Source organism: Shivajiella indica, assembly GCF_042683085.1.
GTDB classification, from domain to species: Bacteria; Bacteroidota; Bacteroidia; order Cytophagales; family Cyclobacteriaceae; genus Shivajiella; species Shivajiella indica.
In genome coordinates this window covers 57,672-139,927 of sequence record NZ_JBHUIV010000003.1, presented here as the reverse complement: position 1 = coordinate 139,927, position 82,256 = coordinate 57,672, and the positions used below count along the sequence as shown (strand labels likewise).

68 protein-coding genes and 1 tRNA gene (1 of these 69 only partly in view) are annotated in these 82,256 nt (G+C 38.8%); 23 read left to right on the top strand and 46 right to left on the bottom strand.

Annotated features, from left to right (window positions below; all coding sequences use genetic code 11):
* Positions 1–141 precede the first annotated feature (141 nt).
* Positions 142–762 (bottom strand): class I SAM-dependent methyltransferase, encoded by a 621-nt coding sequence (locus ACFSKV_RS01595; protein ID WP_380799845.1) that lies wholly within the window; start codon positions 760–762, stop codon positions 142–144.
* Positions 740–1,657 (bottom strand): patatin-like phospholipase family protein, encoded by a 918-nt coding sequence (locus ACFSKV_RS01590; protein ID WP_380799844.1) that lies wholly within the window; start codon positions 1,655–1,657, stop codon positions 740–742. Before ACFSKV_RS01590 ends, ACFSKV_RS01595 begins: the two co-directional genes overlap by 23 nt.
* Positions 1,658–1,721: 64 nt before the next feature.
* On the opposite strand from ACFSKV_RS01590, the gene ACFSKV_RS01585 reads away from it, so the two are divergent.
* From ACFSKV_RS01585 to ACFSKV_RS01560, 6 genes are all read left to right on the top strand, one after another.
* Entirely contained in the window at positions 1,722–2,144 is a 423-nt protein-coding gene (locus tag ACFSKV_RS01585; RefSeq protein ID WP_380799842.1) for a VOC family protein, read from the top strand.
* A 324-nt stretch (positions 2,145–2,468) separates the two neighbouring features.
* The gene (locus ACFSKV_RS01580; RefSeq protein WP_380799851.1) at positions 2,469–3,278 is read left to right on the top strand and encodes an alpha/beta fold hydrolase; all 810 of its coding nucleotides are present in this window, start codon (positions 2,469–2,471) and stop codon (positions 3,276–3,278) included.
* A complete protein-coding gene (locus ACFSKV_RS01575; RefSeq protein WP_380799841.1) occupies positions 3,279–4,376 on the top strand; it encodes an efflux RND transporter periplasmic adaptor subunit in 1,098 nt (365 codons plus the stop codon).
* 2 nt (positions 4,377–4,378) lie between these two features.
* Entirely contained in the window at positions 4,379–7,441 is a 3,063-nt protein-coding gene (locus ACFSKV_RS01570) for an efflux RND transporter permease subunit (RefSeq protein WP_380799839.1), read from the top strand.
* Complete coding sequence (locus ACFSKV_RS01565; protein WP_380799837.1) at positions 7,441–8,787, top strand: TolC family protein; 1,347 nt, start codon at positions 7,441–7,443, stop codon at positions 8,785–8,787. Before ACFSKV_RS01570 ends, ACFSKV_RS01565 begins: the two co-directional genes overlap by 1 nt.
* Before the next feature lie 155 nt (positions 8,788–8,942).
* The gene (locus ACFSKV_RS01560) at positions 8,943–10,343 is read left to right on the top strand and encodes an MltF family protein (RefSeq protein WP_380799836.1); all 1,401 of its coding nucleotides are present in this window, start codon (positions 8,943–8,945) and stop codon (positions 10,341–10,343) included.
* A gap of 22 nt (positions 10,344–10,365) precedes the next feature.
* Here ACFSKV_RS01560 and ACFSKV_RS01555 read toward each other — a convergent pair whose 3' ends face one another.
* Positions 10,366–11,097, bottom strand: a complete 732-nt coding sequence (locus tag ACFSKV_RS01555) for an SAM-dependent methyltransferase (protein ID WP_380799834.1) — start codon at positions 11,095–11,097, stop codon at positions 10,366–10,368.
* Positions 11,098–11,177: 80 nt separating this feature from the next.
* On the opposite strand from ACFSKV_RS01555, the gene ACFSKV_RS01550 reads away from it, so the two are divergent.
* On the top strand, positions 11,178–11,669 hold the full coding sequence (locus tag ACFSKV_RS01550; RefSeq protein WP_380799833.1) for a hypothetical protein: 492 nt from the start codon (positions 11,178–11,180) through the stop codon (positions 11,667–11,669).
* Between the two features lie 193 nt (positions 11,670–11,862).
* Positions 11,863–13,206, top strand: coding sequence for an amidohydrolase family protein (locus tag ACFSKV_RS01545; protein ID WP_380799832.1), 1,344 nt, complete (start codon positions 11,863–11,865; stop codon positions 13,204–13,206).
* Positions 13,207–13,430: 224 nt separating this feature from the next.
* Here ACFSKV_RS01545 and ACFSKV_RS01540 read toward each other — a convergent pair whose 3' ends face one another.
* The 5 genes from ACFSKV_RS01540 to ACFSKV_RS01520 all read right to left on the bottom strand — a co-directional run bounded on the left by ACFSKV_RS01540 (position 13,431) and on the right by ACFSKV_RS01520 (position 17,602).
* The gene (locus tag ACFSKV_RS01540; protein WP_380799831.1) at positions 13,431–14,195 is read right to left on the bottom strand and encodes an alpha/beta fold hydrolase; all 765 of its coding nucleotides are present in this window, start codon (positions 14,193–14,195) and stop codon (positions 13,431–13,433) included.
* A 31-nt stretch (positions 14,196–14,226) separates the two neighbouring features.
* On the bottom strand, positions 14,227–14,997 hold the full coding sequence (locus ACFSKV_RS01535; protein WP_380799829.1) for a ThuA domain-containing protein: 771 nt from the start codon (positions 14,995–14,997) through the stop codon (positions 14,227–14,229).
* A gap of 31 nt (positions 14,998–15,028) precedes the next feature.
* On the bottom strand, positions 15,029–15,808 hold the full coding sequence (locus ACFSKV_RS01530) for a M15 family metallopeptidase (RefSeq protein WP_380799828.1): 780 nt from the start codon (positions 15,806–15,808) through the stop codon (positions 15,029–15,031).
* Between the two features lie 5 nt (positions 15,809–15,813).
* Positions 15,814–16,575, bottom strand: coding sequence for an SDR family NAD(P)-dependent oxidoreductase (locus ACFSKV_RS01525; protein WP_380799827.1), 762 nt, complete (start codon positions 16,573–16,575; stop codon positions 15,814–15,816).
* 208 nt (positions 16,576–16,783) lie between these two features.
* On the bottom strand, positions 16,784–17,602 hold the full coding sequence (locus tag ACFSKV_RS01520) for an NAD(P)-binding domain-containing protein (RefSeq protein WP_380799826.1): 819 nt from the start codon (positions 17,600–17,602) through the stop codon (positions 16,784–16,786).
* 101 nt (positions 17,603–17,703) lie between these two features.
* Here ACFSKV_RS01520 and ACFSKV_RS01515 point away from each other — a divergent pair, with 101 nt between their 5' ends.
* Positions 17,704–18,123: a hypothetical protein gene (locus ACFSKV_RS01515; protein ID WP_380799825.1), complete on the top strand. Its 420-nt coding sequence runs from the start codon at positions 17,704–17,706 to the stop codon at positions 18,121–18,123.
* Between the two features lie 65 nt (positions 18,124–18,188).
* On the opposite strand, the gene ACFSKV_RS01510 is transcribed toward ACFSKV_RS01515, so the two are convergent.
* The 3 genes from ACFSKV_RS01510 to ACFSKV_RS01500 form a co-directional block, all read right to left on the bottom strand.
* Positions 18,189–18,821: a sterol desaturase family protein gene (locus tag ACFSKV_RS01510; RefSeq protein WP_380799850.1), complete on the bottom strand. Its 633-nt coding sequence runs from the start codon at positions 18,819–18,821 to the stop codon at positions 18,189–18,191.
* 150 nt (positions 18,822–18,971) lie between these two features.
* Entirely contained in the window at positions 18,972–20,117 is a 1,146-nt protein-coding gene (gene bshA, locus ACFSKV_RS01505) for an N-acetyl-alpha-D-glucosaminyl L-malate synthase BshA (protein ID WP_380799824.1), read from the bottom strand.
* A gap of 83 nt (positions 20,118–20,200) precedes the next feature.
* Positions 20,201–23,179, bottom strand: a complete 2,979-nt coding sequence (locus ACFSKV_RS01500) for a glycoside hydrolase family 3 N-terminal domain-containing protein (RefSeq protein ID WP_380799823.1) — start codon at positions 23,177–23,179, stop codon at positions 20,201–20,203.
* Positions 23,180–23,341: 162 nt separating this feature from the next.
* On the opposite strand from ACFSKV_RS01500, the gene ACFSKV_RS01495 reads away from it, so the two are divergent.
* The 4 genes from ACFSKV_RS01495 to ACFSKV_RS01480 are packed head-to-tail and all read left to right on the top strand — an operon-like array spanning position 23,342 to position 27,363.
* Positions 23,342–23,749 carry a hypothetical protein gene (locus ACFSKV_RS01495; protein ID WP_380799821.1) on the top strand — a complete coding sequence of 136 codons (408 nt, stop codon included), beginning with the start codon at positions 23,342–23,344 and terminating at the stop codon, positions 23,747–23,749.
* On the top strand, positions 23,746–25,629 hold the full coding sequence (mutL, locus tag ACFSKV_RS01490) for a DNA mismatch repair endonuclease MutL (RefSeq protein ID WP_380799820.1): 1,884 nt from the start codon (positions 23,746–23,748) through the stop codon (positions 25,627–25,629). The genes ACFSKV_RS01495 and mutL overlap by 4 nt, the downstream gene beginning before the upstream one ends.
* 3 nt (positions 25,630–25,632) lie before the next feature.
* On the top strand, positions 25,633–26,424 hold the full coding sequence (locus ACFSKV_RS01485) for a rhomboid family intramembrane serine protease (RefSeq protein ID WP_380799818.1): 792 nt from the start codon (positions 25,633–25,635) through the stop codon (positions 26,422–26,424).
* Between the two features lie 6 nt (positions 26,425–26,430).
* Positions 26,431–27,363 (top strand): rhomboid family intramembrane serine protease, encoded by a 933-nt coding sequence (locus tag ACFSKV_RS01480; protein WP_380799817.1) that lies wholly within the window; start codon positions 26,431–26,433, stop codon positions 27,361–27,363.
* A gap of 2 nt (positions 27,364–27,365) precedes the next feature.
* Here ACFSKV_RS01480 and ACFSKV_RS01475 read toward each other — a convergent pair whose 3' ends face one another.
* The 3 genes from ACFSKV_RS01475 to rlmN all read right to left on the bottom strand — a co-directional run bounded on the left by ACFSKV_RS01475 (position 27,366) and on the right by rlmN (position 31,901).
* Positions 27,366–27,839 (bottom strand): hypothetical protein, encoded by a 474-nt coding sequence (locus ACFSKV_RS01475; protein WP_380799816.1) that lies wholly within the window; start codon positions 27,837–27,839, stop codon positions 27,366–27,368.
* 53 nt (positions 27,840–27,892) lie between these two features.
* A complete protein-coding gene (locus ACFSKV_RS01470) occupies positions 27,893–30,601 on the bottom strand; it encodes a TonB-dependent receptor plug domain-containing protein (RefSeq protein WP_380799814.1) in 2,709 nt (902 codons plus the stop codon).
* 238 nt (positions 30,602–30,839) lie between these two features.
* Complete coding sequence (rlmN, locus tag ACFSKV_RS01465) at positions 30,840–31,901, bottom strand: dual-specificity RNA methyltransferase RlmN (RefSeq protein ID WP_380799813.1); 1,062 nt, start codon at positions 31,899–31,901, stop codon at positions 30,840–30,842.
* A 176-nt stretch (positions 31,902–32,077) separates the two neighbouring features.
* Here rlmN and ACFSKV_RS01460 point away from each other — a divergent pair, with 176 nt between their 5' ends.
* Complete coding sequence (locus tag ACFSKV_RS01460) at positions 32,078–32,770, top strand: DUF5995 family protein (RefSeq protein ID WP_380799811.1); 693 nt, start codon at positions 32,078–32,080, stop codon at positions 32,768–32,770.
* A 23-nt stretch (positions 32,771–32,793) separates the two neighbouring features.
* On the opposite strand, the gene ACFSKV_RS01455 is transcribed toward ACFSKV_RS01460, so the two are convergent.
* Positions 32,794–33,744 (bottom strand): sugar phosphate isomerase/epimerase family protein, encoded by a 951-nt coding sequence (locus ACFSKV_RS01455; protein ID WP_380799810.1) that lies wholly within the window; start codon positions 33,742–33,744, stop codon positions 32,794–32,796.
* A gap of 433 nt (positions 33,745–34,177) precedes the next feature.
* Between ACFSKV_RS01455 and ACFSKV_RS01450 the strand changes: the two genes are divergently transcribed.
* A complete protein-coding gene (locus ACFSKV_RS01450; RefSeq protein ID WP_380799809.1) occupies positions 34,178–35,077 on the top strand; it encodes an App1 family protein in 900 nt (299 codons plus the stop codon).
* 101 nt (positions 35,078–35,178) lie between these two features.
* Here ACFSKV_RS01450 and ACFSKV_RS01445 read toward each other — a convergent pair whose 3' ends face one another.
* Positions 35,179–36,312 (bottom strand): acyltransferase family protein, encoded by a 1,134-nt coding sequence (locus ACFSKV_RS01445; protein ID WP_380799807.1) that lies wholly within the window; start codon positions 36,310–36,312, stop codon positions 35,179–35,181.
* Between the two features lie 418 nt (positions 36,313–36,730).
* On the opposite strand from ACFSKV_RS01445, the gene ACFSKV_RS01440 reads away from it, so the two are divergent.
* Entirely contained in the window at positions 36,731–37,669 is a 939-nt protein-coding gene (locus ACFSKV_RS01440; protein ID WP_380799805.1) for a dihydrodipicolinate synthase family protein, read from the top strand.
* 8 nt (positions 37,670–37,677) lie between these two features.
* Positions 37,678–39,162 (top strand): sodium:solute symporter family protein, encoded by a 1,485-nt coding sequence (locus ACFSKV_RS01435; protein ID WP_380799803.1) that lies wholly within the window; start codon positions 37,678–37,680, stop codon positions 39,160–39,162.
* Here ACFSKV_RS01435 and ACFSKV_RS01430 read toward each other — a convergent pair.
* From ACFSKV_RS01430 to ACFSKV_RS01405, 6 genes are all read right to left on the bottom strand, one after another.
* Entirely contained in the window at positions 39,159–40,415 is a 1,257-nt protein-coding gene (locus ACFSKV_RS01430; protein WP_380799802.1) for a purple acid phosphatase family protein, read from the bottom strand. The genes ACFSKV_RS01435 and ACFSKV_RS01430 overlap by 4 nt on opposite strands.
* A gap of 64 nt (positions 40,416–40,479) precedes the next feature.
* The gene (treF, locus tag ACFSKV_RS01425; protein ID WP_380799801.1) at positions 40,480–41,994 is read right to left on the bottom strand and encodes an alpha,alpha-trehalase TreF; all 1,515 of its coding nucleotides are present in this window, start codon (positions 41,992–41,994) and stop codon (positions 40,480–40,482) included.
* A complete protein-coding gene (locus ACFSKV_RS01420; RefSeq protein WP_380799800.1) occupies positions 41,991–43,223 on the bottom strand; it encodes an MFS transporter in 1,233 nt (410 codons plus the stop codon). The genes treF and ACFSKV_RS01420 overlap by 4 nt, the downstream gene beginning before the upstream one ends.
* 83 nt (positions 43,224–43,306) lie before the next feature.
* Positions 43,307–44,914 (bottom strand): M1 family metallopeptidase, encoded by a 1,608-nt coding sequence (locus ACFSKV_RS01415; RefSeq protein ID WP_380799799.1) that lies wholly within the window; start codon positions 44,912–44,914, stop codon positions 43,307–43,309.
* Positions 44,915–44,971: 57 nt separating this feature from the next.
* Positions 44,972–46,159 carry a class I SAM-dependent methyltransferase gene (locus tag ACFSKV_RS01410; RefSeq protein WP_380799798.1) on the bottom strand — a complete coding sequence of 396 codons (1,188 nt, stop codon included), beginning with the start codon at positions 46,157–46,159 and terminating at the stop codon, positions 44,972–44,974.
* Between the two features lie 64 nt (positions 46,160–46,223).
* The gene (locus ACFSKV_RS01405; protein WP_380799797.1) at positions 46,224–47,213 is read right to left on the bottom strand and encodes an aspartate-semialdehyde dehydrogenase; all 990 of its coding nucleotides are present in this window, start codon (positions 47,211–47,213) and stop codon (positions 46,224–46,226) included.
* Positions 47,214–47,400: 187 nt separating this feature from the next.
* On the opposite strand from ACFSKV_RS01405, the gene ACFSKV_RS01400 reads away from it, so the two are divergent.
* From ACFSKV_RS01400 to scpB, 3 genes are all read left to right on the top strand, one after another.
* Positions 47,401–50,742, top strand: coding sequence for a lamin tail domain-containing protein (locus tag ACFSKV_RS01400; protein WP_380799795.1), 3,342 nt, complete (start codon positions 47,401–47,403; stop codon positions 50,740–50,742).
* 340 nt (positions 50,743–51,082) lie between these two features.
* Positions 51,083–51,466 carry a TraR/DksA family transcriptional regulator gene (locus ACFSKV_RS01395; protein ID WP_380799794.1) on the top strand — a complete coding sequence of 128 codons (384 nt, stop codon included), beginning with the start codon at positions 51,083–51,085 and terminating at the stop codon, positions 51,464–51,466.
* Between the two features lies 1 nt (position 51,467).
* Positions 51,468–52,040: an SMC-Scp complex subunit ScpB gene (gene scpB / locus ACFSKV_RS01390; protein ID WP_380799849.1), complete on the top strand. Its 573-nt coding sequence runs from the start codon at positions 51,468–51,470 to the stop codon at positions 52,038–52,040.
* Here scpB and ACFSKV_RS01385 read toward each other — a convergent pair.
* The 4 genes from ACFSKV_RS01385 to era form a co-directional block, all read right to left on the bottom strand.
* Complete coding sequence (locus ACFSKV_RS01385) at positions 52,025–52,657, bottom strand: transcription elongation protein SprT (RefSeq protein ID WP_380799793.1); 633 nt, start codon at positions 52,655–52,657, stop codon at positions 52,025–52,027. The two genes, scpB and ACFSKV_RS01385, sit on opposite strands and share 16 nt — an antisense overlap.
* A gap of 68 nt (positions 52,658–52,725) precedes the next feature.
* Entirely contained in the window at positions 52,726–52,941 is a 216-nt protein-coding gene (locus ACFSKV_RS01380; protein WP_380799792.1) for a hypothetical protein, read from the bottom strand.
* A 79-nt stretch (positions 52,942–53,020) separates the two neighbouring features.
* Positions 53,021–54,334, bottom strand: a complete 1,314-nt coding sequence (der, locus tag ACFSKV_RS01375; protein ID WP_380799791.1) for a ribosome biogenesis GTPase Der — start codon at positions 54,332–54,334, stop codon at positions 53,021–53,023.
* A 13-nt stretch (positions 54,335–54,347) separates the two neighbouring features.
* Positions 54,348–55,238 carry a GTPase Era gene (gene era, locus ACFSKV_RS01370; protein WP_380799790.1) on the bottom strand — a complete coding sequence of 297 codons (891 nt, stop codon included), beginning with the start codon at positions 55,236–55,238 and terminating at the stop codon, positions 54,348–54,350.
* A gap of 306 nt (positions 55,239–55,544) precedes the next feature.
* Between era and ACFSKV_RS01365 the strand changes: the two genes are divergently transcribed.
* Positions 55,545–55,617, top strand: a tRNA-Met gene (locus tag ACFSKV_RS01365).
* 66 nt (positions 55,618–55,683) lie between these two features.
* Here ACFSKV_RS01365 and ACFSKV_RS01360 read toward each other — a convergent pair.
* From ACFSKV_RS01360 to ACFSKV_RS01270, 19 genes are all read right to left on the bottom strand, one after another.
* Complete coding sequence (locus ACFSKV_RS01360) at positions 55,684–56,145, bottom strand: terminase small subunit (RefSeq protein ID WP_380799789.1); 462 nt, start codon at positions 56,143–56,145, stop codon at positions 55,684–55,686.
* Positions 56,146–56,177: 32 nt separating this feature from the next.
* Complete coding sequence (locus ACFSKV_RS01355; RefSeq protein ID WP_380799787.1) at positions 56,178–57,398, bottom strand: hypothetical protein; 1,221 nt, start codon at positions 57,396–57,398, stop codon at positions 56,178–56,180.
* Positions 57,399–57,536: 138 nt separating this feature from the next.
* The gene (locus ACFSKV_RS01350; protein WP_380799786.1) at positions 57,537–59,288 is read right to left on the bottom strand and encodes a GmrSD restriction endonuclease domain-containing protein; all 1,752 of its coding nucleotides are present in this window, start codon (positions 59,286–59,288) and stop codon (positions 57,537–57,539) included.
* Between the two features lie 3 nt (positions 59,289–59,291).
* A complete protein-coding gene (locus tag ACFSKV_RS01345) occupies positions 59,292–59,675 on the bottom strand; it encodes a hypothetical protein (RefSeq protein WP_380799785.1) in 384 nt (127 codons plus the stop codon).
* Positions 59,676–59,677: 2 nt separating this feature from the next.
* A complete protein-coding gene (locus tag ACFSKV_RS01340; RefSeq protein WP_380799784.1) occupies positions 59,678–60,130 on the bottom strand; it encodes a hypothetical protein in 453 nt (150 codons plus the stop codon).
* Positions 60,130–60,390 (bottom strand): hypothetical protein, encoded by a 261-nt coding sequence (locus ACFSKV_RS01335; RefSeq protein WP_380799782.1) that lies wholly within the window; start codon positions 60,388–60,390, stop codon positions 60,130–60,132. Before ACFSKV_RS01335 ends, ACFSKV_RS01340 begins: the two co-directional genes overlap by 1 nt.
* A 12-nt stretch (positions 60,391–60,402) precedes the next feature.
* Positions 60,403–61,968: a reverse transcriptase domain-containing protein gene (locus ACFSKV_RS01330; protein WP_380799780.1), complete on the bottom strand. Its 1,566-nt coding sequence runs from the start codon at positions 61,966–61,968 to the stop codon at positions 60,403–60,405.
* Positions 61,969–62,452: 484 nt separating this feature from the next.
* Positions 62,453–63,079, bottom strand: coding sequence for a hypothetical protein (locus ACFSKV_RS01325; protein ID WP_380799778.1), 627 nt, complete (start codon positions 63,077–63,079; stop codon positions 62,453–62,455).
* A 6-nt stretch (positions 63,080–63,085) separates the two neighbouring features.
* On the bottom strand, positions 63,086–64,372 hold the full coding sequence (locus ACFSKV_RS01320; RefSeq protein WP_380799777.1) for a restriction endonuclease subunit S: 1,287 nt from the start codon (positions 64,370–64,372) through the stop codon (positions 63,086–63,088).
* 4 nt (positions 64,373–64,376) lie between these two features.
* Entirely contained in the window at positions 64,377–65,798 is a 1,422-nt protein-coding gene (locus ACFSKV_RS01315; protein ID WP_380799775.1) for a class I SAM-dependent DNA methyltransferase, read from the bottom strand.
* Positions 65,799–65,922: 124 nt separating this feature from the next.
* Positions 65,923–67,377 carry an ATP-binding protein gene (locus ACFSKV_RS01310; RefSeq protein ID WP_380799773.1) on the bottom strand — a complete coding sequence of 485 codons (1,455 nt, stop codon included), beginning with the start codon at positions 67,375–67,377 and terminating at the stop codon, positions 65,923–65,925.
* Complete coding sequence (gene hsdR, locus ACFSKV_RS01305) at positions 67,377–69,827, bottom strand: EcoAI/FtnUII family type I restriction enzme subunit R (RefSeq protein WP_380799772.1); 2,451 nt, start codon at positions 69,825–69,827, stop codon at positions 67,377–67,379. Before hsdR ends, ACFSKV_RS01310 begins: the two co-directional genes overlap by 1 nt.
* Positions 69,828–69,921: 94 nt before the next feature.
* Positions 69,922–71,175 carry a hypothetical protein gene (locus ACFSKV_RS01300; protein ID WP_380799770.1) on the bottom strand — a complete coding sequence of 418 codons (1,254 nt, stop codon included), beginning with the start codon at positions 71,173–71,175 and terminating at the stop codon, positions 69,922–69,924.
* A gap of 302 nt (positions 71,176–71,477) precedes the next feature.
* Positions 71,478–72,650 (bottom strand): BT4734/BF3469 family protein, encoded by a 1,173-nt coding sequence (locus ACFSKV_RS01295; protein ID WP_380799769.1) that lies wholly within the window; start codon positions 72,648–72,650, stop codon positions 71,478–71,480.
* A gap of 112 nt (positions 72,651–72,762) precedes the next feature.
* A complete protein-coding gene (locus tag ACFSKV_RS01290; protein WP_380799768.1) occupies positions 72,763–73,905 on the bottom strand; it encodes an AAA family ATPase in 1,143 nt (380 codons plus the stop codon).
* Positions 73,906–74,076: 171 nt separating this feature from the next.
* A complete protein-coding gene (locus tag ACFSKV_RS01285; protein ID WP_380799767.1) occupies positions 74,077–74,361 on the bottom strand; it encodes a helix-turn-helix domain-containing protein in 285 nt (94 codons plus the stop codon).
* Positions 74,362–74,447: 86 nt separating this feature from the next.
* Positions 74,448–75,227, bottom strand: coding sequence for a hypothetical protein (locus tag ACFSKV_RS01280; RefSeq protein WP_380799766.1), 780 nt, complete (start codon positions 75,225–75,227; stop codon positions 74,448–74,450).
* Between the two features lies 1 nt (position 75,228).
* The gene (locus ACFSKV_RS01275; protein ID WP_380799765.1) at positions 75,229–76,551 is read right to left on the bottom strand and encodes a site-specific integrase; all 1,323 of its coding nucleotides are present in this window, start codon (positions 76,549–76,551) and stop codon (positions 75,229–75,231) included.
* Between the two features lie 1,032 nt (positions 76,552–77,583).
* A complete protein-coding gene (locus ACFSKV_RS01270; protein ID WP_380799764.1) occupies positions 77,584–78,690 on the bottom strand; it encodes a Fic family protein in 1,107 nt (368 codons plus the stop codon).
* Between the two features lie 292 nt (positions 78,691–78,982).
* Here ACFSKV_RS01270 and ACFSKV_RS01265 point away from each other — a divergent pair, with 292 nt between their 5' ends.
* Together ACFSKV_RS01265 and ACFSKV_RS01260 are read left to right on the top strand one after the other, a co-directional pair.
* The gene (locus ACFSKV_RS01265; protein WP_380799763.1) at positions 78,983–79,408 is read left to right on the top strand and encodes a hypothetical protein; all 426 of its coding nucleotides are present in this window, start codon (positions 78,983–78,985) and stop codon (positions 79,406–79,408) included.
* Positions 79,409–79,438: 30 nt separating this feature from the next.
* A complete protein-coding gene (locus ACFSKV_RS01260) occupies positions 79,439–80,047 on the top strand; it encodes a molybdenum cofactor guanylyltransferase (RefSeq protein WP_380799761.1) in 609 nt (202 codons plus the stop codon).
* 306 nt (positions 80,048–80,353) lie between these two features.
* Here the strand turns inward: ACFSKV_RS01260 and fdhF are convergent, their stop codons facing one another.
* A protein-coding gene (gene fdhF, locus ACFSKV_RS01255; RefSeq protein ID WP_380799760.1) for a formate dehydrogenase subunit alpha crosses the window boundary here: on the bottom strand, positions 80,354–82,256 show its 3' portion. Its footprint extends 875 nt past the window's final position; 1,903 of the gene's 2,778 nt are visible here — the last part of the coding sequence; the start codon falls outside the window, past its right edge; its stop codon occupies positions 80,354–80,356.

Here is an 82,256-nt window from a genome sequence, read left to right as displayed (position 1 = left end):
AATTCATTTACAATTAAAGTTTTAAGGCTTCCTGCACTCCCTGCTTTCGGAAGCCTTATTTTATATCTCTAATATAGTGAAATTCAGTCAATTAACCGCTAACTAAACGGCATTAATTGGTAATTGGTAATTGGTAATTTTTCATTCCCTTTTCCGCATCACAAACACCCCCATAGCCCTCAATCCATGGACTACAACACTTTTTGGGGACTCAAGATACTCAAGTCTGTATTTACTTAATACTTCCTCTTCCAGCTCTTGGGTCCATAAAAACCTCTCGGACCCATCCGGAAGAAGATAGACGCCTTTACCCAAATGTGAGGAATTCTCCTTCATATTTCCCTGATCCGTACACATCCTCAAAAAGAAAAAGCCTCCCGGTTTGAGGATACGCATCATTTCGGCCATCATCTGATGGAAATGTTGGGAACTTTTGGAAAAATGAAGTACTGCAGAGCTGATCATGGCATCGAAGGCGCCTTCATGAAAAGGCATATCCTCCAAAGAACAAGTCTGAAAACGATGGATATCATAATCCTTTTGAATGGTTTTTGCATAAATTCTTGCCATCTGAATAGCGGTAGGGTTCATATCTGTTCCAAAAATCCGGTATCCTTGATGTAAAAAATAAATACTATTTCTACCCTCACCACAACCAGCGTCAAGGATTTTCATTTCCTTATCAAACCTACCCTTTAGGATTTGATCCAATAAGTAGATATCAATATTGCCCAATAAATTATTCAGTTCCCTGACTTCCATTTTCAAACTTTTTTATGGCCTCTTCCATTTTCAACCTTCCGACTTTGATCAGTTCCTCTGCCCGGTGAAATTCCAAAGTTCCGGCCTGTTCTCTTGAAATCTCCACGATGATATCCACTTGGTGTTTTTCGATAACAAGATCGGATAATTTATCCTGTAGCAGGTCAAAAGAAAAGTTCAATAACTCCACCGAACTCATCCCTTTATCCTTTTTGGTTTCTTTCTGCTTTTCATCTGTATAAAAATAATTGGTGAACTTTTTCTGGTATTCATTCAACCAGGAGGGCAACTTCAGAGCAGATTCTTTTTTATCCTGTTTTTCAATTTGAAGGAGTTCACTCTTTGGCCCATTAAGGTCCACAGCTACTATCAATTCTCCCCTATTCTTTTCAGTAATGAGATTGAATGGAATGGGATTGATTATCCCACCGTCAATATATTCATGTTTGCCTATTTTTGCCGGAGTCATCACCGAGGGAATGGATCCTGATGCGCGGATGGCCTGATAAAGACTCCCTGATTTGAAAATTTTTTCCTTACCGGAAGGGATTTCCACTGCGGTACAGCAAAAAGGAATATTCAGGTCCTCAATCTGACAGTCTTCAATCAGTTTTTTTAATTCTCCAAAAACTTTTTCCCCTTTGATAAATCCTTTGCTGGAGAAAGTAAAGTCCATGAGAGAAAAAACATCAATACGGTCAAGATTGCAAATCCAGTCCTTAAATTTGGGTAATTGACCTGTCGCATATATCCCCCCAATCAAAGCTCCTGCAGAACAACCCGCAATAGAAGCAATTTCATACCCAGATTCTTCCAAAACTTCAATAACTCCGATATGTGCCATCCCCCTTGCACCACCACTTGAAAGTACCAATGAAACAGTTTTCTTGCCCATAAATCAAATTTGTTTTTAAAAAACTTAAAAAGCACACAATTTTGTTATACGAAATTAAACAATTATGAACCAATTTAAGCCATTTCATTTAGCTTTCCCAATCCGGGATATTGAAGAAACCCGCCAATTCTATGGAGAACTTTTAGGTTGTGATATAGGGAGAAGCACCGACAAATGGATTGATTTTAATTTTTTTGGACATCAATTGTCCGCCCATGTGAGACCCGAAGAACTGTCCATGGCAAAAGCCAATGAAGTGGATGGAAAAAATGTCCCGGTGAGGCATTTCGGAGCTATCCTCCCCTGGGAAGAATGGCATCATCTTGCTGAAAAATTGACTGAAAATGGTATAAATTTCATCATCGAACCCTATATCCGGTTTAAAGGTGAAGTGGGAGAACAGGCCACAATGTTTTTTCTGGATCCATCAGGAAATGCGCTTGAGTTTAAATCATTTCAGGATGAAAGCCAGATTTTCGCAAAATAATTACATATCAGATATAAATCGAAATCATCTTTAGGCAAATTCCTTAAGGAGATTCAATAAATTGGATAAAAAGCTTGTTTTGGAACCTAAATCGGATCAAAAGCAAGTATTTTTGTATAGAAAAAACAAGAAAGTCAACATTATGTGATTTTCACAATAAGGTAATCCTTTTTGTTGAAAAGGATTGTTCTTAATTAACCATTAATATTCCTTTATCACCACCTGTATTTATTTCATTTCAAAGGAGAACGAAAGGCCTTAGCTTTCGGTTGAATAACTATCTATCCAATGTTTAGTTATATGCTAGAAAAAAGATACAAAGGCATGTTGTACTACAAAACATACCAACATCCTTCCAGTAATGAGTGGGTGGTTTTCATCCATGGAGCTGGAGGATCTTCTTCTATCTGGCATAAACAGATCAGGGAATTTAAAGAAGAGTTTAACCTGTTACTCATAGACCTGAGAGGTCATGGGAAATCTGCAGAATCTATTCGTAATATTTGGAATGAGCAATATACTTTCCCTGTATTAACAAAGGATATCATAGAAGTTTTGGACCATTTACAAATACCGCCCGCCCACATCATGGGAGTCTCCTTAGGAACTATCCTTGCTAGACAATTGGCGGAAATGGAACCGAAAAGGGTAAAATCCATGGTTATGGCGGGTGCAGTCACCAAATTGAATGTCACCTCCAGAATGCTTGTTTTCTTGGGTAATACCTTCAAAAGTGTGGTGCCCTACATGTGGCTTTATCGTTTATTTGCATGGATTATCATGCCCAGAAAGCATCATGCCGAATCCAGAAACCTATTTATCAGGGAAGCAAAAAGATTGTGCCAAAAAGAGTTTATCCGATGGTTTAAACTAACTAAAGATATCAATCCCTTATTGCGGTATTTCAAACAAAAAGATTTGCCGATACCAACGCTATATATCATGGGAGAGGAGGATATTATGTTTTTGGAACCTGTGAAAAAAATCGTCCTGGAGCATAAACTTTCCCTACTGAAAATTGTCAAAGCCTGTGGGCATGTAGTGAATGTGGAACAACCGGAAATATTCAACCAACTTTCCCTTCAATTTCTTAAAAATCAAAATCAATCGTACTACCATTCTTTGGACTCTTAAATGAAAAAACAGACTAAAATCATATTATCCGTGGTGATTGTGGCGGTAATCGCTGTAATTTTTATTTATCCCAGAAGGGACCAGATTTTCGCCGGAAATAAGCAGGGACCAGGTCCAAGCATGACACAAGGACCAGGAGGGCCCGGCCAAGGCCAGCCAATTCCAGTAAATGTGGTGGAGATCAAGCCAGAAACCCTGGAAAACAATCTGAGTGTCACCGGGACCATTATCCCAAATGAAACAGTAAACTTAAGAACGGAAATTTCGGGTTTAGTGAAGAAAATATCCTTCAGGGAAGGGGAATTTGTAAAAAAAGGCACTCCTTTAGTGTACCTCAATGATGATGAACTAAAAGCCCAATATGACAAATTGGATTTTACAAGAAAGCTTTTCGAAAGTCAGGAAAACAGGCAGAAACAGTTACTGGCGAAGGAAGCTATTTCTCAGGAAGAATACGATATCGTATTGAATCAGTTTAATACAAATTTGGCAGATCTAAGGCTGGTTGAAGCACAGTTGAACAAAACCATTGTAGTAGCTCCCTTTGATGGAGTTTTGGGTTTGCGGATGATTTCAGAGGGAAGTGTGATCAGTACCAATGATGTCATTGCCAGCATTGTCAATATTGACCCCATAAAGATTGAATTTTCAATTCCTGAAAGATATGCCAATATGGTAACAGTAGGCTCAAAAATATTTTTCTCCAATGAAGCTGGTGGACAGGAAGTTGAAGGAACGGTTTATGCCTTTGAGCCGAATATTGATGCGGCTACCAGAACATTGAAATTACGGGCAACAAGTCCCAATAGAAGCAGGAGTTTCCTTCCTGGTATGTTTGTGAGGATCAAATTCCAGTTAGGCGTGGAAGAAAATGCATTGATGGTACCTTCCCAATCACTCATCCCAGAGTTGAATGGCTACAAGGTATATGTTGTCGATAATGAAAGTAAAGTTGAAGAAAGACAGGTTTCCATTGGAACTCGTACTGAAAGTCATGTACAGATTGTCAATGGATTGAAGGAAGGTGATCTGGTTTTGACCACCGGGGTATTGCAAGTAAGAACAGGTATGCCTGTTAATTATACAAAAATCAACTGATTATGGCGAGTTTATCAACTATCAGTATCAGAAGACCGGTCTTAGCCATTGTGATGTCTTTGACCATTCTTTTGTTTGGAAGTATTGGAATCACCCTTTTGGGTGTGAGGGAATTCCCCAGTGTGGACCCTCCGATTATCAATGTGCGTACCACTTATGTCGGTGCCAATGCAGATGTAATCGAAGCGCAGATTACCGAGCCTTTGGAGGAAGCTATCAATGGAATAGCAGGGATCAAATCCCTTACTTCCACCAGTAATGACGGAACCAGTAATATTACAGTCGAATTTGATGTGGGTGCTGACCTGGAAGCTGCAGCCAATGATGTAAGGGATAAAGTGTCAGGGGCACAAAGAAACTTACCTCCTGATACAGAACCGCCTGTTGTATCTAAAGCTGATGCAGATTCACAGCCCATCGTTTTCCTCTCGGTACAAAGTGACCGAAGAAATCTTTTGGAGATTACTGATATTGCCAACAATATTTTCAAAGAAAGATTACAGACCATCCCCGGGGTCAGCGCAGTGAATATTTGGGGTGAAAAAAGATATGCTATCCGATTAAGGATGGATCCCTTAAAAATGGCTTCCTATGGAATTACACCTTTGGATGTCTTAAATAAGGTTCAGAGCGAAAATGTGGAGCTACCATCAGGTCGAATTGAAGGTTCAGCGATAGAACTGTCCGTTAGGACAAAAAGCCGTTTAAGTACACCACAGGAATTTAATGACCTGATTATCAAAGAGGATCAGAACAATATTGTTAGGTTTATTGATATTGGTCGAGCTGAGATGGCCGCACTGAATGAAAGGACTGTACTAAAAAGGGATGGAATCCCTATGGTAGGCGTTGTTCTTGTGCCTCTTCCAGGATCTAACAACATTGAAATTGTTGATGAATTTTATAAACGACTGAGCCAAATAGAAAAGGATATCCCTGAAGATATCAAAATGGATATTGGATTTGATTCTACCACGTTTATAAGGAATTCAATTAAAGAAGTACAAGAGACAATTGTAATTGCTTTCATCCTCGTTGTCAGCATTATATTCCTTTTCCTCAGGGATTGGAGAACTACATTCATACCGGTTTTGACCATTCCAATTTCCTTGATTGGTGTTTTCTTTATCATGTATATTATGGGATTCTCCATCAATGTGTTGACCTTGTTGGGTATTGTATTATCCATAGGTCTGGTGGTAGATGATGCCATTGTGGTTTTGGAAAACATTTATTCCCGTATCGAAAAAGGAGAAAATCCAGATAAAGCGGCAGAAAAAGGTGCTGAAGAGATATTCTTTGCTGTAATATCAACAACCGTGGCCCTGGCCGCAGTATTCCTTCCAGTGATTTTCCTTACCGGCACCACCGGAAGGTTATTCCGTGAATTCGGTATTGTCGTGGCTGGAGCGGTCATCATTTCCTCATTTGTGGCTTTGACCATGACCCCGATGTTGAGTTCTAAACTATTGAAGAAAAGGGAAAAGCATAATGCCTTCTATAATTTTACTGAACCCTTTTTCATCTGGCTTAATGAAAAATACAATTTTGCACTTGAGAAATTCATGAAAGTAAGGTGGATGGCATTTGCTATAATTGTCCTTATGGCTTTTGGTATCTATCAATTTTTCGCCATTATCCCAACGGAATTAGCCCCAACTGAGGACCGTGGTGAAATGAGGGTCAATATTTCAGGACCGGAAGGAGCGACATTTACTTATATGGATAATGTTCTGGATGAGATGACTGTGGACTTCATGGAACAAATCCCCCCAAGCGAAAGAGAAGGACTTACAACAGTAACGTCACCGGGTTTTGGAACTGCCAGTACAAATTCAGGATTCCTACGTCTAATCCTAACGGATGCTTCCCAAAGAGAAAGAAGCCAACAGGAAATCTTCGGACAGGTTTCAGAAATGATCAAAAAATATACTGCTGTAAGGGCTTTTGTTACCCAACCCCAATCAATTGGAGACAGAAGGGGTGGACTGCCAATTCAGTATGTAATTCAGGCACCAACTTTGGACAAACTAAAAGAAGTCCTGCCTGCTTTCCTTGAAAAAGCCAATCAAAGCTCCATTTTCAGTTTTGCGGATGTCAACCTGAAATTTACCAAACCAGAGATTGAAATAGAAATCGACAGGGAAAAGGCAAGGAATGTTGGTGTTTCGGTACAGGAAATTGCACGGACGCTTCAACTATCCTATTCAGGTCAGCGTTTTGCCTACTTTATCATGAATGGAAAACAATATCAGGTAGTGGGTGAAATGCAGTTGGAGGACAGAAATGAACCGGTGAACCTCAGAATGCTTTATGTGAGGGCTGATAATGGGCAATTGGTCCAATTGGATAACCTGGTTAAAATCCAGGAAAAGAGTACACCTCCACAATTGTACCGATTTAATCGTTTTGTTAGCGCTACCGTATCTGCTGGTCTTGCACCGGGTTATACTATTGGTACCGGGCTGGATGAAATGGATAGAATTGCAGATGAGGTTTTGGATGAAACATACAGCACAGATGTCGCTGGACTATCTAAAGAGTTCAGAGAAAGTTCCAACAGTTTGATCTTCGCTTTTATGTTTGCACTGGTATTGATTTACCTGGTGCTATCCGCTCAGTTTGAAAGTTTTATGGATCCACTGACCATCATGTTTACTGTTCCATTGGCCTTGTTTGGTTCCTTGTTTTCCCTTTGGATATTTGACTTCACCCTGAATATATTCAGCCAGATAGGTATTATCATGCTCATAGGCTTGGTTACCAAAAACGGTATCCTCATTGTGGAATTTGCCAATCAGCGAAAAGCACAGGGTATGTCAATTGACGAGGCCATCATCGGAGCTGCTGGAGCCAGGTTCAGACCCATCTTGATGACTAGTTTATCCACTATCCTTGGGATATTGCCGATTGCATTGGCTTTAGGTGCCGGAGCGGAAAGCCGGGTTCCAATGGGAGTGGTGGTAATCGCTGGTCTGACCTTTTCCACTATATTAACCCTATTCGTAATTCCAGCAGTATATACTTTCTTAACCTCTAAAAAAGGTAGATTAGCAAGAGTCTAATGAAAAAAACACTTTTAACACTTACGCTCAGTTTATGGGCAATGTTCACCCTGTATGCACAGGATGTTGAAAATTTGGACCTGGAAAGGGCAGTTCTTTTGGGCCTGGAGAGAAATTTTGGGGTAAAAATTGCCTCCAACAATGCAGAGATTGCAGAAAGGGATGTGAAAATCGGAGTGGGCAGTTTCTTCATGCCTACCATTGACGCAAATGCAGTACGGAATTTCAGCAAAGAGGATGTAGAACAAAGGTTCATCAACTCCCCAGAACCCAATAGAATTCCTGGTGCGGAAACAAATACGGAAAATTACTCCATTGTTGGTTTTTACGGTTTTAGACCTGAAACCATTTACTCCATTAGGGTGCTAGGTCAATTGGCGGAGATCGGAAATTTACAGGCCAAGGTTGTAGTGGAAAACACTGTGGCCGCTATTTCTTCTGCCTATTATCGGCTGGTTTTGGAATTACAGCGCCATAAAGTATTGGAAACTACGCTTCAATTATCCCAAGCCAGATTGGATATTGCAAGGGCAAGGTATGAATTAGGTGGTGCAGGTAGGAGCGATTTCCTTACTGCGCAAGTTGATTACAATTCTGACTTATCACTATTGGTAAACCAGGAATTAAATATCAAAAATGCCAAAATCAACTTAAACGAGCTTTTGGCTTATAATCCTGAAACAAACTTGATTGTTAAAGACACTATAATTGTCGAAAACAACCTGCTGCTTAGTGATCTTTTGGAGAATGCTTATCTGAACAATAAAGACTTTCTGGTTGCCCAAAGACAGGAAAGTGCGGCATTTTACAGTTTGAAAGAAGCTCAGGCAACAAGATTACCTACCGTTAATCTGAACGGTTCTTATGTAAACAATACCCTGAATTCTGATGCGGGTTTCTTGCTTCAAAACCAAAGAGAGGGTTTCCAATACGGTATAACTGCTGCATTTAACATTTTCGGAGGATTTACTCTTAATAGAAGAATCCAAAATGCAAAGGTTCAGAAATATAATGCCGAATTAGGACTACAAGAGCTTGAAATCAACATGACCTCTAATATCCATAGGGCATACAATACTTACAATACAAACAGACAGTTATTGGATATAGAATACGCTAATTACAAAGTAGCCATTGAAAATGCGGATATAGCACTCGAGAGATTTAGATTAGGGATATCGGATTATCTACAGTTCAGGGATGCACAGCTTAACCTATTGACAGCGGAAAACAGATTAATTACTGCTTTATTTAATATCAAAGAGATGGAAATTGAACTGATGAGACTTTCTGGAAGAATATATTATCAGGGGGAGGAAGAAAGGTTTTCATTGACCCTAAAATAGTGGTTGGTTTAATTTATAGGGGAAACCATCCTGATTCATTTCAGGATGGTTTTTTGTTTTCAGTAGATTACACCTCATTCTAAAAAATATTGGAATAAAATTTGCTATTTTTGCCTTTTGTATTCACCATGTCCATTTATTTGGACCAACTTTGAATGAAACAAACCTTAAATGGATTACTCTTTCTTATTATTTTTTCTCTTTTTGGGATTCAGTGTTCCTTTTTAAAAGAAGATCGATCAAAAGAAAATCATTGGGAAAATCCTGTTCCGATTGATTTAGAAGAAATCGTTAATCGAGGATTTATTAGGGCTGTAGTGGACAATAGTTCTGTAAGCTATTATATCTATAGGGGGAGAAGAATGGGGTATGAATTTGAAATGCTCCGAAATTTAGCCAACAATCTTGGCATAAAACTTCATTTGATAGTCACTCCTGATATTGGTGAGGCGTTTAAGCTTCTCAACACCGGTAAGGCGGACATTATCGCCATGAACTTGGAAATCACAGAAGAAAGAAGAGTTTTTGCGAATTTTACAAAGCCCATGGGGCAAATCAGTACAGTGCTGGTTCAAAGGAAAAGCAACAACATGGTCAAGGATTACCCAGAATTACAGGGCAAAGAGATCCATATACGAAAAGATGCGGTATACAGAGACCAATTAACCTCTTTGCAGGAATTATATGAAATAGATTTAAACATAATAGAAGATGATGAAGATGCTGAAAATCTGGTCAACCGTGTTGTAAAAGGTGAAATTGAATTGACCATTTTGGATAAGGAAAACGCCTTGGTCAACGCTACTTATTTTGATAATTTGGACGTTGATCTGGAAATCAGTCCTAATTCAGATGTAGCCTGGGCAGTTAGGAAAAATTCACCAAACCTGGAAAATGCCATCAATGAGTGGATATTAAAAAGGAAAAAATCAGGTTATTTTAACATGATTTACGCCAAGTACTTTCAAAATCCAAAAAACAGTTATTTCAGAAACAACAGCCCTTTTTCCTCCCTTTCAGGAAATACCATTTCCCCGTATGATGATCTCATTAAGAAAGGATCAGAGACTTTGGGCTGGGACTGGAGATTGCTTGCCTCCTTGGTGTATAAAGAATCCGGTTTTGATACAACAGCCACCTCTTATGCCGGTGCCGTTGGTCTTTTGCAGTTGATGCCGGTAACATTGGAAAGATTTGGGGTAGACAACCCAAATGATCCCATTCAAAGCCTGATGGGAGGAGTTAACTATTTAAAATATTTGGATAAATTCTGGTTGGAAAGGATTCCTGAATCAAATGAAAGAATCAAAGTCATCTTGGCATCTTATAATATAGGTCATGGTCACGTGGAAGATGCCTGGAGATTGGCCATAAAATATGGTGGTAATCCCCAAAGTTGGGAAAGTATAGCCCATTTTTTAAAATTGAAAAGTAATCCGGATTACTATCGGGATCCCGTAGTTAAAAGTGGTTTTGCCAAAGGGCATTTAGCGGTTAATTATGTGGCAGATGTTATGATTCTTTATGATTCTTACAGAGTGCTAATTAACCCCTAATTGGTTTTGGGATAAAAAAAAATTATTGATAGTCCGCATATAAGGCAAATACGGCAGGGATTTTATGCAAATCTATTTTTTCCTTTTTCCAGTTTTGCACAGTTTTGGTTTTTATATATTCATCCGGTGCAGTTAAATTTTTCCCAATACACAATTTTGTGCCAGGGTGTAAAGTATTGATCAAATCCTCAAAAAGATGGTTATTCCGAAACGGGGTCTCCATAAAAATCTGGGTTCTCTTGGTTCTTAAAGATTCGGATTCCAGTGTTTTGATAACCTGAATCCTTTCCTTTTTATCGATAGGCAAGTAGCCGTGGAAAGCAAATGATTGCCCGTTAAATCCAGAACCCATGAGTACCAAAAACATGGCACTGGGACCGGAAACAGGAACTATCTGAATTCCTTTTTCATGCGCATAGGCTACAGCCAGCGACCCTGGGTCGGCTATACCTGGACAACCTGCTTCTGACATAATCCCCATATCATTTCCTTCAAAAACAGGTTGCATGATACGTTCCAGTTCCTGTCCTTTTGTTTTTTTATCCAAAATTTCAAAATTCAGTTCCTCAATAGAAATCCCCAGTTTCAAAGAACTGATAAACCTCCTTGCCGTCCTGATATTTTCAACTAAAAAATAATGCGTGTTTTTGATTACCTCTTTCACTTGAGGACTGATCACATCCTCAGCTGTACCCTCCGCTAATACGGTAGGAATTAGAAATATTTTACCCAAGGAGGATTTTTCGGTTTTCATAGGGTAAATATGGGGAAAATAATTTAACAATATTTTTTACTAACTTTAATCATTTATTCTTTCAACCAAAATTTAAAGAGATGATTCGTCCCATTCTTATTTCGTTGTTTCTTTTAATTCTCCCCTTTTCATTTGTATCTGCGCAGACTGGGGAGAACCTCATCGATACCCAATATCAATGGTTCGGGAATAGACTGGTATATTCGGCTGCTGGTCAGAATTTGACTTTTAAAGACTTGACTGCCCTTATGGACAATTTCCCGGAGGGAAAGACCTATATGGAGATTGCAAGGAAAAATAAAAAAACAGGAGCTGTTTTATTCGGATTAGGAATTACCGGAATGTTAGTGGGGACTTATTTTTATTTGGAGGATAACAATTCCGCTCCTGTTATTTTTTGGCCATCATTTGCCGTTGGCTTAGTTGGAGGCGGATTATTAGGAAGCTCAAGATCAAATGTACAGAAAGCGGTCAATGGCTATAATCAAATGCTTTACAAATCAAGATCAGGAATGACCAAATTAGATTTAAAGTTATCCCCAGTAGCAAGTGGATTGGTCTTGAGGTTCTGAAAACAAATATTTCTTAAACGCTGTATAAATTACTTTAAGTGGTGAGACTTAAAATGTGTTAAAAATAGAATTGCAATTGCAAATTCTGAAGATTTGATGTCCGGACTTCCTTGATTTTTCGATCAAAAACACCATTGTCTTAGCAGAAATTCATTATATTTTTATATATTTTGAATCTATCCAAACAAACCCTATGTTCAAATTTAAGCATTTGTTAGCCTTGACTGTTTTGTTTGCAATCACCCAAAGTTTCTCCCATGCACAAGAAATAAAGGCACTTGTCGGGGGCACTTTGATTGACGGTTTTGGTGGTCCTCCTTTGCGAAATTCAGTCATCATCATCGAAAATGAAAGGATCAGGGAAATTGGTCAAGTCGGTTCCGTCCAAATACCTGAAGGAGCTGAAATCATTTCTACTGAAGGCATGTCCGTCATGCCGGGACTTTGGGATATGCATGTTCACCTGATGATCAATGGACACAGCAATTACACACACTGGGACAGCACCTATATCGGGATTTTTGAATCCGTCATTATGCCTTCTTCGGCCCATCAGCTTTTATTGGCCGGAGTCACCAGCGCAAGGGATCTTGGTGCTCCTTTGGAAGCAAGTATCAATGTCCGTGACAGAATCAATAAAGGGGAAATCCCAGGACCAACTTTATATGTTTCAGGGCCATTTATCCAAAAGGAGCCTTATCCTGGAACCAAAGCCTTCCGTTGGGGAGTAAACGGTGCAGCAGATGCCCGTGCCAAAGTAAAAAAATTGATAGATGCAGGGGTGGATGTCATCAAGCTGATCGATCATGATGAAATGACTTTTGAAGAGGCTAAGGCTGTGGTGGATGAGGCGCATAAATACGGCAAACCGGTGATTGCCCATTCCCATAGACCGGATGAGATCCGCATAGGGCTGAAAATCGGTGTGGATTGCTTCGAGCATACAGGTCTTGCTTCCGCTCCGGAATATCCTGAAGATATCATTGAAATGATTACCGAAAGAACAGCAAAAATGAATATGGGACCTCTGTTCTGGACCCCAACCGTCGAAGGTCTTTACAACTACGAATATACCCGGAATAATCCCGAAAAATTAGATGATCCCTCCTGGCATTTAGGACTACCTGATTCGGTCATAAGGGATATCCGTGCTTCTTTAAGATTTCCTGGTAGAATGTCCTACTTTCAACTGACTCCAGTGAGAAAGCCTACCTTGGAGAGAAAGATCAATCAATTGAAAGATGCAGGCGTGGTCATGATGATCGGTACCGACAGTGGTATCCCTATGAAATTCCATAGCCAAAGTACCTGGAATGAACTGGATGTATGGGTTAATGAATTTGGTTTTGACCCCATGCTGACCATCAAAGCAGCTACTTACTGGCCGGCTGTGTCCATGCGCGTAGGCCAGGACTATGGCAGCATCAGTGAAGGCAAATATGCAGATATCATTGCTGTCAGGGGTGATGTGCTGCGTTATATCAGCTTGCTTCAAAATGTGGATATGGTCATCAAGCATGGAAAGCGGGTGAAATGATTGCCATTTAAGACCTTTGAGGTTTTAAAAACCTCAAAGGTCTCCCAACAAATTATCCACTTAAAGAATTTTGATATTATCACCCATCGACTTTGGTTAGGAAAAACAATGAGATTTGTCCTTTTTTAATTTTTATACTCTTTAGAAAAAAAATTAACCGGATAATTGTAATACTTTTTAGTTTCTACCCAAAAATCTTCGAGGTCAAAAGACCCCAAAGATTTTTATTTTTTAAAAAAGGCCTTTACTGTCTCCACCACAGCAATTGGCTGCTCCGCATGTAACCAATGTCCTGCATTTTTGATATAAATGATATGACTATTTGGAAAAAGACTTTCTATTTCTTTTTTGTCCTCTGACCGAATATAATCAGAGTTTTCTCCTCCCATAAATAGGGTAGGTTTGCTAAAAGTGTTATCTGTTTCCAATGCCTCACCCACATTTGCTATTTTCTCAGTAATCACAGGAAGGTTTATTTTCCAAACAAATCCTCCATTATCCCCTCTACCGAGACTTTTTAGCAGGAACTGTCTGATGCCGGGAATTTTTATGTGCTGGGATAAAATATCATCTGCTTCCTTTCTAGACTTTAGCGTCTCAATGGGAATTGCATTTAATCCTTCTAAAATATGTTGGTGATGCAGGGGATAAAATCTGGGTGCAATATCTGCTACTATGAGTTTCCTTACTTTCTCCGGATACCTCATGGCAAAATTCATGGCCGTCTTTCCTCCCATAGAATGCCCCATAAGAAAAGCTGAATCTATTTGTTGATCTTCCATGAATTCCTTCAAGTCTTCCGCCATGACATCATAATTCCAATCCTCACTTTGCGGGGAATCCCCATGATTTCTTTGATCAAGGAGGAATAAAGTAAAATCACTTTCGAGTTCTTTAGCTATGCTGAACCAATTGTCGGCAGAGCCAAACAGGCCATGGAGAATGATCAATGGTTCTCCCTGGCCTGTTTTTTTAAAATTTAGTTTCATCTATTCTTACTATAATTCAAAATTTCTCCCATCATTCAATAGGAAATCCCTTGGCTGCATACCAAATACCTCCATAAATATGCTGGAGAAAGTTGTCGCTTAAAAATGCCCAATCCGTATGTCCTAATGCCGAATAGAAAATCCTTCCCCCATCATACTCATGGGTCCATGCCATGGGGTGAAATTCTCCCATTCCTTCTGTTGGCTGCCATGAAAAATTGGTGTCATAAGAGGTTTCATCTGCAGTAATCAAAACCCTTACATTAGGATTGAAGTTTTTGAAAGCATACAATTCATCAGTCCAGAGCCATTTTTCAGGAAGATGGTAAGTTGAGGGGTGCTTACGGTCCACCACGTTAAGTCTGACCGACTGAATATACGGATGGTTCATAAATTGTGCCCCAATCAATTTGGTGTACCAAGGCCATTCATATTCTGTATCGGTGGCACTGTGGATACCCACTATACCCTTTCCGCTTTGAACGAATCTTTGGAAAGCAGCCTTTTGCTCATCATTGAATATAGTTCCCGTAGTGCTCATCAGGATGATGACATCAAACCTCTTTAATCTTTCATCGGTGAAAATATCCGCGTCTTCAGTAGAATACACTTCAAATTGATGGTCTCTTCCCAGTTTTTTAATGGCTACCACACCATCTGGAATAGACTGGTGCCGGAATCCCTTTGTTTTACTGAATACCAGGGCCCTGAACTGATAATTTTGTCCATTGGATTCAATGCTCGAGCCAAGCAATATGATGCAGGCGAACAGAAATGCGGTGAAATATGTTTTTTTGTTCATTGTTAATGTGAAATTGAGGGTAATCAATATTTTATTTTACCAATTCGAATCTGGCGGAAGCATCTTTCAGTGAATAGGCATTGAAATGCCACCATTCAGATCCGATTCCTGTAAATCCACCATGTTTCATTACTTTCCTTAATATCTCCCGGTTGCTGATTTGCTCTTTGGTAATTATTCCTTCCCTGAGCATTTCGGCTTCCCGGTCCGGATAGGCAGGGTAACCAAAATAGTCATAATGGGTCCCCATATCCAATGGCTCCCCTGTTTCAGCAAAGGCCAGGGTCAGGTCCACAGCAACTCCAAAGTTATGAAGGCCTCCAACTTTAGGGTCAGCCACATATAAAGGCTTGACACTGTCAGGTTTGTCAAGACTGTCCCAGAGAATCTGCTGTACGCTAAGGGGCCTCACCCCATCATATACAAGGAAAGTCAACTCAGGATGATCTTCCTTTAATTTTTCATAGGCATTTTTAAGCATATCCGCTACCACTGGCTGTAAATAACACCTTATCAATTCACCATAGACATCCTGTCCAAAAAAATTGTCTTCAGTGGAATATTTCAAGTCTACTAAAATACCAGGGATAACATCCTCAACATCCACCAATCCAGCATCGATAAGGCTTTGCTCAAGTGGTCCGATTACTTCTACTATTTCGAACTCCTCATCATCAATCACTATTTCTGAAGATGAACCCAAATTGATCTCATCAGCTAAAGGTTGTTCATGTATTTCCTTTTGTTTGCACGAAATCGACCAAAATAGAGGCAATAGCAATAGAACTGAAGTTTTACTTTTCAAAAGCATAAAAATTATTGATTTCTAGTGACAATAGTGGCTGAAGCTTGGGCTGTTGGCAGGATTACGATATCAGCTAATACTACATGGGGAGGCCTACTGACCGCAAATGCAATGGTTTCTGCAATGTCTTCCGCACTCAGTGGCTGAAGTCCCTGATAAACAGATTTTGATCTTTCCTCGTCTCCTTTAAAGCGTACCATAGAAAATTCAGTTTCGACCAAGCCAGGATGAACACCGATAACCCTGATCCCATAAGGATTTAAATCCATTCTCATTCCTTGCGTCAGGGCATCCACTGCATGTTTAGAAGCACAATACACATTTCCTTTTGGATAAACTTCTTTACCTGCAATTGAACCTAAATTGACTATGGTTCCAGATTTTCTCTCCACCATGCCCGGGATGATTTCTTTGGATACATAAAGGAGTCCTTTGACATTGATATCCATCATAGCATCCCAATCATTGATGCTTCCTGTTTGTATAGGATCAAAACCATGGGCGTTCCCAGCATTATTGACAAGGATATCAATTTTTTTCCAATTGTCAGGTAAAGTAGCTATTGCGTCTTTCACTGCTTCATGGTCCCTTACATCAAAGTTTAAAGTAAGGGAATCAACTCCCTCTTTTGATATTTCTTTTTGAAGCTTATTCAGTCTTTTATGCCTTCTTCCAGTAGCAACAATATTATATCCCATTTGGGCCAATGCAATAGCCGTAGCCCATCCGATTCCGGAAGTAGCCCCGGTGACCAATGCGATTTTCTTTTCCATGTCCTGAATTTAAAAATTAAAGTACGCTAAATGAAACAATTCATAACTTTCAATTACAAATGGCTAAATAAAATTGTAAACGATTCCCCAAATTGAGATATCCAAGATATATGTCGATCTCTTGGCTTTGAATTATTTGACCCAACAATAGAATTAAATTATCAAATCGGATAACAAACACTTCCAACATATGAATAAATCTGAATATTCAAACCTTATCATAGGTAAACTCCAATGGATTGGGAAACTTAAATTTAAATCCTGTATTTAAGATTTTAGCAGCAGAAATTTCTTTCCATCCACTACCTTCATTTTCGTAAGACTTTGGAGGAGGAAAGCCAAGGTCCAAAGCGTTTCTTTCATAAATTTCTCTTCTTTTGGGATGAAAAGGAGCTACCCCGTTGAAGATCTGATTCCATAGGCCATTTTCAATAATCCATATCACCAAATTCACAGCATCAACCTGGTGGATATAGTTGACCGGAGTGTCTCCTATTACGCCTTCTTTTCCTGAAAAATATTTCCCGGGAATCCTGTCAAACCCCAGCAATCCTCCAAACCTGATAATGCTTAGATCATAGCTTCTCTCCTTCCCAAATAAGTGTTCTGCTTTTAACAGGGATTTATGACCTGTATTTTCCATTGAGATTTCATCCTCTTCCCTGGCGATTTGATTTTGATCGGGATAAACGGAAGTGGAAGAAACATAAATGACTTTTTTAATCCCTTTTTGGATTACTATTTCTTTTAAAAATTTCATTTGCTCAGGGTAAAAAGTGGGGGGGGAACTTCTTGTCTTTGGGGGAATATTGATAAAAAGTATATCTGTATCAAACAATTCATGAAAACGATCACCCACAGGATGAGGCTCAAAATTAAGCAATTTGGCTGAAATTCCTTTCTTGTTTAATAGTTCTACCTTTTCCGCTGTTGTACTGCTCCCTTTGACAGAATAACCTAATTCCTGAAATTTTATGGCCAATGGCCTTCCCAGCCAACCTAAACCTATGATACTTACTCGGGTCATGATAATTATATCTTTTGGGGAAAATTTATTATTTTGATATTCTCAAATGATTGAAGAAGGGTATTTGAACTTTTATCATGCCAATTTTAAGCATCTTAACTATGAGGACAAAATTATGCAGTGTATTGTTCATTTTTCTTTTTTTGGGATCCTGCAAAGACAACAAACCAAAAAATGAATTAGAAGGAAACTGGTATGGGTTTGATTCTGATTCTTCCTATTATGAACTTTATATTTCAGACACCCTGATCATCCTTAACCATGAGAATATGGGTTTTGCTGAATATATTTATAAGAGAGATGGAAACAGAGTGATTACGACCACTCCCTTGTTTTTTGAAAGGGTTTGGACACTTAAAGATATAAATGATACCCTGTTTATCCTTTCAGATACCCTGGAAACCCATCATTACCATAGGCTCATGGAACCCATTGATTTTTTTGGAAGTATTGTTGATTCTTTAGAATACATAAGCTTTAAGGAAAAGTTTTCTGAAAGGATCAAAAATCACAAAAAATAAAAGGCTACTAAAAAAATCTAGCAGCCTTTTACAATTTTATATTGGAAACTTAAGGGACAATCCCTTTACTGTTTTTCCTTTTTGGGCATGGTACCAAAAACAAAATCCCATAAAGGAGAACTCACACCATAGGCAACATCTGGATCTTTATAGTGATGGATTGCATGGTTTACCCACAGGTACTTGAAGAAATTCTTTGGGGGTTGATAGGCATGAACAATATAATGGACAGCCAAATAAGCAGAATAGCCAATCATAAATCCTGGAAGAAAAAAAAGTCCATAGTCACCCATAAGAAATGTAAATGCATAATAAAAAATAATAGCATAGGCGATAGATATGAACGGTGGCATAGTCAATCTGTCTTTGTCCTTTGGATAATCATGATGTACACCATGTACATTGTACTGAACCTTATCCTTTATGGGTGAATCAGGTTCCATATGATAAAAATACCGGTGCATCAAATATTCCACTAAGGTAAATCCCAAAATCCCTAACAGCAAAACCCCTAGGCCTATACCCAAAGGGATATCTGTGTTTGTCACGGCAAAATAAAAAGAAACAGTGCCAATAACGAACCAAAGTGATATTGGAATGCTAATATGTGTTCGGGTAAGCCTTTCCAGAATAGGATTTTGGAACATTTGTGCAGAACCATTATTATCCGGTCTATCTAATCTTCCAATTTTTTTCAGTGTAGTCATGTTGGTTTAATCTAGGTACTGAATGCTAATAAAGATTTCCTTCTTTAATCTTAATGGGAAGAAACTTAATTTTTCGGTGCAAATTTAATCTGAAAGATCTGAATTACAAATCCTAGCATCCTCTTAAGAGGATGATTTTAATCATACATTTATAAGTTTCCTTTTTGATTTTTCTATGGTTTCTATGTAAAATTTTTCATACAATGGAAGAATTTTAGCTACATCAAATTCCTTTGCTCTTGCCAGTGCATTGGTTTTAAACTTAGGTAAGTTTCTGTCATCCAATATTTCTAATGCTTTCTCGGTCATAGTGGTCACATCCCCTATATTACAAACAAAACCTGTTACCCCATCTACATTCAATTCAGGTATCCCACCAGCATTGGAAGACAAAATAGGCACTTCACAGGCCATGGCCTCCAAAGCAGCCAATCCAAAACTTTCTTTCTCAGATGGCATAATAAAAAGGTCAGCAACAGAAAGAACTTCTTCTACGGCTTCTAGTTTCCCCAAGAAACGGATATCATCACATGTTCCCAAATCCCTACAAAGTCTTTCCATCTTATCCCTTTCCGGTCCATCTCCTACTAAAAGTAGTTTTGCCGGTATTGATTTTCGGACCTGATAGAATACCCGAATTACATCCTCTACCCTTTTCACTTTTCTGAAATTGGAAGTGTGAACCAGTAATTTTTCCCCATGGGGACAAATTGCCAGCTTAAAGTGCTCCTTTTTCTGTTTCTTAAATCTCTCTAGGTCTATGAAGTTGGGAATTACCTCAATGTGCGTTTTAATTTTGAAATGTTCAAAGGTATCTTTTTTCAAATCCTCTGAAACAGCTGTAACACCATCTGATTGGTTGATACTAAAGGTAACCACAGGTTCATAACTTGGATCCTTTCCGACCAAGGTGATATCTGTTCCATGAAGCGTAGTGACTACTGGGATGTAAATTCCTTCTTCTTTCAATATCTGTTTTGCCATATAAGCAGCAGATGCATGTGGAATTGCATAATGTACATGAAGCAGGTCAAGTCCCTCATACTTTACCACATTCACCATTTTACTTGCCAGAGCCAATTCATAGGGGGCATGCTCAAAAAGAGGATAACTTTTGATATCCACTTCATGATAATAAAGATTTTCACTAAAAAAATCCAATCGGGTAGGCTGACGGTATGTAATAAAATGAATCTGATGCCCTTCTTTTGCCAAGGCTTTTCCTAATTCAGTTGCCACAACGCCACTACCTCCAAAAGTCGGATAACAGACTATGCCAATCTTCATATTATATGGTTTTTAATAACACCCTTATTAACACGACAAGAGCTACAATTTGTTCAATTTGACCACAAAATCCTTTATAAAGCTCAGGATTTCTTCATTGCCTGGTAAATGATGTCATGTATTTGGGTCCTTACCCCGTCCTTTAACAAGGTATTGTTGTTGGCATCAGGATGGACTCTATTGGACAAAAAGACATAAATAAGGTTATTTTCAGGGTCCGCCCAAACGCAGGTTCCCGTAAAGCCTGTGTGACCAAAGGTACTTTTTGGTGCCAAGACTCCGGCACTTCCTCCCTTTCCCCTTTCAGGCTCAGGTTTATCCCAGCCCCATCCTCTTCTACTTTGGTTTGATTGTCTTTTTGTAAAATCCCTGATGGTATCTTCATCCAATAATTCCACATCTCCATATTTGCCCCCATTAAGCATCAGCTGCATCATGACCGCCAAATCATTGGCCTTCCCGAACAATCCGGCATGTCCGGCTACTCCACCATACATGGCTGCTCCAGGATCATGTACATATCCTTGAATCAGTCGCTTTCTAAAGGTAATATCATCCTCTGTTGGCGCTATCCACTCCTGTGGATATTTCATTGTTGGATTGAAAGTCATGGTATGAAGTCCTAAAGGATCATAAATATTCTGACTCACAAATTCATCCAAGGGCTGATTAGTCACTTTCTCCACCAAAGCTTGCAGTAAATACATAGTCAGGTCAGAATACACATATGAATGCTTTCTTCTGCCCGGTTCGAGTTTCCGTAAATCAGATTTCACTGTCCAAATCCAAAGACTGTCCCTTAAGGAATTCATGGCAAACATATCATTGGAGACAGGAATGGAAAATCCTGGCTCAGGTTTATCTCTGTAATATTCTTTTTTCCATGACCCTGCTTCCACAGTTTTGGCATAATGGGGAATGAATGCCACTAAACCGGCTTCATGGGCCAAAATGTCTTTTAAAATTAAATCCCCTTTATTGGTGTTCTTTAATTCAGGTACATACTGGGAAATGGGCCTATCCATATCAATAAGATTCCTGCTGGCCAAAAACATGACTGCCTGAGTAGTGGCCAAAACTTTGGTAATTGAAGCCAGGTCATAGACTGTTTCAGTTGTCACAGGCCTTGTTTTTTTATAATCATAATGCCCATATGCCTTTTCAAAAACAACCTGCCCATTTTTTGCCACCAATACCACCCCTCCCGGGAATGCCCTCTTGGAAATACTGATCTCCATTACTTTGTCAATTTCGGCCAGTTTTCGGCTGTCCATTCCCTGGCTCTCCGGTACAGAATAGGATAACCTCCCCATTCCTTCAAGATATCCTCCATTGCCCATCCGAAGTTCTTCACTCACCGAAACCGGAAGTATTCCATAGGCATTTCTTCCACCGAAAATCACTTCTGGTACCAAGGTCTGGGTAAACTCATTGTTCTCAAACGCGATGATATTATGGGGAAAATCACTTAGGTTTTTTGCCCCGTAAACATTGCCAAAAACAACTGTGACAACCGTTTTTTGTTGACTTAATTTCCTGATAAATTGGATATCGGTATTATTGATACCAAAGCTTCTGCTTGGATTATTGTTAATGCCCATGAGGCCTACAATGATCACATTATGTTCCCAAAGCTTTTTTTCTACAGAGGCTAATGTGGCTGCATCTGCACCTTTAGGAATTTCAAAGTGGGAAAATCTGGTATATTTATCCAATTTCTTTTGGAACACTTTACCATCTCCACCTATGGTCAATGAGGCAAATTGCTGAAGATCCAAATACTTTAATGGAAGCACATTGTTACGGTTGGAAGTGACGGTAATGGCTTCCGCAAAAAGTTTTTCCACCAATAATTCGGTCTCTGGACTGTTCAGTCTATTCAGGAGGTTTTTAGTTTCTATTTTTTTATTTTGATGTAAACCGGCCCAGTATTTAGCTTTCAAAACCTTTCTAACCCTGTCATCTACTTCCTCTCTGGTGATTTTCCCTTCTGCTATAGCCTGCATGATCATGGCCTTAGCTTTTGGAACATCCTGTGAATAAAGGAGTATATCATTCCCTGCCAATAGGGCTAGCATGTCCACTTCTCCAGGTTTATAAAATCCGGCTACGCTTTTCATATTCAGAGCATCCGTGAACACTAATCCATTGAAGTTCATTTGAGTCTTCAACAGATCCGAAACAACATACTTTGAAAGTGTGGTCGCTTTATTGCGCTCTGAGTCTAAACTTGGAATATGGAGATGTGCAACCATCACGCTCATGAGATCCTGATCTATCAACTCCCGGTAAGGATACAGATCAATGTCCTTGATCCTGGTTTCTGAATGTTTGATGACAGGAAGGGTGTAGTGGGAATCAGTTTCTGTATCACCATGTCCGGGAAAATGTTTTGCATTTGCCATGACCCCATGATCCTGCAATCCTTTCATGTACGCCACCGATTTTTTTGCTACCAGCCTTTTCTCTTCCCCAAATGCTCTATACCCAATTACCGGGTTATTAGGATTGGAATTTACATCAACCACTGGGGCAAAATTGATATGCATACCCAATTCTTTGAATTGTCTGGCCATTTCCTTGCCCATCTCATATATCAAATCTTCCCGGTGCAGGGCACCTAAGGTCATCGCTTTGGGAAAAGTAAGTATAGAATCCAAACGCATATTGATTCCCCACTCTGCATCCATGGCGATGAATAATGGAACTTTGGAAATGGATTGATAGTAATTTGTCAGGTTAGCCTGCCTTACAGGCCCTCCCTGAAAGAAAATAAGCCCTCCAAGATTTTGCTCCCTGACTAGCTTGGCAATTTCTTCTTTATGACGGCTGTCTTTGTTGGAATATGCTGCCACCATAAATAACTGGCCAAGCCTTTCTTCAAAACTTTGGGACCTAAAGACGCTATCAACCCAGGACATCTGCTTCCTTTGATCTTTTGCCGCAAGGGGGTCTCTATCTTCTCTATTTCTTTCCTCTCCGGGTTTTTCCAACCCCATCACTGCATCTGCCTGAAAAATTATTACTAAAGCAGTCAGTATGCCCCAAACTTTTATTCGCATGCCCCTATTTAATTTTTATTGCTTAAATTTTAAAATAACTTTGTATGAATATACATCGTTTTGTACAAACATACATTAAAAACCAAAAGCACAAGATCAATTTTGATCAAAGGCTTAAGTTTTTATCTTAACGTCAAAACAACAATTCGAATTGAGTAAATCATGAAATTCCCCCAAATATTCAGAACTGCCCAACCCATGCGATTTGATATCAAACCAAGGTATTATGACCCGGTTAAAGAGGAAATCGAACAGCGGACGGCAAGAATCAAAAAGGAGTTACAAGCTGATGGAAAATTACCCCTGGAAGAAGGAGATGAAGAAAATGTAGGATTATACCATTCTTCCATCAGAGGATCATTTACCGGTGGAAGCCAAATAAAAGGCAGGTACAGTTCTGCTCTTAACAGCGCAGGATTGATCCGTCTTGTTATTTTCGTATTACTGATCGGAAGCCTTTTTGGATATATCTATTACGGAGCGGAAGCTATTTATATTATATTATACCTGCTGGCAGGAATTTCTCTATTGGTTGTATTTTTTAAGTTAAAACGAAACCAGCGGCAATGAATGACATTATACAGCTTCTCCCAGATGCCATCGCCAATCAGATTGCTGCAGGGGAAGTAGTACAAAGGCCTTCCTCGGCCCTCAAGGAACTGATGGAAAATGCAGTTGATGCCGGAGCCACCCATATTCAGGTCTTGGTAAAAGAAGCAGGAAAAATGCTGATCCAGGTCATCGATAATGGAAAGGGGATGAGCATGACTGATGCAAGAATGAGTTTTGAAAGGCATGCTACCTCTAAAATAAGGACCTCAGAAGACCTTTTTGCCATCAGGACATTTGGATTCCGTGGAGAAGCACTTGCATCTATTGCGGCTGTGGCCCAAGTGGAGATGAAAACGCGTCAAAAAGGGGAAGAACTAGGAACTTCCATACATATAGAAGGTTCAGAAGTAAAAAAACAGGAACCCATATCCTGTCCTGAAGGAACCAATATTGCAGTGAAAAACCTATTTTTCAACGTTCCTGCAAGAAGAAATTTCCTGAAATCAAATCCTGTCGAAATGAGGCATTTGGTTGAAGAATTCCAAAGGGTGGCTTTATCCTATCCGGAAGTGGGCTTTTCATTGACCCAAAACGACATGGAACTTTTTACCCTTCAGCCTGGAAAACTCAGCCAACGAATTGTGGGCATATTTGGAAAATCCTACCAGGGTCAATTGGTTACCTGCCTGGAAGAAACCCCACACCTGAATGTGCGGGGATATATCGGAAAACCGGAACATGCAAAAAAAACCAGAGGAGAGCAATTTTTCTTTGTCAATAACCGCTATATCAGGAGCAGCTACCTACACCATGCAGTGACCCATGCCTTTGAAGGCTTGATGCCAAATGATATGCACCCTTTCTATGTGCTTTTCCTTGAAATTGAGCCTTCACATATTGATATCAATGTCCACCCGACGAAAACCGAAATCAAATTTGATGATGAAAGGACTGTATATGCCGTAGTGAGGTCGGCAGTCAAACAGGCTCTTGGTGCACACAATGTTGTCCCTACCTTAGATTTCTCTTTGGATGTGAACTTTACAGAAAACTGGAAATATAATACGCTTGATCAGAAAGAAATAGGCAAAGAAAACACCTACAAGCCTGATAGCCTTGCAAATGAAAATTCTTATAAAACTTTCCAAACCCCTGATTTCCAAAGAAAATCCGTATCCGGTTGGGAGCGGCTGTTTGAAGGCAATATTTCCTTACCTGAAGTGGAACAGGAAAGAAAAAGTGACCGGGATGAATTGGATTTTCTCACATTTCCTTCAAGGGCCAGTGAAATAACTACAAAATCAGGATTGGAATTCCCGAAGTCTTCTGAATCAACCGGTACTACCTTTCAGGTGGAATTAAGTTATATTGTGGCCCAATTGTCAACTGGTCTTCTGATCATTGATCAACAGGTGGCTCATGAAAGGATCCTTTATGAAAGATACCTCAGGCAGCTTGGACAAGCGTCTGGAGCATCACAACAAGTTTTGTTTCCTCCGCATATACAACTGAGCCCTTCAGACTTTGCACTGGTAATGGATATAAAAGAAGAACTTACCAGTTTAGGATTTATATTGTCAGAATTCGGAAAAAACACACTCTTGATACAGGGCGTACCTGCAGATATTCAGGTCACCAATGAAAAAACTTTGTTTGAGGGTTTATTGGAACAGTACAAACATTTCAAATCGGAATTATCCCTGGATAAAAGAGAAAATCTTGCCCGTTCTTTGGCAAGAAAATCCTCAATAAAAAAGGGCAGCAGGTTAGCCTCCACAGAAATGGAGACAATTGTTGGGCAATTGTTTTCCTGTAAAAATCCCAATTATGGGCTTTCAGGAAATAAAACATTTGTCAAACTCGATATACATAAAATTCAGAGTTTCTTTACCAGATAAAATATGTTCAGAAATCTTACCCCGGTTGTCAAAAACCTACTTCTCATTACTGTGGCAGCCTACGTTGTGGCAGCCTATTTTATGCCCCAATTGAAGGCATTTTTTGCCCTATATTATATCCATAGCAACAGGTTTATGCCAACGCAGTTTCTCACCTACATGTTTATGCATGCAGATGGTTGGCATTTGTTCAGTAACATGTTTGGTCTTTTTATTTTTGGCCCATTGTTGGAACAATTTCTTGGGCCTAAAAAAATTCTGGTTTTGTGGATGGTTTGCGGTGTAGGTTCTGGCTTGCTGTATTCAGGATATACAGCTTATAGAATGAACCAGATGGACAATAGTATCAGTGAATTTTATAGTAGCCCAAGTCCTGAATTATTCAATAAATTTGTGAAAGACAATCCAGGTTTTTTCAAAACAGGTGTGTATGATTTTATTGATGCTTACAGCAGAAACCCTGAAAACGAAACCCTAATCCAAAGAGCCAAGGACAATCTGATGTCTGTGAGGGAAATGCAATCCAATGTCCCCATGGTGGGAGCTTCCGGAGCATTATTTGGAGTTTTAATTGCTTTTGCTATGCTTTTCCCAAACACTCAGCTATTTTTATTGTTTCCACCTATGCCTGTAAAAGCCAAATATTTGGTACTATTTTATGGTCTTTATACCATTTATAACGTAATAAATAATAACCCACTGGATAATGTGGCACATTTTGCACACCTTAGTGGGCTGGTTATTGGTGCGGGTTTGGTATTTTATTGGAAAAAAGACAGGTCTAACTTTTACTGAAAAAACATGTACGGAGGATTCTGGGACAACTTGAGAAACGCTTTCAGGCAAAACAATAATAGCCTTTACAAAATATTGGCGATCAATATTATTGTGTTTTTTGCCATGGTGGTGTTGCGGGTCATCTTCACGTTTTCCGGAGCTGGAAAAATTTATGAAGCTTTCAGGTCCTACCTGATGATGCCGGCAGATATTTCCAGCTACTTGGTACAACCTTGGTCAGTTATGACCTATATGTTTTTCCATGAAGGAATTTTCCATATCCTGTTCAATCTTCTCTTTTTGTACTGGTTTGGATTGCTGGTCCATGAATATTTAGGCAGTAGGAAATTGACCAATCTTTATATTCTAGGAGGCATTGCAGGTGCTTTACTCTATGTATTGATGTATAATATTTCTCCCTATTTTTCAGATGTTCTCCCGGTTGCGAAGATGCTAGGAGCTAGCGCTGGCGTTTATGCTGTAGTGGTCGGCGCGGCGACGCTTGCTCCCAATACTACATTCCATTTAATATTATTAGGTCCGGTCAAAATAAAATATATAGCCATCTTCTATGTAATTATTGCCTTTGTTAATTCCGCAGGCAGTAATGCCGGTGGGGAACTTGCCCATTTAGGTGGAGCGGCTTTGGGATATTTTTATATTATGCAACTTAAAAAAGGTAATGATTGGGGCAGACCTGTACAGGTAATTGGCCAATTTTTCGAGAGGCTTTTTACAAAAAGACCTTCCGTAAGGGTTTCATACCGGAGGAAGAAGACCTATACTTCAGCAGAGGGATTTTCAACTGGAGGAAGCAGTACTAAACCAACAAGTTCAACAGGGAGCTCTCCGTCCCAGGAAGAAATTGATCAAATTCTTGATAAGATTGCTGAAAAGGGATATGATGGATTGACCAAAGAGGAAAAAAGAAAACTTTTCGAATTCAGTAAAAAGTAAACTTAGTTCCCTAGTCCAAAAACCAATCCTATCCGCAAAACAGGTTGCCTTGTATTTTGGCTTTGAACCTTGAATTCAGTATTTATTCCCCAATTTCCTGAAATCCTAAGATTTGCCCCTATACCAAAATTTCCACCTGGCCTGCTTACGGTCTCCCCTGCCATTCCCGGCTGGGTATTGATCCAAAAATTACTATATCCTCCCATGACATATAATTGGGAAGAGCCACTGGTCAGGTAATACCTGAGGTCCATGTTCAGGTTAGAGGATCTTCCCACTGGAGGAAACCAAAAGGTGAAATTAGGAGCAAGGGAAAACTTATCTATAAACAGATATTCAATCCCGGCATGCGCTCCAAAATAATCAATAGATAATTTATAATCCCCACCAAATTGATACCTTACATCTCCTTTCTCTTGGGCCTGAGAATTAGAAAATGCTAAAAATGCTAAAAAACAGATGATATACTTTTTCATAGGTTGAAGATAAATAAAATTCAAAAAGCCCCAAAAAATTGGGCTTTTTGAATTTATGGGTTAATTTCCTGTTCCAGGTAAGAAAGTCTTCCGGATTTATCTATCCCTTGGACTACTACTTTATATTTTTGAACAACATCATTGTTAAAAAACTCAATATCTGCCTGGTTACCATTCCATATGATTTTTGGGTTCCAAAATAAAGTGGATCTATAATCTGGAGCAGGATTGCTTTCATTGTCATACCTTGGCATATAAAATTGCCTTGCAATAGAATACCCTGGAAATCTCAGATTGAATACCCCATCTCCCATTTCCCCAATTCCTGCAAATCTTTTTGTATACAAAGCTATTGCACCATTTGCTCCCTGGGTCCCAAAAACAGCAAGAGTTGCAGCATCTTTAAAAACTTCTACAGATGCCAATTCCCTAGGACTTATTGAGCCTGCAAATGAAGGATCGATAGGTGAATTGTCCAATAATACCAAAGGAGCACCACCGGCTTCAATTGAACCCACACCCCGGATCTGAATGGTTGGGGCACCGCCCATTGGACTTGGAATTATTCTCACGCCTGCAAACCTTCCCTGCAACAATTGCCAAATATCCACATATCCCTCAAAACCACCTATATCCTCCGGTCTCAATGAGGCATCTCCTTTTCCATAAATCCTGGTAATTTCCTCTTGGGTTGGATCAAATTTTTCGGATTGTACCACAAATTCATCAATTTCTACCACTTCCATCTCTCCATATGAAGCTGTTGCAGCTTTCCTTTTCTCCACATTTTTTAAATACTCCCTAAGCACTGGTGAAATCTCAAAAGCATTAATCTCAGGATTAAATCCTTCCCATTGCTCATATTTGGACAAGGGGGGATCCAGCTCCAAATTGACGAGCTCCTTATGTCTTCTGTCATTGGCCGAAATGGTCAATAATGTGGTATCCTGAAAATCAAGATCATCGATGATGAATTTGCCATTTTCCCCAAATTCAACAGCAATGAAATCTTCCTGCTTTCCTTTGGAAAAAACATTTATTATTCCCCCTGTCAAACCTCTTTTTCCTTCGGATTTAGGCGAAACTGTACCCGTTATGTTTATTCCCTGCTCAATGAAATTCTTATTTTCTATTTTCCCCTCCAATACACTCTCCCAATTGAACCTTCTCCATCCATGTGTCAACATGATCAATTCAATACCTTCATCATCTCTTTTATCACTGAAGAATTGTTTGGGTTGGTGAATTCTCCCTTTTAACTCCGATTCAATTTTTAGGTATGAAATGATATTGGAAGTAAGGGAATAAGGAACCTCATTGGCATCCGTCACCGAAACTGAATAGTTGCCTCCTTCAAACCCTTCCCCTTCAATTTCCAACTTCCATTTGTTCTTCCCTCTGGCCCGGGTATTTACCTCATCAATTTTTAATTTTAATTTCAGATCTTTTTCTTGGGGAATAAAAACCAAGCGTTCGGCCAATGGAGTCCCTTCAGGTTCAAAAACTGTTACCTGGTTGATACCCGGTGCCAACTGATTCTTATTGATCCTCGCCCCAGTGACACCATTGGCAAGGTTAATCACCTGCATGTGGCCTATCCTTCCTCTGGCATGTATCACTAAAAGCCCTTCTCCTGAAGGTGAAATTTCATTGAAGGCGTTGGCTTGAATAAGCACATTCAAAAGGTTTTCTTTAGAATTATCAACCGCCAAATTGACACCTGTGGACTTGACCTGGGGAAGCGGTATCTCCAATTTGCTTTCCCCAATTTGAATATTGGCACGATATAACTTCCCATTCTGTGGAGTAAAAGAAAAAGAGCCTAACCCAGACTCATTCGTATTAAAAACCACTTCCTGTCCGTCCACATTGACCGAACCTGAAAGTATAATCGGTGTACCATCAGGGTATACCGCCCTAATGGCTACCTTATTGTTGAATCCCGATACCAAATCCCCTCCTTCAGGCAAAAACTGAATGTCCATCATGGAAGCAGGAAAAGGAAGGAGGAATTTCCTAGAAATACTATATTCTTCATTTTCCTTTTGAGTCAACTCAATGGCGGTTACTTGTTGCAGATCCGATAGAAGTAAACTAAAATCCAAATTATATGCCCCCTCATCATCTAGCTGAAATGAACCGCTTTTTAAAACCCTATTCCTGTTGAGCACTTCATAGATGATGGTTTCCCCTTTTAAAGGTTGTAATGAACGATTCAAAGCTTTAACCATCGCTTGGTATTTCACCATATTTCCTGCTTCCGCCATTTGGAATTCCACAGAAGGCTGAAACTTTAGGTTATAGGGCTCCAATATTTCAATACTGAAACGGAAAACAGCCTCTCTTCCAAAGCCCCTCAACCAATGGGAGTAAGCATGAATATGATAAATTCCCTCCCTCATGTAAAAATCCAATTTAAAATCCCCATACCCATGGCCCTCTTGAATCTGTACTGTCTTTTGTTGAAGGAGTGTTCCCTCATTGTCCAAAAGGTCCACATAAACCACTTTACTCAGGGGAGAAGGGACATCAGGACTACCTGCAGTTAAAAAAACCGAAAACCATACATTGTCACCCGCGGCATACAGGTTTTTATCCATATGGACAAAAACCTTCTCTTCCGGTACATCTTCTACATAATATTCCATGTAACTGAGTATTTTTTCAGTTAAATCTGAAATACCGCCAGGTTTTTGAAATGAAGTGAAAATAAAAATAAAAGGGACAAGCAAAAATGACATTAAATAAGGAGTTCTTTTCATTATTAAATAATTAGTTGGTTTAATCATATAAAAGGCAACCCAAATTTTACGCTGAAAACTAAACTTTTGTTTAACCAAAACTCAAATTTATTCCTTCTAAAGTTTTGTAAAATTTGAAAATGCCTCAAATATAACTAATTATTACTTTATATCTTTGACTATTATAAAAAAATATAAATCCCACAAAAAATATGGTTAATAAAATTATATAGAGAAAATATTAGCTTATTTTGATAGTTTACACAAGTTGGACCACTTCATTCTTATTGGCCAGTTGGCCGCAAGCAGCATCAATATCCTGACCACGGGATTTTCGGACTTTGGCAACAATCCCTTCATTTTCAAGGATTCTGACATACATATCCACCGCCTCTTGGGAAGCTTGCCTGAACTCACCTTCATCGATAGGGTTGTATTGAATAATATTCACTTTGGAAGGAATGATCTTACAGAATTTTGCCAGGGCTTTGGCATGCTTTTCATCATCATTCACTCCCTCCCAGATCACATATTCATAAGTGACTTTTCTTTTGGTCTTTTGGTACCAATACTTCAGTGCATCTGAAAGGTCTTCCAAGGGATTTACCTGATTGATAGGCATCAAACGACTACGGGTTTCATTAATGGCCGAATGCAAAGAAATGGCCAAATTGAATTTGACACCATCGTCTGCCATTTTTTTGATCATCTTTGGGATTCCAACTGTGGATAATGTTATTCTTCTCGGAGCCATCCCCAATCCTTCCGGAGAAGTAATTTTATCTATGGCATCGATCACATTGTTGTAATTCAATAAAGGTTCACCCATGCCCATAAAGACAATATTTGTCAAAGGGCGTTTAAAATAAGTCTCTGCTTCCTCTTTGATAGCTACCACTTGGTCATATATTTCATCTGGATTCAGATTACGCATCCTTTTCAGACGGGCAGTAGCACAAAAATTACAGTCCAGACTGCAACCAACCTGGGAAGAAACACAGGCAGTAATCCGTTTGGAAGTGGGTATCAATACCGACTCTACAATCTTATCATCAAATAGCTTGACAGCATTTTTGATGGTACCATCCACCGAATGCTGCATCAGGTCTACATGGATATGATTGATCTCAAAATTTGCCTTCAACATCTCCCTGGTCTCTTTGGAGATGTTGCTCATATCATCAAAGTTTTTCAATGACTTATTCCAGAGCCAATCATATACTTGCTTTGCCCTGAATTTTTTATCCCCCTGAGCAATGAAAAAATCTTCAAGTTGTTCTAAAGTGAATTTTCTGATATCCTTTTTTATGGTGTTTTCCATGATACAAAGGTAAGAAATAGATTATGGAATTTGGCTGATTCTTAAGAAGTAACAAACAAGGATGAACATTGGGTTCAATTTAATGATAACAATCCTTTTTACCAGTGATACCATTATTTAGACACAGAATCAATTTATTTTCAGACATTTAATCAGAAAAAAGTATTTTTAAAACCATGGAACATATCAACAACCTTCTGAAAAAAATGACCAAAGAGTTTTCAGACTGGGAAAATGCGGGAGACCAAAGACATGTCTTTCTTCAGTGCTACACATTAATGAGCAGTAACATGTATTTTTCAATTCAGAAAAAGCTTTTTTCAGATCCAGATTGGGTGTCTATTTTGCTTGTTCGGTTCTCGGATTATTATTTCGATGCCCTAGACCTCTATCAATCAAACCACCCTAATGTACCTTCTGTCTGGAAACAAGCCCATGATGCTGCCAAAAATTCTGATACCCATGTACTTCAAAACCTGCTCTTGGGAATCAATGCCCATATCAACTATGACCTCCCCTTAGCACTATACGATTGTTTGGAAGATGAATGGCCATATTTACAAAAAGAGCATATTGAATTGAGGAAAAATGATCATGATCTGGTCAACAAGATAATTTCCAGCTCTATTGATGATGTTCAGGACAGCATTATCAAACCAATAGCTCCAACCTTGGCTGTTTTAGACAAATTGATGGGTAGAATGGATGAATGGCTACTTTCAAAAATGATAATCTCATGGAGAAGTGATGTATGGAAAATTTCCCAACTTCTTCTGGAGGCTAAAAATCCTGAATTGCGGGAAGAAATCAGACAAAGACAGGAATACCAAGTCCTCAAAAGAGGTGAACAATTGATCAATCTTTTTTAAATAAACTAAAGTTTGATGGAAACTTAGTGCATTTCTTTTGTCAGTTGACTTTCTAAAGCAATCAATTTGTCCCTTATTTCAATGATGCTTTCCCATTCTCTATCTCTCTCTCCATGTTCGATTCCTACATATCCGTGGTAACCATGGGAAAGTACTATTTTCATCATGCGCTCATAATCCAAAGCTGCCTGGTTACCAAAATCATCAAATGTTGTAGGCTTTAAACTCACACCTTTTGCCAAATGCATCAACTCATCCACACCTCTGTAAGAATCATAGGATATGATTTTACCTTCTTCATTATGGATCCGAAAATTTCCAAAATCAGGTAAACTTCCGGCCCTTGAATGTCCCGTAAGTTCCAACATTCCAACCAACCATTTGGCATCACTGGAATAACCACCGTGGTTTTCGATAATAACATGAATCCCATAATCATCCGAAAATTCACATAATTTTCGCATACCATCAGCACAAAGTTTCATCGCTTCTGCAGCCATCTGCGGATCTGCTGACCAAGGAACTTCAGTATATGCATTGATTCTGATAGAATGACAACCTAAGAATTTGGCCGCCTCCACCCACTTTTTATGATTTTCTACCGTTTGAAGCCTGTCTGAAGCCGATTTTGCTCCAAGTATTCCTTCCCTATCACACATAATTAAAACCTGGGTAATGCCCTCATTCTCACATCTAGTATTCATTTCCCTTAGGTAATTTTTGTCAGTGGCCTTATCCATAAAAAACTGATTGACATATTCCACCGCATTGATACCATGCTGCTTTGTAACCAAAGGAAAATCCAAATGATCGAGTTTACCTGAAAATATCAATCGGTTTACAGACCATTCCGCCAAAGAAATTTTAAATAATTTTTCCTTAGAAGTACTAGGAAAACCTTTGGAAGGAAAGCCTAATCCCAATGCTGCAATTGCCAATCCTGATTTCTTTATGAAGTCTCTGCGCTGATTCATCTTTTATGTGCTGATTAAGAATTAAAATTTACCCAAAGGTTTTTTTGAATCAAAACAAAAGGTATGAATTATGAAGAATGGTGAAGATGGTTTTTGTTAATAATCCGGAATCTTAAAATAACATGGGGGTCCTTCATTCCATGGAGCTCTTTAAGATAGAATGAATTCCTTATTTTTACTTAAAACAATCAAAACTATAAAATTTGTGCACTCCTTAAAAAAAGTCCTCCCCTTCATTTACTTCTTCAAAAGGAAATTTTCCAATGCAAAATTATGGCTGGGAGTTAAGTCAGGATTGATAAATTCTTTGGTAATTCTACCCTACAAAGGTTTTGGTAACCAAAATGAAATTTACTTTTTAGGGAGAGTTCTAAAAGACAGGAAATTAGGTTTCTCCAAGCCCGATGATAGCAAGTGGAAAAATTTTGTAAAAATGTACAAACGATTTATGTCTTGGGAAATTCCAAGTGTAAGGATAAAGGTATCATTTCAAGGATATAACCAAATTGTAGTTTCGGATGAAGAAGGATATTTTACCGTTCATTTGAAATCCAATAACGGTTTTGAAATAAAAAAATCCTGGAATGAGGTTCAATTGGATTTATTGGATCAAATTGGAAAAGTTCCCAATCCAGTAACCGCAACCAATAAAATCTTCATTCCTATTGGAAAAGTGGATTATGGGATAATTTCAGATATTGATGACACCATTGTTCCAACAGGTGCTACCAGATTATTTGAAATGATCAAGACTACATTTCTTGGAAATGCACACAGCAGACTTCCCTTTCCCGGAGTTTCCTCCTATTACCAAGCATTGGCAAAGGGATCTGACGGGATAGACAGTAATCCTTTTTTCTATGTTTCAAGTTCTCCTTGGAACCTCTATGATTTTTTAATGGAATTTTTAGATGTTCATCAAATCCCAAAAGGACCTCTCATGTTGCGGGACCTGGGTTTATCAAAGGAACAATTCATTGCAGGAAGTCATTGGAAACATAAACTCAAACAAGTTGAGAAAATTTTTCAAATCGAAAAAAACCTACAGTTCATCCTGATAGGAGATTCCGGACAGCATGACCCCGAGATCTATTTAAAGGTGATCAAGGATTTTCCGGGAAGGGTAAAAATGGTCTATATAAGAGATGTATCTCCCAAAAGAAAAACTGCTATGAAAGAGATCCAACTGGAAATGAATCATCTGGGCGTAGATATGTTGCTGGTCAAAGACACCTTGGAAGCAGGCAGACATGCGCTTTCAATGGGCTGGATCTTACCATCAGACCTGATTGAAATCCAGGAATCCAAGCAAAAAGACGAAGCCTTGAATTAAGGGTATTCCCCTTGGTAATTTAGAATTACTTTTGAGAATAGGGCTAACTTGATTTTCTACTAGAATGGGATAGTTGTTACTTACCTCATCACTTAAAACTATCATCTATTTTTCATGCCAAACAATGGCCTGACCCAATTCCACCGCCTGATCAGAAATTCATAAATCAACCAGGCAATACCAAAGGTTCCTAAAACCATTACAAGAAATTTTGGCCAAAACCCCCAATCCAAATGCATCAAATAAAACCCTATTGTAATGGTAATTGTCTGATGAAGGATATAAAATGGATAAACCGCTTCATTGGCATATGTCAAGGCTTTACTGGATCGATTGAAGTAAGCGGCAGCATATCCAAAAAGGGCCAGAATCCATGCCCAAAGGTTGACAACTTTCAAAAGGGCCTCAATAAAATGGATCAATGTTGAATCCTCATAGGCCAATCTAAGTCCCACCATCCCACTGAATCCCAGCAATCCCAGAAAAAGGTATTTTCTACGATTGGTTTCCACAGTTTTCCAAAAAACATCTTTGACCGTAATCAGGAGGAAACCATAGAAGAAAAATGTGATATAATTGATCACATTGAACCAATCTCCCCACAAAGCATGAGTGGAAGGGAAAAAAGGCTCTACCAAAGATTCCCAGATATATAAAGGAATCACCAACCAAAACAATCCAAAGGGTTTGGAGGCCATCATACTTGCAAGCCTGATAAACCCGGAACCCGGATTTTTTCTCAGATAAAGAAAACCAGGAATCAAGATCAGGGAAAAAACCAACAGATAAGGTAAAAACCAAAGGTGATGCCATGAAAAATTTCCCTCCGGATATACCCCAATAAATGCATGTGATGGCCAAAATTCAAAGTAACCACCAAAAAACTGTCCCTTGTCAATCCTCTCAAAATAAACCTGTGGAGGAACAACCAGTATTATGCCCACGACCAAGGGAAGAAATAAACGCTTGACCCGTTCGGTTGCAAATTGCCCGCCAGTTCTTTTTGAAAGGGCATAATAAGTCCCCATCCCGGAAATTACAAATAGAATAGGCAATCTCCATTGATTGACAAAAAGCATGGGCCAACGCAAGTCAGGATAAATGATATCATTTTTGATATGCCATCCCCAAGGCACAAAAAACATCCCCACATGATACAAGATCAATAATCCGAATACGATAACCCTAAGCCAATCCAAATCATACCTTCTCATAGTTCCTTTGATTTTTTCCAAAGCTAAATTGATTTGAGATGCAAAAAACTTCTGTGTGACGGGCATCAAGCATTTGTGATGAAATGCAAAAGTAGTCCATTTTATGCTCCGGTGTGTACACCACAAAGGGTTCAAAAAGGTAATTGAAAATAAAGCTCATCAAAAAGAGGATTATGGCTAAATACCAAATATTCCTCCCTTTAAAATAATAAGGATAGGGTTGGCTAATAAACTGAAAGAATTTTCCACGCATTTTTAATGGTCTTGGCATTTTAAAAATAATCAATCTTCAATACCAAACCAGCCAATTCCAAAAGTAAAATCAAATTCGTTCAGTCGAAAAATTGAATCAGAATAAATTTGAGGAATATTTTCAGTTTTCCATTGATAATATTTTCTAAATTGAAAACCGTTCCAAAATTAATCGTGACCAATAACAATGGATCAAAAAGAAACTGATAACAACTACAAAGGGATAATTGTACCTATGGTTACCCCTTTGCATTCCAATGGGGAATTGGATAAAAAGGGGACAGAAAGACTTATCCGACATCTTATACATGGTGGAGTCCATGGAATTTTTATACTTGGCACCACAGGGGAGGCCTCCAGCCTTAAACCGGCTCTGACAAAGGAAATGATCGAACTCTCATGCAAAGAAGCGAAAGGAGAAGTGAAAATTTTGGTTGGAATAAGCCATACATGTCTAGATGTGAGTGTGAAATTGGCTCAAATTGCAAAGGAAAATGGAGCCGATGCAGTAGTGGCTTTGACTCCTTATTATTTTTATTTGGATCAAGAAGAGTTGGAGCACTATTATGTCAAACTTGCTGATGAAAGCCCATTACCGGTTTTTATTTACAATTTTCCAAGGATGACTAAGTTGAATCTTGAGCCGGAAACTGCTGAAAAACTTTCCAGGCATCCCAATATAATAGGAATTAAGGATAGTTCGGGTAATGGAGTTTACCTTCAAAAACTTTTGCAAATCAAGAAGAAAAGGCAAGACTTTTCCATTTTTGTAGGGCCTGAGGAAATGCTTGCCCAATCAATCCTTACAGGGGCTGATGGTGGCATATCCGGTGGGGCTAACATCTTCCCTGAATTATATGTCAGCATGTTTGAGGCCTCCAAGAACAAGGACTGGGGCCAAATAGAGAAATTTCAGGAGATCATTATGGAAATTTCCCAAAAAATCTATGCCGCAAGTCCCAAAAATTCAGCCTATTTCAGTGGGGTTAAAGAAAGTCTTTACCATCTTGGTATTTGTGAGCCGCATCTAGCATCTCCCATGATTGGAATTGACGATAAATCCAAAGAATACATTTACCAACATCTTGATACCATTCATTCAAAAATCAAAAAACTGAAATTTTAAAACCCATTATGGAGCTATCCCTCATTGACCTTGCAATTTTTTTTGTATACATGGCAGGGATTGTGGGTTTTGGAGTTTCTTTTTATTTTAAAAACAGAACAGGGAAGGATTATATCACAGGAGGAGGCCGCTTACCTGCCTGGGCTTTAGGTATGTCCATTTTTGCAACCTATGTAAGTAGCATCAGTTTTTTAGCCCTACCGGGAAATGCCTATCAGTCCAATTGGAATTCCTTTGTTTTTAGTTTATCAATACCTTTTGCAGCATTAATTGCTGTGAATTTTTTTGTGCCCTTGTACAGAAAATTACAAAGTCCATCAGCCTACACTTATTTTGAAAATCGTTTTGGCCCCTGGGTAAGGATATATGCTTCCATATGCTACTTATTGACCCAATTGGCAAGAATGGGAGCCATTTTATACCTGTTGGCATTGCCCATGGAAGCTTTATTGGGCTGGAACATTCCAACAATTATCGTTCTCACAGGACTGCTGGTAATGATTTATGCCATGATGGGAGGGATTGAGGCAGTGGTTTGGACTGATGCCATTCAGGGTATAATCTTGATTTCAGGGGCTATTGGATGCTTATTCCTCATCATTCTGAGGATACCAGGAGGAATAGATCAAGTCTTGGAAATTGCAAAAAATGATCATAAACTTTCACTTGGTAGTTTTTCCTTAAATTGGAGTGAAAGCACGTTTTGGTTGGTTTTGATTTATGGTCTGTTCATCAACCTTCAGAACTTCGGAGTTGACCAAAGCTATATCCAAAGGTATATTGGAGCAAGATCAGAGAAAGAGGCCAAATTATCAACCTGGTTGGGAAGCTTGCTATATGTCCCTGTATCCCTTCTGTTTTTCATGATCGGAACCGCATTATATGTCTATTATCAAATAAATACCCAGCTATTGCCCATAGAACTTTCAGGACTAGATCAGGCAGACAAAATTTTCCCCTATTTTATCGTTTCTTCATTACCTGTTGGGTTGACAGGATTACTGGTTGCTTCCATTTTTGCAGCCGGTATGAGTACTTTGTCTACCAGTATCAATAGCTCGGCAACGGTTATTTTAGAAGATCACTTTAAAAAATATCTTTCTTCATCACTTCCCCAGCAATCAGAAATATCCATCCTCAGGACTGCTTCCTTTGCCATGGGACTTGCCAGTATAGGCGTGGCATTGGCATTTAATGGGGTATTAAGTGCTCTGGATGCCTGGTGGGCTTTGGCATCCATTTTCAGTGGGGGGATTTTGGGATTATTCCTCCTTGGTATCCTCACCAAAATAAAAAGCAATTTACCCCCTGTATTGGGCGTCATTTTAGGTCTTATCGTTATCGGATGGATCAGCCTAAGTGATTTTTTCCAAAGTCTTGGATTCCTTTCTTTAACAATCCATAAAAACTTAGCCATTGTCCTTGGGACGACAGCTATTTTCTTTGTTGGCTTTTTTGTAGGACATTTAATTAAACCTTTTAAAAAACCTTAATCCTTTTTCATCAGCAAAGGACTTTCAGGAAAAGCATCAATGACATTACCCTCTCCATCCAATGAAATCAAACTGAATTCCCTACCCTCTAGTGTCAGGATAGTGAATGCCCTGGTTTTAACGGCCTTTTTCAAATACCAGGTATCTACTACATTATGAATATCCCTGGGCTCAACACCCCACGCCCCATCTCCAACATAGATAATCCCGGATTGATCAATCTGCATATTTTTTAGTGGAAAGGTTCTTTTGTAGGCATGGTCATGGTTTTCAAAGGCAATTCTTACGCCGTTTGATTCAAATATGGGAGGCCAACTTTCCCTTACCAAGGTTTGTGTAAATCCTTCATAATCCCTTACAGAAGGATAAGCGGGTACGTGGTAGATGGGGATTTTATGAAGTACACCCTTTCGGTCGGCCAAAGTCTTTTCCAACCACCGTGTTTGTTCCCCCAATACAGGATTGGAATGTTCAGTATCCAGAATGATCAAACTCAGGTAATCCCCAATATCCAATACATTATATCCAGGTTGTCCGGGAAAGGCAAACAAACTGTAGAAATATGGGGCCAACCTGTAACGGTAAGCATCGGTCTGTTCATACCCTTCATGCATATTATAATATCCCCCGACCACTTCATGATTTCCAATGGCTACAATACATGGTAGTATCCTGTTGTCTGAAGTAACCATTGTTTTGGAGTAAGCATCAAACCAGTCATAAATCCTCTGAATATTTTCTGCTAATCCATTTTCATAGGCCATATCTCCTCCTATAATGACGAAATCCGGTTCATAGTTGGCTGCAATTCTGTTGGTTGCTTCCAACCATTCCTTACGATGCATGGAATCCCCTCCAATGGCTATTTTTAAGGAAGATTTGTCCAAGGTCGCAGGCAAGGTTCTGAAATAATAGATACTGTCCAAACCGCTGAATTTAATTTCGTAAGCAGTCTCAGCCTCCAGGCCCTGTATGCCTACACGATGCACCAGTCTTTCCGAAAAGGGAAAAGGCAAAACCGTACTTTCAAACTCTTTCCAAGCTTCGGTTCCTTTTTTCCTAAACTTCAGGGTCTCAAACTCCATTTCATTGGAATGCCAATCTATGGTAATGGTACTGGTAGGATCATCCTCCCAAGTCAGGTAAAAAGTATAGGGTGGATTTTGTGCAAAGAGTAAATTGGAATAAATGTTGGCAGCGATGAATATCCCAATACCAAGCCCAATGGCTAATAGATAATACCTAAATTTCATTTTTTCAATATTTAAAGGCAAAGGATTACATTTCCATTTTACTAATGAAAAAGGATTGTTTTCATCAGTTTTCCATCCTCTTTTTCATGGCTAAATATACCCCATTTGTCCATCCAAAACCATCCTGAACAGGATATTCTCCTCCGCCTGCCTCCAAGCTTAGATCCTCCACATTGTATTTTTCCATCATTTTCCCAGTCTGTGAAAATACCTTTTCATTCAGATTGGTCCACCTCGTTGCTAATTCCAATGCCAAATCCCTTCTTCCATAATTCCAAAATGCTTCAAAACCTATCCATTGAAGTGGTGCCCAACCATTTGGAGCATCCCATTGCTGCCCGGATTGGATATTGGTGGTTACCAAACCTCCAGGCTTCAGGAAATTTTTCACCGTAAAATCGATTACCCTTTCTGCCTGTTCTTTGGAAGCAATTCCTGCCCAAAGCGGGAAAAGCATGGCCAATGAGGGCCTATTTACATGTTCCTTAAACTTTATATGGTAATCCAGAAAAATCCCTCTTTCCTCATCCCAAAAATACCGGTTGATACCTTCGATCCTGTTTTTTCTGTTCCTTTCAATATTATTGGCAATGTTTTCATTGCCAGCCAGCCTGTTAGCATATATGAGAACTCTTTCAGTCTCAGATAACAACACATTTAAGTCAACAGGAATGATGGCAACTGTTTGAATCGTTTTTAGGTCCAAAGGATCATAAAGCCAACGGGAACTAAAATCCCATCCTGATTCACAGGCTGCCCTTAAATTCCTGAAAATCTTTTCCGGATATCTTCTACTTTCTTCAGACAAACTTATATCCTCCTGAAATGATTCTGGCCTTGGGGTATCTTCATCATCAAAATATCTGTTCATAAAGGCATCCTCATCCAATCTCACAACCCTCTTATATCTTTTCCCAGGCAAGTGAAGTTCTGTATCCCCTTCCACCCAAAACAAATATTCCATCAACATTTCAGGAAGATATTTTTCAAGTAGGCTCTCATCCTTTTTTACTTCGGCCAGTAATTCAACCATTTTAGCAAAAAAAGGTGGCTGAGACCTGGATAAAAAATAAGTGCGGTTACCGTTTGGTATATGTCCGACTGTATTGACCAAATGGGCAAAATTGGCAACCATAGAATCAATGAGGTCAATTCTTCCGGATTCTTTCAAACCCAACATAGTGAAATAACTGTCCCAATAATAAATTTCTCTAAATCTACCTCCTGGTACTATATAGGAATGGGGCAATGCCAACAGGCTTGAATCTATTTTATCTTCATCCGGCTCTCTCTTCAATAGGTCCCATTGATAATGAAGTCTCTCTTCAAGGTTAAGATTTTTAGGAATTTCAATTTCCTTCGGTTCATCGGGAAGGATAAAATTGGATTTCACAAATTCCAATAAGTCAAAATCCTTCATTTTAGCCTTTTCGAAAAAGTCCAATAGGATGTCTTTCGCAGGTCTTAAAGGGATACAGTCAACGAAGGTTTTGGAATCCTTGAAAATACCGCTCATCTGAACGGCATCAAACAATTCCCAATACAATTCTTCCGGGGGAGTATATCTATGGAAACTCATCTCGATCTGACTTGTCTATTCAATAAAATCAAAACTAAACATAACAAGGTAATGGGCAACAAAGAGAAATAAAATGCGTTGGTGCCGCCGTATGCTTCAAAAATATGTCCGGTTATTATGGAACCTGTGGTACCCCCCAAAGCTGAAAAAACAACGATGAGGCCTGACATGGAACTTTGCATATATTTTGGCAGTGCGCTTAACACTACGGAATTGATGGTAGGATAGATAGGGGCAAGAAAAACCCCCAAAATAGGGAATAGATAAACCACAAATGGGGCATTAAACCAAGTGATTGTTTCCAAAGCTTCCGGTAAATCAGAGGTCAGCGGCAAGGTCAACAATACACAAATGCCTACTAAAATGGTGCATACCAAAGTAAAAGTCAACCAATGGACCTTTTTCAAGACTATTCCTGCCAAAAGCCGGCCAACCGCTAAAGCACCCGCCAGAACTGCTCCGGCCTGAATGCCCATACTTGCCGGCACCCTAAGGACATCCTGATAAAATGTCGGAGTCCATGTCATGAAACTTTGCTCTATCAAAACAAAAAGGAAAGCTGAGGCCGCAAAAACCAAGACCAAAGGTTTGATGACCAATTTCAGCATTTCCATGAACTCCTCCCAAGGCTTTGTTTCCTCTCTTTTGGATTCAGATTCATTGATTTTGGCAAAAAACAGCAAAAGTGCTGCGGATAGGGTCATGGCCCCCAAATACCAATAAATATTCAGCCATTCTCTAGAGGTAGGATCTGCATCGTTAACAAAGAGACTGAAGAATATATTACCCAAAAGCACCCCTACCATAAAAAAGCCTTCAATGGTACTCATTAAGCTGCTATGTTCCTTTGCATTTGATGTTACCAGACCGATCATGGCAAAAACAGAAACTTTAATGACAGCAAATGAAATCCCAACTGCAGCAAAAAGCATTTTAAAATACCAAAATTCATTCGCTGTAACGGGCATCAGGAAGCAAATGACGGCCACCAAAAACAAAACCGTCATCATACCTTTTTTCAAACCAATTTTTGGAAGCAAAGATGCTACGATAAAAGAGAAAATGGCAATAGGTAAATCTTTGAATCCTTCCAGTACGGAAGCCTCTGCTTTACTTACATCAAAGGTCCTTTGTACTTGGAGAATAACTGCCCCAACTGAATTTAACAAAACGGCAAAAACCATATAGTTAACTATCAGTGAAAGCCTAATCAAAGCTCTTGAAGTCATGTTGTGGTTTATTATTTTTGGTTAATATCTAATTTGGACAATTAAATAAAAATAAACTACCAATCGCTTAAAAAAATACCAAATTACTTTTCCAATAGGTACCAGCCATTGGGGTCTACTACTATCGGTACTGAACTTTTGACCAGTGTCGGTTTACTTGAAAGAAGATGCCTCTCATTACCATTGGAAGTCTGGATTTCCACAGGCATACTGAAATTGATATTGTCTAAACTAACCAGATACCCCTTATTACCCTTGCCTCTTATTTTGACTTTTGGAAGCCTGACGGTCTTTAGGTATAGATCAAAAAAACCCTGCAAATCTTCCTTTCCTGAATAATGTACAGTAAATTCAATGAAATCCGAGGTTTCAATCAGGTTCTCATAGGTAAATCTTTCATCGGATGTAAATGCCTTTAACATGGGAAAAAACAGGTCATCTCCAGTGAAATATCTTAAGGAATGGATAATAAATGCCCCTTTAGTGTAAATTTCCGGATGATAAGCAAAATCTGAGGTAGCATTTCGTGGAGAAACAACAGGCCTTAAATTTCTGATCCCCGCTTTTACCGAAGCCACCTTCTTATGGTATTCTTCCTCCCCTCCATGTTCTAAATAAAAAAGCCAATCACCATAAGCAGTCAACCCTTCATGGATCCAAAAATCTGCCCAGTCTTTCACAGACACTTTATTTCCAAACCATTCATGCCCCAGTTCATGATGCAGCAACCAATCATACCATACATTACCGATTCTTTCAAACTGGAAATTATTGCCATATGCATTGATGGTCTGATGTTCCATTCCAAGATAAGGAGTTTCAACAACCGCTATCTTATCATCCGGAAAAGGATAGGGTCCAAAGAATTTTTCTTGGGTCTGAGCAGAAGTATTCAGGACCTCCAATAAATTTTTAGCCTTGTCCCTGTTTTGCTGCAATACATAGACCCTCATTGGGATCTTTTCCCCTTCAAGACCTTGAAACAGAGTAGATTCCTCATGGAATACCCCAAGAGTGAAATTGACATTATAATTGTTGATTGAATACTGGGTGGTCCAATGATAAGTGAATTTCTCATTGGATTCTTTGGTATCTACCAAGCGCCCATTGGATGCCACAAAATAGGGTTTAGGAACTGTAAAAATAAGATCGACGCCGTTCACAGGTTCGCTCGACGGATGGTCAAGGCAGGGCATGAATATTTTGCCACCCTCATTTTGTGAAGAAAGCCCCATCCAATGATTCCCAAGGTCATCCAACTCCCAAGTAAAGCCTCCGGACCAAGGGGGGCGGATTGCAATCGGTGTTTTACCTCCATAGTAAATCTCAACATCCTGGCAGGTACAATCATTTGGAAAAATATCCAAAATGTCTCCTTGATGTGAAAAACCAACCTCTTTCCCTTCCATCAGCACTTTATTCACCTTAAATTCTTCAATCAAATTAAGCCGAATGGTATCCAATTTTTCCTGAGACTGAAAAGTGATTCTGTTTTTCCCCAAAATCTCCTGCTCTTCAGGGAATATCTCTAATTCCAATTGATAATGCATCACCTGGAATTTGCTCTGCAAGGGATCTATGGGTCCACCCCAGGTCCAATTCTTCTGAATTTGGGCATTTGTAAATCCTGTAAAAAGGAAAAGGATCAGTGTAAATTTACTAACTGAATACTTTAGCAGATTTAATTTCATATTTTTTCCGATTCAGAATGAGCTGCTGACCCAAGATAATCAATATTTTGAATCAGATCAGATTCGCTTACAATAAAAAACTCTATACCTATCTCCTACCTTTGTGGCAATTAAAAAATCATCTCCCCCATCCTTCAATCTGAACTTGCTTTTTATTTCATCTGCAGATAAAGTAAAATTCCTGGCAATAACATTTACTTTCCCGGAAGGAAAGCTTTCCTTCAATTCCTTTTTGGGTTGGTTGAATTCTCGTATTACTTCAAAAATACGACCTGGGATATCGGTATGAACGGTATCCGATGTGTAAAGATGACTATTGGGATGCAGTTTATCCAACCCGAAATTTTGACCAAAAGTCTTAAAAGCCCCTGCCTTCAAAATTACTGCAAGCGGTTCTATGATATAGGACTTTACCTCGGAATATTTATTGACAGCAAGCTCTTCTTGTTCAAAAGAAAAATTAAATTCCTGCTTACCTGTGGGGGAAAGATCCACACAATGGATCATCCTTGTTTTGATCTTTTTATTTTTTTCCCAAAACAACAACACTTCCTTTACTTCATTTTTGACTGAAATTACCCAAATATTCTGGATGTCAGGAATCTCAAGAATTGCCTGTTTCAAATCCAACATGGGGGAAGTTTTGACCAAAATACTATCCCCTTTTCCTTTCAACAACTCCCAATTTGATACCAAATCCGGTTCACAATCTGAAAGTCTGTACAACTTTTGGTTACGGTCTCCCCTTCTGGCAGGATCCACAAAAATCAGATCAAAAGTCCGATCAGAATCGGAAAGGATTTGCAAACTATCTCCATAAAAAGTTTCAAATTTCTCCTCTCCCAAGACCTCCATATTGTAGCGGAAAATATCAACCAAATCCCCATCCCTTTCGCAATAGGTGACTTTCTTGAAATTCCTGGAAAGAAAATAAGTGTCCACTCCAAATCCACCCGTCAGGTCAATCATGGAATGTCCATGTACTAAGTCTATTTTAAACTGTGCTGTTTCTTCAGAAGATGCCTGTTCCACTGATATCCCTTCAGGAAAAAAAAGTGAAAAATTATGGGACCAATTGGGAAGTTTTTTCCTTGCTTTTTGTCTGGACTGAATCTGGTCTACAGCCATTTTCAGATCCACATTGGCTTTACCTTTTAGCGCCAAAAAAAGTTTAAACGGATCTGAATCCAGATATTCCTGGACAAATTCCCTGATCTCATCCGTATAAACCTTGGCAATTTTCAATTTTAATTTTATGAAAATTCATACGATGATGTTGCTTCATCGTATGAATGGTATCGGTTTAAACTTAAGCCATGCTGTGCTCTACTAAATATTCAGCTATCTGAACAGCATTTGTTGCAGCTCCCTTTCTAAGATTATCTGCTACGATCCACATATTCAAGGTGTTAGGCTGGGACTCATCCCTTCTTAGCCTCCCCACAAATACTTCATCTTTCTTATGTGCAGTTAATGGCATAGGATACACATTATTGGCTGGATCATCCTGAACAATTACTCCCGGGGTTTTGGACAAAATCTCCCTAACCTCATCCAGGTCAAAATCCTTTTGGAATTCGACATTTACTGACTCGGAATGTCCTCCCATTGTTGGGATCCTTACCGTAGTAGCAGTTACCTGAATGCTGTTATCGTTAAAGATCTTCTTGGTCTCATTGATCATCTTCATCTCTTCCTTGGTATAGCCATTTGGCTGGAAGACATCAATATGAGGCAATACGTTCAAATCAATTTTATGTGGATAAACCATATCTGCAGTTTTCCCTGCTCTTTCAGCCATCATTTGGTCAACCGCTGCTTTACCTGTTCCGGTAACTGACTGGTAAGTAGATACAACGATTCTTTTGATTCCATACTTTAATCTCAATGGGTTCAGTGCCAATACCATCTGAATGGTTGAACAGTTTGGATTAGCGATAATCCTGTCATCTATTCTAAGGTCTTTTGCATTGATTTCAGGTACCACCAATTTTTTTGTAGGATCCATTCTCCAGGCTGATGAATTGTCAATGACAATTGTTCCCACCTCAGCGAATTGAGGTGCCCATTCCAGGGAAGTGCCTCCACCAGCAGAAAATATAGCGATATCAGGCTTCTCAGAAACTGCCTGTTTCAATCCCATGATGGTATATTCCTTACCCTTAAAAGTCATCTTTTTACCGGCAGACTTTTCACTGGCCACAAGAAGTAATTCATCAAATGGAAATTGGTGCTCATCCAGCACCTCGAGGATTTCTGAGCCTACCAATCCGGTAGCTCCTACAACGGCTAGTTTCATTTTTGTTACAAATTGTTTTTTACAAATAGACCGCAAAGGTAAATGAAGAATTTTCAAAAAAGATATAATTACCTTATTTAATTACTTATTTTTCAAGTAGAAGCCTGTTTTTATGCCGGGTTTTCAATTTTTCAACCTTAACCGATTATAATTGGACAAATAATCTGCGTTTTTTTATTTTTCAGCCATGAAGCCTAGATTTTTGGTAAGGGTTTCAATTGCTTTTTCCTTACTAGGTTGTTTTTTTAACCGAAACACTGTTTATGGACAATTTCAGGATTTTGAAAGCAATTTTACAATCGTCAACCATCCTGAAGCATTTTTACCTGAGTGGTCTGCCAATGAAGTGCGAAACACCGCGGCAAGGGTTTTTCAGGCCAATGGTGAGGGAAGATTCGGATCCAGGGCTTTGGGAGTACAACCCATTAGTTCCTTCACCGGGGAGATTTTTACCAAACTTAACCCTGCCAATTATGCAGACCCAAAAATCGCTTTTTTCGCAAAAAGTCGACAAAATGGGTCGGGCAACCGGCCTGCAGTGGTTGAAATTTGGTTTTCCCAATCAGGTTATGAGACATTTTCCCATCAGGTTCCTGTAGGCAATGAAAGCACTTTCCCCAACCAAAATCTGGAATATCGTTTATTTGAAATAGCCATTCCGGAGGACTTCAGGGATCTGGAGGAACTATTTATAAAAATAGAGGTGAAATATGGACCAGGAACAGGTTCTTCAGCTAGGTTTTTTATGGATGAATTCGGAATCTATGATGGCAAGGAGATCGTTGATCCTATAAAAATAAAAAAAGCCCAAATTTTAAGCCCTTTTTCTCTTGAATTGGTGTTTGATAAGGAAATAGAAGAAGCAAATCCTTCCCAGGTCAACATATCCGACATAAGCAACATACTGGTAAAGCATCCTACGGATACCTCTCTTTATATCTTCTCAGAACAGGCATTTGAGGAATCCAACATACTTTTTACCCTAGAAAATTTAAAAGATAAAGCTGGCCAGGTCACCCCGGAATTAAAAGTGGAAATCGAAAATTCCCATATTGGCTTAGGGGAGTTAATTTTGATTTCCTCAAAAACCATTTTGGTCAGCTTCAGTCAGCCATTTCTGGAATCATCTATAAGCCAGACATCCCATTTTCTGGTTAACGGCAAACAGCCCATATCCATTGATATAATGGAAAATAAATTTCAAGTTCAGTTGGATTTCGAGGAAGATTTTCAATTGGGAAGTGTTCTGGTCCTGGAAGCTAATAACATTCAGAATGCTAAAGGTGAGTTTACAGAGGCCACCTTGATAAAATCATTTTTTTACAGGGATTTTATAGAAAATCATTACTTAACAAATCAAGATGAACTGATGATTTTCCATAAAATTGAATTAGATCCTTCCTCTATCACACCTGAATCTTTTTCCATAGAGGATGCTCCTTCAATCCAATTCGAAATCCAATTTCCCCAACCCACTCAAATTGTATTAAAAAGCAATGAATTATTTGAGGAAGGACCAGTATATAGTATACAAATACCTTCAATGTTGAGCAAAAGAGGATTTCCTGTCCATGCCTCAAAAAGGGAATTTGTATGGGATAGGACCCCTCCGGAATTGGTAAATGTACTTCCTGTAGAAGAAAACAAAACCCTTCTAGTTTTCTCTGAATCCCTGGATCGGGTTTATGCTTCAATAACCTCCATTTATTCAATCGATGGCATACATCCCTCTGATCTTCTATTTCAGACTAATGATAGCCAATTAATACTTACTTGGCCTTTTGCTTTTGAGTCAGAAAAAACCTATTCGCTTCGAATTGAAAAAGCTGTAGACCTATATGGAAATTTTTTGGAGCATTACTCATTTGATTTCCAGTTTGAAGCTTTACCACAGATTGCATTCAAGGAAATTGTCATCAATGAGGTCATGGCTGCCCCTAGGGCCAGCAACAGCCTTCCCAATGCTGAATATGTGGAACTTTACAATACCGGAGAACGGCCTATATATCTGGGAGGCTTTCAATTGGCCAATTCAAGGAGGGAAACAACCCTGCCTTCTGCCGTTCTGGAACCAAAATCCTATCTAATATTAGTTCCTAGAGCGAGTGCGCATGAATTTGAAAAATACGGTGAAGTGATCGGCCTGACCAATTGGCCAACCTTGCTGAATTCTTCGGACCAGGTAAAATTAAAAGATACCAAGGGAATGGTGATCGATAGCCTTGAGTACAGTACAGCATCCTATGGAGGAAGTGCTTTTGCCCAAGGGGGATATAGCCTTGAAATTTCCAACCCCTACCTAACCTGCTATTTACCCACTAACCTCAAAACTTCACAGGACGAAAAAAGGGGTACACCTGGAAAAATGAATTCAGTTTATGAACTAACCCCTGACCTGACCGCTCCCCGTTTTTTAAATTCCATTATGGTGGGAAGCAACAAAGTGAAACTATCTTTCTCGAAAATTCTAAATCAAAATATCCAAAATGTGTCTTGGAGTTTTAAGCCAAATCTCTCATTACTGAAAAGCTATATTGATGAAAATCCTTCAGACATCATCTTGGAGTTTGCAGATGATCTAAAGGAAGGTGTAAAATACTTTGTTACTATTAATAATTTAAGGGATTGCAGCGGAAACATGTTGGACAAACAGGAGGAAATCTGGTTTGTAATGCCCTTACCTGCCAAAGAGGGCGATCTCATTATTAATGAAGTCCTCTTTAACCCAAGAACCAATGCTCCCAAATTTGTTGAAATTTATAACCGTACTGAAAAATATATTAACCTGAAAGATTGGAAACTGGCCAATCTGAATTCAAATGGTGAAATAGCCAATAGAAGAACCCTTTTCAGTGAGGATTTCATCTTGGAGCCCTATTCTTTTCTGGTATTCACAACGGATTCGGAAAAACTTAAACAGGAATATCCCAAATCCAAAGAGTCAAGATTTTTTACTTTTTCTTCTTTACCAAGTTATCCCATATCCAGTGGAAATGTGATTTTTCTTAACCCTGATGAAAGTTTAGAAGAAAGACTTAGCTACTCTGAAAGAATGCATCACCCCCTTTTACGGGAAAGAAGAGGGGTTTCCTTGGAAAGAATATCTCCCAGGAGCCCTATCGATGATCCTAACAATTGGCAATCGGCCTCTGCATCGGAAGGTTTTGCCACTCCGGGATATAGGAACTCTCAGGCATTTGAGGGGCAAGAAAAAATAGGGATTGATATCCATCCTAAAGTCTTTGCCCCGGACATGCCCGGTCAGTCTGCATTTGTTACCATCAGTTATAAAATGGAGCAATCCGGAAAAAATGCCAGTATGAGGATCTATAATGTTACCGGTACGCTTATCAGGGAGATCTGCCAGAATGCAATTTGGGGAAATGAGGGATTTTACCTCTGGGATGGGACAGATATGCAAGGGAGAAAAGTAAGGCCCGGGCATTATATTATCTGGATAGAATTATTTGATCTAGAAGGAAATGTCAATCAAATAAAAAAAACTGTAGTTGTTGGAACATATTTTTAATTACCAATAGGACTTTTAAAAGAATATGAGTAATTTAAGAAGGTCTTTGATCAACCTTAATAAACTTATGGCGTCTGACCTGATTACAAAAATTTTGAATACCTATTTTATTGAAAAAGGGAAGACTCTTGAAGTTATACAAAGATACTTAAGCGTCAAGTACAAGCTGATAATGGACAAAAAAGTGCTGCAAAAAAGGATAGAGAACCTATCCTCCTATTAAAAACCGCCCAAGTGGCGGTTTTTTTATTTTTGAATTTAAAATGCTAAGTGTATTTTAGGGGACTTTTCAATCGGTCTGTTTGATTGGAGGAGATTTTACCATTAAAAAGTTAACACTATGAGTCAAGAAGAAAAAACGGCCTACTCACCTGAAGAGCTGAAGGAGTTTGAGGAAATTATTCATCAGAAACTTGCGGTTGCCAAAGAAGAACTCACGTCTTTGAAAGAAACTTTGAGTAAGAAAAATGACAGTGGCACTGATTTTACCGCATCAACATCAAAACTTTTAGAAGATGGCGCCGACACCTTGGAAAGGGAAAGTCTGAGCCAGCTTGCTGCCAGGCAGCAAAAATTTATTATTAATCTTGAAAATGCTTTGATCCGTATTAAAAACGGAACCTATGGTGTTTGTGTGGATACCGGAAAACTGATTGCTAAAGAAAGATTGAAAGCAGTACCCCATACCATGCATTCCATTGAAGCCAAGCTTGCAAAAAAATAAATTGGAGTTTTTACACAAACATATAGAAGCCCTGATTTTCTGTTCCCCATCTCCGTTAGCCCCAGATGAAATCCAAAAATGCCTAACGGAGATGTTTGAAACAGAAGTTCCACAGGATCATATCCTGGAAGCTATCAAAGTGCTGCAGGAAAAATACCAGCAGGATGATTTTTCATTTGCTTTGGAACATATTGGAGGTGGTTATCAATTTTTGACTAAACCGGCTTATCAGGCCAGTATATCCATTTTGCTTAAACAGCAGTCCCAAAAGCGGCTTTCTACCGCCCAACTCGAGACACTTTCCATAATTGCCTATAAACAGCCTGTGACCAAAACCGAGGTTGAACATATCAGAGGGGTAAGTTGTGATTATTCCATCCAGAAACTATTGGAAAAAGAACTGATCACCATCAAAGGGAAATCAGAGAATGTCGGAAGACCTTTGCTTTATGGAACAAGTGAAAAATTCATGGAATATTTTGGGATCAATCATTTGAGCGATTTGCCACTTCCCAAAGATTTCAATCCGGAAATCAACCAAATCGGCGAAGAAAAAGATCAGCTTTCCGATTGATGGACCCTTTTGACCTCTGCATGGGCTGAAATCAGATATTTTCTTCCAGTCTCCAGTTCTGCACAAAGAATCCTGGTTCTCCTGATATGCTCTTTTTGAAATTTCCTTCCCTGCAATTCAAAAATTTCACCTTTGGGTAAATCCACTAAAAGAGATTTTTCATCTAAAACATTTTTATCATAAGCCTTTAAAACTTTGCTCAAAAATAAATCAGCCCCAGTGCTTGCCTTGGGATTTTTAAAATGTCTTACCAAGGCCACCAAAATATCTTTAGGAAATACCTTCTCCGACATTACCGGTATCATTAACTTTCTAAAAGTATTCTTCCACTCTTCTCCATGGGGCTTTATACTCAAACCATGTTCTTCAAATGCCCTATAGTGTGCGACCTCATGGATATAAGTAATCAGAAACTGAAAAGGATTAAGGTTATGGTTAATAGAAATCGTTTGTAATTTTCTGTCCCTTCTATACCTGAAATCCCCAAGTTTTGTCAACCTCCCTTTGGTTATAAAAAAATTGAATGGTTTCTCTTTCCAAAGTTGGAAACAATAAGCAACAGCTTCTTCTGGTAAGTATTTTCTAAAAGCAAGTAGAAATTTCTCGTCTTGGTTCATCAACCGAAATATAAGTCAAAAAAAAAGTCCCACCATAAGGCAGGACTTTTTTTCTTTAGAAGTTTGAATTAACCTTCAACAACTTCTTTTACTTCTTCAGTAACTTCTTCGACAGCTCCTTCAACTTCTTCAGTAGCTTCTTCAATTACCTCTTCAGTAGCTTCTTCAGTTTCTTCGATTACTACTTCGATTTCTTCAGTAGCTTCTTCAGACACTTCTTTGTTTCCGCAAGATGCAGTGAACAACATTCCTGCAACAGCGAATAATGCAAATACCTTTTTCATGTGTTTGGTTTGTTTCTTTATAAGAGGCTGCAAAGGTACTGATATCCATTCGATTGTCAAGTATTTTTGCAATTATTTTTTATTTCTTTTTATAAGTTATTTTTACCGGAACTCCTTCAAAATCAAAGTTTTCTCTTAACCTGTTTTCCAAATACCTGGTATAGGGCTCTTTGATGTACTGGGGAAGGTTACAAAAGAATGCAAAAACAGGATTTTTGGTAGGGAGCTGTGTAATATATTTTATTTTCACATACTTCCCTTTGTAGGCTGGAGGAGGATATTTCTCTATTTCCGGCAATAAAATATCATTCAATTTTGAGGTCGGCACTTTTCTGGTTTTATTTTCATAGACCCTTACTGCCAGTTCGATGGCCTGAAAAATCCTCTGTTTGGTCTCCACGGAAGTAAAGATGATCGGTATCCACCTGTTTACCCCCAATTTCTCCAACATATCTTTTTTGAGATTATCCATGGTCTTGTGGTCTTTTTCAATCAAATCCCACTTATTCACCATTATCATGATGCCCTTGTTGTTTTTGATACCCAAGGTAATCAAATTGATATCCTGGGCTTCCAGACCACGGGTGGCATCCACCATGATGATCAATACATCCGATTCCTCTAAGGTCCTCAAAGACCTCATTACCGAATAAAATTCAATATCCTCCTTAACTTTGGCTTTTTTGCGGATTCCGGCTGTATCGGTAATGATAAAATCTTTCCCATAAAGCTTGTAACGGGTGTGGATGGCATCCCGGGTAGTCCCTGCCTCATCGGTTACGATGGATCTTTCGGTACCCAACAGGGCATTGAGAAAAGAGGATTTGCCCACATTTGGCCTTCCCAAAATGGCGATTTTTGGAATACCTGCATCAGGATCTTCCACTCCTTCATCCGGAAAATGCTTGATTACTTCATCCAAAAGGTCACCGGTACCACTTCCGCTGACAGCAGCTATTGGAAATACCTCATTATCTCCCAATCCCAGTCCATAAAACTCTGCCGAAAGCATGGCTTTTTCCGGGCTATCTGCTTTGTTGGCTACAATGTAAATGGGCTTTTTTGTGCTCCTTAAAACATTTGCGAATTCTTTGTCCAAATCCGTTAACCCATCATGGCAATCTACCACGAAAAGTATCACATTGGCCTCATCAATGGCCAATTTTACCTGTTTCCTGATTTCTGCTTCAAATACATCATCAGACCCGGTGACATATCCTCCAGTATCGATGACAGAAAAGAATTTACCCCCCCACTGGGCATGACCATAATGCCTGTCACGGGTCACCCCACTGACGTTATCCTCTATGGCCTTTCGTTCCTCAACCAATCTATTAAAAAAGGTAGATTTACCCACATTGGGCCTACCCACTATTGCTACAATATTTGCCATTATTTCCTATGCTTTATTGGTCGTAACCAAATTTCCTTAATTTGTTTTTGTCTTTCCTCCAATCATCGGCCACCTTCACAAAGGTTTCCAGGAAGATTTTCTTTCCAAAGAACTTTTCCATTTCCTCCCTTGCCTGGATTCCTACCCGCTTCAGGGCTTTTCCGCCTTCCCCGATAATGATTCCTTTTTGGCTGTTCCTCTCCACGTATATGACAGCCCTGATCCGGATGATTTTCTCTTCTTCATAAAAATCTTCAATTTCCACTTGGGTGCTGTAGGGGATTTCTTTTTTGTAATTCAGGAAGATTTTCTCCCTCACAATTTCCGAAGCAAAAAAACGCTCCGGTCTGTCGGTAAGTTCGTCTTTATCATAAAAAGGAGGATGAACAGGAAGCCTTTCCAGGATTTCCTGCAAGATGCGCTCGGTATTGAAACTTTCGGTGGCTGAGATGGGGATAACCGCTTCAGCTTTGATTCTTTGGGTCCAATAAGCCGTCACTTCCTCCAATTGATTCTCTTTGGAAAGGTCAATTTTGTTGATGACAAGTAGCACAGGAACTCCTGAATGGTTGATCTTTTCAATTACGTCTTCTATTTCGGTGTCAGTTTCAAATAGATCGGTTACGAAAAGGATCACATCTGCATCCTCCAGGGACATATGGACAAAGCTCATCATATTTTTGTGCAACTCATACTTGGGCTTCAGCATGCCCGGTGTATCAGAAAACACAATCTGATAATCCTCATCATTGATAATACCCATAATACGGTGACGTGTAGTCTGGGCCTTGGAGGAGATGATCGAAAGTCTCTCACCGATAAGCACATTCATCAGGGTGGATTTGCCTACATTGGGTTTCCCTACAATGTTGACAAAGCCTGCTTTGTGTGTTTTCTCGGTCATGACAATAATTTTTCTGCAAAGGTACTTCAAATTTTCCGTGCAGTCACATTAATTTCAGAATAAACCAAAGAAAGTTTGGAATAACACCTTGAAAATAGCCCAATTACGAAAAATAGAAGCTTATCGATTAAAAAAAGCATATTCCAATAAGCACCTAATTTTCAGGAAATCCCAACGTCCAAGTCTTTCTTTTCAAAAATTAATTAAAACACTTATTTGGATTTTAATCCAAAAACCCCTACTTTTGTACCACGATTTCAGCGAATGGCTGTTAAAAATTAGAAAATCATTTGATTAAAGATATATCGCGGGATGGAGCAGTTGGTAGCTCGTCGGGCTCATAACCCGAAGGTCACAGGTTCGAGTCCTGTTCCCGCTACTCAGAACCCCTTATACGTTAAGTATTTGGGGTTTTTTCTTTTTGGGGTACAGTCTGGGGTACACTTTATTTCAGTTTGCTTTCATCTTTGACTAAATCCCATAAAAGTAAAAGCGACTTTACCTTGTCATGAATTTGGATAGAGACTCCTGAATCTGTCTTTTTCAAGGTTTTAATAGTTGCAGCTTTTCCAGGCTTAACCTGACTTACTTTTTTAAGACTCCAATCATCATTGAAAAATTCTGTAATATCCGAGAAAGCTATTTTTACGATTTCTGCTAATACTTTTTCTTGGGTGACACCATTCCTTTGAAGGATTTCAGAAGATTTGGATTGAATGTACTTTTCAATGTTAACTTTTGTCAACATTCTTGAACCTTGTTGCCGTGCGGTATTCTCACTATACCCTGCAAGTTTGGCCGCTTCAGTGGCGTTGAATCGTGCTTCACCAAGGTAGTAGTTGGCAAATCGATATTCCTTTTCTGTCAATTCAATCTGATCCTTATCGGCCTGAATTTGGTGCTTCATAATGATTCACGATTTAACTACAAGATAGTCAATTACCTGTATTCCTCGTATGCATTTCGGACAGAAGCTAATTCTGAAATAAAATCATTCGAAATAAGATCATTGACTTTAAACCAATCTAAAAGCTCTTCATCTTGAAGATCCTCCCAAGTCAGGTCATAAAAATGATTTTTCAAACATAAACTTCTAATCAACCAAAATGCTGAAGGAAATTTTGTTTTATCCAGTATCCTAAAAACCTCAGCATCTATCCTATGCTTTCTTGTGGCTGGATCTTTTACATTTTGCAAGGAATCTGGAGGGAACGAAATTAAAAACTCTTCCAACTCCTGTCTTAAGAAAATCTCTGCCTTATCAATTGAGTCTTGCACCCGTTTTTCCAGTTTTTTTGAGTTTTCTGCAATTAAGCTTTCAAGTTCTCCCAGTTCCTTTTGATATGCTTCTTTATGATTGATTGATAAAATTCTTTTCCCCTTTCGGACCGAACAAGGCTTCAAATATTTTTCCCTGATTTCTTCCAACTTCTGCTTGATTTGATTCATTTCATTCCAACTGTTAGTTTCTTCTCTTTCAAATAGGTTATACCTAGTTTTCATCTTAGCCTTGAGCGCCTCATCTTTAAAAGGTAAAGCCGAGGAAGGAATGGTAACAGATTTTTCTGTAATGTTTCCACCCTCCAGGGACAATTCCACAAACTGAAAATGATTATTATAAACACTGATTTGCCTTTGCATATCCGGCAGTACAATGGGTTTAGTTTCCAGATTCGTTGCTATCTCCTTGAATTTCTCTTGATCGAAGGATTCTAATGAAGAAAGAGGAGGTTTAAAAATCAACTCATCGAATTTTTCAGGGAAAAATGTTTTCACTATCTCTTGCGACAAATTTCTTGGAAGTAAAATTGCATTAAAACCCTCTGGCCCTCCAGAAATAATTCTGCTTTCCAAAAAGAGGCAATACCCAACACCATCAATTCCCAAGTAGCAAATCTTCAATCCTTTACACTGCTTCAAGGACACCCCAGCTGACAGAAGTTGATTTACACCCTTAACATCACCATATCCCTCCCTGAAAATTTTCTCTTGATTGTCCAAACAAATCCAAATCTTAATTTTTTTGTGATCTTTAATGTTCAGAAAAGCAAGTGCCCACTCATCATGAATAGAAGGTGAAATAAAAACTATTTCAGATTGAACTGATTGGATTATATCAATCATAGAGTCCCATCTTAGTGAAATAACTGTTTCTGGCATGATGATTTTTTTAATGACAAATATTCGCTCCAATTAAAAATACTAAGTGTTGAGTGTTTTTTTTATTAATTCAGAACGCATGACTTTACTAAATAGATGTATTATGAAAAGAGGAATAGCTCTTTAAATTTAGAAATTTTACCCCTTAACAAGAAAATACGCATCCCGAATCACCTTTGAAATCAATTTTCGCCGTTCTTCTAGGAATTCCAGATACTCCATTTCTTCCCAGTTTTCCGGCAAAGCATGCCAGTAATACATTTGTTCCTTTTCTCCCGGCTTCAGTCTTTCAAGGTAAAATGGCAAGTATTCTCTTGGGTGTTTAGCTGAGATGTTGATATTATCACTCCATTCGACCAAAGCATAATTGGCAATCTGATTCCGAATAGTCTGATCAAGAAAACCATTCTTTTCCAACCATGACTTTGGAAACAAATGATGGCGTTCCAATGCGGATTTCTTGCTTCGCAGACCTTCCTGCAACAGATCAGAGGTTTTCAACTTGCTAAACAATCCTAAGGCCCCAAGGACGTACTGAGCAGCATAAAATCCATACAGCGAAGGGGAAGTGGATGACGAGGTTGCCAAATCCAGTGGCAGCCTGATTTCCCAAAAATCATCCGTTAGCTGAGCATCAATGATATCTTCCAATATTTTCTTGAATTCTGCTCCTGTTTCTATACTTCGCAACTTGGCCAAATCAATTTCCATCACAGTCTCAGGAGAGCTAGTATATCGCTGGGTAATGGAAGACATGAAAAACCATTTTGCAATCAGGTTTTTCAACTCATACAAATCCATCTTGAAATCCTCCCGGCCAATCAAAAAGAAAATGTAAGAGTAAAGCAGGTTGTTTGAAGAACTGATGTAATCTTTTCGTGCAAATCCGGCTTGTTTGATTGCTTTGATGAATTCGTGCCAGTTTACGACGTTTAACACTTTGCTTTGCGCTTCTTGCAGCTTACCAAATTGCAAAGTTCTCCGCTCAATGCTGAATTCACCAGTATCCAGGTCCTTTCCACGGAGGATACTGTATACATATTGGAGACGGGCACGCCTGAAAGCCAAACCGACTCCTACACGCAACATTTGATCAGGATCGGGATCAATCAGGTAATTGAATGGGGAAGCGGACTCTTTGCTTGGTAATCGGCATAATCTGCAAAATTCCTCCAGGTCTTTGCGACCTTCTTCCCAAAACACGCTCATCAAGGTCAGGATAAAGTCTGCTTGATTCAGTTTCTTTCCTTGTGAATTGATTCTTACAAACACGTCTGCTACCTGCTCCTCATCGATTTCTGAGGAAAGTTCTAATGCAGAAAACGGATAATTTTCTAGGTTTTTAAGATTATTAAAAGACTTCCGGATCTTTTTAATTTCTTCCTTCTCCAACTCCTTCACCTGTGACAAACGCTCAATAAAATCATCTGTGATCTCGAAAATATCAGCCTCCGGACTCCAAACCCTAGAGATGTTGTGATAGTATCTAGGATTCTTACGGATAGTCGCATCCGGAATTTCAAACTTTTCATCCAATGGATTGAAGGCAATAATGATGTTTGCTCTTTCGTAGTTTTCCCGGATAACCTCCTGCCCCTTGATCACTGCATACAGGGAAGTCAAGCGCTGCTGTCCATCGACTATCAAAAGAGAGGGATGTTTTTGTTTGGTCACAGTACCTATTCCTTTGGTGCCTTCTATGTTGGCATTGGCCCAAAAAAGGAAATATCCCACAGGATAGCCCTTATACATACTGTCAAACAAGTCCCGAACCTTGGTATCCTTCCAGACAAAAGGTCGCTGAATATCAGGAAGACCAATCAAGCCCAAATCAATCTGCTGGATCAAGCCGGCCAAATTGTAGTTTACTTCTTTAAAAAGTGTTGCCATGGTTTATTTTTTTTTATTCTTATCAAGTATTAGAATCCAAGTAAAGAATAAGTTTCCATTTTCACCCTCTTCAATCCAAGTCCCTTTCAAAAGGTGTTTTTTAGAATTTTCAAATAGTTCGCATTTTACTTCTGCGGCGAATTCGCCTGAGTCACTGTTTTTGGCGACCCCAGCATAATTATTATCCTTGTAAGGTTGAAGTTCCAGTGAATAAGCTATCAAGTCACCTGTGTTAAAGTCTGCGGGTATGGTATGAAACCTTATTAATTCAGGACTTACAACCCAAGAAACTTCCTCAACCTTGGCGACCGAATGCCAATAATCCGGGTCATCGGAATTCAAAATCTTGAAATCTCCTAAAAGCCAATAAATTTTTCCTGTTTCCATTTTTACCTTCGTTTTAGTTTTCCGTGAATGTTCCAAACCAACTTGTCGCTGTTTCTTGAAATCAGCCATTCCTCGAGCGGCTTTCTCATGTAATCGGGTTCAATTCTCAAAAAGCTAATACCAATTCGCTTTCCATTCAATAAAGCTTCTTTCACCTTTTCAAGCTTGGCGCCTGTTTTAACATGCTTATCAACAAAATGGTTAAAAAGCCTTTGCCTTGAAAGTGAAGCTGACGAATGCTCAACATAGATAGGCCTAGGCTCTAAACCATCCGAAATCCAGATGCAATAAACAATCGGAAGATTTTTAACTTGATCTATTACTTCCGATATATTCATGCAGGTAAACGGAAGGTCATAATTAAGCCAATGGATACTACTTTCTGAAAATAGGCTACTTTCAGCGCTGTGGAAGATTCCTTCAATTTCCTCCCGATCAAATTCAATGTTTTTCATCAATCTTCAATTACCGGTCCATTGCCAAGGAATATCACCTCATAGGTCCATTGATAAGAACTATAGATGAATTTCCCTCCTCCCTTTAGATCATTCAGCTTTCCTTTAATCAGGAAGCGTGTACCAACAGGATATTCTTTTTTTAATTCTTCTGGACAAGCGACATGAAGGGAGGTATCAAACCCTGCTTGCCCGGAAGTACTTTTCGGCAAATAACTTTCTACTTCAACCAGATGATATTTTTCTCCTTTGATAACCATAGATTACAAATTTTATTTTTTGATCAAACCATTTAAAATATTCCAATGTCTACTAATCTGTCCACTGATTTTATTGTTATTCATATTCTTAGCGGCTTTCTTGGCATAAGTAAGGAAGTTACCATAGTTGTAATAATCTGACTTTTCAAACTTTGATGATCTTGGATCCCATATCCATTTCCTAATCCTTTTTGCACCTTTGTAAGAAAACTTTTTAAAGATTCTCCTCTTGAAAAGCTCTCCTTTTGTTTTTGAATATCGCTTTGAAGAATAATACCTTGCCCTTCTAACATACTTCTTCATTTTCCTGTAAAATCCTGACAGACTCGCTGATTTCAAAAAGGCGTGTTCCCCATCAAACTCGAAACCTAGGTAGACAAGGTTTTTGTTCCAGTTAATCTCTTTTTCAAACTCTTGACCACATTTGATACGACCTTCATTATCTCTTTCGAAATGAAAAATCTGTGTTTTTCTCGGCTGTATCTCTAAACAAACTTTGGCAATTTCCGAGTACACCAATGTTTCCAATGCCGATTTCATAGACTTTGGGCAGACGACTATTATGTCGTCAGAATACCTTCGATACAACCCTTTTCCAGAGATAAAATCATTGACTGCTTTATCAAAATGAAGGAGATAGATATTCGCAAGTACCGAGCTGATCGGTGAGCCTTGAGGAATTCCGAAATTTCTAGGAACAACACTTCCGTCTTCGAGCTTTTTGGTTTTAGAAGGTTTCAAAAGCTTTCCCTTAACTTGTAAAAAATCATCTTTAGTACAAAATGCGACAGCATCCTGGTTTCTGAGGTATTTGATTTTCACTATTGGCTTATTTTTGATCGGGCCTAGCGAACCATCTTTCCTGATCTTTCTTGTTATGATTCTATCCTTGAATTTCTCAAAAATGTCAACGATGTCGATATAACTAAATCGGGTAATATTCTTGAAAACATTGAAATGATCCGGGGTAAGTTCACCTTCATTCACCACATCAACATTCCTTACAACTTCAGCCCATCTTTCTCTAAGCAGCTTATGGTTTAGGTTGTCAAAAAAGCTGGATATATCAAAAGCAATTACTACAAATTCAGTCTCTTGGTATGATCTAATGAATTCAAAAGCATCATTGGCAAAGTCAATATTGCATTTGTTTGGCCCATCGGTTATTGATGGATCGACCGGAATTGACCTATAGGCATTAACTACTTCGGCCAGGTTATAAAATGGCTCCTTGATTTTCTTCTCATAGGCCTCAGCCAAAATATGTGCATAATAGCTAAAGACAAGAGAATCCAAGTGACTAGCATAATATAGCTCCCTTGCCTTCTTATCCTCTTTCCTTAAGACCTTACTGCCTTCGATGAATTTTGGATCAAGTTTTCCGGAATTTTCACTATAAACTTTCCTGAATTTTCGAACAGTTAGAGATTTATGAATAAAAGGCAAAAATCGATGCTTTGCTATTTTTGCTGGATTTGTAATGTATGGTTCAATCCATTTATACCGATCTCTCACATCTAAGGGAAGACCTATGTGAGGATACCGTTTAATCTTGAACCAATCCTTTTTCTTTTTCATAATTCAAAAAATAAGCAGGGGAGACCCGGCGAAGCTGTGCTTTTCAAAAACCAAGAATGGTTTTAGGAAGTGTGCATGCTTTTTCGACACTTGGAAAAACGCCCCAAATACCGCTCCGACTCAAGCTGGGTAGCGAAATTATTGTTGTATATTATCTGTTAAGAATATGAAATTCTCAAAGAAACACACACGTCACAAGAATTACCGAGTAGTCAAAAGACTCCTGGTTCACATCGTTGCTCGCCTCTTATTGGAAATAATCCTAAAGAAATTTGCAATTATGGAATTCCTTGACACCAACCGTTTTTCTTTCGATCAAGTTGGGCGTAACAAGAGAATTTCTTCTCTATACCAGTAAACGCACACTTCAGCTCTCCCACTGCTTAAGCTTAAAGTTACAATTTAATTTCAACACTCAAAAGAAACCTTCAACACTGCCTTCCAAAGGAGTCTTTGATCTGAAAACTATTCCTAAAGCAGTTTCCTAAACAATATATCTTGCAAAACTGGAGAATAGAATCCCTACAAGGATGAAAAGCAGTCCGGATAAAGCCCAAAAAAAATCTTCCATATGGATTGATTCCAGTTTTGAACTCACCTGACTGATTTCTGAAGTGAATTTACTATCCAATTTTTTAATCCGCTCTGTAAGAGTAGTATCCTTTTTTGATATTTCTTGTTCGACCAAATCCATACTTTCCCTTAATGACTCTTGATTTCTTATTATTCGTTTTAGCCTCTCTTCAACTGGCAATGAAGGATCATCAGGACTCCAAACAGAAGCTTTTGCACTCAAAAGAGCCATAGGCGCTACAATAGTCCCTGCCATTACTCTAACATCTTTCTTCCACCTTGGGAACCTTTTTAACCATCCAACAAAAAGGTCAAATAATGATGGAAATGAAAAAACTTCTCTCAGCTTTAGGAATATAGCTATTCCATAAAGAGCACCTATGATCTGAAGTATTCCTCCGCATAATTGAATCCCTTCTTCTCCTAAGGGTTTCCTAAACAAAAAAACTACCATGGAAGGAACGATTACGATCGTTATTGGATATGACTCAAATAGCCAGTGACCCAATCTCTTTAAATAATGTATCAATCTTTTCATACCAAATTATCTTTCAAAAGCCTCCTTCATGACCGCCTGCATCAGCATCTGGGCGTGCTGCTCGCTTTGATTGATTTCCTCCTCCAAGGCTCGACACTTTTCCATTAGGCTTTCTACTTTCCCTACAATGGCTTGTTGTTCCTCTAGAGGTGGGAATGGAACAGGAATTAGATTAAGATTGCCTTGACTTAATTTTGGCTGAAAGCCACCCGTTATAAATGGCGTTAGGTCTATTCCGTTAATAAAATCTCGAATGAATTTCTGAGTTATTTCTTCGATAAACTGAACTGAGTGAGCATGATTATTAACCCAGAATTTTCCTGAAGCTTCAAAAGCGACAGGCGTTGATCTAAGCCTCAGATTTGAACCATCTTCCCCAATTAAAAGGAATTTTCCGTCATGAGTAAATCCATCAATTTTATCAATCACACCGGAAGCACCATAGTAATCATAAAGTTTATTTTTCGATTCCCGCTCTCTTTTACTAATTGGCTTTCTTAGCTCATCCCTGTTAATTGATATGGTTTGAAACCTACACCACTCCCATCCCTCCGGCAGTTCAAAAGGCTTTTCAGAATCGGTAATGGGAGGTAATGGCTTTTCCTTCTTGATTTTCTTCTCTTTAATCAGTTTGGCTTTTTCTGCTTGGATGCGCTTAAGCAGTTCGCTGGCTGGCTCCAAGGGTGCTTGCTGTGACTGTCGAAGCACCCGCCACTCTTCGGTCAATTTGCCCTGAATGGCTTCCTGAAGGATGGATTGTTTGAGTTGGGAAAGAAGGGTTTTTTGGCATTCTATTTCAACCAACAGATTTATACTCACCTCCCTAATTTTGAGAAAGTTTTTTTCAATCTCTTTCTGCTCATCTAATGTTGCCAAAGGTATTTCCCAATTAAGTACATCTTTCGGTCTTATCGCTGAATAATTGGTTGAACCCTTGGCTTTGATTTGTTCCTGGATTATTTCAGTTTGAATGATTGCCTCTAGATATTCTTTTCGAATTTTTCCAAAGTCCACATCGAACAAAAAATAATGGCTACTTACTATAGATCCATCTAAATCTTCAGGAATAAAACCATATCCCCCAACCTTTGCATCCATTTCAGCGACAATAAAATCACCCTTTTTACAAACCTGTTGCTTCTTGGTCTGAATTAAAGCCCCAATTTTTATCTCTCTTAAAAGGACCCCTTTTCTATTTGTTTGGACACGACAAAGCTTATAAGACTGGTCATCAGATATTTGAATAAACTCCTTTCGGTGTTTTAATACCTCACTCAATTTCACAATTCTCATCTTCTTAATCTCCGCTTAAGTCCGACAAGATTTTCTGACTCCTTTGGAATGAATCCTTGAGCATTTGCCTTAATTGGTCACTGGAGTATTTTATTTCTTCTTGTTTCTTAGTTGGATTCTTTATATCCAAATCCCAATCTTTCAAGTCCTCCACATTCACTTTCCAGGCTACTTCGCTTTCCACCCGACTGTCCCACCACTCGATCAGAGGTTGGAATTCTTCAAATTGAATGGACTTGGTTTTGGAATAGCTTTTCTGTCCCTCTGGCAGTCGGTGCTCGTAGTACCAGATTTCTTTGGTAGGGCTGCCCTTTTCGAAAAAGAGCAGGTTAGTACTCACCGTGGCCGGGAAGAAGGTACTCTGAGGCAGGCGGATGATGGTATGCAGGTTGGCATCTGTAAGGAGCTTTTCCCGGATACGAGCCTTCACTCCTTCCCCCGTGATAGAGCCGTCCGGCAGGACGATGGCGCAGCGTCCGCTTGGCTTGAGCAGTTGCAGCATCAAGATCACAAAGAGGTCGGCGGATTCCTTGCAGCGGAAGGAGGCCGGAAAGTTAGTCTCCACGCCGTCAGCGATACTGGCCCCGAAAGGAGGATTGGCCAGAATCACATCCACTTCGTCTTTGCGGGAGATGCTGTTGTATTCTTTTTTGAGGCTGTCGATGTAGTGGTAGTCGGGCACGTCCATCTCGTGCAGGATCAAATTGGTAAGTCCGAGCACATAGGCGACGGGCTTTAGTTCCCAGCCGGTGATGCTGTTTTGGAGGATTTGCTCGTCCTCCAGGGTCTTTACATAGTGGTCCCGCACATGATCGATGGCTGCAGTAAGGAATCCTCCCGTGCCGGCAGCGGGGTCGAGGACCTTTTCGCCCAGCTTGGGATTGGTCATCAGCGTCATGAGTTGGGTCACCGCACGGGGCGTGTAGTACTCCCCTTTGTTGCCCGCATCCCGGAGTTCTTGCAGGATGCTTTCGTAGATATTGCCAAAGATGTGTTTGTCCTCTGAGTTGTTGAAGTCGATCTCGTTGAGCTTATTGATGACCTTGCGCATCTCGTAGCCCGACTTCATGTAGTTGTTGGACCCGTCAAAGACCTCCTTGACGATTGCCGCTCGCTTGGGTTGTTTGGCATCGCTCAGATTTCTCAGACTTACAAAAAGTCCGGTGGTCGGATGATCGATGAAATTTAGGAGTTCGTCCCCGGTGATGCCCTCAGGATTGGCGGCCCAGTTTCTCCAGCGAAAGCGGTACGGAATCACGGATACGTAGTTGTCCCGAATGATTTCCAGCTCTTGGTCTTTGTCATCCATGATTTTGAGAAAGAGCATCCACCCGAGCTGTTCGAGTCGCTGTGCATCACCGGAGATACCCCGGTCCTGACGCATAATATTTCGTATGCTGCTGACGACAGCACCTACATTGGCCATAGTTTTTGTTTTACGCTAATTCAATATTGATTACTCTGTTACATAAGGCATCCCAAAAAAATACCCTTTAACGGGTATTAAAAAAGGATTTACCAATACTCAGTTACATTACCATTACATAAGATTAAACCCAAAATGGAACATACTTCGCATACTTTTTAGATTTACTCTCAGGATCATAATCCTTGATTAAACCAGATTCGATTGAATCACTGATTATTCTTGATGCCATGGGATAATTTTTCTCATCAATCCCAAACCTTTCCCTTAAACTTTGATTTGTCATATGCTCACCGGAAACATATTTAAGGCATGCGTGTAAATAGCAAGCCCTTACTTTGTCCTGTTTATCCATTTGCCTTGATGCTCGATGCCCATACAGGATCACACGGGTGTAATTATCTCCTACGATAAACTCTGGAGCGGGTAATTGATAATACTCACATTCAAAAACCACCTTATCGATACCACTACCTCTTTCCTCACAGATATTCAGTCTTCTCATAAATCTTGCTAGGGTTTCATTTCGGCTTTGTGGGCTATGATCAACAAATCTGAGTGGGTCGATCAATGGTTTTCCTGGGTTTGTGATTTCAATTCTATTTTCGAAAATCTCAATCATCGGAGAAACTCCCTTCATGCTGAAATCCTGATGGATAATGGCATTTGCCACAAGCTCTCGAATTGCCAAAATTGGATACATGGATACCGTCTTTCGAAGCGCTTTACCAATTTCTTCATTACTAGGAAGTTGATCTTCCAGAAATTTTACAAGGCCTTCAAAACCTACTGCAAGTCCTTTTTTACCGATTTGTTCCTTCTTAGTTTTAATTCGGTTGTTTCCTTGATAAATAATTACACGGACTGCTTTTCTACTTAATTTTTCAAATAGATCTATCTCCTTGGCAAAAAGAAGTGCTCCAAGATTTGAAATACTAAATTTCTTACCTTCACGAAGGATAACCTTTTCTTGAATTAACCTGTCAAATATTGAATTTCGATTTGAGGGTAAGGGCAGTTGCATTAATTCAAAAAAATTCGGAAAATCAATAAGTCCTAAAACTTCATCTTCATTTAGCCCGACTAAGGCAATTTCTTTTTCAAAAACATAATGATCATCCCTTTTCCAGATTTTTCTTTCTACTTCAGGGTGATCGTCAAGAAGCTTCTTATAACTTCCAATCCGAATGTAAGGAGTACCTCTAAAACTTACTGGAGTACTTTTTGTTGCTTCAATTCTAAATGCTACAACCCTATTGCCTTCTAATTCAAATTCTAAAATATCAAAGTCAATCCTAGGGTTTAATTGAGTTGCCAACCAGTTTTCAAGCTCTTGATTTCCCTTTTTTTCTGTCTTTGGTTTAAAAGATGTTCCAATAATCTTCCTTGTATGATCCTCAATCCCATAAATCAAATATCCATAGGGCACTTTATAGTAACATGCGCTATTCGAAAGCGCAGATAAATATTCACCAATTTCCTGAGGATCTGAGTTATCCTTTTTGAACTCAATCCATTCACACTCCTCACGAAGTTGAATAAGATCTATTATTTGATTAAAATTATTATTTATTTCCATTAAGCCCCTGTTTTATACAGCTCATCTTCCAGTTCCTTAATGGCCCGATCGTAGTCTTCTTTTGATCCAAAAGCCCGAATCAGTTCCAATGGAGTGCCAATAGATCGGAATGGATCAAGTTTGAGAATCTCGGTGCTTTCGATATCCTTCAGGCCTTCATCGGCGTACTTGTCAAGCAGGTTACTGAGGATGGTTTGGGCTTTTTTACCATACTTGGCAAAATAGTTCCGTTTTTTGACATTTTCGGCCCGCTCCTTTCTGGTAAGCGGCTTGGCATCAAAAGCCACATGACAAATCAGGTCAAAAGGATCCCATTCAGTTCCCACTTCCTCCTGGAGGGATTCGAAGAAAATACCCTGGGATTCCAGTTCTTCCAGAATTGCTTTCTTTTTCTCGGCTTGATTCCAATGGTTAAGAAATTTTTCAAGGGATTGGTATTGCTTCAAAATATTGGCTTTAGTGTAATCTGTCAGATTTTCCGTGATGATTTTACCATCAGCATCTAAGTATTGAACCCGCTCATTGATAACTTCGACCTGAATTCCATTTACTTCTATTTTCCTTTGTGGAGGTGTAGAATTTACCATAGATCCATCTATTTCTCCTGTGTCAGCAACCCCTGTCGGTGGGAATTCTACATCATCTACCTCCTCAGGAAGATCAGATCCTTCATCGTCAATTCCTTCCAAATCATCTTCTTCGTTCACTTGTCGGATCATCACCGGATCTCCATCAAAAGCTGGATCTGCAAACAGATTAGTTACATTTCTGAAATCCATGATAGTAAAATAGGTCTTTCCATATTCCTCATTGATTCGTGTTCCCCGGCCTATAATCTGTTTGAATTCAGTCATGGAACCGATATTGCTATCCAATACAATTAGTTTGCAGGTCTGGGCATCCACTCCCGTAGTCATCAGTTTGGAAGTCGTAGCAATGACCGGATACTTTTCCCTTGGGTTGATGAAATTGTCCAGTTCTCTTTTTCCCTCCTCATTATCCCCAGTAATCTGCATGACATACTTGGAGTTTTTGAGCACTTGTTCAGGATTGGCATTTGCCAAAGCAGTACGCATCCCCTCTGCGTGTTCAATATCGACACAAAATACAATTGTCTTGGCAAAGGCATCATTTCCTTTCAAAAACTCGGTGATTTTGGCAGCCACGAGTTTCCTTCGTTCCTCAATGATAATATTTCGGTCAAAATCAGTACGGTTGTAAATACGGTCTTCTACGGGGTTTCCGTCTTTGTCCAGGTAACCTTTTGGCGGTCTCCATCCTTCCGAATCAACATCCAAGGTTACTTTGATGACTTTATAAGGAGCCAAAAATCCATCGTCAATCCCCTGCTTGAGGGAATAAGTATATATCGGATCTCCGAAATAATGCTGATTGGAAACCTCGACTGTCTCCTTGGGTGTTGCGGTCAAACCGATATGAGTGGCTGTTTTGAAATAATCCAAAATCTGCCTCCACTTGCTGTCTTCCGCAGCAGAACCACGGTGACACTCATCTACTATAATCAAATCAAAGAAGTCAGGGCTGAAATCTTTGAAAGCATCAGGGATTTCCGGATCGGAATTGCTCAAGCCTTGATACAATCCCAAAAAAATATCAAAGGCTTTATCGGCCGAATCAATTCCACGTTTTTTGTTAGAAACCAAAGTTTCTTTTCCATCTACATTGACTAATTTCTTTTTGATCACAGTCATGGCATCCTTGAAATGCCTGAAATCTCCCCGAAGGGTCTGATCTACCAAGGCTGTTCGGTCTGCAAGAAAAAGAATTTTTCTTTTGGCTTTGGACTTGAATAGCCTGAAAGCGATTTGAAAAGCAGTGTAGGTCTTTCCTGTCCCGGTTGCCATAACGAGAAGAATACGCTTCTGACCTTTTGCAATGGCTTCTATAGTACGATTGACTGCAATGGTTTGATAATACCTTGGAGATCGGCCAGAACCGTCTTGGTAGTATTCTTGAGTAACGATTGCTTCCTGTTCGGGAGAAGTGATTCCTTTGTAAAGACAATATTTCTTCCATAGGTCAGCTGGACTTGGAAAATCATTGAGACTAAGTGCCCATTCGATTTTACCTTCCGTAGAAGTCTTGTCATGAAAGAAAAAACCTTCTCCATTGCTACTGAATACAAATGGAATATCCAGTGTGTTGGCATATCCCAAGGCCTGCTGAATACCTGAACGAATGGTATGGGAGTTATCTTTGGCCTCGATTATGGCAAGTGGTATATTCTTTTCCAAGGATTCATAGTACAGGATATAATCTGCGAATTTGCGTTTACCTCTTGCGGTCATTCTACCCTTGACATAGATCCGACCGTCAGTAAAATACACTTCCCGACGTATCTGCGTCAACTCATCCCATCCTGCACGCACAATCGCCGGAGTGATAAACTTCTCCTTCACATCGGATTCAGAAAAGATTTTTTGGCTCATCTAAAAAGTTAATTTTAATGGGAATTAATGCAAAATAAGGAAAACAAATGAATTATAAAGGTTAAAACACAAACTCAATCACAAGATTATGAATCTAGAAACGTTTTTTAGTTAGATTATAACTTAAACTGAAATAGGGTGCTGTCCCAAATCTTTCAAAAGTTGGCACCGAAGTTAAACTTTCGGATACAAAAAATCGGTTATTGATAATCTCAACCTGATTAGACAACCTTCGCTCTTTTCCAAAGACTAGCCCACCATTCAATGAGACTTTTGATTTCCGTCCTAATAAAAAACCAAAACCTACCGCATACTTTGGTTTAGTATCCAAAATTGAAATCCCAATTCCAACCTGAGGACCAAAACTCATGAATCCGGAAAATTTATACGTCAAATGCGCCAAACCTCCGATAGCAATATCCCAATTTGAGTAATCCTCCTCCAATACCTCCTTTTTACCTTCCATCGCTGGGCTCAAAGAATAAGGAATATCTACTAATTGACTGAAAATAAACCCAGTAGAAAAGTCAAAATTCCACATTTTATAATTCACGAATTCTATCTCACCTTTATATAGCGTATCCTTTTTGAAGGTATCGATTATTGAAATCTGGAGATCTACTCCATCATTTTCCGCTTTAAATCCCTCAGTAGTTATAGACGGCTTTGCTTTCATTGATTTTTCCAAGAAGGCTGCTTTGTTCAAAAAATCCTCTTTATCAATTACTTTCCTTATGATTTGTAACTCTAAACCCAATTTGAAATCCTCTTCATTTAAAGTGCCATTTTCCAATTTTTTATTGAACCAAAGCGAATATTTCTCAGCAAAATAGGATAGAAAAATGATGTTCTCTTCTGTCTTCTTTAATGTTTCTCCTTCTAAATTAATGGGTAATTTGTCACCAATAATTTTTCTTACTATTGAGTCTGAAGGGGAAAATCTTGTCGCCTTAAATACTTCCTTGGATAGGGAATCAACTAGTTGAAGAAATGAATAAGACTTTCTTACTGCATCAATTTTTGTATTTAGTTCATCATAAACCTTTCCAACATCACCACTTGTACTAATTCCGGGAAACCCAACTTTTAGAGGCTCACTAATATTTGATTGCAAATTAAAGGATTTGGGTTTAATCACTGCTTTTATGTGTGCAGAATTAACACCATCAACAGTTAGCCGATAATTCTCCCCAAGTTTGAGTTTTCGACTTTTCAGGTCAATTTCCTCTATCATCAAGCCATTTCTATTGAATGAAAGATTAATGGTTTTTTGCGAGAAACTTGGATAAACACCAAAAAAAAGACAGCATAAAAACAGCAATCCAAATAGCTTAAAGTTATGATTCATGGTATCAAGATTTTATAAAAACAAAAGTTGAGGAAAAAAAGCTAGAAGAAAAATACCCTAAACAGGGTATTTTTTCAGAATTACAACTAAAGAAATCTTTGGGGACTTTTTTGAATCAGAGCCAGTATGCCTAATTTTTGTTTTGATGCTTCATTGATTATTTCACTAATCCATCAGTTGTATGCAATTGTAGTTTTTTGAATGTTAAGTTTTGCTAAGTTTTACAATTTCAAGTGTTTCTTTTTTGTTAGCATATTTTACTGTTTGATCGAAATGGAAAAAAACTTGACAATCTATTGAGATCAACAAGTTGTTAAGTTAAATTTCCTGATGATCGCCAACAATTCATGTTTTTTGTTGATCATATCAACAACTTGTTTTGTTTTTAAGTCAAGGAATTGATTGGATTTAATACAATCCCAAATTGCAGGATACCCCAAACCGTTGAGCAAAATACCGTTTTCAATTTTTAAAGCTTGAATATATTCATTCGAAGAGTTGAAAATCAAATCTTTACCTTGTAACACATTCTTTTCAATTGATAGATCCTCCAAAGTTGAAGGGCGAAATGGACTTAAACGTGGAATTTGATCCCATGACAAGTTTTTTCTGAACTCACTTTTAATTGGATGTTTTAAACCATCAGAAATCCCTGATCTAATCGCATTTATTTCCTTTTTTTGAATCTGTTTTGAATCGATATGGCGGTATTGGCTTAAATATGCTTCTATCAGTGTCACTTCGACTCCATAATCTAAAATTCCTCCTGCAATATATCCCCCTGCTAATCGTGCAATTTTTAGCCTTGTAGCATGCCTTTCTCCAGATTGCGCATTCTGAATTTCTCTAATCATCCAATTGAGCAGCTTATTGCTACTTTCTATTGACCCCGGAAAAGCTGGTTTTATAAGCTTATCAGTAGGGTAAAAAAAAGATGTTTTAAAGAGAATGGCATTGTGATTAAAGTATGCATAGGGATCAAAGGAATACCCTCTTAAGGAAGCAACATTCTTGGGTTTTTCATCAAGTCTAATCCCGAAACTTTCAAAAGTCTTATTTATTGCATCAAAATACTTTTTATGCATCTTTGGATCTCCCGGTATCGGTATTAATCCCCATAGCCCTTTACCGGAAACAGAAAGACCCAGATAAGCAATATTCTTAATTTTTATTAACTCATTTTTGTAAATCTCAATATCTTCAATATCCAACCCATCGACATCTATTTGAATTATACCGGAATGCTTAATGATGTGATCTTCTGATCTGTAGGAAAATAAACCACTAGGAGTTATTGCGGGTAATTTTGATTTGATCTGGTCTCTTGTTGATTTATCCTCCAAAAGACGTAATTCTTCAACTTTCTGCTTGTATTTGTTTGAATTTAGCCAAGTCAAAAGATTTACCTTTTGCGGATTTGAAGGGGTATTATAATTCTTAAAACAGCTTACCTCTACATTTAATACTGATTTCATTTTGAACTTATTTACTTTGTTAAACAAGTGTTTATCCAACCAATTGGGTAACTCAGTTAGTTAGTGTCTATATATAGGGCACCTTACCAACTGAGTACACTAAAAATTTTGGTTAAGAACCTAGAGATAGGATATAATGATTAATTGGGGAATTCCTGTTCCCACTCGGCCTTATCCATTCCTGATCTAAGTAATAAGTCCTGAATTCTTTAGCTTTATTATCACCAATATTATATTGAGACTTAAGAAATGCCACTACATCTTTGCCCTTGGGTTCAGGGTATTTTTCAAATAACTGTTTTAGATTTGCCCAATGTTCTTCAGCAGAAATAAGATGAGGAACCAAAGCTTTATTTTCATTTTTTTGTCTAGGACTCCAATTTTCAATAATAAATGGCAGCCCATTTTCATCGACGGAAAATGCAAATGGTTCCGGTTCTTTATCCCTACAAAACTCCGGTTCTACAATTGAAATTTTTCTATCACTTTGATCTAGGGTTACTGATAAAACTGTTTCTGCTTTGTTTACTAATTCAGTTCCCACATGGCCTCTAGCATTGTTGTCTCCTTTGTTTTGATGCAAAACAGTGATAATATGGATATTCTTTTCTTCTGTCCATTTTAATAAGTATGAAGCAATTTTAGTAGCCTCTTCCTCATCATTTATCGACATTACCAAATCCCGGATGCCATCAATGGCAACAAAACCCAAGTCAGGAGTATTATTGATCACATAGTCTATTATTTTTAATCTATCTTGTACTGAATGCTTCCTTAGGCTATAGCTATCAAAATTTTCTGGATTAGTTTTCCCAGCAAGTTTACAAACACGTTTATGAAATTTTGAAACGTGGTATTTCGATTGTTCTGTATCAAAGAAAATTACTCGGTTCCTGTCAATTGGTAGTTGTCCTTGAAATTTGTTGAATGCATTGCCATTAATCACAGACGCCAGAAACATACTTATGCTGAAAGTCTTTTTGCTTTTTGCCTTTCCAATGATCAGGGAAAAATTGCCCAAAGTACCTATTACCCCGTTTCCAGATTCGAAAAACATAGAAAGACACACAGGGGGCCTTTTTATTTCTTCTAGAGGATCTATTTTTGATTCTCTAATAGCTCTTAATATTGGGTTGGATTCTATTTGGTGAGAAGTAGCCTGCTTTCTGTCTTCATCAATTGACTTTTGAATATTCTCCACTATTCGGTTTAAATCAGACTCTTGGGGAATTCTAGGTGTTCTTTTTAGTTCCATAAGCCAAAGGCCTCCCCTCCTTTTATTAGTAAAATTTCAATATTTAGAAATAAACCATTTCGGAAAATTTTTGTAATTTTGATTACTGCTTTTGATTGGACCCAATAAGCAATAATGGCATTAAACGGATCTAATCCGATTAATGCCAATTCTTTTTTAGGCAACATCGGATTAGAATTTTACAGTTTTTACTTCAGTGAGTGCTGCTTCAATATCAGATTCTTTATATAAGACTCTTCCTCCAATAACGTAAGACTTTATAAGGCCAGCTTTTGTCCAAGACCTTAAAGAGACTAATGATGTTTTAAGCCTTTTGGCAGTTTCTTTCCTAGAAAGGAATGGGTCTGGCTTAGGTTGCTCTTTTGGAAGATGATTGAATTTTTCAAGAGCTTCTTTTAAAGAATTATGTATGATCCCCGTTAGCTCTTCTTTGGTTATTAGAATGATTTCGCTCATAACATTTGAGATTAATTATGCTCAAATGTGATAAGGTTGAAAGCGGGGAAATTGCGGGGATTCCGCAAAGTGTAAAAAATGATTAATTAGATTTTTTGAGGCTTTAGATCCAAATCGATCAAGATTTTTTTTACAGCCTTTATTGAATCCGCATTTATTGGATTTTTTTTATTATTTGTCTCTATGTAACTAAGAGCTTTTCTAATAGAGTTGACGTCTTTTTTTTGGTTATTATCAATTATGATTCCTATGAGATTTGCAAGATTTGTTGCTGTTAAATTATTGGATTCCTGAAGCCTTTGCTTTAGCAGATCGATAATCCCGAGTTCATACAAAAGAGTGATTTTATGAGATAAATATCTCAACTCTTCCAATGTGAGCGTAGGGCTTAAATTTATTTCTGAATTTATCGATTCAATCAAATCTTCAATTCTTCGAATAACTTTATGTGCAATTGAAGCATTTAATAAGTCATTTTCAACTTTTAATGTTATAAACGCACCTTTTTCGGGAATTTCAAAATTCATGGCTTTATGATAAAGAACTGAATCAATAAATTTCAAATCCCATTCATAAGGTCCTTGAATTATTTTTACTCTACTTATACCTCCAATTTTTGACTCATAGATCTCTAACTGCGAATTAAGAAATATCAACCGGTCTTTTAAATCTTCAATTTTTTCTAATTCCTTATGAATGAATCTTGTTATCCAAACAAAATTTATTTCGACTATTTTTTGAAAAGCCTCAATTTTTGCGTCAATAACTTGGATTCGACTCTCAGGAAAATCATACTTATCGAAGGGATTCCCTTCCCAATTTTCTGGCTCACCTTTAAGCCAATCCTGAAATGAATACCTTGCCATATTATGTATTATTCGTTTTTTCCCAATGATCCAAAAGTCTTTTTGCATTTTCCTCTGGAGTTACTTTAATATATGCCAAAAAAGATTTCTCAGTATTATGGCCAGTGATTTTCATTAAGCTGATTGCAGGAAAGCCACTCTTATAAACATTTGTTGCGAAGGATCTTCTTGCCGTATGTGTTACCACGTGGTTGTACTTTTTGTCCCTTTCCTTAAACTTTAATCCACCTCTTACTCCTTCAACATTGATATTTATATCCAATATATCGATCCTTTTTGCAATTTCTTTTAGGTTTTTATTTAGGTGTTGATTGGAGATAGCCCGGGGCAAATTGTATTGATTTTTCTCTAGAATTTCTCGCACCATCCGATGGATTGGGATAATTACAGGAGTTTCTGTTTTGAAGGTTTTGATTTTGATAAAGTCTCCCTCAATATCTTCTGGTTCGATATTAGTGAAGTCGGAGAAGCGAAGTCCAGTCCAACATCCTACAATGAACAGGTCCCTATCACGTTCAAGGTGTTTATTTTCTGAAAGATCAAGGTTATAGATCGCTTCAATCTCTTTTTCAGTTAGATAAATGGAGAATCCAGGTACTTTGGGGGCTTTGAATTGTTTGGATTGAAAAAAAAGGTTCTGGTTGAATCCGTTATCAGTTGCCCATGTTAAAAATGTTTTAATAACCTGTATGTACTTTCCAAGGTTGTTTAAAGAGAAAGCCTTTTTGATTGTCTTCTTTTCCCCATTCGGTTTCTTCTCTGAAATCTCTGTGTTCAAATATTTGACATATTTCGTGTAGAAGGATTTGTCAATAGATTCAAAGGTAAGGTGGTAAGTTTTTCCAAACTCCTTTAATGATTTCAATACAGTATTGTATTTCTGGATAGACCTTCTGTCAAACCTTCTTCCTTTTGGAGTAAGTCTTGTTCCATCCTCTGACTCTTTGATGAACTGTTGGAAAAAGTCTAGGAATCCAAGGTCCTTTTTTTCTTCCACTTCATCTGGATTAAAATTTCTTCCCAACTCAATGTCAAGTTTGGCTTTTAATTCCTCCGGAGAAGGAAATCTTCCTAGCTCTGTTTCTAAAAAAAGAAAGGCTTTTTCCGCACTATCCTTCAATAGTTTTAAGGAAACATTGAAAGCTTTTGCTTGCGGGAATTCTTTTACATGTCTTGCAAGTTGTTCTTTTTCATTCCAGAATTTGGGATGAATTGCTTTTAGTGAGGGGTATTTTACTCGGATAGATCCGTAACTGATCAAAAATAGGATTGGGGTCTCACCATCCTTTTTTTTGTCACGAAGGTAAAAATTGAATTTTGCCATGACTGCTTGAATTGATTGGACAGCCCAAGATAATCAAAAAATATAATGGGGCACACTTTGGGGTACACTTTTTATTAATTTATTTTATTTTGGTTTATCCTTATTTAATTCAAAAATACTTATTTTTTATTAATTATGGCATTTTACGATAAAGTAAAGATAAATCAAATTAACATATATATAGCCCTGTTCCCGCTACTACGAAGCCAGGCAGAAATGCTTGGCTTTTTTTGTTTCTAACAATTTCTTGGAGGGCTCCTATTCGCCGAGGCGGACACAGTTCGAGTCCCCCGCCCGTACCGATTGGTACAGTCGGGCGGGTGTTCCCGCTACTACGAAGCCAGGCATAAATGCTTGGCTTTTTTTTATCTACTTCTCTAGAAGAGTCTTATTCTCCTCGGCTTACAGAAGTTTTAAATAAACTTTATAAATTAAACAGTTGACAAAATTGGTTTAGCCATCTTACAAATAAACTTTATCAATATAGGTCACTATCGGTCAACGATCTGTATTGATTTTACTGACTAAGTTTTGGTTAATTTTTTTAGCTTTATCTATATTATCACTTTTTATTTAATGGAAGAGAAACTAATAACTTTGACACTTCTACTTTTGGGGCTTTTAATGATGTGGCTTATTAAAAGATGGTTTTTCTTAATTAAAAGAAAGCGAAGGCGCACTTATTACAGGAATATATATCTCAATTCAGAAGAATGGGAAAGAAAACGATTGCCACAAAGATGACCTCAACCTGATTCACACTCTTCGTAAGAATGGCTTGAAAACCGAATTTCTTCATTACGCCGTCAAAAAGCCACATAGAGACAATTGGGCATATATTAATTTTTTACAAACCCATGACATCATCCTCATGCCGACCTTGGGTATTGATGAAGACGAATAGGCGTTTGATCAGCTTGGCCATTTCTTCCCGACATATCTAAATAATAATCGTATTATTCCACTCCGCTCAGAAGACATCATCCAACATGGCGGAGCCTTGAATTGTGTCAGTTGGACAGTGGATGAGTTTTAATTTAAATTCAACGCATACCGCACCGACCTCCCTGCCCCGGATTTGGTCAACATACCCTGCTCAAAGAGATATTGCAGGTCCCTGGTGGCTGTGGCTTTAGAAACTTGGGTAATGGACATGTATTTTTTGGCACTCATGCCACCTTGGAAACCCTCAGGCCCTGCATCAAACATTTTGCCTAGAACTTTTGCATGTCGTTCTTCCATGAGGTCCCGAAACCTATCAAAGAACTTGACCTTGTTTAGTAGAAAACTTACCAAAGCTTTTGAATCGCGCTGTGCAGTGATGATAACATGAATAAAATAGCGGATCCATTCCGTAATCTCCAGGCCACTTTGTGAGATTTTAAGCGCTTGATAATAGGCATTTTTGTCCGATTCAATCGTTTTGGATATACTTAGCAAAACCGGTTTTCCAAGCCCTTGTGACAAGACTTTTTCAGCCAGCGCCCTCCCTATCCTTCCATTCCCGTCCTCAAAAGGATGAATGGATTCAAAATACAGATGTAAAATGGAAGCTTTCAACAAGGCTGTGCCAATAGCATCATTTACGCTCAAATCAGCATGGCTGTACCATTTTACCATTTTCTCCATTTCTTCGGGTACACGAACAGAAGGAGGGGCTTCAAAGTGTACTTGTTCCCTCCCTAGTGGACCTGAAATCACTTGCATCGCTTCTTCACCTGCCCTCCAATTTCCCACCAGAAGGTTTTTAGCATAGGGAAATAAAGTCTGATGCCATTTTTTGAGCATTTCTAAAGTCAAAGGTTCTTTAAAGGTACTTCTAACTTCCACCATTAATGCAGCAATCCCCGCCGCATAACGGTCTTTTACTTTTATGGGTGTTTTGTTGAGCCCAAGTTTATTCTTAATAGAAGACATGACATCTTCACGACTGTAAAACTCACCTTCTATTGCAGCACTTTTGATCGCCTCAGAAACCATAATATTGAGCAAAGTTTCCTCTTCCAAGTCCTTGGTGAGTCCCTTTTCCATCCCGTTAAGTTCTGCCCATTCTAATGCGAATTCAAGAAATAAGGGTTGGAGGACTTCCAAATCATATTTGAAATTCGGCCAATCTTGATATTGCCAGTTGTAGGTCATGAGCCAATTATTTTACCTAATCGGCTCAAATATAACATTATTTTGAGCCGATTAAAAGAATTTATTGGCTCAGGGCTTTTTCTAATCCAATTTATATCTGGTTTAGATATAATAATTTTTTACTTTTTGGATTGAAATGATCCTATTTTTTAAATGAGTATAAAAAATTAAATTATATACGGCTTAGACTGAAAGTCCAAAGTGATGTCAATTATTCCAAAATCAAGCTAAAACATAATTTTCTTGCTCTTTAACCAATTTTATCCATTGTACAATTATGCTCAATTCAAAAATGAAAACGCAAATTCTCCATGCACTCCCAGTTATTGCAATACTCATGATTCATACTATGATCGATGCTTGGGGACAAGGTTCAAATGACTCCGAAAAGGGAAAAATTAAAGTAGCTGCCTACGATGGAATTTTGGCTGCAGGTTTTGTGGATGGTGGCGGTTTCACAAATTTTACCGGGCCTAACATCAATATGACTTATGGAGATTCCAAATATATTCTCAGTGCCTTACCCTCTTTAAGGTACAAAAAAGACAATTCTGAACCCAGAAATGCTTTTGTTACGCCTAATCTTGGCATTGGGTTTACTTATAGTTACAAACTATTTGCCATTCAGATCCCTCTATTCTATAACCCAAAAACAGCAACTGAAAATGGAAGCTGGCATGTCGGGATAGGGTTGGGTTTGCGTCTCAATTATTTATAGAAATAAAATAGATACATTGAACTTTGGAAAATGAGAATTTCGATGACCAAAATGACTGATAAGAATAATATTACAGGAGTCATCTTAGCAGGAGGCAAAAACAGCCGGATGGGAAGTGATAAAGGTCTCCTGCAAGTTGGAGGTAAAAGCATTATGGAAAGGCAGATTGAAGTACTCCAATCTTTGGTGAAAGAGATTATCATCATCCATAATGGGAACAATTATGGCCATTTAGGAGTGAAAATTTTTAAAGATATAATACCGGATTCCGGCCCAATGGGCGGGATCTATACGGCTTTGATGGTAAGTCAGACATCCAAGATTTTTATCCTGAGCTGCGATATGCCTTTTATCAGTTCTGAACTGGTAAAAATGATTTTTAACGAAGCTGATAACTGTGACATTGCCATACCTCGGCATGGGAAAAAGCTCGAACCGCTTTGCGCCGTCTACGACAAATCTTGTCTTGTAACATTCAAGGAATTACTGGATCAAAAAGCCCTCAAAATGATGGATGCTTTAGATTTTTTTAAGGTAAATGAAATAACGGTACCACAGGAAATATTGGCCACGCAACCATTTGCCAATATCAATACCCCTGAGGACTATTTGAAAATTACTTCAACTTATAAGATTTGAACATAATTTTTCCAATTATCTATAATGTCACTAAAAACTATAAAAAAAATTTACCACATAGCCACATAGTTCACATAGCATGGAGAATCAAGAGTTAATTTTTAGATTGGAGGCTTGATCCTCCTTTACTATGTTTTCAAAATTACTTTCCCGCCTTGAGGGATCAGTTGTGGTAAAAATTTTGTTTTGTTTATAATTTACCTCATAGACTTTAAAGTTAACATAGCTTCGTCATCTATTATCAAAATGTCCTCTTGATACCTGGCTGTGATTATTCCTATGGTAAACTGGTTTTGACTTGATGCATCAAACTTTATACTTCCCTTTACTTTTCCGGATATTGACAGCCACTACTTTGTATTCCGGACACTTGGCTTCTGTATCATGCTCATCACTGGTGATCTGATTCAGCATCACTTCTGGAAAGTGGAAAGTAGAACTCAGAACCCCAGGTTTAACCTCCTCCGTTATCCTCGCCTTCAGATCCACCTTCCCTCTTGGAGATTCCACACAGACCATATCCCCATCTTTGATAAAATGCCTTTCTGCATCTGCCGGATGGATCATCAAGGTATCCTCGGTCAGCAATTCCACATTTTTAGTTCTTCTGGTCATCGTTCCTGCATTGTAATGCTCCAACTCCCTGTTGGTCGTAATGATGTATGGATAATCTTTTCCATATTTTACTAATTCCTGGCTTTCCTGAAAATCGAAATAATGGAATTTTCCTTTGCCCCTTTTGAATGAATCTGTATGTAAAATCTTGGTATCGCTACCATCTGCAGCTACTGGCCACTGCTTGCCATTATCACCCAATTCCTGCCATTTAACCCCGCTGAAAAAAGGAACAATCTGAGAAATCTCCTCCAAAAGGGTTTCCGCATCATAATCCGGTTGGGCGTACCCCATCCTGTTCATAATATCCACAATGATCTGTCCGTCACTTTTGGTGCCTTCCAAGGGTTCCACCACCTTTTGAACCCGCTGAATCCTTCTTTCCCCATTGGTGAATGTGCCGCTTTTCTCCAAAAATGAGGCACCTGGCAGGACCACATGGGCATACTTAGCAGTTTCTGTTAAAAACAGCTCCTGCACTACTAAAAGCTCCAGATTTTCCATCGCTGCGATAACCTTGTTCGTATTCGGATCGGTCTGCACCACATCCTCACCCATGAGCCACAATGCCTTCAAATTACCCTCAATGGAGGCTTCAAACATTTCCGGAATTTTCAAACCCTTGCTGAAAGGAATTTTGGTTTTATAAAACGTTTCATACTGTTTGTTGATCTCAGGATCATAGGCATTCAGATAACCTGCTCCCTGATGGGGCTGACAACCCATATCAGCTGCCCCCTGCACATTATTTTGACCTCTCAGTGGATTGACTCCAACTCCTTTCCTGCCGATATTTCCTGTAATCAAAGCCAGATCCGCAATCTGCATCACCGTATAGGTTCCTTGGGTATGTTCGGTTACTCCAAGTCCATGGAAAGACATGGCATTTGGTGCTTTGGCATAAGCCAAAGCTGCCTGCTTCACCAGTTGTTTATCAACTCCTGTGACACTTTCCAATTGGTTGATATCTAAATTCAGGATATGTTTTTTGAATTCCTCAAAACCTTCTGTTCTGCTCGCAATAAAGTCTTTGTCCATTGCATTCTCCTGAATGATATAGTACAACATCATATTCAGCAAGGCCACATTCGTTCCAGGTTTCAATTGAAGGTGATAGGTGGCATAGCGTGCCAGTTCGGTTTTGCGGGGATCGACCACAATGGTGGTTTTGCCCTTCATGGCAAACTGCTTCATCTTCGCTCCCGTAACGGGATGTGCATCTGTAGGATTGGCACCAATGACCAAAATACAATCAGTATGCTTGATTTCATCAATAGAATTGGTAGCCGCTCCCGTCCCGAAAGCATTCTGCATGCCCAATGCGGTAGGAGAATGACATACCCTGGCACAACAATCAATATTATTGGTACCGATCACTGCACGGATAAATTTCTGCATCAGGTAATTCTCCTCATTGGAACATCTTGCTGAGGAAATCCCTGCAATGGCATCAGGGCCATAGTGCTGTTTGATAGCTGTCAGTTTTTCGGCAATGTAATCATATGCCTCATCCCAGCTGGCTGGCTCTAAAACTCCATTTTTTCTGATCAGAGGAGTCCTGATACGGTCCGGATGGTTATAGAAAGAAAATGCA

Bases quoted from the DNA above. Each gene is read 5' to 3' on its own strand.
- ACFSKV_RS01595 (WP_380799845.1), bottom strand. From the start codon at position 762: ATGGAAGTCAGGGAACTGAATAATTTATTGGGCAATATTGATATCTAC.
- ACFSKV_RS01590 (WP_380799844.1), bottom strand. From the start codon at position 1,657: ATGGGCAAGAAAACTGTTTCATTGGTACTTTCAAGTGGTGGTGCAAGG.
- ACFSKV_RS01585 (WP_380799842.1), top strand. From the start codon at position 1,722: ATGAACCAATTTAAGCCATTTCATTTAGCTTTCCCAATCCGGGATATT.
- ACFSKV_RS01580 (WP_380799851.1), top strand. From the start codon at position 2,469: ATGTTGTACTACAAAACATACCAACATCCTTCCAGTAATGAGTGGGTG.
- ACFSKV_RS01575 (WP_380799841.1), top strand. From the start codon at position 3,279: ATGAAAAAACAGACTAAAATCATATTATCCGTGGTGATTGTGGCGGTA.
- ACFSKV_RS01570 (WP_380799839.1), top strand. From the start codon at position 4,379: ATGGCGAGTTTATCAACTATCAGTATCAGAAGACCGGTCTTAGCCATT.
- ACFSKV_RS01565 (WP_380799837.1), top strand. From the start codon at position 7,441: ATGAAAAAAACACTTTTAACACTTACGCTCAGTTTATGGGCAATGTTC.
- ACFSKV_RS01560 (WP_380799836.1), top strand. From the start codon at position 8,943: ATGAAACAAACCTTAAATGGATTACTCTTTCTTATTATTTTTTCTCTT.
- ACFSKV_RS01555 (WP_380799834.1), bottom strand. From the start codon at position 11,097: ATGAAAACCGAAAAATCCTCCTTGGGTAAAATATTTCTAATTCCTACC.
- ACFSKV_RS01550 (WP_380799833.1), top strand. From the start codon at position 11,178: ATGATTCGTCCCATTCTTATTTCGTTGTTTCTTTTAATTCTCCCCTTT.
- ACFSKV_RS01545 (WP_380799832.1), top strand. From the start codon at position 11,863: ATGTTCAAATTTAAGCATTTGTTAGCCTTGACTGTTTTGTTTGCAATC.
- ACFSKV_RS01540 (WP_380799831.1), bottom strand. From the start codon at position 14,195: ATGAAACTAAATTTTAAAAAAACAGGCCAGGGAGAACCATTGATCATT.
- ACFSKV_RS01535 (WP_380799829.1), bottom strand. From the start codon at position 14,997: ATGAACAAAAAAACATATTTCACCGCATTTCTGTTCGCCTGCATCATA.
- ACFSKV_RS01530 (WP_380799828.1), bottom strand. From the start codon at position 15,808: ATGCTTTTGAAAAGTAAAACTTCAGTTCTATTGCTATTGCCTCTATTT.
- ACFSKV_RS01525 (WP_380799827.1), bottom strand. From the start codon at position 16,575: ATGGAAAAGAAAATCGCATTGGTCACCGGGGCTACTTCCGGAATCGGA.
- ACFSKV_RS01520 (WP_380799826.1), bottom strand. From the start codon at position 17,602: ATGACCCGAGTAAGTATCATAGGTTTAGGTTGGCTGGGAAGGCCATTG.
- ACFSKV_RS01515 (WP_380799825.1), top strand. From the start codon at position 17,704: ATGAGGACAAAATTATGCAGTGTATTGTTCATTTTTCTTTTTTTGGGA.
- bshA (WP_380799824.1), bottom strand. From the start codon at position 20,117: ATGAAGATTGGCATAGTCTGTTATCCGACTTTTGGAGGTAGTGGCGTT.
- ACFSKV_RS01500 (WP_380799823.1), bottom strand. From the start codon at position 23,179: ATGCGAATAAAAGTTTGGGGCATACTGACTGCTTTAGTAATAATTTTT.
- ACFSKV_RS01495 (WP_380799821.1), top strand. From the start codon at position 23,342: ATGAAATTCCCCCAAATATTCAGAACTGCCCAACCCATGCGATTTGAT.
- mutL (WP_380799820.1), top strand. From the start codon at position 23,746: ATGAATGACATTATACAGCTTCTCCCAGATGCCATCGCCAATCAGATT.
- ACFSKV_RS01485 (WP_380799818.1), top strand. From the start codon at position 25,633: ATGTTCAGAAATCTTACCCCGGTTGTCAAAAACCTACTTCTCATTACT.
- ACFSKV_RS01480 (WP_380799817.1), top strand. From the start codon at position 26,431: ATGTACGGAGGATTCTGGGACAACTTGAGAAACGCTTTCAGGCAAAAC.
- ACFSKV_RS01475 (WP_380799816.1), bottom strand. From the start codon at position 27,839: ATGAAAAAGTATATCATCTGTTTTTTAGCATTTTTAGCATTTTCTAAT.
- ACFSKV_RS01470 (WP_380799814.1), bottom strand. From the start codon at position 30,601: ATGAAAAGAACTCCTTATTTAATGTCATTTTTGCTTGTCCCTTTTATT.
- rlmN (WP_380799813.1), bottom strand. From the start codon at position 31,901: ATGGAAAACACCATAAAAAAGGATATCAGAAAATTCACTTTAGAACAA.
- ACFSKV_RS01460 (WP_380799811.1), top strand. From the start codon at position 32,078: ATGGAACATATCAACAACCTTCTGAAAAAAATGACCAAAGAGTTTTCA.
- ACFSKV_RS01455 (WP_380799810.1), bottom strand. From the start codon at position 33,744: ATGAATCAGCGCAGAGACTTCATAAAGAAATCAGGATTGGCAATTGCA.
- ACFSKV_RS01450 (WP_380799809.1), top strand. From the start codon at position 34,178: ATGTACAAACGATTTATGTCTTGGGAAATTCCAAGTGTAAGGATAAAG.
- ACFSKV_RS01440 (WP_380799805.1), top strand. From the start codon at position 36,731: ATGGATCAAAAAGAAACTGATAACAACTACAAAGGGATAATTGTACCT.
- ACFSKV_RS01435 (WP_380799803.1), top strand. From the start codon at position 37,678: ATGGAGCTATCCCTCATTGACCTTGCAATTTTTTTTGTATACATGGCA.
- ACFSKV_RS01430 (WP_380799802.1), bottom strand. From the start codon at position 40,415: ATGAAATTTAGGTATTATCTATTAGCCATTGGGCTTGGTATTGGGATA.
- treF (WP_380799801.1), bottom strand. From the start codon at position 41,994: ATGAGTTTCCATAGATATACTCCCCCGGAAGAATTGTATTGGGAATTG.
- ACFSKV_RS01420 (WP_380799800.1), bottom strand. From the start codon at position 43,223: ATGACTTCAAGAGCTTTGATTAGGCTTTCACTGATAGTTAACTATATG.
- ACFSKV_RS01415 (WP_380799799.1), bottom strand. From the start codon at position 44,914: ATGAAATTAAATCTGCTAAAGTATTCAGTTAGTAAATTTACACTGATC.
- ACFSKV_RS01405 (WP_380799797.1), bottom strand. From the start codon at position 47,213: ATGAAACTAGCCGTTGTAGGAGCTACCGGATTGGTAGGCTCAGAAATC.
- ACFSKV_RS01400 (WP_380799795.1), top strand. From the start codon at position 47,401: ATGAAGCCTAGATTTTTGGTAAGGGTTTCAATTGCTTTTTCCTTACTA.
- ACFSKV_RS01395 (WP_380799794.1), top strand. From the start codon at position 51,083: ATGAGTCAAGAAGAAAAAACGGCCTACTCACCTGAAGAGCTGAAGGAG.
- ACFSKV_RS01385 (WP_380799793.1), bottom strand. From the start codon at position 52,657: ATGAACCAAGACGAGAAATTTCTACTTGCTTTTAGAAAATACTTACCA.
- ACFSKV_RS01380 (WP_380799792.1), bottom strand. From the start codon at position 52,941: ATGAAAAAGGTATTTGCATTATTCGCTGTTGCAGGAATGTTGTTCACT.
- der (WP_380799791.1), bottom strand. From the start codon at position 54,334: ATGGCAAATATTGTAGCAATAGTGGGTAGGCCCAATGTGGGTAAATCT.
- era (WP_380799790.1), bottom strand. From the start codon at position 55,238: ATGACCGAGAAAACACACAAAGCAGGCTTTGTCAACATTGTAGGGAAA.
- ACFSKV_RS01360 (WP_380799789.1), bottom strand. From the start codon at position 56,145: ATGAAGCACCAAATTCAGGCCGATAAGGATCAGATTGAATTGACAGAA.
- ACFSKV_RS01355 (WP_380799787.1), bottom strand. From the start codon at position 57,398: ATGCCAGAAACAGTTATTTCACTAAGATGGGACTCTATGATTGATATA.
- ACFSKV_RS01350 (WP_380799786.1), bottom strand. From the start codon at position 59,288: ATGGCAACACTTTTTAAAGAAGTAAACTACAATTTGGCCGGCTTGATC.
- ACFSKV_RS01345 (WP_380799785.1), bottom strand. From the start codon at position 59,675: ATGGAAACAGGAAAAATTTATTGGCTTTTAGGAGATTTCAAGATTTTG.
- ACFSKV_RS01340 (WP_380799784.1), bottom strand. From the start codon at position 60,130: ATGAAAAACATTGAATTTGATCGGGAGGAAATTGAAGGAATCTTCCAC.
- ACFSKV_RS01335 (WP_380799782.1), bottom strand. From the start codon at position 60,390: ATGGTTATCAAAGGAGAAAAATATCATCTGGTTGAAGTAGAAAGTTAT.
- ACFSKV_RS01330 (WP_380799780.1), bottom strand. From the start codon at position 61,968: ATGAAAAAGAAAAAGGATTGGTTCAAGATTAAACGGTATCCTCACATA.
- ACFSKV_RS01325 (WP_380799778.1), bottom strand. From the start codon at position 63,079: ATGAAAAGATTGATACATTATTTAAAGAGATTGGGTCACTGGCTATTT.
- ACFSKV_RS01320 (WP_380799777.1), bottom strand. From the start codon at position 64,372: ATGAGAATTGTGAAATTGAGTGAGGTATTAAAACACCGAAAGGAGTTT.
- ACFSKV_RS01315 (WP_380799775.1), bottom strand. From the start codon at position 65,798: ATGGCCAATGTAGGTGCTGTCGTCAGCAGCATACGAAATATTATGCGT.
- ACFSKV_RS01310 (WP_380799773.1), bottom strand. From the start codon at position 67,377: ATGGAAATAAATAATAATTTTAATCAAATAATAGATCTTATTCAACTT.
- hsdR (WP_380799772.1), bottom strand. From the start codon at position 69,827: ATGAGCCAAAAAATCTTTTCTGAATCCGATGTGAAGGAGAAGTTTATC.
- ACFSKV_RS01300 (WP_380799770.1), bottom strand. From the start codon at position 71,175: ATGAATCATAACTTTAAGCTATTTGGATTGCTGTTTTTATGCTGTCTT.
- ACFSKV_RS01295 (WP_380799769.1), bottom strand. From the start codon at position 72,650: ATGAAATCAGTATTAAATGTAGAGGTAAGCTGTTTTAAGAATTATAAT.
- ACFSKV_RS01290 (WP_380799768.1), bottom strand. From the start codon at position 73,905: ATGGAACTAAAAAGAACACCTAGAATTCCCCAAGAGTCTGATTTAAAC.
- ACFSKV_RS01285 (WP_380799767.1), bottom strand. From the start codon at position 74,361: ATGAGCGAAATCATTCTAATAACCAAAGAAGAGCTAACGGGGATCATA.
- ACFSKV_RS01280 (WP_380799766.1), bottom strand. From the start codon at position 75,227: ATGGCAAGGTATTCATTTCAGGATTGGCTTAAAGGTGAGCCAGAAAAT.
- ACFSKV_RS01275 (WP_380799765.1), bottom strand. From the start codon at position 76,551: ATGGCAAAATTCAATTTTTACCTTCGTGACAAAAAAAAGGATGGTGAG.
- ACFSKV_RS01270 (WP_380799764.1), bottom strand. From the start codon at position 78,690: ATGACCTACAACTGGCAATATCAAGATTGGCCGAATTTCAAATATGAT.
- ACFSKV_RS01265 (WP_380799763.1), top strand. From the start codon at position 78,983: ATGAAAACGCAAATTCTCCATGCACTCCCAGTTATTGCAATACTCATG.
- ACFSKV_RS01260 (WP_380799761.1), top strand. From the start codon at position 79,439: ATGAGAATTTCGATGACCAAAATGACTGATAAGAATAATATTACAGGA.